Source organism: Pseudomonas sp. ZY71 (assembly GCF_036542145.1).
Lineage (GTDB): Bacteria > Pseudomonadota > Gammaproteobacteria > Pseudomonadales > Pseudomonadaceae > Aquipseudomonas > Aquipseudomonas koreensis_A.
The window spans coordinates 5,503,880-5,617,878 of record NZ_CP144274.1 but is presented as its reverse complement, the minus strand read 5'-3'; the positions used below and the strand labels follow the sequence as shown (position 1 = coordinate 5,617,878).

Sequence of the window (113,999 nt, the reverse complement as noted above, 5' to 3'; positions counted from 1 at the left end):
TGGCATCACCACGCCAGACGGCGACCAGGCTGTTGGTGGTTCCCAGGTCAATCCCTACGATCATTGCAACGAACTCCCTTTGCGCTTGGTAAAAAATGGAAACATTTATCGGCGCGCAGAATATTACCGAGGGTGCGATGCGGTAAAGCAGGATGATGGCTCTGAGCCATTATTTGCGACAGGCAGCCCGATACAGGGCTGTTTCACGAGAAAAGTGCGGGGCGCGGCCAGCATGACTACGCCCCGCTTGGGATCACGGCATGACGGGCGGTGTATACGCCAAAGTCGTCCCCAGCGCCCAGAGCAAAACCAAGACCAGCGGCGTGTGCACCAGCAACTGCACGAAGGAGAAACCAATCAGATCCCGCGCCTTCAACCCAAGCACGCCGAGCAGCGGCAGCATGTAGAACGGGTTGATCAGGTTCGGCAACGCTTCGGCAGCGTTATAAATCTGCACCGCCCAGCCGAGGTGGTACTGCAGATCGTTGGCGACCTGCATCACGTACGGCGCTTCGATAATCCACTTGCCGCCGCCCGACGGAATGAAGAAACCGAGAATCGCCGAATACACGCCCATCAACAACGCATAGGTGTCGTGGGAGGCGATGCTGACGAAGAACGTCGAGATGTGGTGCGCCAGGGTCTGCGCATCCGCGCCTTTGACTGTGGTCATCAGTGCGGCAATCGAGCCGTACAGCGGAAATTGGATCAACACGCCGGTGGTGGTCGGCACCGCACGCGCGACGGCATCGAGGAAACTGCGCGGCCGCCAGTGCAGCAAGGCGCCGAGCATGATGAACAGGAAGTTGTAGGTATTGAGGCCGGAAATCGCGGTGATCGCCGGTTTGCTCGAAAACTCGTGAAACAGCCATCCCGCCGCCAACAGCACTAGCACAATGATCAGCAGTGGACTGTGTTCCAGCCATTCACCCGGACGGGTGCGCGGTTGCAGTGGTGGCAGGTTGAATGCCGGGTCGATGCCGCAGGCCTTGGCATCGCGCGCCGAGTTCGGCCCGGGAGCGGTGGCGTAGGCGATGATGATCGAGATCACGATCAGCGCCAGCAGCATCACGCCGGACTGCCAGAGGAAAATCGTTTCGGTGAACGGAATCACCCCGGTAATCGACAGGATCGACGGCGGCAGGCTGGCGGGGTTGGCTTGCAACTGCGCGGCCGACGACGACAAACCCAGCGCCCACACCGCGCCAAGGCCCAGATAGGCAGCGGCGCCGGCGGCGCGGTAATCCATTTTCAGATCGGTGCGGCGGGCCAGGGCGCGGACCAGCAAACCGCCGAACACCAGCGACAGGCCCCAGTTCAGCAACGAGGCAACCATCGAGATCAACGCGACCCACGCCACGGCGGAACGGCCGTTTTTCGGGATGCGCGCCAATCGGTCAATCAGTTTTACCGCGGGTGGCGAACTGGCGACCACGTAGCCGCCGATCACCACGAAGGCCATCTGCATGGTGAATGGGATCAGGCTCCAGAAGCCGTCACCGAAGGCCATCGCCGCATCGGTGGGCTTGGCGCCCATCGCCAGCGTGGCCAGGGCGACGATGATCACGGCCAGCGCAGCGAACACCCAGGAATCGGGGAACCAGCGTTCGGCAAAGCTTGAACAGCGCAGGGCAAAGCGTGCGGAGCGGCTATCTTCGATATCAACGGCCACAGGGAGTACCTCGGATTTTTATGGTTATTGTGGTCTTGCGGACGAAACACATATCCCCTGTAGGAGTGAGCCTGCTCGCGATGGCGTCGAGTCAGTCGATACACCTGTTGAATGTAAAAACGCTATCGCGAGCAGGCTCACTCCTACAGGGTTTTGACTGTGGGATTCGCCAAGTCTCAACATTAATTCAACTGCCGATGCTTTGTGAGCAGGTTTTGCAAAACCGGGACTATGGTCTAACGGGTTGTCCATCCGCGCATTTGCGTAGACCATGGGCGCCTTGGTTTTTTGCCTGTTTCCGAGTTCTTTGCCATGACTGCCCAATCCCCGGCCAAACCTGCGCCGTTCAGCCGTTCCGACTACAAGACCCTCGGCCTTGCGGCCCTTGGCGGGGCGCTGGAAATCTACGATTTCATCATTTTCGTATTCTTCGCCCTGACCCTCAGCCAGTTGTTCTTCCCACCGGAAATGCCCGAATGGCTGCGCCTGCTGCAAAGTTTCGGGATTTTTGTCACCGGTTATCTGGCGCGGCCGCTGGGTGGGATTCTGATGGCGCATTTCGCCGACAAACTCGGGCGCAAGAAAGTCTTCAGCCTGAGCATCCTGATGATGGCGCTGCCGTGCCTGCTGATCGGGATCATGCCGACTTATGCACAGATCGGTTATTTCGCACCGCTGTTGCTGCTGGCGTTGCGCATCCTCCAAGGTGCGGCGGTAGGCGGTGAAGTGCCGAGTGCCTGGGTGTTTGTCGCGGAGCACGCGCCGGCCGGCCATCGCGGGTATGCCTTGGGCTTTTTGCAGGCCGGGCTGACCTTCGGTTACCTGATCGGCGCGCTGACCGCGACGTTTCTGGCACAAGTCTTCACTCCGGCGGAAATCCTTGATTACGCCTGGCGCTATCCATTCCTGCTCGGTGGCGTCTTCGGTGTGATCGGCGTTTACTTACGGCGCTGGCTGAGCGAAACCCCGGTGTTCATGGCCATGGAAGCGCAGCGCGAGGCGCGGGTCGAACTGCCGCTGCGCACGGTACTGCGTGAGCATCGGCTGGCAATGCTGCCGGCGATGCTGCTGACCTGCGTGCTGACCTCGGCCGTGGTGGTGTTCGTCGTCATTACGCCGACCATGATGCAGAAAACCTTCGGCATGACCGCCAGCCACACCTTCGCCCTCAGTGCCTTGGGCATCGTGTTTCTCAATATCGGCTGCGTGATCGCCGGGTTGCTGGTCGATCGCATTGGCGCGTGGCGCACGGTCATGCTCTATAGCTTGCTGCTGCCCTTGGGCATCGGCTTGCTATATGGCTGCCTGATCACGGGCGGTAACTGGGTAGGCCTGGCTTACGCGGTGGCCGGTCTCGCGTGCGGTGTTGTCGGCGCAGTGCCATCGGTGATGGTCGGGTTGTTCCCAGCGCGTATTCGCGTGTCAGGCATTTCCTTTACCTACAACATCGCCTACGCCGCATGGGCGAGCATCACACCGCTGCTGCTGATCGGTCTGATGCCGTGGAGCCCATGGATCTGCGTGATGTTCTGCGCGGTGATGGGCGTGGTGGGTCTCCTGACGGCGGCGTATTTTGGTGCGCGGATGCCGCGTTCGGGACAGTGTCAGGTGGCCGGAGCTGCGTGACTTTACCGTTCAGAACTATTTTTGACTGACGAGTCGCAAACGCTCTTCAGAAAAGATTTTCAGGGCCGATGGTTAGGCTGTATCCCGCTTTCCAACCTGCCCATCGGTACTTTCCCATGTTCAACAAACGCCTGAAGCAAGAGCTGGCCGCTCTTCGTGAAGAACTCTCCAGCCTCGTGCAGGTGAAGGAAAGCCTGGAAAGCGAGATGCTGGTGCTGAACCTTGAGCCCGACGGGCGCATTCAGTCGGTCAACCAGAACTTCCTCACCGAGATGCTCTACAAGAGTCAGGACCTGATCGGTCGTGCCATTGAAGACATCGTCCCGGCGCACGTGAAGTCCGACGAATTCCACCACCGCTTCAAAAATGCCATGACCCGCGGCGAGCATTTCGCCGGTGCCGTGCGCCTGCTGCGTGGCAATGGTGAAGAAGCGTGGCTGCGCTCGATCGTGCAACCGGTGCGTTCTTCGGATGGGCGGATCAAGCACATTTCGCTGTTCGCCAGCGACCTGACCCGCACCATCGAAGCCTCTCGTGAACACGAAAACCTGATCGGTGCGCTGGTGCGTTCGACCGCGGTGATCGAGTTCGACCTCAACGGCAATGTGCTCAACGCCAACGATCGCTTCCTCAGCGGCATGGGTTACAGCCTGGCGCAGATCAAGGGCAAACATCACCGCCTGTTCTGCACCCCGGAGGAATACAACAGCGCCGAGTACCAGAACTTCTGGCGCCGTTTGAACAACGGCGAATTCGTCGCTGATCGCTTCAAGCGTGTCGACAGCCACGGTCGTACGGTGTGGCTGGAGGCGTCCTACAACCCGGTGGTCGATGCCAACAACAAACTGTACAAAGTGGTGAAGTTCGCCACCGTGATCACTGATCAGGTCAACCGCGAACAAGCCGTCGCCGACGCGGCGAGCATTGCCTACAGCACCTCGCAGCAAACCGACAGCACCGCCCAGCGCGGTACCACGGTGGTGACTGAAGCGGTCAACGTAATGCGTGATCTGTCGCGGCACATGCAGGCTGCCGGTGAGGGCATCGAGGCACTGAACGAGCAGTCGCAGGTGATCGGCACCATCGTCAAAACCATCAGCGGCATTGCCGAACAGACCAACCTGCTGGCGCTCAACGCTGCCATTGAGGCGGCGCGCGCCGGTGAGCAGGGCCGTGGTTTTGCCGTGGTGGCTGACGAAGTACGGCAACTGGCCTCGCGCACCAGCCAGGCGACCGAAGAGATTGTCACTGTGGTGCGGCAGAACCAGGAAATGGCGCGCAACGCCGTGGCGCTGATGACCGACGGCAAGCTTCAGGCTGAACAAGGGCTGGCGCTGGCGGCAGAGGCGGGCACGGTGATTGTCGAGATTCAGGACGGTGCGCAGAAAGTCGTCAATGCTGTCGGCCAGTTCGCCAACCAACTCTCCCACTGACCTGCACTAAACCCTGTAGGAGTGAGCCTGCTCGCGATCACGGTCTGACATTCAACATTTGTGCTGACTGATACACCGCTATCGCGAGCAGGCTCACTCCTACAAATTTGCGTTGGCGCTACAATCGGCTCCTTTTCCCCCGGAGCAGACTCCATGAGCGATTCCCACCGCCGCCCGGTGCCCCTGAACAAAGCCTACCGTTTGCTCAACCACGGGCCGACCGTGCTGGTCAGCGCCGCCCACGACGGCCAGCGCAACATCATGGCTGCCGCCTGGGCCATGCCATTGGACTTCGAACCGCCGAAAGTCGCCGTCGTCCTCGATAAATCCACCTGGACCCGCCAACTTCTCGAAGCCTCGGGCACCTTCGTGCTCAACGTCCCTTGTGTCGATCAAGCCGACATCGTGCAAACCGTCGGCAATACGTCGGGTCTGGAAATCAGCCAAACCCAAGGGCAAGACAAGTTTCAGGCGTACGGCTTGCAGACGTTTGCCGGCGAACAAGTCGAAGCGCCGCTGCTTGACGGCTGCGTCGCCTGGCTCGAATGCCGTTTGCTCCCGGAGCCGCGCAATCACGAGCAATACGACCTGTTCCTCGCCGAAGTCATCGCCGCCCACGCCGATGAACGCGTGTTCAGCGACGGGCGCTGGCATTTCGAAGGGCATGACGGATTGCGCACCTTGCATCACGTGGCGGGCGGGCATTTTCTGAAGATTGGTGATGCGGTGGATGGCAAGACGCTAGCGGTGTGAATAGCGGCTGATGGCAAAACATTGCGGGATGTTGCAAGGTAGAGGGCATCGTCGAACCCAATCAGGCGCATACCCCCCATGGATTTTTCCCTTTCGAGTTATCTGGCGCCGCTGCTGTCGCTGGCGCTGTTGTGGACAGTCGCGGTGGTCACCCCCGGCCCGAACTTCTTCAACATCGCGCAACTGGCGGTTAGCCGTTCCCGCCGCCACGGTGTCGTCGCGGCGCTCGGCGTCGCCAGCGGAACCGTGTTGTGGGGGCTGGCGGGTGGCCTGGGCATTCAGTCGCTGTTCAGTGCCGCACCGACGCTGTACCTGAGCTTCAAGATCGCCGGTGGCTGCTACCTGATCTATCTCGGGCTCAAGCAGTTCAAGCGCAAGGCGCCGATCGTCGCGGGCACGTTCGATGACTCGCAGCAAACGTTGCTCGGCGCTTACGGGCGGGGCTTTCTGGGCAACATGACCAACCCCAAATCCGCACTGTTTGTCGCGACCATCTTCGCCACCGCCATGCCGGCTCACATCCCGCCGCTGTTGCTGGCGCTGGCGGTGCTGACCATGGCGACGCTGTCGTTCAGCTGGTATTGCTGCGTGGCGCTGTTCTTCGCCAGTCGGCGGATTGCCGGTGTGTATGAGCGTTCGCGGCAATGGCTGGATCGCTTGGCCGGTGGTTGTTATTTGCTGTTTGGGGCGCATCTGGTGGCTAATCGCTGAGCCATAGATCTTGGATGTGAAAGCTGTTTGGCCTCGTAGGCTTCGAAGGGAAACCAAGTCTATTCCGGGCAACGCCAGGAAGTAAGAATCCGATGCCTTCACGGCATCGGATTTTTTATGCATTGCGAAAACTACGTAACCGGCTGAGCGTTATCCAGCGCCTGATTCACCGCCAGTTCACTCAGCATGACGATTTGCGCGATACCTAGCGCGGTCTTGCGGTGCGCGGTATCCAGCACAGCGGCGAAATTGTTGAGCATCTCGGTGACCGAGCTCAGGGTTTCGCTGGCATTGGCCAGCAGCGATTCGGTGTCGTAAACAGGGTTGGCGAGGTACATGGGTTCAACTACGCGGGTGGACGCCATGATGTGAATGGTCGGTCTGAGGTAGTGATCGAGGGCGCGGTCGGCCGATTCGGTTTCCGAACGAATAGGTGGCAGCTGTACGCAGGTTGGAAACCCGGGGAACGGAGAACCCGGTTGACCCGAAGGTCTCCCGCGCACAGCCGCCATAACGGAGTGCACACCATGAAGGTGCGCAAGGATACGTTATGAAAGGCGCTTGTGCGCTCGGTTCTACTCGGGGTTTCCAATCCCGGTCACTGAATTGGCAGCGACGAGTACAGGCTAGAGAGCTGACGTCCGACGGACAACCTGAAAACCTTGTGGGACGGTTCTCTGTTTACCTCGCAGCTTTTAAACATCCCGATGTGAAATACGCTGTGTGCTAAGCAAAAGGCCTACCTCGCGGTAAGCCTTTTTTGTTTGCGTACTACCCTCAATCCCCCAACGCTTCCCCTTCACGCCGTGGATCCGCGCCACCCTCCAACGACGCTTTCCCCTGCGCATCCTTGACCCGCACGATGGCCTGGGTGCCGCTGGTCATGTCGATTTCATTGACCGCATGCCCTTTGTCTTTCAGTGCCTGAATCAGCGCCGGGCTGAACTGGCCTTGTTCCAGTTCGGTCGGGCCGTTGCGGCTGCCGAAGTTGGGCAGGCTGATGGCGCTTTGCGGGTCGAGGTGCCAGTCGAGCAGGCCGACGGTGGTTTTTGCCACGTATTCGATGATTTGCGAACCGCCCGGTGAGCCGACTGTGGCAACGAATTCGCCGCTGTGGCGATCGAAGATCAGCGTTGGCGCCATCGACGAGCGTGGGCGTTTGCCGGGCTCGACGCGGTTGGCGACTTTCTGGCCGTTCTCTTCAGGGATGAACGAGAAGTCGGTCATCTGGTTGTTGAGCAGGAAGCCCTGAACCATCAGGTGCGAGCCGAACGCGGCTTCGATGGTGGTAGTCATCGACACGGCGCCGCCGAGGTCATCCACCGCGACCACCTGTGAGGTGGAGATGCGCAGCGGTGAGCGGTCCGGCGCGTAGGCCACCTGCACGCCCGGCGGTGTGCCCGGTTTGGCGCTGCCCATGCTGCGCTCGCCGATCAGGCTGGCGCGGCTGGCCAGATAACCCGGATCGACCAGGCCTTTGATCGGCACCGGCACGAAGTCGGTATCGGCGACGTATTGCGCGCGGTCGGCGTAGGCCAGACGTTCGGCTTCGGCGATCAGATGCACGGCTTGCGGATCCGGTTCGATGCCGGCCGGTTTGTCGGTTTTCACTGGTTTGAGCGGCGTTAGGGAAAGGCGTGGATCACGAGTTTCCAGGGCCTGCAACGTGCCGAGAATCTGCGCCACGGCGATCCCGCCCGACGACGGTGGTGGCATGCCGCAGACCTGCCAGCGTTTGTAATCGGTGCACAGCGGCGCGCGTTCCTTGGCCTGATAGCGCTGCAGATCGTTCAGCGACAGGCTCCCGGGGTTGGCGTGGCCCTGCACCTTGGCGACGATTTCTTCGGCGATCGGGCCTTTGTACAACGCATCCGCGCCTTCGTTGGCGATGCGTTTGAGCACTGCGGCCAGCGCCGGGTTCTGCAGGCGCGTGCCGACGGCTTTGACGCTGCCATCGGCATTGAGGAAATACTTGGCCATGTCCGGCGACTGGCGGATGACTGGATCTGATTCCAGCAGCGAGTGCAGACGCGCAGAGATCGCAAAGCCTTGTTCGGACAGTTTGATCGCCGGTTCAAACAGCTTCGCCCATGGCAGACGACCGTGTTGTTTATGCGCCAGCTCAAGCGCACGCAACACGCCCGGTGTACCCACCGAACGACCGCCGATCTGCGCCTGAGGGAACGACATCGGTTGGCCATCGGCACGCAAGAACAGCTTCTCGGTCGCGCCGGCCGGTGCGGTTTCGCGACCGTCGTAGGTGCGCACCTGTTTACCGTCCCACAACACGATCATCGCGCCGCCGCCGATCCCGGAAGACTGCGGCTCAACCAGGGTCAGCACCGCTTGCATCGCAATCGCCGCATCAATCGCCGAACCGCCCTGACGCAGCATCTCGCGCCCGGCTTCAGCCGCCAGTGGATTGGCAGCGGCGGCCATGTGTTGGCTGGCGTGACGGGTTTGCAGATCGGTGCGGAAACCGGACGCGGCTTCCGGTGCCAGCGGCAAGGTCGAAGAGGGCGGGGCGTTGCACGCGGTGAGAGTCAGGGCGCTGATGATCAGCGTCAGGGCAGGCAGGCGAAAGCGGCTCAAGGGCAAGGCTGAAAACACGCGGGCTCTCCGTCCGTGGGATAAAAGTCTTCGGGACTTTATCGACCGCTCGGTCGCGACGCAAACCGGTGGGCATTTTTGTCTTTCTTTTCGGGGCGGATGTTCGCTAGGGTCAAGCTCAAATTTATGGAGCACCAACATCCCCTGTAGGAGTGAGCCTGCTCGCGATAGCGTCATTACGGCCAACATCAGTGTTGACTGAAACACCGCTATCGCGAGCAGGCTCACTCCTACAGGTAAAGGCATAAAAATCACAAGAGGCCAAGAATGCACAGCGAGTTCCCCTCCGAATCCAGCTACCGCGGTCAACGCGAACAGTTCATCGCCGCCGCCAACGCCGCCGGCGCCACGCTCACCTCCTACGCCCATCCGCGTTGCGGGCCATTCGGCGAACCCCTGAACACCGACGTCGCCGTGCTCGGCGATCCACAGGCCAAACGTCGTCTGGTAGCACTCAGCGGTACGCACGGCGTCGAGGGCTATTACGGCTCGGATTGCCAGATCGATTGGCTGAAGGCATTCGTACCGGGCTCGCTGCCCAAGGATGTCGCGGTGGTCATGGTGCACCTGATCAACCCATGGGGCATGGCTTGGTTACGGCGGGTCAACGAAGACAACATCGACCTCAACCGCAATCACCTCGATTTCACCGGGCCGCTACCGGATAACCGCGCTTACGCCGCACTGCATGAAATCTACGCCTGCACCGATTTGCACGGCCCCGAGCGCCAACTCGCCGATGCCCTGCTCGATGCGCAGATCAACCAACACGGCTGGCCGGCAGTGATGTCGATTGTCGAGGGCGGCCAGCACAGCCATCCCGACGGCCTGTTTTACGGTGGCCGCGCGCCGAGCTGGTCGAACCGCACGCTGCATCAAATCATCGAAACGCATCTGGCTGGCGCTGAAACCGTGATGTGTTTTGACCTGCACACTGGCGCCGGCGAATACGGCCATCCGATGTTGCTGACCATCACCCAGGCTCCGTACCCGGCACTCGCGCAAGCCCAGGCGATTTATGGTCCATGGCTTTACACGCTGCACACTGGCGCCGACACCTTGAGCGAAACCGGAGTGGCAGCGACGGCTACCGGGTACACCTCGCAGGCGTTGCTCAATGCTTTACCGGACGTGCAGTTGATGCCGTTCGTGATCGAGTGCGGGACTTATCCGGGGCCGGATGTGCATCGGCATTTGCGTGATGACCATTGGCTGCATTTGCATGGCGATCCGCTGGATGCGATGGGGCGCGAGATCAAACTGAATCTGCTCGAGCAGTTCTATCCAACTGATCCGGACTGGCGCGCAATGGTCGGTTTGCGCACTCGGCAGATCTGGGCGAAGGGGTTGTCGGCGCTGGGTAACTGGTCGCAGTAAATCATCAGTACCTTGGCTGTCGGCACTTTCCTCCAGGCACAAAAAACGGCTCACTTTGCGGTAAGCCGTTTTTTTGTATTTGTGGTGCGCGATCTACTTCATACCTGGATCGAACCCGTTTCCTACAGCGTTTTTTCAACCAGATCGCTCGGTACCGATTCTGTCGAATGAAAAGGCATTTCGCGCCTGTAGTACCTCGCCCCCGATCTAGCGGTTGTTCTGTATTTCTCCTACAGACTTTTCAGGTCGACAACTTACGCACCGCTGACTGAGGATGTTTTCTGTTGTTTTTCCAGGATGGATTTCAGATGAAAAGGATGAGTCCGTTGCCAATCAACTCTATTTTCAGTCGGCCATTGTCATGAGCATTTCCAATGAGGACCGCGATTTTCTGGTGGCGATGGGCAGTCGCATTGCTCACTTACGCACAGTGCACGAGATCACACAGACTCGGTTTGCACGGGCTTTAGGTCTTTCCCGGCAAACCTTTCAGGGCTACGAGGAGGGCACGCGCAGCATGCCGGTCACGACACTGGTGAAGATGGCATTTGCGCTGCGCGTGCCTGTTGAAGACCTGCTCGGGGTTCCCTCGTACACGGAGACGCCCAGACGCAGCTTGACCTCGACGTGGTATCGACGGCTGCAGTCAATCAATGAGCTTTCGAAGGTCCAGCAGAAGGTTATTGCGCAGATGCTCGACGCACTGATCGCACAGGCAGCTACCAAAGCGAGCAACGAAGAGAAGGATATTTTGAAGTAACAGATTACCGAGACTTTTCTCGAGGCATAAAAAAACGGCCTACCTTTCGGTAAGCCGTTTTTAGTACTTGGTGGCTACACAGGGACTTGAACCCCGGACCCCAGCATTATGAATGCTATGCTCTAACCAACTGAGCTATGTAGCCAAGTGGCGCGCATTATTCCCCTGAAATGGAAAAGCGTCAAGCGTAAATTTAAAATATTTCTTCTTATTTTCAACCGCTTATCCTCCAGCCCGGAAAATCCGGGCCGGGCAGGGCTTCAACGCAGCTGAAATCTTGCCGTATTGGCGCTCAAGGCGTGGCTGCCCTGACTCAGGGTATCCGCCGCGAGGTTCACCGCCCGTGCGCCTTCAAGCAAACGCACGGCCGCCTGATCGACCTGCTGGATATTGCCGCTGACTTCGTCGGCGGTACTCGCTTGCTCCTCAACCGCTGTGGCGATCTGCGCCAACGTGTCGGTAACGCTTTGCACGGCGCTGGCGATTTCTCCTAAACGCTCACCGAGACCGGTGACCGACTCGGCATCGGTTTGCGCCTGGCCGCACGCGGCTTCCATCAGGCTCACCGCTTCGTTGACCGTAGCGCGCAGGCTGTCGACCGTGCCGGCGATTTGCGCGGTAGACGACTGCGTGCGTTGCGACAGGCTGCGCACTTCATCGGCGACCACGGCGAAACCGCGTCCTTGTTCACCAGCTCGCGCGGCTTCGATGGCCGCGTTGAGCGCGAGCAAATTGGTCTGTTCGGCGACGCCACGAATGGTGTCGACGACCAATTGAATCTGCTGGCCTTGCTCGTTGACCCGGCCCAGCGCTGCAGCAGTTTCGTTCAAACGCTGATTGAGCTGTTGAATACTCGCGGTGGTGCGCTGGCTGTCGCGGCTGCTGTCGGCGGCGATGCGCCGGGTGTGCTGAGCGCTGCCGGAGGCCTGCTCGCAACTCTGCGCCACACCTTGCGAGGTTGCGGCCAATTGCGTGGCAGCAGCGGCGATCTGGCTGATCTGCAACTGCTGCGCTTCGACTTCGCCGAGGGCGCCGCTGGAATGCTCATTGAGGCTGCGCACGGCGTTGCTCAGTTGCGAGGTTTCGTGATCGACACCGAGCATGCTCGTGCGCAGTTGCACGACGGCAACGTTGAGCGCAGTGCTGATTGCCGCCAGTTCGTCGCGGCCCACCACCGGCACTTGCAGGCTGAGGTTGCCGTCACGCAACGCTTCGGCGAGCAGGGTGATGCCGCTGGCGCTGCGGCGGATCGAGGCTTGCAGGCAGACAAACAGGTACAGCGCCGCGAGCAGCAGGCAGCCGAAGATGGCTGCGACGATGATGAACTGACGGATTGCTGAGCTGTGGTAGGCGTCGAGGCGCTGATCCAGCGACACCAGCGATTGCTGGCGCAGGGCGGCGAGGTCGCTCAGCATGGCGTCGAGGCTGCGTTCGAATTCGTCCGGCTTGAGCGTGATGCTGCCGCCGAACACGCCGTCATCAAGGACCTTCAGGCCGCTGTCGAGGCGTTTCAGGCTGTCGTGGTATTGGCTAGCCCAGCTCTGCTGATCTTTCGGCAGGCGTGCCTCGAGCAGCGTGGCGGTTTTCACCAGTTGCTCGCGGGCATCGCCGATGCGGCTGCGCAGGTCACGCAACTGCAAACGGCTTTGCAGAGTGAATTGGCCGGAGACGACCGAGGCTTGGCCGACTGCTGCGAGACGTCCGACGCGTTCGATCAGGTCCGGCGCGTGCTGCGTGGAAATTTGTGTCAGCAGATAGGTTTCCAGCCACGGCGCGAGGGTCAGGCGATTGTCCATGACGATTTGTTCGCGCAACGCTTGCAGGGCGCTGAGGGCGTTGGTGAAGCGGTCGTAACCGTCCGGCCACCAACCGACGCTGCTGAGGCTTTTCGAGTCCAGGCTGTTGAGCGCGGTTTGCAGTGCTTGATAGCGGGTGAGGGTTTCGCCTTCGGCACCTTCGTTTTTCAGTGCGTTGCCCAAATCGGTGGTGGCTTGCAGAACTGCCGGTTGTACCGCGTCGAATGCACCCATGGCGGCGAGCGTGGCAGGCGTCGGTTGGCGATTGGTTTCGGTGGCGCGCCAACGGGCGGCACGGTCGCGTTGCGCGGCGAGCAGGTTGTCCAACGCATCCAGCGCAAGCAACTGCCGCACGCCAGCGCGTTCGCCGGAAATCAGATTGAGTTTGTCGCGATAGTCCTGGCCGATCATCAACAGGCTGCCGGCCAACGGCAGAATGAACAACAGAAACAACAACTGGAATTTACCTGCGAAGCCAAACCGCCCCAGCAAATTGATCCCCGGTGAAAGGAAAGCCTGCATGCCCCATGACTCCTCTGGACACCACGCACCAATGGCGTGCATCGCGGTCGTGCGACCTGGATGTTGTGCCCTGCTAAAAGGCCTCGAAAGTTCACTCTCGCCCGCTCTGTAGGCCGGCTCTGTAGCGAAACTTCCCATTGTCGGTCGCCTTTGTAAGGCGCCCGCGTTCAAGGGGAGAAGCAAGGCAAGATTCAGACCATGGCGTTGCGCTATCACTTTGCAGTCGACGACCAGTCAGTTAGTTAGCTGGCTAAGGGGATGGCGCTGGCGCACCGAAAAATGGCACATTGACGCACCTGCCTGCGTGCACCCATCTGCTGTCCGGAAACTTTCATGGCTATCAGCAACGTTCAGACCGCCGCTGCCTCGGCGCCCGCTGCTCCGCAAAGCAGCCCATTGGTGATGCGTATCATCGGCGCGGTGGCGTTGGCGCATTTGATCAACGACCTGATCCAGTCGGTGCTGCCGTCGATCTATCCGATGCTCAAGGCCAATTACGGCCTGACGTTCACCCAGGTCGGCCTGATCACTTTGACCTTTCAACTGACTGCGTCGCTGTTGCAGCCGTGGGTCGGTTATCACACCGATCGGCATCCGAAACCCTGGCTGTTGCCGGCGGGGTCGATTTGCACGTTGATTGGCATCGTGATGATGTCGATGGTCGGCAGTTTCCCGTTGATTCTGCTGGCGGCGGCGCTGATCGGTATCGGCTCCTCGACGTTCCACCCTGAGGCTTCGCGGATTGCCCGACTGGCTTCGGGCGGCCGCTTTGGGTTGGCGCAATCGACCTTCCAGGTCGGCGGTAACGCAGGTTCGGCCTTCGGCCCGTTGCTGGCGGCGGCGATCATCATCCCGTTCGGCCAAGGCAATGTGGCGTGGTTCGGCTTGTTCGCGGTGTTTGCGCTGTTCGTGCTGTACCGCATCAGTCGCTGGTATGCCCATCACCTCAATCTGTTCAAGCTCAAGGCCGGTCAGGCAGCGACTCACGGGCTGTCGAAGGGCAGGGTGACCAGTGCGTTGGTGGTGCTGGGGCTGTTGGTGTTCTCCAAGTATTTCTACATGGCCAGCCTCACCAGTTACTTCACCTTTTACCTGATCGAGAAGTTCGACTTGTCGGTGGCCAGTTCGCAGCTGCACCTGTTCCTGTTCTTGGGCGCGGTGGCGGCGGGGACGTTCTTCGGCGGGCCGATCGGCGACAAGATCGGCCGTAAAGCGGTGATCTGGTTTTCGATCCTCGGCGTGGCACCGTTCACGCTGCTCATGCCTCACGTTGACCTGTTCTGGACCACGGTTCTCAGCGTGGTGATCGGCTTCATTCTGGCGTCGGCGTTCTCGGCGATTGTCGTGTACGCGCAGGAACTGGTGCCGGGCAATGTCGGGATGATCGCCGGAATCTTCTTCGGCTTGATGTTTGGTTTTGGCGGGATTGGCGCGGCGCTGCTCGGGCATCTGGCGGATATTCACGGGATTGAGTACGTGTATTATCTGTGCTCGTTCCTGCCGTTGTTTGGCGTACTGGCGATATTCCTGCCGCGCACCAAAAAGCCCTGATTCACACATTTTCCATTGTAGGAGTGAGCCTGCTCGCGATAGCGGTGTGTCAGTCAGCACATCTGTAGCTGATAGAACGCTATCGCGAGCAGGCTCACTCCTACAGGGGATTGGTGGTGTGGCGGACAATGTCTCAGGCACAAAAAAGCCGCGTATCAAACGCGGCTTTTTCTTGGGCATAACGCTTACACGTTGAAGCGGAAGTGCATCACGTCGCCGTCCTTGACGATGTAATCCTTGCCTTCCAGACGCCATTTACCGGCTTCTTTGGTGCCGGCTTCGCCCTTGTACTGGATGAAGTCGTTGTAGGCGATCACTTCGGCGCGGATGAAGCCTTTCTCGAAGTCGGTGTGGATCACGCCGGCAGCCTGAGGTGCGGTGGCACCGACTTTGACGGTCCAGGCGCGGACTTCTTCGACACCGGCGGTGAAGTAGGTCTGCAGGTGCAGCATTTCGTAGCCGGCGCGGATCACGCGGTTCAGGCCAGGCTCTTCCAGGCCCAGGGCCTCGAGGAACATGTCCTTCTCTTCGCCGTCATCCAGTTCGGCGATTTCCGCTTCGATCTTGTTGCAGACCGGAACGACCATCGCGCCTTCTTCTTCGGCAATGGCGCGAACCACGTCCAGGTGCGGGTTGTTCTCGAAACCGTCTTCAGCGACGTTGGCGATGTACATGACCGGTTTGGTGGTCAGCAGGTGGAAGCCCTTGATCACCGCTTTTTCGTCGGTGCTCATGTTCTTCATCAGGCTGCGTGCCGGCTTGGCTTCGGTGAAGTGCGCGATCAGTTGCTCAAGCAGAGCCTTCTGAACCACGGCGTCCTTGTCACCACCCTTGGCGTTACGCGCGACTTTCTGCAGTTGCTTCTCGCAGCTGTCGAGGTCGGCGAAGATCAGTTCCAGGTCGATGATTTCGATGTCGCGCTTCGGGTCGACGCTGTTGGAAACGTGGATCACGTTTTCGTCTTCGAAGCAGCGCACCACGTGAGCGATCGCGTCGGTTTCGCGGATGTTGGCGAGGAACTTGTTGCCCAGGCCTTCACCTTTCGAGGCGCCGGCAACCAGGCCTGCGATGTCGACGAATTCCATGGTGGTCGGCAGGATGCGCTTCGGATTGACGATGGCCGCCAGGGCTTCCAGACGCGGATCCGGCATCGGCACGATGCCGCTGTTCGGCTCGATGGTGCAGAAGGGGAAGTTCTCGGCCGCGATACCGGATTTGGTCAGGGCGTTGAACAGGGTGGACTTGCCGACGTTAGGCAGGCCGACGATGCCGCAATTGAATCCCATGGTGTTTCCCCTCGGAGTAGAGTCAGGCCTTCTGGCTGTGCAGGTTTTTCATCGCGCGGTTCCATTCACCGGCGAGGATATCCGGCAGCACGCCGAGGGCAAAGTCGATGCTGGCATCGAGTTTTTCCTGTTCGGCGCGTGGCGCACGACCCAGGACGAAATTTGAAACCATACTGGCGACGCCCGGGTGGCCAATGCCAAGCCGCAGGCGGTAGAACGTATTCTGATTGCCCAGTTGCGCAATGATGTCGCGCAACCCGTTGTGACCGCCATGGCCGCCGCCCTGCTTGAGCTTGGCAACGCCCGGAGGCAAGTCGAGTTCGTCATGCGCCACCAGAATTTCTTCAGGCTTGATGCGGAAGAAACCGGCGAGTGCCGCCACGGCCTGGCCGCTGCGGTTCATGTAAGTGGTGGGAATCAGCAGACGAACATCCTGACCCTGATGCGAATAGCGCCCGGTCAGGCCAAAATATTTGCGATCGGCCACAAGATTCACATTCTGTGCGTGGGCGATGCGCTCAACAAAAAGGGCCCCTGCGTTATGCCGGGTCTGGTCGTATTCGGCGCCTGGATTTCCCAGGCCAACGATCAGTTTGATGGCAGTCACGATAGGGGCCCTTCCTTTGAGTGGTGAGTAACATCGCCGCGATCAGGCAAAGCGGCGAAAGTGGACGAAAAATGCTCATTTACCATGGATGTAAACTCCGCGTTCTCGCCCGCTTTCTCGCTACGTTCCAGTCCGCGATGTTACTTGCTCACTCAGGCATGACAGAGTGAATTACTCTGCTGCGCCTTCTTCAGCTTCTGGAGCAACGCGTGGAGCGTGTACGTTTGCAACAGCTTTGTCGTCACCGTGAGCCAGTGCAACGAACTCAACGCCTTTAGGAGCTTTGAGGTCGGACAGGTGGACGATTGCGCCGATTTCCAGAGCCGACAGGTCGACTTCGATGAACTCAGGCAGATCTTTCGGCAGGCAAGTTACTTCGATTTCGTTCAGGACGTGCGAGATCTCGCCGCCTTTCTTGATCGGAGCTTCTTCACCAACAAAGTGCACAGGCACGATAGCGGTCAGTTTCTGGCCGGCTACGACGCGTACGAAGTCAGCGTGCATGACGTGACCCTTGGACGGGTGACGTTGCAGAGCTTTGATGATGACGTTCTGCTTTTTGCCGCCAACGTTCAGTTCGATAACGTGGCTGTAGGCAGCTTCGTTTTCGAGCAGTTTGGCAACTTCTTTGGCCAGCATGCTGATGGATTCAGGGGCTTTTTCGCCACCGTAAACTACAGCTGGAACCAGGCTAGCGATACGACGCAGGCGGCGGCTCGCACCTTTCCCCAGGTCGGAACGCACTTCAGCATTCAGAGTAAAATCGTTCATTTTGTATCTCCAAAATAGCCATGACCGGAGTGGCGTTTGCGACCAGCGCCAAACACGGTATGGGCAAAAAAGCCCCGCCCCGGCAGGAATGCCGGGGCGGGGCGCTTTTCGTCAACGAGACATTTCGCGAAGGGCAGGGCCCTTAACGGAACATCGCGCTGATCGATTCTTCATTGCTGATGCGGCGAACCGCTTCGGCAACAACCGGTGCGATATCCAGTTGACGGATACGTGCACAGGCTTGTGCTGCAGCGGACAGCGGGATGGTGTTAGTCACCACCAGCTCGTCCAGCACGGAATTTTCGATATTCTCGATGGCCCGACCCGACAGCACAGGGTGTGTGCAGTAGGCAAAGACCTTGGCTGCGCCATGCTCTTTCAGGGCCTTGGCCGCGTGGCACAGAGTGCCGGCGGTATCGACCATGTCATCGACCAGAATGCAGGTACGCCCTTCGACATCACCGATGATATGCATCACTTCAGAGTGATTGGCTTTCTCACGGCGTTTGTCGATGATCCCGAGATCCACGCCCAGGGATTTGGCAACGGCACGTGCACGCACGACGCCACCAATGTCCGGGGAAACGATCATCAGGTTTTCGAAGCGCTGATCTTCAATGTCATCCACCAGAACCGGGGAGCCGTAGATGTTATCTACCGGAATATCGAAGAAACCCTGAATCTGGTCAGCATGCAGATCAACCGTGAGAACACGGTCGATGCCGACTACGGTAAGCATGTCAGCAACGACTTTCGCGCTGATAGCCACACGTGCGGAACGCGGACGGCGATCCTGACGGGCATAACCAAAATAAGGAATAACAGCAGTGATACGAGTAGCCGAGGAGCGGCGGAAGGCATCAGCCATCACTACCAGTTCCATCAGGTTATCGTTGGTCGGAGCGCAAGTCGGCTGAATAATGAAAACGTCTTTACCGCGAACGTTTTCATTGATCTCGGCAGTAATTTCGCCGTCGGAGAACTTACCGACAGAGATGTCACCGAGAGGGATATGCAGCTGACGTACAACACGCCGAGCCAGATCGGGGTTAGCATTCCCCGTAAAGACCATCATCTTGGACACGCGCAGTACCTAGAGGCTGAGGGTAACCTGGATGAGTATAGAAAATGGCAGGGGCGGCTGGATTCGAACCAACGCATGGCAGGATCAAAACCTGCTGCCTTACCGCTTGGCGACGCCCCTGTATCTGTTGCATCAAGTGCCGAGCACCTGGTTCCTTTAGAGCAGACTTTGCAGCTTGCGGTGCAACATCGAAACGTTGCTGCCTTTGGCTACAAACCCTGTAAGGGTCTCTGTCAGAAGGGCCGAGACTTTATCAGCTTCAGCTTTGCTTGGGAAGCCCCCAAACACACAACTTCCAGTTCCGGTGAGTTTTGCTTCGGTAAATTTACCTAACAAATCCAATGCGTTACGTACTTCTGGATAACGCCTTGCAACCACCGGCAAGCAGTCATTTCGACTGTTTCCCTCGGGAACGGGGCGCACTTTAATGGGCGGCGTGTTACGTGTCAACAAAGGATCGGAAAAAATTTCTGCCGTACTAACAGAGACTTGCGGCACGAGCACCAGATACCACGGTTCTTCGGGATTCACCGGGGTGAGTTTCTCACCCACGCCCTCGGCGAAAGCCGCATGACCACGGACAAAAACCGGCACGTCGGCACCGAGCGTCAGGCCCAGCGTGGCCAGGCGATCTTCATCCCAGCCCAACTGCCACAAATGGTTCAGACCGAGCAAAGTCGTCGCCGCATTCGAACTGCCGCCACCGATACCGCCGCCCATGGGCAGGACTTTATCAATCCAGATATCGATGCCGAGCGAACAGCCGGACTGTTGCTGGAGCATTTTCGCCGCGCGCACGATCAGGTTGCTGTCATGCGGCACGCCAGCGAACTCGGTGTGCAGCTGAATCACGCCGTCATCGCGCACGGCAAAGGTGATTTCATCGCCGTAATCGACAAACTGAAACAGCGTCTGCAGTTCGTGATAGCCGTCTTCACGGCGCCCGAGAATGTGCAGCATCAAATTGAGCTTGGCCGGCGAGGGCAGGGTCAGGCGTGCAGCGGTCATGGGTTATTGCCCCAGCTTGCGCGGCTGCCAGGTCTTGATCACCAGCGTCACATCGAGGTCGGTGCCGTGCAGCTTGATGCGTTCCGGCAACCAGTAACCGTTTTGTTCGGTGTAGGCGGTGTATTCGACTTTCCAGCCATCCTGTTCCAGGCTGGCCAGGCGGCTGTCGGCATCCAGATTCAGGCGACTTTTACTGTCGGGAGCGGGCAGGCCACGCACCCACCAGGCCAGATTCGACACCGGCAGTTTCCAGCCGAGCTGTTCTTCGAGCAGGGCTTCCGGGGACTGAGATTCATAGCGGCCCTGGTTGGCGACTTCCAGCGAGACCTTGCCCGGACGTCCGGTCAAGCGTGCCGCACCACGACCCAGCGGGCCGGACAGACGAATGTCGTAATAGTCCTGACGTTGCAGCCAGAACAGCGTGCCGCTACCGGAATCTTTCGGCGCGCGGATGCCGATCTTGCCGTCGATCTGCCAGCCGTCGAGCCCGGTCAGTTGCTGTTTGTTCGCGGCCCATTGAGCTGGACTGCCGTGGCCCTCGACCGATTCGCGAGTGCCAAAACCCGAGCAACCGGCGAGCAGGGCGATGAAGCTGAAAACAATAACGTGGCGCAAAAACATGAGTTAAAGAGTCTCGGATCCGGTCAGGCGCTTGATGGTGCTGCGCAGAATGGTGCTGTCGGGCTGATCCTTGAGGAATTTGCCCCAGATTTGTTTGGCTTCACGCTGGTTGCCCTTGGTCCACAACACTTCGCCCAGATGTGCGGCGACTTCGTGATCCGGGAAACGCTCCAGCGCCTGACGCAGATATTTCTCGGCGTCATCCAGATTGCCCAAGCGGTAATTCACCCAGCCGAGGCTGTCGAGTACGGCCGGGTCTTCCGGGTTGATCTGGTGTGCCTGCTCGATCAGCGTTTTGGCTTCAGCGTAGCGCGTGGTGCGATCGGACAGAGTGTAGCCCAGAGCGTTGAGCGCCATGGCGTTGTCCGGATCACGCTTGATGATCAGGCGCAGGTCTTTTTCCATTTGCGCCAGGTCATTGCGCTTTTCCGCGAGCATCGCCCGGGTGTAGAGCAGATTCAGATCGTCCGGGTATTGCAGCAAGGCTTGCTGCAAGACTTTCCACGCCTTGTCGTCCTGTTTGTTGGCCGACAGGGTTTCCGATTCGATCAGGTACAGCTGAATCGCGTAGTCCGGTTGCTCGTCGCGCTGGGCGGCGAGTTTGCTTTGCGCTTCAGCGGTTTTGCCGTTGTTCATCAGAATATCGGCCTGACGCAATTGCGCTGGCAGATAGTCATTGCCCGGGCCGACCTGGGCGTACTCGATGAGGGCGCCTTGCGGGTCGTTGCGTTCTTCGGCGATGCGACCGAGGTTCAGGTGCGCCGAATCGACGTGGCTTTCACGGGCGATCAAGTCTTCCAGATAACCCTTGGCTTCATCCCAGGCTTTGGCTTCCAGGCAGACCAATGCCAGCGAGTAGCGCAGTTCGTCGTCTTCCGGGTATTGCTGCACAAGGCTGGAGAACTCGGCTTTGGCGTCGTCCATGCGGTCTTGTTCGACCAGCATGCGTGCGTAAGTCAGGCGCAGGCGTTTGTCGTCCGGATACTTCTTGATGCTTTTCTGCAGCAGTGGCAGCGCTTCGTCGCCTCGGTTGAGAATTTGCAGCAGGCGCGCGCGCAGCAGAATCGGCGCGATCTCGCCGTCATCCGGCGGATTGTCTTCGAGCAATGCCAGCGCGGCTTTGTTGTCGCCGTCCTGTTGCAAGAGCAGGGCTTTGCCGAAAATCAGCTGGCTGTTGTTCGGATGACGCTGCAACAAACGGTCAAAACTCTTCATCAGACCGTTGCGGGTTTCCTGATCGGTATCCGCTGCCGACAGCGCGAGGAAGTCGAAATGGGTGTCGCCCTTGCCCTGCAGGACTTTCTCCATATAGACCATCGAGTCGTCATAACGCCCGGCGCGCGCCAGTTGCACGGCAGCGGCGCGTTGCGCTTCGAGGTCGTCCGGGGCGTTTTTCGCCCAGATCAGCGCGGTATCGAGGGCCGGTTGATCGGCACCCAGATATTCGGCGATACGGAATGCGCGTTCGGAGACGCCCGGATCCTGCGTATTGATGGCCTGGGTCACGTAGTTATCCAGGGCAATGTCGAAACGATTGCGCTGGCCGGCGAGTTCGGCGCTCAACAGGCTGAAAACGGTTTCCTCGCTGAACGAGCTGTAAACCTTGGGCTTTTCAGGCGCAGGCGTGGTGTCTTCAACCGACGGCGTACCGTCCGGCGAAACGGGAGCCAAGGCCTGGCAGCCGCTGAGGAAGACAAAAGCGAGGAGCAACGCGGAAGATCTATTCATATAGGAAGAGGACGACTAACCTGCGGTCGGATCATCATGACACAAGCCTTCGGCCAAACATAACCGAGACTCAATTGTGCCCATTATAGGGGCTGACGATTGGGACAATAGTCAGCGGTAGTTGTTCTGAATCTTTCGAAGGTGGACAATTGCCGGCTTCACGTCACCATCAGCGACCTTGAATGGCCTTCCTTGCACTCGGTATCAACCACAAGACTGCTTCAGTAGACGTCCGCGAGCGCGTGGCTTTTACTCCTGAACAGCTGGTGGAGGCCTTGCAGCAGCTCTGCCGACTGACCGACAGCCGCGAAGCCGCGATCCTCTCCACCTGCAATCGCAGTGAGCTTTATATAGAACAGGATCAGCTTTCTGCCGATATCGTGCTGCGCTGGCTGGCCGACTATCACCATTTAAGCCTCGATGAGCTGCGCGCGAGTGCTTATGTGCATGAAGATGATGCGGCAGTTCGTCACATGATGCGCGTCGCCTCCGGGCTCGACTCGCTGGTGTTGGGCGAACCGCAGATTCTCGGCCAGATGAAATCGGCCTACGCTGTGGCCCGCGAGGCCGGCACCATCGGCCCGCTGCTGGGGCGACTGTTTCAAGCAACGTTCAATGCCGCCAAGCAGGTGCGCACTGACACCGCCATCGGTGAAAACCCGGTATCGGTGGCGTTTGCCGCCGTCAGCTTGGCGAAACAGATTTTCAGTGATTTGCAGCGCAGCCAGGCCTTGCTGATCGGCGCCGGCGAGACCATCACCCTGGTCGCCCGCCATTTGCACGAGCTGGGGGTCAAGCGCATCGTCGTCGCCAACCGCACGCTGGAACGCGCCAGTCTGCTGGCCGAACAGTTCGGCGCTCACGCGGTGTTGCTGTCGGACATCCCGGCGGAACTGGTGCGCAGCGATATCGTCATCAGTTCGACTGCCAGTCAGTTGCCGATTCTCGGCAAGGGCGCGGTTGAAAGCGCTTTGAAGCTGCGCAAGCACAAACCGATCTTTATGGTCGATATCGCCGTTCCCCGCGATATCGAGCCGGAAGTCGGCGAGTTGGACGACGTTTACCTTTATAGCGTCGACGATCTCCACGAAGTGGTCGCCGAGAACCTCAAGAGTCGCCAGGGTGCAGCCCAAGCGGCGGAAGAAATGGTTTCGGTCGGCGCTGACGATTTCATGGTGCGCCTGCGTGAGCTGGCGGCGGTCGATGTGCTCAAGGCCTATCGTCAACAGAGCGAACGCCTGCGCGATGAGGAGCTGCAAAAGGCCCTGCGCCTGCTAGCCAACGGTGGCAACGCTGAAGACGTGCTCGGGCAACTGGCCCGTGGCCTGACCAATAAACTGTTGCACGCGCCTAGCGTGCAACTGAAAAAGCTTTCTGCCGAAGGCCGCCTTGATGCGCTGGCCATGGCCCAGGAACTCTTTGCCCTTGAGGGCTCACCGGATAGCTTTTCGGATAAAAAACCGCAATGAAAGCGTCACTGCTCAATAAGCTGGATGTCCTCCAGGACCGTTTCGAGGAACTGACCGCGCTGCTTGGCGACGGCGAAGTCATTGCCGATCAGGCCAAATTCCGCGCTTATTCCAAGGAATACGCCGAACTCGAGCCGGTGGTACAAGGCTATAAAAAGCTGCTCAGCGTACAAAGCGATCTGGAGGGCGCGCAGGCGTTGCTCAAGGACAGCGACCCGGACATGCGCGAAATGGCCGTGGAAGAAGTCCGCGAAGCCAAGGAATTGCTGATCACCCTGGAAGCCGATCTGCAACGCATGTTGCTGCCCAAGGATCCCAATGACGGCCGCAACGTCTTCCTCGAAATTCGCGCCGGCACCGGTGGCGACGAGGCGGCGATCTTCTCCGGCGATTTGTTCCGCATGTACTCGCGTTACGCCGAGCGCCGTGGCTGGCGGGTCGAGATTCTTTCGGAAAACGAAGGCGAACACGGTGGCTATAAAGAAGTCATCGCGCGCATTGAAGGCGACAACGTTTACGGCAAGCTGAAATTCGAATCCGGCGCGCACCGCGTACAGCGCGTGCCCGCCACCGAATCCCAGGGCCGTATCCACACCTCGGCCTGCACCGTGGCGGTGTTGCCCGAGCCGGACGAGCGCGAAGCCATCGAGATCAATCCGGCGGATTTGCGCGTCGACACGTTCCGTTCCTCCGGGGCTGGTGGTCAGCACGTCAACACCACCGACTCGGCGATCCGCATCACCCATATACCGACCGGCACCGTCGTCGAGTGTCAGGAAGAACGTTCCCAGCACAAAAACCGTGCACGGGCGATGGCGTGGTTGTCGGCCAAGCTCAATGATCAGCAAACCGCAGCGGCGGCCAATGCGATCGCCAGCGAGCGTAAATTGCTGGTGGGCTCGGGCGATCGTTCCGAGCGCATCCGCACCTACAACTTTGCCCAGGGCCGGGTTACAGACCATCGCGTCAACCTGACCCTGTATTCCCTCGATGAAATTCTCGCCGGTGGCGTTGAAGCGGTGATCGAGCCATTGCTGGCCGAATATCAGGCTGACCAACTTGCAGCGATAGGTGAATAAATGACCATCATCGCCAGCCTGTTGCGCGCCGCCGAACTGCCGGACTCGCCCACCGCGCGTCTGGATGCCGAATTGCTTCTCGCCGCTGCACTGGGCAAATCGCGCAGCTTTCTCCACACCTGGCCCGAGCGCATCGTGCCGAGTGAAGCAGCGCTGACCTTTGCCGAATATCTGCAACGTCGTCGTGGCGGCGAGCCGGTGGCCTACATTCTCGGGCAGCAGGGGTTCTGGAAACTCGATCTGGAAGTCGCACCGCACACGCTGATCCCGCGTCCGGACACTGAATTGCTGGTGGAAGCGGCGCTGGAATTGCTGCCCGCGACCCCGGCCAAAGTGCTCGACCTCGGCACTGGCAGCGGCGCGATTGCTTTGGCCTTGGCCAGCGAGCGTCCGGCGTGGAAAGTCACCGCCGTGGATCGCGTACTCGAAGCCGTAGCTTTGGCCGAGCGCAATCGCCAACGTCTGCATCTGAACAACGCCACCGTGCTGAGCAGCCACTGGTTCAGTGCACTGGAAGGTCAGCGTTTCCAGTTGATCATCAGCAACCCGCCGTACATTGCTGCCGCCGATCCGCATCTGGTCGAAGGCGATGTGCGCTTTGAGCCGACCAGCGCGCTGGTTGCTGGTGAGGACGGGCTCGACGATCTGCGCTTGATCGTCGATCAGGCCCCGGATCATCTGGAGGCCGCTGGCTGGCTGATGCTCGAACACGGCTATGATCAAGCCGAAGCCGTACGCGATCTGCTGCTCACGCGTGGCTTTGAAGACGTCCACAGCCGCACCGATCTGGGCGGTCATCAACGCATCAGTCTGGGGCGCCTGCCGTGCTGAATGATCAGGAATTGCTGCGCTACAGCCGGCAGATTCTGCTGCAACACATCGACATCGACGGGCAATTGAAGCTCAAGGACAGTCGCGTGCTGATCGTCGGCCTCGGCGGTCTCGGTGCGCCGGTTGCGCTGTATCTGGCCGCGGCCGGTGTCGGCCAATTGCATCTGGCGGATTTCGATACCGTCGACCTGACCAACCTGCAACGCCAGATCATCCATGACACCGACAGCGTCGGCATGAGCAAGGTCGACTCGGCGCTCAAGCGTCTGGGCGCGATCAATCCCGAGATTGAACTGATCGCCCATCGTCAGGCGCTGGACGAGGATTCCCTTTCGGCTGCCGTGGCGGCGGTGGATCTGGTGCTCGATTGCTCCGATAACTTTTCCACGCGCGAAGCGGTCAACGCTGCGTGCGTGGCGGCGTGTAAACCGTTGGTCAGCGGTGCGGCGATTCGTCTGGAAGGTCAGCTATCGGTGTTCGACCCACGTCGTGCCGAGAGTCCGTGCTACCACTGTTTATATGGGCACGGCAGCGAAGCCGAACTGACTTGCAGCGAGGCCGGTGTAGTCGGGCCGCTGGTCGGCCTGGTCGGCAGTCTTCAGGCGCTGGAAGCGTTGAAAGTACTGGTCGGCTTCGGTGAGCCGCTGGTGGGTCGCTTGCTGTTGATCGATGCCCTCGGTTCGCGTTTCCGTGAGTTGCGCGTCAAGCGTGATCCGGGTTGCAGCGTCTGTGGTTCGCGCCATGCGTGAAGCGCCGATCGGCGTGTTCGACTCCGGTGTCGGCGGCTTGTCGGTACTGGCGGAAATTCAGCGTTTGTTGCCCAATGAATCGCTGCTCTATGTCGCCGATTGCGGGCACATTCCCTACGGAGAGAAAACCCCGGAATTTATCCGTCAGCGTTGCAGCGTGATGGCCGGTTTTTTCCGTGAGCAGGGTGCCAAGGCCTTGGTGCTGGCCTGCAATACGGCCACGGTTGCCGGCGTTGCCGATTTGCGTCGTGATTTTCCCGATTGGCCGATTGTCGGTATGGAGCCTGCGGTCAAGCCCGCCGCCGCCGCGACTCGCAGCGGTGTGGTCGGTGTGCTCGCCACCACCGGCACGTTGCAGAGCGCCAAGTTCGCCGCGTTGCTGGATCGCTTTGCCGCTGATGTACGCGTGATCACCCAGCCATGCCCCGGCCTGGTCGAGTTGATTGAAAGCGGCGATCTGCACAGCGCCGAGTTGCGTCAGTTGCTGCAAAGCTATGTCGACCCGCTGTTGGCCAGCGGTTGCGACACAATCATTCTGGGCTGCACCCACTATCCCTTTCTCAAGCCGATGCTCAAGTCGATGATCCCTGCGGACATCAGCCTGATCGATACCGGCGCGGCTGTAGCACGGCAACTTCAGCGGCTTTTGGCGGAGCGCGATTTGCTCGCTGCCGGCCCGAACCAAGCGGTCAGATTCTGGACCAGCGCTGATCCTGCCTACTTCAGAAACATCCTGCCGCTACTGGGCCAGAGTGCCGGCGAAGTGCAAAACTTCGACTTGTAAAAAAATTGTGAAATAACTAAAAAATCAGCTGAACTTCTAAGCAGGCGCTAGCTTCTATAGCGAAGAGTTATCTAGAAAACCAAACGATCGTTCCGGAAAAGGAAGTTTCAACGTGAAGCGACTATTCTGCTTGGCCGCGATTGCGGCCGCACTGATGGGGCAAAGTTTTACTGCACAAGCGGCAGGTGTTGAGTTCGCAGTGGGGGCCACCAGCGACTCGACCATGACGTACCGCCTGGGCATGAATTTCGACTGGGACAAGAGCTGGCTGCAAAGTGACGTCGGTCGCCTGACCGGTTACTGGAGCGGCGCCTACACCTACTGGGAAGGCGACAAGACCTCGAGCAACAACAGCCTTTCGTTCTCGCCGGTGTTTGTTTACGAGTTTGCCGGCCAGTCGGTCAAACCGTATATCGAAGCGGGGATCGGTGTGGCGGCCTTCTCTAACACCAAGTACGAATCCAACAATCTCGGCGGCTCTTTCCAGTTTGAAGACCGCCTCGGTTTTGGTCTGCGTTTCAATGGCGGGCATGAAGTCGGGATTCGGGCGACGCACTATTCCAACGCTGGTCTTGCCAGTGACAACGACGGTGTAGAAAGTTACTCGCTGCATTACACGATGCCGCTCTAAGCCGAGCGCATAACCCCTGTAGGAGTGAGCCAGCTCGCGATAGCGGTGTGTCAGTCACACATATATTGACTGACACACCGCTATTGCGAGCAGGCTCACTCCTACATTTGTTTTGGGGTGTTCTTGGGATCAGCGGTAGGCAGTCGTGATGCCTTTGCGCTCTTCAATGCACTCCGGTGCGCCCATCTCGAACTCGCGGCAGATCAACGGTCGTTTCTCATAGATCGTGCACATCATGCTGTCGCGATCCAGCGCCGCGCACCAGCCGTCGTCAAGACGCAGCATCACTTCGCCGCCCCATTCATCGGTATCGATAAAGCGATCAGGCACGCCGGTGTCGGTGATCAGCATCACTTCGAGTTGGCAACAGCACGCCGCGCAGGTCGAGCAGGTGACTGCAGGCTCGGTGATTTGCCGGTGGGGAATGGTTTTCATGGCGGCAGTGTAAGGCAGTCGCCGCCGTGCGTGTGAAAGCTCTGACAGACGCTCAGTGCGCCAGCCGCCGCGCCATGGAGTGCAGCAGCGGAAACAGCAGTGCCCAGAGCAGGCCGATGCCAATCAATGTCGGTAACTCGCCATAGGGAAATTGCACCCCGGCCAAGCGTCCGCCGGCGTAATACGACAGCGCACCGCCAACTGCGCCCAGCACGCTGGCCAGCCACCACGGCCGGGCGCTCCATGCCAGGCAATGACGCAACGTGGTCGCCAGCAGTGCCCAGAGCAGCATCAGCCACAGCGGAATCAGCGGCGACTGATCCTCAAACTCGAACACCCCGACACCACGCAACACACTGTCCACCGCCGTGCCGACAATCACCACGCTCAAAATCAAACGGCCTTCAGCCGCCCAACTGCTGATCCAGCGCAGATGAATCACCAGCACCGCCAACGCGACCAGCAACCACAAACTGTTGCCGCCGAGCACGCAGGTCAGCCAGCCGATCTGGAACAACACGGCATTGGCGACACGCTCAAGCATCGAAGCGTCCGAGCAGCGGTGCGGTCATTGCAGCCGGTTTGGCCAGCAACAGTTGTGCGGTGCCGATGGTGCGTTCAAGGAAACCGCCCTCGCAGTAACACAGGTAAAACTCCCACAGCCGCAGGAAGTAATCGTCATAACCCAGCTCGGTCAAACGGCCATGGGCGCGGCGGAAGTTCTCATGCCACAGGCGCAGGGTTTTTGCGTAATGCAGGCCGAAATCTTCCATGTGCAGCAGGTTCATGTCGGTGTCGCGGCTGACCACTTCGAGCATTTTCTGCACGCAGGGCAGGGCGCCGCCGGGGAAGATGTAACGCTGGATAAAGTCGACACCGCGTTTGGCCTGTTCGTAGCGCTGCTCACGGATGGTGATCGCCTGGATCAGCATCAAACCGTTGCTCTTGAGCAGGTGCGCGCATTGTTTGAAGTAGGTCGGCAGGAAGCGGTGACCGACCGCCTCGATCATCTCGATCGACACCAGTTTGTCGTATTCGCCGGTGAGGTCGCGGTAGTCCTTGAGCAGCAGCGTGACCTGATCCTGCAAGCCCAGTTGTTCGATGCGTTGCGCGGTAAACGCGTACTGTTCTTTCGAGAGTGTCGTGGTGGTCACGCGGCAACCGTAGTTCTGCGCCGCGTAGAGCGCCATGCTGCCCCAACCGGTGCCGATTTCCAGCAAATGATCATCGGGTTTGAGCGCGAGCTTCTGGCAGATCCGCTCCAGTTTGTTCAGCTGCGCCTGCTCCAGGCTGTCTTCGGGCGTAAGGAACTGCGCCGCCGAATACATCATGGTCGGGTCGAGAAACTGCTCGAACAGATCGTTGCCGAGGTCGTAGTGCGCAGCGATGTTCTTCTGCGAGCCCTTGCGCGTATTGCGGTTGAGCCAGTGCAGACCTTGCACCAACGGCCGACCGAGGCGTGCCAAGCCACCCTCCATGGCATCGAGCACGTCGAGATTGCTGACGAATACGCGCACCACCGCTGTCAGATCCGGCGAACTCCAATAACCGTGGATAAACGCCTCGCCGGCACCAATCGAACCGTTGCCGGCAACCATGCCCCAGACGGCCGAGTCGAGCACATGGATTTCCCCGAGCAAGGCACTGCCCGGCGTACCGAACATCAGCCGTTCGCCATCCTCGACCACCAGCAGTTGCCCGTTTTTCAGTTGGGCCAATTGGCGCAACACGCCACGGCGCAGCAGCGACCCGGTCAAACCGTTGGTGCTGAGCCGACTGACCGACAGACTAGAGGATTTCATGGCGGTGCTCCTTGGGAGGCACAGTGGCGGTTTGAAAACTGCCGTCGGCAGCCTGATGAGCAAAGAGCGGTGCGCGCTTGAGCAGCAGGCGCAGTGCCTGCCAGTAAATCGCCAAGGCGGTTTTCGCGGTCATCCACGGAAAGCGCCGCAAGTAACGATGCAGGCTGCGACGATCAAGATTTTCGCGTTGCAGATTGAGTGTGGCGTCGAACAGTTTTTGCTCGCCTTGCCAGTCGGCCATGTGCACGCCGAGGGCTTGCGCGGCGGGACTGAAACTCATGCGGTATTCGAGATCGCGCGGCAAAAACGGCGAAACGTGAAAGGCCTTGGCCACGGCGAAGTGCTGATGAAAATCCTGCAGGTTGGCGGGCGTGCGCGCCGGCAGCACATAGTGATAACGCTCGCGCCACGGCGTGTTGGTGACTTCGCAGACAATCGCCGCCAGTTGCCCGTCGGCCTCGTGGCAATAAAAGAAACTCACCGGATTGAACGACAACCCCCAACTGCGCGCCTGGGTCAGCAGGCAAATCGCGCCTTGCGGTTCATGGCCGATGGCGATGCCGACCTGCTGACGCACGGCATCGATCAGGCGTATGCCTCGGCCGGTAAAGGTCTTCAGGTAGTCCGTTTCGCGAAATGAAAAGGGAGCAAAGCGACTGCGCCCGGCCAGCGGCGACAGTGCAAGCACGGCGTCCTGTTCGCTGAGGTCGAGGTAGAGCAGACCGATCCGGTAGCGGAATTCATGGCGGCGCGGCGAGAAACGCCGATGGCCGATCCAGCCGCTGTACAGGGCGCTGTTCATAAGGTTTCCCCGAACGCAGCGGCCACGCGCAAGGCGCTGACCACACCGTCCTCATGAAAACCGTTGGCCCAATAGGCGCCGCAATAATGTGTGTGCTGCGCGCCATCCAGTTCGCCCCAGCGATTCTGTGCCGCCACCGCAGCGAGGCTGAATTGCGGGTGGGCGTAGGTGTAACGGGCAAGCACTTTGTCCGGGCTGATGCCGGCGCTCTGATTGAGGCTGACGCAGAACGTGGTGTCGCTCTGAATACCCTGCAAAATGTTCATGTCGTAGGTGACGGCGGCGTGGGTGTGGCTGGCGCCGCTGAGCCGATAGTTCCAGCTCGCCCAGGCCAGTTTTCGTGTCGGCAGCAAACGCGTGTCGGTGTGCAGCACCACTTCGTTGTCGGCGTAGGGCAGGGCGCCGAGGATCGCGCGTTCGGCATCGCTCGGCACCGCCAGCAGTTTCAACGCTTGATCACTGTGGCAGGCGAACACCACCTGATCGAAGTGTTCGAGGCCTGCCGGGCTGTGGATAACTACGCCATGCACGTCACGATCAACCCGGGTTACCGGGCAATTGAGACGAATCCGCTCCTTGAACGCGGCTGTCAGTGGCGCGATATAGGCGCTCGAGCCGCCTTCGATAACTTGCCATTGCGGCCGCTCACTGACCGACAACAAGCCATGGTTCTTGAAGAACCGCACAAAAAACTGCAGCGGGAAATTGAGCATTTCCGCCATCGGCATCGACCAGATCGCCGAGCCCATCGGCACGATGTAATGCAGGATGAAACGCTCGCCGTAACCGCCAGCCTTGAGGTATTCGTCGAGGGTGGTGTCGGCGGCGATGCGCAGTTCGACGAGGTCGCGCTGGGCTTCTTTGTTGAAGCGCAGAATGTCGCGCAACATGCCCCAGAACCCGGGCGAAAACAGGTTGCTGCGCTGGGCGAACAGGCTGTTGAGGTTGTTGCCGTTGTACTCCAGACCGGTGTCCGGGTCGGTCACCGAGAAACTCATTTCGGTCGGTTTGAACGCTACGCCAAGCTGGCCGAGCAGACGGATGAAATTCGGGTAGGTCCAGTCGTTGAAGACGATGAAACCGGTATCCACGGCGTACTGCCGTCCTGCGACCGTAACGTCGACGGTGTGCGTGTGGCCACCGACCCAGTCGCCCGCCTCGAACACCGTCACTTCATGGCGGCGATTGAGCAGGTAAGCGCAGGTCAGCCCGGCGATCCCGCTGCCGACGATGGCTATTTTCATGTCGGATCCGTCAGCGGTGGGGACTTGCGCACCATGCGCTTGCCGATCGCCAATTGGACGCGTGCCGGCAGTTTCGACAGTGGCCACAACGCGGCCATGAACAGCGCCGGGAAGGCGATCTCCAGCGGCCGGTCCTTGAGCTTGGCGAAGATGTGCCGTGCGGCTTTATCCACAGGCCAGCTCAAGGGCATGGGGAAATCGTTTTTTGCGGTCAGCGGTGTTTCGACAAAACCCGGGCTGACCACGGTGACTTCAATGCCTTCATCGGCCAGATCAATGCGCAGCGATTCGAACAGGTAACGCAGACCTGCCTTCGAGGCGCCGTAGGCTTCGGCCCGTGGCAGCGGCAGGTAGGTGACCGAACTGGCCACGCCGATCAGATGCGGCGCGGTGCCTTTGCGCAGCAGCGGCAGGGCGGCCTCGATGCAATAACTGCTGGCGAGCAGGTTAGTGCGCACCACATGCTCGATGATCGAGGAATCGAACTGCTTGGCGTCGACATATTCGCAGGTGCCGGCGTTGAGAATCACCGAGTCCAGCGAACCCCAGTCTGCGGCGATCTGCTCACCGATTTCGCGCACTGTCTGGCTGTTGGTCAGATCTCCCGGTACCACCAAAACCTGCCCCGGATAGCGTTGCGACAAGACCTTGAGCGGGGCGATCTGACGGGAACTGACCGCCAGGTTCGCACCGGTTTTCAGGATCTCTTCAGCCAGCGCGGCGCCGATGCCACTGCTGGCCCCGGTCAACCAATACCGCCGTGGAGGTGTACGACTCATCCCATTCTCCTTTTCAGCCAGGCAATGACCCGACCCAATACTGGCAAGTGTTCATACAGCAGCGCCCCGGCATCGAAGTAATCCCGGTGGCGATAAACCTTGTCGCGCCAGAGCAGGTGCGAGCAGCCGCTGACGCGAATCAAGCGGCCACCCGCCAGGCGTGGATGGCGATAGCTCATGACCCAGCGCAGGTAACCTTCGCAGTCGCCGATCTGGTCGAAACCATGAAAGTCGAAATGCAGTTCGCTGACGTTGGCGTATAGCTCGCCGAAATAGTCGCGTAGCTGCGCCAGCCCCTGGACCTCGTGCAGCGGGTCGGTGAAATGAATGTCATCGCTGTACAGCTCGCCCAGGCTTTGCAGGTTGTCTTTGTTCAACGCTGAAAATTGCCGGGCGAAGCGGCGCAGGAATTCACTCATCATCGCCTCCTGTAGATGTTCGCGAAGGCAGATTCTTGAAGGCTGCCAAGGCCCGCTGGCGCGAGGCGCTGAGATTGACGATTGGCGACGGATAGTCCGCCGCGCCGAACAATCCACCGACGTCGGCCGGGTTGTGCACTTCTTTCTTGTTGAGGCCGGCCAGTTCCGGCAACCAGTGCTTGATGAACAGACCTTCGCTGTCGAATTTTTCCGACTGGCTCAGCGGGTTGAAGATGCGGAAGTACGGCGCCGAATCGGTGCCCGTCGACGAACTCCATTGCCAGCCACCGTTGTTCGCCGCCAGATCCCCATCGATGAGGTGGCGCATGAAAAAGCGTTCGCCTTCGCGCCAGTCGATCAACAGGTTTTTGGTCAGGAACATCGCTACGACCATGCGCAGGCGATTGTGCATCCAGCCGGTTTCGAGCAATTGGCGCATGGCCGCGTCGATGATCGGCAGACCGGTGCGCGCTTCTTGCCATGCGGCAAGATCCTCCGGCGCATCACGCCAGGCCAGCGCTTCGGTTTCCGGGCGGAAAGCGCGATGGCGGGAAACGCGGGGATAGCCGACCAGAATGTGTTTGTAGAACTCGCGCCACAGCAGCTCGTTGATCCAGGTGACCGCACCGACCTTGCCGCTTTCGAATTCGCCCTGATTGCTTTGCAGGGCGGCGTGCAGGCATTGCCGTGGCGAGATCACGCCGGCAGCCAGATACGCCGAGAGCTGACTGGTGCCGGGCTTGGCCGGGAAGTCGCGTTCGCTCTGGTAGTAGTCGATCTGCGCGTCGGTGAAGGTGTCGAGGCGGCGTCGGGCTTCCTGTTCACCGGCGGGCCACAGCGCTCGCAGCGAGTCGCTCGGGGTCGCTAAGCCTTTGACGGAATCAGGAACCGGGTCGCTGTCGATGTTCAAAGCGCTTTGTTTGCCGGGAGCCTTTATCAGCGCAGGCATCGAGCGATGCAGGCGTTCGTAACAGACTTTGCGGAACTGGCTGAACACCTTGAAGTAACTCTCGGTCTTGGTCAGCACGCTGCCGGGTTTGAACAGCAACTGGTCGAGATAGCTGTGAAAGGTGATGCCCTCGGCCTTCAGTGTTTCGGCCACCGCTGCATCGCGACGGCTTTCATGGACGCCATATTCTTCGTTGACGTGCACTGCCGCTATCTTCAGCTGCCGGCAGAGCTTGAGCAGTTCTGCCGGGGCCTGATCCCAATGGTTTGCAGTGCGAATCAGCAACGGGATGTTGAGTTGGTCAAGGCTTGCACTCAACTCACGCAGGTTGCGCAGCCAAAAGTCGACCTTGCACGCTGCATCGTCATGTTCCAGCCATTGCTGCGGACTCAACAGATACACGGCGACCGTCGGGCCACGTGCTGCGGCGGCCGCGAGAGCGGTGTTGTCATGTTGGCGCAAGTCGCTGCGCAGCCAGATCAATTGCATGTCGGAACTCACTGCGTCCATTAGATCAGCCCACGCTGAACGAGTACCTGGTGCGCCAGCAGCGCGTCTTCAGCCAGGAACACATCAGCCATCTCGGAAGTTCTTACGGACAACTCGGCGTGGTGGATGCATACCGTTGGTCCGACCAGCATTTTCGGGCAACTGACTCCGTTCAATAGTTTCGGCAACTGCGCAAGGTTCATGGCTTTGCTGGAATACAGCAGTACGCCACGGGCTTGCAGATGTTCGACCGCCAACGCCAGTTCGGCGGCCGGCAGCGGCCAGTCAAACACTTGCACCGGACAATCAGCGCTACTGATCAGCCACGCGCACAGCCACAGATGAGGTTCCAGTGGCAGGTCGGAATGATTGATCAATAACAGCGGGGCGCCATGTAACTGACGATTGTTATGGTAGATGCGTGTGCCGAATTTGCTGCGTAACCACGAATAAAAGAACACCCGCTCCATCTGCGCGCCGAACTGGCCTTGCCAGCGCTGCTCCAGTTCCGCCAGCAGCGGCATCAGCAATTGCTCGCACAACGTGCGTGGCGGGTAGAGCGCCATGGCCTGATTGACGCTGTCGTCGAGGCTGCGTTCATTGAGTTGCGTGACGGCGGCAAGCAGGGTTTGGCGCAAGCGTTGCCAGTCGTTTTCCACCGATTCGTTGAACGCCTGTGGCGCGTCGAGCAGCGGTTTGACTTGGCTGACTGCAACGCCACGGTTGAGCCAGGTGAGAATGGCCAGAATTTGCTGCACGTGTTCGGCGGAGTAGAGCCGGTGACCCTTGGGCGTGCGTTGCGGCACGACCAGCCCGTAGCGGCGTTCCCACGCACGCAAAGTGATCGCGTTGACGCCGGTCTGCCGGGCGACTTCGCGAATCGGCAGCCAGCCCTCGTCGAGGGCTTTTTTAAAATCCGCGCCAAGGTCTTCCTGGGCGCTGGTATCCATTTTGTCGTTCATTAGATTGCGTTTCGCAGGCTGAGGTTTTCCGGGTGCGGTTGCAGGTAAACCTGTTGCGCGATGTACGAATCCGGATGGAGGCGAAAGTGGTGTTTGAGCAGCGTCAACGGCACCACCAGCGGCACGATGCCCTGGCGGTACTGGCCGATGACGTGCTGCATTTCCTGTTTGTCTTCGGCGCTGATTACCTGTTTCAGATAACCGCTGATGTGCAGCAGCACGTTGCAGTGGGTGCCGCGCGTGGCGCATTTTTTCAACGCCGCCATCAGTTCGCTGAAGTAGCGCGGGCCGAGTTCGGCGGGATCGGTGTGCGCCATGTTGCCGAGCAGTTTGCCCAGTGTTTTGTATTGCAGCGGGTTGTGCGCCATCAGCAAATATTTGTAGCGCGAATGAAATTCGGTGAGGGCGCGACGGCTCAGGCCATTGGCGAGGACTTGTTGCCATTCGCTATAGGCGAATACGCGGGTGATGAAGTTCTCGCGCAGCACCGGATCGTTGAGGCGCCCGGCTTCTTCCACGGGCAGATCCGGATGACGGGCGCAGAACGCGTGGGCATAGATTCCGCGCCCGCCGCCGTTCACCGGGGCGCCGTTGGCGTGGTAGACCTTGACCCGCTCCAGGCCGCAGGACGGTGATTGCTGCATGAAGATATAGCCGCAGATGTCATTGAGTTCGGCGGCCATTTTCTCGCCGTATTCGGCCAGCGGCTGGGTAACGTTGATCGCCCGGTTCATCGTGCCGACCGCTTGTGGATGCTCGGCATCGCCAACGAGACGGATCGGTTCGCGCGGGATGCCCAGGCCGATCGCGACCTCCGGACACACCGGAACGAAATCGAAATGCTCGGTGAGGGTGCGGCTGCACAGGCGCGATTCCTTGTGCCCACCGTTGTAGCGCACCTCGGCACCCAGCAGGCAGGCGCTGATGGCGATTTTTGGCTTGGCTAGGCAAGGATCTGACATGGGCACCTCGAATCTATACCTGTACAGAGGTTGATCTCTGTACAACTTTGCTCAGCATAGATTCATGGGTGTACAAGTCAAATTATTTGTATAACTTTTTCGGTTGATGCGATTTCTTGTAGGAGTGAGCCTGCTCGCGATGGCGCCGTCTCAGGCAACATCGATGTTACTGACAAACCGCTATCGCGAGCAGGCTCACTCCTACAGGGATTTTTATTGCCAACCCAATAACCAGTGATCGGTGTTCTTGAGGGTTTGCCAATCGAGGCGCTCAGCACGCTTGGTCAACACCGCCTGCAACTCGACTTCCAGCACCGTGCCTTCCTCATCACGGAACAACTCGGTCACCAGAAAATGTTTTTCACGGTTTTGCGGGTGAGCTGCTGTCCATTTCGACAGCAGCAATTTACCCGGATTGATGCGGTTCATTGCAGGTGTTCGTGTAAGCGCTTTGCAGCTTCCTGGCCACTGAGCCAAGCGCCTTCGACACGCCCGGACAGGCACCAGTCACCGCAGGCGTACAAGCCCAGATCGGCATCGGCCAGCGTGCCCCATTCGTGGCCCGTCGCGGGTCGCGCATAGAGCCAGCGGTGGGCGAGGCTGAAGCTCGGCGCCGGCATCGCGCTGTGCAACAGTTCAGCGAACGCACCGTGCAGTTGCTCGATCACTGCTTCCTTGGGCAGGTCTATGTGTTGCCGACTCCACGCACTGGTGGCATGCAGTACCCAGGTGTCGAGGGTGTTGTCGCGCCCCGGTTTGCTGCGGTTGCGCGCCAGCCAGTCGAGCGGGCTGTCCTGCACAAAGCAACCTTCGATGGGCGTGTCCAGCGGCGTGTCGAAGGCGAGGGCGACGGCCCAGGTCGGGTCCATTTTCACCCCGGCGGCGGCCCCGGCAAGTTTCGGTGCGGCGGCCAGCAAGGCCGTCGCTTGCGGGGCTGGCGTGGCAATCACCACGTGGCTGAACGGCCCGTGGGTGAAGCCTTCGGCGTCTTGCAAATGCCAGTGTTCTTCACCGCGAAAAACTTCGGTAATCCGGCAGGCGAAATGCACTTCCAGACCGTTGAGCAAACCACGGGTGATGGCGCTCATGCGCGGCGTGCCGACCCAACGGGTCTGCTCGTCCGGCGACAGGTTCAGTTGCCCGCCCTGGTAGGTGTAGAGCTGCGGCGCCCACTCGGCGACCCAACCCTGGCTTTGCCAGCGTTGCACTTCGGTGACGAAGCGCCGGTCGCGCGCGGTGAAATATTGCGCGCCCATGTCCAGCGAGCCAGCGTCGCTGCGCTTGCTCGACATGCGCCCGCCGCTGCCGCGACTCTTGTCGAATAACTGGACGGTGTGCCCGCTCTCTGTCAGAGCCTGGGCGGCGGAGAGTCCGGCGATGCCGGTGCCGATGATTGCGATAGGTACAGTCATAGGGGCCTCGTTTACCTTTCTGTACAGACTACGCCGTGGATGAAACCTGTACAATTTTGTTTTTTGGTATAACTTCTAGCATTCTCGTTCTGACAGCTTGGCCTATGGTTAAACAATAGAGCCTGCCCGATAGAAAAGATCCCTGCTTATAAAAATAGACTAGTGATCCGGGTTAAACGCCACGCGAGGAAGATGTCATGCACATATTGCTGACCGGCGGTACTGGTTTGATAGGACGTCAGCTCTGCCGACACTGGTCGGGGCAGGGGCATCGCCTGACGGTGTGGAGTCGCAAGCCGGAAAAAGTCGCGAAAGTCTGTGGCGCGCAGGTGCGTGGCATCGCGCGTCTGGAAGACCTCGGCGAGGAGCCTGTCGACGCGATCATCAATCTGGCCGGCGCGCCAATTGCCGATCGGCCGTGGACCCATCGCCGCAAGGCGTTGTTGTGGAGCAGCCGTATCAAGCTCACCGAAACGCTGTTGGCGTGGCTCGAAATCCGCGCGCAGAAACCGGCATTGTTGATTTCCGGTTCGGCGATCGGCTGGTACGGCGATGGTGGGGAACGCGAGCTAACGGAAGATTCGCCGCCGGTGATCGACGATTTCGCCAGTCAGTTGTGCATCGCCTGGGAAGAGACCGCACTGCGCGCCGAAGCGCAGGGCATTCGTGTAGTGCTGGTGCGCACCGGGCTGGTGCTGTCTGCCGAGGGCGGCTTTTTGTCGCGCTTGCTGTTGCCGTTCAAACTCGGGCTGGGCGGGCCTTTGGGCAATGGTCGGCAGTGGATGCCGTGGATTCATATCAAAGATCAAATCGCCCTGATTGATTTTCTTCTACACCGGGATCAGGCCAGTGGTCCTTATAATGCCTGCGCGCCGCAACCGGTGCGCAATCGCGACTTTGCCAAGACGCTGGGCAGCGTGTTGCACCGCCCGGCGTTCATGCCGATGCCGACCCTGGCGCTGAAGGTCGGCCTCGGCGAGATGTCTTTGTTGTTGCTCGGCGGCCAGAAGGCTATGCCGGCACGCTTGCTGGAAGCGGGTTTCACTTTCCAGTTCACGGATTTACGCGCGGCCCTGGACGATCTCTCCAGCCGCCTCTGAAATAGGACGTTGCATGACCGATCACGCCTTGCTTCTGGTCAACCTGGGTTCCCCGGCCTCAACCTCAGTGGCCGATGTGCGCAGCTACCTCAATCAATTCCTGATGGACCCGTACGTGATCGACCTGCCATGGCCGGTGCGGCGTCTGTTGGTGTCGCTGATCCTGATCAAACGCCCGGAGCAATCGGCCCACGCCTATGCGTCGATCTGGTGGGACGAGGGTTCGCCGCTGGTGGTGCTCAGCCGTCGCCTGCAACAGCAGATGACTACGCAATGGACCCACGGCCCGGTAGAACTGGCCATGCGTTACGGCGAGCCGTCGATTGAAACCTGTTTGCTCAAGCTGGTCGCGGCGGGGCACAAGCGCATCACGCTGGCGCCGCTCTATCCACAGTTCGCCGACAGCACCACGACCACGGTGATCGAAGAAGCGAAACGGGTGATCCGCCAGAACAAGCTCGACGTGCAATTGTCGGTGCTGCAGCCGTTCTATGATCAGCCGGAATACCTCGATGCGCTGGTGGAAAGCGCCAGACCGCACCTGCAGCAGGATTACGATCACTTGCTGCTGAGCTTCCACGGTTTGCCTGAGCGGCATCTGACCAAACTCGATCCGACCGGCAATCATTGCTTCAAGAATGACGACTGCTGCAAGAACGCCTCGCCTGCGGTATTGGCGACCTGTTATCGCGCGCAATGCCTGCGGACAGCGGCGTTGTTCGCCGAGCGCATGGGCCTGCCGGATGGCAAATGGTCGGTGTCGTTTCAGTCGCGTCTGGGCCGGGCCAAGTGGATCGAGCCGTACACCGAAGCGCGGCTGGATGAACTGGCGAAAAGCGGCGTGAAGAAGATTCTGGTGATGTGCCCGGCGTTTGTCGCCGATTGCATCGAGACGCTGGAGGAGATTGGTGATCGCGGCAAGGAACAGTTCCGCGAAGCGGGGGGCGAGGAGTTGGTGCTGGTGCCATGCCTGAACGACGACCGGCAATGGGCTAAGGCCTTGGCGACGCTCTGCGAAAGAGCACCGCTGGCGCTCTAAAAGCAAATCGCGAGCAGGCTCACTCCTACAGGTATTGCGTTGACCTTGTAGGAGTGAGCCTGCTCGCGATAGCTATCTGTCAGGCAATAAAAATCTTCAGGCCTTAAATCAGCGGCTCATCCGCCTTCTTGTTCTTCCAGCCATCATTGCCCGGCAGAATCAGGTTCAGCGCAATCGCCACCACCGCGCACAGCGCGATGCCTTTGAGGCCGAAGTCGTCCGGACCGGTACCGGTGCCGACCAGCACACCGCCAATCCCGAACACCAACGTCACCGACACGATCACCAGATTGCGCGCTTCGCCCAGATCGATCTTGTGACGGATCAGGGTGTTCATGCCCACCGCCGCGATCGAACCGAACAGCAGGCACAGAATCCCGCCCATCACCGGTACCGGAATGCTCTGCAGCAGCGCGCCGAACTTGCCGATGAACGCCAGGCTGATGGCAAAGATCGCCGCCCAGGTCATGATTTTCGGGTTGTAGTTCTTGGTCAGCATCACTGCGCCAGTCACTTCGGCGTAGGTGGTGTTTGGCGGACCGCCGAACAGGCCGGCTGCGGTGGTGGCAATGCCGTCACCGAGCAGGGTGCGATGCAGGCCCGGCTTCTTCAGATAGTCGCGACCGGTCACGCTACCGACGGCAATCACGCCACCGATGTGCTCAATCGCCGGGGCCAATGCCACCGGCACGATGAACAGAATCGCCTGCCAGTTGAACTCCGGCGCGGTGAAATGCGGGATCGCGAACCATGGCGCAGCGGCAATCTTCGCCGTGTCGACCACGCCGAAATAGAACGCCATAGCAAAACCGACCAGCACACCGGAAATGATCGGCACCAGACGGAAGATGCCTTTACCGAACACCGCCACGATCAACGTGGTCAGCAATGCCGGCATCGAGATCAGCATTGCGGTCTGGTAATGGATCAGTTCAGAACCGTCGCCAGCCTTGCCCATCGCCATGTTCGCGGCAATCGGCGCCATGGCCAGGCCGATGGAAATGATCACCGGACCAATCACCACCGGCGGCAGCAAACGGTCGATGAAGCCAGTGCCTTTGATCTTCACGGCAAGACCGAGGAAGGTGTAGACGAAACCGGCCGCCATCACACCGCCCATGGTCGCGGCGAGGCCGAACTGGCCCTTGGCGAGAATGATCGGGGTGATGAAAGCGAAGCTCGACGCCAGAAACACCGGCACCTGACGCCCGGTGACGATCTGGAACAGAATCGTTCCCAGACCTGCGGTAAACAGTGCCACATTCGGGTCCAGGCCCGTGATCAGCGGCATCAGCACCAAAGCGCCGAAAGCCACGAACAGCATCTGGGCGCCGGACAGCACCGTGCGCCAGAGCGGATCGTTGAACTCTTGCTGCATGGTTACGCGTCCTTCTGCTTGGTGCCGAAGATCTTGTCACCGGCGTCGCCAAGTCCAGGGATGATGTAACCGTGCTCGTTCAAGCGCTCATCGATGGACGCGGTGTAGATGGTCACGTCCGGGTGAGCTTTTTCTACTGCAGCAATGCCTTCCGGCGCGGCAACCAGCACCATGGCGCGGATGTCTTTGCAGCCGGCTTTCTTCAACAGATCAATGGTCGCAACCATCGAACTGCCAGTGGCGAGCATCGGGTCGATGATCATCGCCAACCGTTCGTCGATTTCCGGAACCAGTTTTTCCAGATAGGTGTGCGCTTGCAGGGTTTCTTCGTTACGGGCGACGCCCACAGCGGAGACCTTGGCGCCCGGGATCAGGCTCAGCACGCCTTCAAGCATGCCGATGCCGGCGCGCAGGATCGGCACGACGGTAATCTTCTTGCCAGCGATCTTCTCGACCGACACGGTGCCGCACCAGCCTGCAATATCGTAGGACTCCAGCGGCAAATCTTTTGTAGCTTCATAGGTCAACAGGGCGCCGACTTCCTGAGCGAGCTCACGGAAGTTCTTGGTGCTGATATCGGCGCGGCGCATCAGGCCGAGTTTATGACGGATCAGCGGATGGCGGATCTCGAGGATGGGCATGGAAAAACTCCGGCGGCGGGCAAAAAAACCGGCCTAGATTAATCTATCCGAGGGTGATGTCCTATAGGACATTCTGTACGTTAGTCCATAAAGGCTTGATTCGGCCCCGCGAGATGCGTACCTTTGCCCGCTTTTCGCAGCCATACCCCCCCACATTCCCCCCTGGAGAGCGCCATGTCCGCTGATCTCGAGCATATCCGTCAAATCATGCGAGAGGCTGACTGCCTGTACACCGAAGCTGAAGTCGAGGCGGCCATCGCCCGTGTCGGTGCACAAATCAACGAACAACTGGCTGACAGCAACCCGGTGGTGTTCTGCGTGATGAACGGCGGCCTGATTTTCTCCGGCAAGCTGCTGACCCATCTGCACTTCCCGCTGGAAGCGTCCTACCTGCACGCGACCCGTTATCGCAACGAAACCAGCGGCGGCGACCTGTTCTGGAAAGCCAAGCCGGAAGTTTCGTTCATCGATCGCGACGTGCTGATCATCGACGACATCCTCGACGAAGGTCACACCCTCGGCGCGATCATCGACTTCTGCAAACACGCCGGCGCGCGCAAAGTGCACACCGCTGTGCTGATCGACAAGGATCACGACCGCAAGGCGCGTCCTGACCTGAAAGCCGATTTCGTCGGCCTGCCGTGCATCGACCGTTACATCTTCGGTTACGGCATGGACTACAAAGGCTACTGGCGCAACGCCAACGGGATCTTTGCCGTTAAAGGCATGTAAGACCCCCGCGCTATCCCCTGTGGGAGCGAGCCTGCTCGCGAAAGCGATCTTTCATTCAGCATAAGTGTTGAATGTGAAATTGCCTTCGCGAGCAGGCTCGCTCCCACAGTTGTTTTGTGTGTGCTGATCCATCCGCGATACCCATGCTAGAGTGCTCGGCCCCGCCCCCCGGAGCCTGTCATGCGCCTCTTGATCCGCAGCTTTGCCGCCTTGTTGCTGGCCCTCAGCCTGCCGCTGTCCGCCGCGCCGATGCACAGCCAGTTCCTGCCGCCGGATGATCTGACCGTACGCGATGCCGAGCCCGAGCAGCAGCAACTCATGCAGGTCACCGACTATTCCGTAGTGATCGGCGCGCAACGCCAGTCCAATCAGCAGCCGATTCCGGTTACGTCGCCATTGATGATCCGCCTCAAAGGCAAATCCCTGAACAAGGGCGCGACGATCACCCAGGTGCTGGTCAATTTCGACGGCGAAAGCAAAAGCCTGAAAAAGCCGATCTACGACGACAAGAGCAAAACCCTGACACTGTTTTATCCACAGGCTCAATACCGCGTGATCATCGATCTGCTGCGCAATGACACCGTGTATGTGCAATTCCTCAGTTACGCCAACGGCCATATCTGGGCCGATTTGCACACCGGCGCTGTGCGATCGCGTTGAGCCGGGCGGCCGGGCAGGGGTAAACTGCCCGCCCCGTGTAATGTCTGCGAGCTGGAGTCGGCAATGCGTAAAGATAAGAAACAAGTGATTGGTGACGAGATCGGCGATGAGCAGATCAAGCTGTTCCTCGATTTTGAGCCGGTCGACGCCACTTCGCCGTCGCTGCACAAACTGATCAAGGCTTACCGTGGCCTGCGTATCGATGACTTCGAGCGCTTTCTGGGCTTCTTCGTCGCTGCCGGTTATGACGTTGATGGCAAAGACGAGCAGGGCAAGACCTTCGTTGAGCTGATCGCCGATCAGCGCAACGCCCCGGAATACATCGAGCTGATCGAAAAGTCCCGCGGTTAAGGGTAAAAGACAAGATCAAAAGATCGCAGCCTTCGGCAGCTCCTACATGGGATTTATGTTGGCCCTGTAGGAACTGCCGAAGGCTGCGATCTTTTGATTCTGGCGTCCATAAAAAACGCCCCGATCGGGGCGTTTTTTATGCGGCAAGATCAAGCGTAGCTTGGGGTCTCGCTGCTTTCTTCAACCAGCTCCAGCGCGATGTTGTTCTGCGTGTTGATCTTGCGATACAGCGCAGCATCGGTTTCCAGGACCTTTTCACGGGCCGGGAAGATCTCGGCCAGTTTGCCAGCCCACTCACCCTTGGCCTTGGCCGGGAAGCACTTCTCGATCAGTTCCAGCATGATCGAAACGGTCACCGACGCACCCGGCGAAGCACCGAGCAGGGCGGCGAGCGAGCCGTCCTTGGCCGCAACCAGCTCGGTACCGAACTGCAGAATGCCGCCCTTTTTCGGGTCTTTTTTTATGATCTGCACCCGTTGGCCAGCCACCTCCAGGCGCCAGTCTTCGGCTTTCGCCTCCGGGTAGAAACGGCGCAGGGAATCCAGACGCTGCTCCATCGATTGCATCACTTCGCTGACCAGGTACTTGGTCAGGTCCATGTTGTTTTTCGCCACAGCCAGCATCGGCCCGATGTTGCCGGCGCGAACCGACAGCGGCAGGTCCATGAAGGAACCGTGCTTGAGGAACTTGGTGGTGAAACCAGCGTATGGCCCGAACAGCAGGGATTTCTTGCCATCGACCACGCGGGTGTCGAGGTGCGGCACCGACATCGGTGGCGAACCCACCGCAGCCTGGCTGTACACCTTGGCCTGGTGGTGCTTGACCACCTCCGGGTTGTCGCAACGCAGCCACTGGCCGCTGATCGGGAAGCCGCCGAAGCCTTTGCTTTCTTCGATGCCCGAGGCTTGCAGCAACGGCAGCGCCGCGCCGCCAGCACCGAGAAAAACGAACTTGGCATCGACTTCACGGGTGTTGCCGTTGTTGACGTCCTTGATGCTGACGGTCCAGCCGGCGCCGTTACGCTTGAGGCCGGTGACGCGCTTGCAGTATTTGACTTGCGTGTCGGGAGCGCTGGTCAGGTGCTTGAGCAACTGATTGGTCAGGGCGCCGAAGTTGACGTCGGTGCCGTTCATCACGCGAGTGGCAGCGAGGACTTCGTCCGGCGAGCGGCCCGGCATCATCAGCGGCATCCACTCGGCCATCTTGGCCTTGTCTTCGGTGTACTCCATGTCGGAGAACGCGTGATGCTTGTGCAGCACATCGAACCGGGACTTGAGGAAGGACACACCATTGTCGCCCTGGACGAAACTCAGGTGCGGCACCGGGCTGATGAAGGATTTGCACGAGCCGAAGGTGCCTTTTTTGGTCAGGTACGACCAGAACTGCTTCGACACCTCGAACTGGGTGTTGATGTGCACGGCTTTCTTGATGTCGACGGTGCCATCGGCGGCTTGCGGCGTGTAGTTCAGCTCGCACAGGCCGGCGTGGCCGGTACCGGCGTTGTTCCAAGGGTTGGAACTCTCGGCAGCACCGGAATCCATCAGCTCGACGACTTCCAGCTTGATCGCGGGGTCGAGCTCTTTGAGCAGCACGGCCAGGGTGGCACTCATGATGCCCGCCCCAACCAGAACTACGTCGACTGCTTCGTTATGCGCCATTTAACGCGTCTCCAAAATCTGCAGCACCAAATTGTCGGCATGGCTGCCAGGCGTTCCGGGACAGATCAGTTATGCCCCAGCTATCCGTGGTCAGGTCGCCATGTCCGAATCTTCGCAATTTTTCGCAACTTCGACGGATGTATGCGGCTTGGCTTTCAAGAGCTCCATGAACTCATTTCAGCGCGTAGCTGGCAATTCGACTTATGGTCGAGACATCCGTTTTTGTGCAACCAAATCCGTAGCGGACAGGCTTCAGGCTCCGATGTTCGAGGTATACCCGGTCCTGTGTCGTTGGGCTGTTTCAGACGCTAATGGTGCATGTTCAGACGCAAAACTTTTCATTTGCTCGCCACACTCTTGTGAAGTTGTGAAAACCCGTTTTTTTCACGCTCTTTTGAAGACGTGAACCTCAAAAAAGGGCTGTCCAGGCCTGGCACCTTGCCCGAGGGCAAAAACAACGCGGTGGCCGAGCGTCATGACAGCTCTGCAGATTCGCGAAAAGCGGGGTTTTTGCCGGAAGAACAGGCAAGCGCGCCAACTTCACTCGATCTGTGTGGGCGGCTCTCTGTGGGCGATTTTGATGTCAAATGCATGCGCATTGACGCTGTTGCGGGGCCCGATCAGGAGACGTCCTTATAATCGGGGGGAGATTGTATCGAAGAAATGCGGGCAGTTGCTCGTGTTTAATGACTTTTATTAGGCATCCGGTCAGATGCTCAACATCGCTTGCACCCGTGCACGGGGCTGCGACGCTATGACGCGGGCGCTGGCGGGCAGTGGCTGGTGCAACCAGTTGAGGCGGATTTCTTCGATTTCCACCCAACCGTCGCCCATTGGTTGCAGGCTGCACTGCTTGAATGCCTGACAATGGCCATTGCGATCGAGCAGGGCGAAGCTGCGGTGCAGCGGGCGCGGTGCGAACAACGAGATCAGATAACGCATGGTTGAGTACCTTGTGGGGGACTGATTGCAAGGTTGCCAAGGCGCCGTGACGTGAACGTGTATGCCGGGTGAATAATCTGTGACAGGAACCGCTTTCCCAAGGGTTTGTCAGACATTTCAGTATTCACTGTCGGGCGCTGGTTACCCGCAGTGGCCGACCGCTATACTGCCGGCCTGTTTGTGCCTGATTCTGGAGAGAAGAGCATGTTGCAACGCCTGTTGTTCGGTTTGATCACTGTGGCCGGTTTGACCCTGGCCGGCTGCGCCCACAGCCCGCAACAACTGAACCCGGAGCCGAAGCTGACCACCCAGCTGCCAGCGGTCGGCCGTGGCCAGCCCGTTGTCGTGCGTGTGGTTGACGGTCGTCCGTCGCCAACCCTCGGTACCCGTGGCGGTCTGTACCCGGAAACCAGCGCCATCACCGTGCAGCGCGAGCAGATCCTGCCCAAGCTGCAGGCTCAGGCTGAAGCCGCCGTGCGTCTGCTCGGGTTCACCCCGACCAATAACGCACCGAATGCTCCGCAGTTGACCGTGACCCTGGCCGAGCTGAAGTATCAGTCGCCGAAAGAAGGCATGTACGTGACCGAAGCGACCATCGGCGCAACCTTCCGCTCCGACGTGCAGAACGCCAACCGCCGTTACAGTGGCCGTTACGGTGCGTCGCTGGACCAGCGTTTCGGCATGGCGCCGAATCAGGAAACCAACACCAAACTGGTCAGCGATGTGTTGAGCGATGCGTTGACGCGTCTGTTCAAGGACCCGACTGTGGGTCAGGTTTTGGCTGAGTAAGTTTTCGGCTGATGTGAAAAAGCCCGGGGCCAGTGATGGTTTCGGGCTTTTTTGTGGGTGTCAGGGTTGGAATTTGTGTCGTATGGGAGATCGATCCCCCTCACCCCAGCCCTCTCCCCCAAAGGGGGGCGAGGGGGAAAGGGAGCCGACCTGTGTTGCTCTTGAGACCTCATTCACCTCGAAGTTTCAGGTCGATTTGCGTTGTTCTTGAGATCTACATTCACCTCGGACTTTCAGGTCGATGTACCTCGAATAAACACCTCGGTCAGTCCCCTCTCCCTCTGGGAGAGGGCTAGGGTGAGGGTGCTTTTGCTTTCAGGCAGCCTGAGAATAAAAGTCGAGCACGCTCACGCCCGTCAACAAATCCGTCTCAGGCAAATCCGCATGCTGATGCCCACCTAGCGCGCAATACACCAGCCAATGGCGGTCCTGCACATTGAAAGCGAGACTACCGACGAGGCTCTGTTGTTCGTCGTAAGGCGTGATGAGGTACAGACGATCCTGGTTTTCAGCGTGAAGCATTTCGCGTTCCATGTGTGTTTCGAGGCGCGCAGGGTGGCCTATCCACATGACGAAGCCGTGACACAGGACAGCCATCGGTCGATTGTCAGGTTATTTGTCGTAAAGACTGGGGTTGAACCGGCAGGTTTGGTTAGAATCCGCGCCGCGGTCGTCGATCTGGCGTCTGCCATACCGGTTCAGATAGAGGTCTGTGATGTCGCTGCACTTGATGACGCTGTTTACCGCCCATCCCGCCAAGTTGATCAACTTGCTGGCGCTGCTGTTGGCGTTTCCGGGCAGTTGGCTGCTGCACGCCACTCGCCGCCGTGAACAGCGCGCGATGGCCAGCATTGCCGCCCAGCGTCAGGCGCAGCCGAATGCCGAGCCGATCCTGGACTGGGCGACCTTGCGCATGAACCGGTTTTTCTATCGCTTCGGTTTTGCTTGCCTCGCTCTGGCCCTGGTCGTTTCCTGGATCAGCACGCGCTTCTAAAAGCTTCAGGCATAAAAAACGGCGCCCGAAGGCGCCGTTTTTGCGTCAGGTGGAAACCGCTTACAGCGGCAACCCAGCCTTGACCCGGTACTGATTGCGCACCGGCGTCGCGTATTGCAGCACCAGATACGGACGGTGCTCTGCAGGGCAAGCATCCAGCCGGCTCTGCCATTCTTCCTGCGCCTTGGCCAGTTCATCCGCCGGGAATACCTCGGCAGCTTTCGGCACATTCAACTGCGGATCAGCATCGGCCCACTGCGCATACGCCAGGTAATGCACCGGGAATAACCGGTAGCCGCCGAGAATCTGCTTGTCCATTTCGACCGCCAATTGCTTGGTGTCTTCGAACAGCTCGGTGATTGGCGCGGCAAAGTTCACATGCACGCGGCCCTTGTAGCCGGTGATGCCCTTGGCGATGCTCACGTCATCCTCACCCGGCGCTTTCGCGTAGGTGCCGGTGGTGGCGCGGATGAACAGCTCGCGGGCCTTGGCCTGGTCGCACGGGTCGTATTCGTAGCTGATCGACACGGGGGTGACGTTCAACGAGCGAATGACTTCGCCGAACGGCTCATCCTTGCGGCTCATGTGGAACATCTTGAGGATCGCCGACTCGGTGCGATCATCGCCGTCCTTCGCCCGACCTTCGGCCTGAGCGATCCAGATCGAGGCGCAATCGTTGCGGATCGAGTGGTTGATGTACGCCGACAGCAGCTGATACGCGGCCATTTTCTCGCGACGGCCGGTGATCGAACGGTGGACGATGAAGCTCTTGTTCAGGCGCATCAGATCGCTGACAAACGGCTTTTGCAGCAGGTTGTCGCCAATTGCGATGCGCGGCGTCGGCAGGCCGGCGTGGTACACGGCATAGTTGACGAAGGCCGGGTCCATCACGATGTCGCGGTGGTTGGCGATGAACAGATAGGCGCTGCCGGACTTGAATTGCTCGACACCGGTGTAGGTCACGCCGTCGGTGGCGCGCTCGATGGTGTGGTCGACGTAGGACTCGACCTTGTCCTGTAAAGTCGCCACCGAGGTCACGTCGGCGAACTCACGACGCAGCCGATGGGCTATAAGTGGTTTGAGCATCCAGCCGAAAGCACCGGCAAAACGCGGGAAGCGGAAGTGGGTGAGGATATCTAGAAACGCCTTGTCGCCGAGCAGTCTTGCCAGTACCACAGGTACTTCGCTGTCGTCGTAAGGTCGGATGGCATCGAATTCGCCCATCATGCTCTCTTGTTGGAAACGGCTAGGGTAAGTAAAGGTTTTGATCGAAAACCCGCGGGGCACGGTCTGAAAAAGTAGCCAGACAAAAATAGCCCTGCAAATAGACCGGCGATTATACGCACAAGTCACTTGGGAGACCGCGATGCTGGAACCTGCTGAATACGAATGTCCCTATTGTGGGGAGCCTGTCGAGACGACGGTGGACTTGTCCGGCGGCGATCAGACCTATATCGAAGACTGTCAGGTGTGTTGCCGGCCCATAACGTTCGTCTTGCAGGTCCATGAAGAGCACTGGTTTCTGGAAGTCTTCAGCGAAAACGAGTGAGGCGCGCCCATGCAGCGAATCTATGAGCCGGAAAACCTGATGGAAGGTGAAATGCTCAAGGGCATGCTCGCCAGCGAAGGCATAGAGGCGCACTTGATTGGCCGTGATTTGCTCGGTGGAACGGGCGAGCTGCCGATCTTCGGTCTGTTGGGCTTGTCTGTGGATAACGATCAGGCCGAATACGCCCGCGAGCTGATCACCGCGTACAATGCCGCGCTGCCGCTGCCCGGCGATGAACCGGAGAGCTTTCCCGGGACGCTGGTCTGTTAGGCTGAGCTTCGTTTTACTTCAGAGTCGTGTTGCCCCATGTGTGGACGTTATGCCCTGTTTCGCTGGAACCGCGATTTCGCGGCCCTGCCAGGTTTTCCCGCCGATCAGCAGGCGCAGTGGAACATTTCCCCCAATGATTCGGTGTTGATGCTGCGTGCCGGTGAAGATGGCCAGCGCGCTCTGGCCCGCGCCCGTTGGGGATTGACGCCGCCGTGGCTGACCGATTTGTCGAAAACACCGGCGCATGCCCGTGCTGAAACCGTAGCCGAGCAGCCGATGTTTCGTGAGGCACTGCGTCAGCGTCGCTGCCTGCTGCCGGCGAATGGTTTTTACGAGTGGCGTGGAACGCAGCGCAAGCGGCCGTTCTGGCTGACGCCGGGGGAAGGCTCGTCACTGTTTTTTGCGGCGATCTGGGAGGCGTATCCGGTACAGGAACAGGTGTGGTTGAGTACGGCGGTGATTACTCAACCGGCGTCGAGTCAGCGGCGGCCGTTGATTCTCGATGAGGCGGGGCAGGCGGCGTGGCTGGATCCTGAGACGCCGTTGCATGTGTTGCAGGGGCTGTTGGCCAGTGAACCGGCGGCGTTGCGTGAGCGGGTGTTGGCGAATCTGATCAATGATCCGAAGCTCAATGGGCCGGAGTGTTTGACTCCGGGCTAAAGCCTGCAGATCAAAAGCCCCTCACCCTAGCCCTCTCCCGGAGGGAGAGGGGACTGAATGGGGGATATTGAAGTAATACACCGACTTGAACGCTCTACTTTGAATCCATAATCGACTGGTTATTTCAGGTCGATGTATGACGGGAGACAACTCGGTCAGTCCCCTCTCCCTCTGGGAGAGGGTTAGGGTGAGGGGGCTCTTGGCTTTTCAGACCTTGAACTGATTGATCAACCGCCGCTGCTGCTCCGCCAGTTTGGTCAAATCGGCACTCGCCGAACTCGACTCATCCGCACCCCCCGCCACTTCATTCGCCACTTGCCCGATGTTGATCACATTGCGATTGATGTCATCGGCCACCGCGCTCTGTTCTTCCGCTGCGCTGGCAATCTGCGTGTTCATGTCGTTGATCACCGACACCGCCTGCGTAATCGTCTCCAGCGCCTCAGCCGCTTTCGCCGCGTGTTGCACGCTTTCATCAGTGCGGTTCTGACTGTCTTCCATGACCCGCACCACATCGCGAGTGCCCTGCTGCAGTTGCTGGATCATGGACTGGATCTCTTCGGTGGCTTTCTGGGTTTTCTGCGCCAGATTGCGCACCTCGTCGGCGACCACGGCAAAACCACGACCCTGCTCGCCGGCACGCGCCGCTTCAATCGCCGCGTTCAGCGCCAGCAGATTGGTCTGCTCGGCAATCCCGCGAATCGCCGTGAGGATCGCGTTGATGTTCTCGCTGTCCTTGGCCAGCGTCTGCACCACATCTACAGCCTTGCCGATTTCCAGCGCCAGCACGCCGATCGAGTTCGACGTGTCACGAACGATCTGCATGCCCTGACTCGCCGCCTGATCGGCATGGCTGGCCGCTTGTGCAGCCTGCGTCGCGTTACGCGCGACGTCCTGCGCGGTGGCGGTCATTTCCTGTACCGCCGTGGCCACCTGATCGATCTCGGCCATTTGTTTCTGGATGCCGATGTTGGTGCGAATGGCGATGTCGGCCGTGTGTTCCGAGGAATCGCTGACGCTCTGCACCGACGTGACCACCTGAGTGATCATCGCCTGCAACTTGGCGAGGAAGGTGTTGAAACCCTTGGCGATCGAGCCCAGTTCATCGCTGCGATCGCTGCTCAAGCGGCGGGTCAGATCACCTTCGCCCTGAGCGATGTCATTGAGCATCGCGACCATCTGCTTCAGCGGCCGGGCGATGCCGTGACCGACCAGCCAGATCACTAGCAGGCCGAGGCCGGCGATGAGCAGACCGACCATGGCCATACCGAAGGTGTCGGATTTACGCTGCGCATCCAGATCACCCTGCAGCTTCTGCAGATCAGCCATCACTGCATCGAGAGGCAATTGCAGCATCAATGTCCAGCGCGCGTCGGTCTGGCCGATGCCGAACGGCAGGTACAACTCGATGCGGCCCTTGTCCTTGTTGACCGAGTAAGTCACTTCGCCGCGCTTGAGATTGGCCATGTTGGCGGTCTGCTCGGCGTCGAGGATGTCGCTGACTTTTTCACCGAATTTGCTCGGGTCTTTGGTGTAGGCAACGATCCGGCCATTGCCGCCGATCAGCGCCATTTGCCCGGCGCCGCTGTAGAGCTTCTGGTTAGCAGCGAGGAGCATTTCCTGGATGAAGTTCACCGACAGGTCTGCACCGACGATGCCGTGGAAGGCACCATTGAGCATGATCGGTTCAATGAAGGAGGCGAGCATGACGATCTTGTCGCCGACCTTGTACGGCGCCGGATCGATCACGCAGGCTTTTTTGCTCTCTTTCGAGCACAGGTAGTACTCGCTGGCGCGCACGCCGGTGGACAGGGTTTTCTGGTCGTCGACGTCGACCAGTTTGTCCAGGCCGAGGGTGCCGTCGTCGTTGCGGAACCACCACGGCAGGAAGCGCCCGTTGGCCGCGTCGATGCCGATCACGCTGGTGCCGACGTAGGCCGCGTCATTGTGGTCGAGGGCGTTTTTTTCCCAGCCGATATACGTACCGAGAATTTTCGGGTTCTTTTCGACGTTTTCTTTGATCAGACTGATCAACTGCTCGCGACTGACGGTCAGGCGCGGCTGGCCATCGACGCCCGGTGTGCCGAGCAGGGCGTTGACCCGCACCAGTCCGCCGGCAATCAGCAGCGGCGCTTCGAGTTCGCGCTGGATCTGGCTGACCTGGGTTTGTGCCAGCGAAGTCAGGCGCTGTTCGATGACTTGCTCGAACTGCGCCTGGGTGCGCTGTTGCACCATCTCTTGCGTACGGGCGCCGGAAAACAGCGCGTACAGCACCAGCGCGGCCACCACGCTAAGGACGATGGCGCCGGCCAGGGCAGCGACGGAAAACTGGATCGACTTGAACTTCATGGGAGCTCCGCACGCAAGAGGACGTCTGCGCTGATGTATCGGCAGGCGGCATTGGGCCATGAGTGCGAGCAGGTGCAATTGCAAGCCGATGTCGTAAATGGATCAGTGCACGACGCAGTTGCTGCGGGCCTGGCGATCGCTGTGAATTTTTTACGACAGCTCAAGTGGGAAACGTCTGAAAGTCGCTGCAACACGTCTGTTGTATCTGGCGTCGATACAATTACCCGCCTAGGATACGCGCAGGTTTTCAGGGAGCTTTTGAATGAACAAGACATTGGTTGTAAGTGCACTGAGCGCAGCGCTGTTGCTGGCCGGTTGTCAGTCGGTCAACACCACCAGCGGCGGCGCCGTGGGTGTGGAACGCAAGCAGTACATGTTCAGCATGCTGTCCTCGCAAGAGGTCGACCAGATGTATGCCCAGTCGTATCAGAAGACTGTCGGTGAAGCCTCCAGCAAGGGTGTGCTGGACAAGACCAGTCCTGAGGCCAAGCGGGTTCAGGCGATTGCCAACCGCCTGATCGCCCAGGCGCCGAACTTCCGTCCGGATGCGGCGCAGTGGCAGTGGGAGGTCAATCTGATCAAGAGTGATGAACTCAATGCCAACTGCGGGCCTGGCGGCAAGATCATTTTCTACACCGGGCTGATCGATAGCCTGAAGCTGACCGACGATGAAATCGCCGCGGTCATGGGCCATGAAATCGCCCACGCTCTGCGCGAGCACGGTCGTGAAGCGATGTCCAAGGCCTACGGGATTGAAATGGCCAAGCAGGGCGCGGGTGCCTTGCTCGGTCTGGGTCAGGACAGTCTGGCGCTGGCCGATACTGTGGCCAACTACGGCATGACCCTGCCGAACAGCCGTGCCAACGAAAACGAAGCTGATCTGATCGGCCTGGAACTGGCTGCGCGCGCCGGGTACAACCCGAACGCCGCGATCACCTTGTGGAACAAGATGAGCAAGGCGTCGGAAGGTTCGCCGCCGGAGTTCATGAGCACTCACCCGGCTTCGACCAGCCGGATTGCCTCGTTGCAGGCGGCGATTCCGAAGGTTATGCCGCTGTACGAACAGGCGCCTAAATCCTGATGGATTTACAGGTCGGCTGACGGCCACTTCGCGAGCAGGCTCGCTCCCACATTTGGAATGCATTCCAAAGTGGGAGCGAGCCTGTCTCCGGGGGGCGTTCCGATGAAGAACGCTGACGCGGTCTATCGACTTACGCCGTCAAACCCAGCCACTGCTCTGCATCGCCTTGTACACCGCAACGATCGCCAGAATCATGAACGCCGACGCCGCGAGGCGACGGATCAAGGTCAGCGGCAATTTGTCCGCGGCAAAGTTACCCGCCAATACCACCGGCACGTTGGCAATCAACATGCCCGCCGTGGTACCGATAATCACCAGCCACAGTTCCGGATATTGCGCGGCGAGCATCACCGTCGCGACCTGGGTCTTGTCGCCCATTTCGGCGAGGAAAAACGCAATCAGCGTGGTCAGGAACGGCCCGAACTTGCGTGCGGTGCTGGTTTCATCGTCGTCCATTTTGTCCGGAACCAGCGTCCACAAAGCGGTGGCCGTAAAACTGGCGGCGAGAATCCAGTGCAGCGTCGCATTCGAGAAGAAACTGCCGAACCAGGCGCCTACCGCACCGGCTGCTGCGTGGTTGGCCAGGGTCGCAGCGACGATGCCGGCAATGATCGGCCAGGGTTTGCGAAAGCGAGCGGCGAGAATCAGCGCGAGCAGTTGCGTCTTGTCGCCGATTTCGGCCAAGGCAACGATTGCGGTGGGAACGAGTAACGAGTCCAGCATCAGGATTTCCTAAGGGGCGGGTCGACACGGCTATGACACGTACAGCCTTCCCGCCCCGGGTAAGGTGTGCGTGTCATAGGTCTTGTCAAACCCTGCGATCCGTCTGCTGCGGACGCTTGGGTCGCATACGCCATGATCTGAGGATCAAGTATGTTGACGTATGCCGGACGAGCTTGGCGCTCGTGGGAGACTACTCCCCTAGGACGGAGCGGATTCTGCCTAGGCAAATCCGATTGAGCAAGCCTCTTTTTTAAAAGAAGTTTCAGCCGCGCTTGGCCCGGTAAATCCGGAAACCATTGCCTTCAGCCTTGATCGCACACACGCCAAGATGCTCTTCGATCAGCGGTTGATACTTGAGGAAGCTGTTCGCCACCAAGCGTAGTTCGCCGCCATTTTTCAGATGTTTTGCCGCTTTTCGCAGCAAGTTCTCCGTGGCGAAATAATCGGTGTGCACGCCGACGTGAAACGGTGGATTGCTCAGAATTGCATTCAAACCCATCGGCGCAGCATCGATACCGTCACCAGTCAGCACTTCAGCTTCCAGACCGTTGGCCGCCAGCGTCAGACGGCTGCTGGCAGCAGCGAAAGCATCCACGTCCAGCAACGTCACTTGATTGTGCGGATAGCGACGTTTGACCGCAGCCCCCAACACGCCAGCGCCGCAACCGAAGTCGAGCAAATGGCCGCTCGGCAGCTTGTCCAGATGCTCCAGCAGCAGGGCGCTGCCGCGATCCAGTCGACCGTGGCTGAACACGCCCGGCAGGCTGATGACTTTCAACGGGCCTTCGGCCAGTGGCAATTCATAGGTCTGCGCCAGGCTTTCCAGGGATTTCGCTTCCGGGGCATTGGCCACGGTGACTTGCCAGAGCTGACAATGACGCGCGCTGTCGAGTTTGCGCGGCTTGCCGAACGGGTTGAGCTGCTTGGACGCGCCTTCGATGCCGCTGCGTTTTTCCCCGACCAGAAACACTTCGCGCCCGGCCAGACGTGAGGCCACAGCGTTGAGGATGTAATCGGTCAGGTCCTTGGACTTGGGCAGGAACACCACGGCGCTGTCGAATTCCCGCTCCGGGACATTCACGCCGAAATGGCTGCGGCCCTCGAAACGGGCGTCCAGCGCGGCTTGATCGCCGGCATGCCAGCACCAGCCGAATGCGTTGGGCAAGCGCCCAAGCAAATCGTCGGCGGGCAACCCGGCCAACAACAACGAACCCTGGAACAACTCGGGCTGACGAAGCAGTACTTCACTGCGCGGATCCATAACTGCTCCTCAAAAAAAGTGCCGCAGTTTATCAACTGACGACCCGCAGCGCCTTACCGCTGAAGAACGCTTGAGCGTTTTCGGTCAATTGGCCGACGATGCGTTGCCGTGCTTCGCGACTACCCCAGGCGTTGTGTGGCGTAACGATCAGGCGTGGGATGTCCGCCGCGAGCAACGGATTGCCTTGGGTCGGCGGCTCGACGCTCAACACATCAGTGGCCGCGCCGCCCAGATGCCCGGCGCGCAGAGCGTCGGCCAGTGCCTGTTCGTCGATCAGGCCGCCGCGTGCGGTGTTGACCACGAAGGAGCCGGGTTTCATCGAGGCCAGTTCGCGGGCGCCGATGAAGTGGCGAGTGTGTTCGTTGAGCGGGCAGTGCAGGGTGAGGGCGTCGATTTGTGGCAGCAGTTCATCCAGCGGCAGGCGATCCGGGCGAGCAGGGCGCCCGGGAATCTGCCCGAGCAACACGCGCATGCCAAACGCTTCGGCCAATCGCGCCACGGCGCCACCGAGTTCGCCATGACCGAGCAAACCGAGGGTTTTGCCTTCCAGCTCAACGATCGGATAGTCGAGCAGGCAGAATTGTTTCGCCTGCTGCCAGCGACCTTCGCCGACGGCTTTCTGATAATCGGCCAGACGCGTGGCGAGGTTGAGCAGCAACATGATCGTGTGCTGCGCCACCGACGGCGTGCCATAACCCTGGCAGTTGCACACGGTGATGCCCTGCGCGCGGGCGGCGGCGAGGTCAACGTTGTTGGTGCCGGTGGCAGTGATCAGAATCAGTTTCAGATCGGGGTTGGCGGCCATCGCGGCGGCGTCGATCAGGATCTTGTTGCTGATCGCCACTGTGGCACCTTGCAGGCGTTCGGCGACTTGTCCGGGCAACGTTTGGGCGAACAGCTGCAGATCGCTGAAACACTCGCGCAACGGACTGAGGTCGAGGTCGCCGAGATCCAGCGAAGGGTGATCAAGGAATACCGCGCGGCGCGTGTTCGTCATCAACTGTACCTTTTGTGCTGTGAGCGTTGGGCGTAATCTGCCGAGCCTACCAGATGAAACAAATTGATACGCTTGGCCGAAAGGAGCCCCCATGTACTGGACCGAGTTCTTGACCGTTGCACTGATCCACTTGTTGGCCGTCGCCAGCCCCGGCCCGGACTTTGCCGTTGTGGTGCGCGAGAGCGTGACCCACGGTCGCCGCGCCGGCACCTGGACCGCGCTGGGCGTGGGCACGGCGATTTTCCTCCACGTTGGTTATTCGTTGCTGGGGATCGGCCTGATCGTGTCGCAGTCGATCGTGCTGTTCAACGCCTTGAAATGGGCCGCAGCCGCTTACTTGCTGTACATCGGCTTCAAGGCGCTGCGCGCGCAACCGGCGAAAGTCGTGGCCGATGATCTGCACAAAGAGGCGGGCGTTCGCACCGCTCGCGGCGCGTTCACCTCAGGCTTCGTGACCAATGGTCTGAATCCGAAAGCCACGCTGTTCTTCCTGTCACTGTTCACCGTGGTGATCAATCCGCACACGCCACTGGCGGTGCAGGCCGGTTACGGGGTTTATCTGGCGGTCGCGACTGCGTTTTGGTTCTGTCTGGTGGCAATGCTGTTCAGTCAGCAACGTGTACGTGCCGGTTTCGCCCGCATGGGTCACTGGTTCGACCGCACCATGGGTGCGGTGCTGATCGCTCTCGGCGTGAAAATCGCGTTTACCGAGATGCATTGATCTCAGAACCGCGACTTGAACCTGTGGGAGCGAGCCTGCTCGCGAAGGCGTTGGGTCAGTCGACATTATTGGTGGCTGAAAGACCGCTTTCGCGAGCAGGCTCGCTCCCACAGGGTCTTACACAAGCTCGCTGAGCTTGCTCAGGGTATTCAGATATTCGCGGGGATTTTCCCCAAGCAAACGACGAAACATCGCGCTGAACGCCCGCGCGCTGCCGTAACCCAAATCCTGCGCCACACGCTGCACGCTGTCCCCGGCGAGCAGGCGCGGCAGGGCTTCCATCAGGCGCAGTTGCTGGCGCCAGGCGTTGAAACTCATCTGCACTTGTTGCTGAAACAGCCGTGCCAACGTGCGTGAGCTGGCGCCGACCTGCTGCGCCCAGTCTTCCAGCGTATTGGCATGATCGGGGGTGTGCAGCATTGCCAGACAGATGTTTTGCAGGCGCCGGTCAGTGGGCATCGGAATGTGCAGTGGCAGGTTTTCCAGGCTGGCAAGTTCCTCCAGCATCAGTTGCTGAATCAGCGGATTGTCGGCATGCGGCGCCCCTTGCACGGCTCGCAGGATCAGCTCGCGCAGCAGCGGCGTCACGGCCAATACGCAGCACTGATGCAGGCTGGCGGGTGACAATTCTGGCGCGATGAACAGCGAGCGCATCTGCACATCGCCGCTCATGAAAATCTCGTGCGCCACCTCGGGTGGAATCCATACCGCGCGACTCGGCGGAATCACCCACGCACCCGATTGCGTGACCACACGCATGATCCCGCTGACGGCATACAGCAGTTGCGCCTCGCGATGCAGGTGCAGCGGCTGGTGCGCGCCATCCAGATAATCCCGGGGGTAGGCGCTCACCGGGCCGTGTTCGAAGTGGCTGATTAACATGTCTGATTTGATGAGTTGCTTGGCAGGAATGCGCTTTACGGCCAACTTAGCATAAGCGCCACACAACAACGTAAAGCGTGCCGCCATGAATCAATCCCGTAATGTCATCCGCTACATCAACGCCGCCCATGTGATCGATCACATGTTCATGCTTATTTTTCCCGCCGCCGTGCTCGGCATGACTCAAGCGTTCGGTCTCGATTACGCCGCGCTGATCGGCCTGTCGCTGGGCGGCTTCATTGCCTTCGGCGCCTGTTCGCTGCCCGCTGGTTGGCTCGGCGATCACTGGAGTCGGCGGCAGATGATGCTGGTGTTTTTCTTCGGCATCGGCGTCTCGGCGATCTTTACCGGCCTGAGTAACAGTCCGACGATGCTGGTGATCGGCCTGACCCTGATCGGTATTTTCGCTGCGATCTATCACCCGGTGGGCACGGCGATGCTGGTGGCCTACGCGCAAAACCGTGGCCGTGAAATCGGCATCAACGGCATGTGGGGCAATCTTGGCGTGGCGTTTTCGGCGCTGATCACCGGTTTGCTGGTGGCGCAGTTCGGCTGGCGCTCAGCGTTCCTGTTACCGGGGGCGGTGGCGATTGTGCTGGGTTTTGGCTTCGCCTTGCAGGTGCGTGAGGAACCGATTCCGAAGCGTGCGCACACACCACTCAAAGGCGCCGCCGGCCAGCGTATCTCGATGATGATGGTGTTCGGCGTGCTGGCGTTGGCCACGGCCACCGGCGGCGTGGTGTTCAACGCCACCACCATGACCTATCCGAAGTTGTTTCAGGAACGTTTGCATGAACTGTTCGCCTCGCCGCAAACCCTCGGCGTGGTGGTCAGTCTGGCCTATGCCTTTGGTGCGGTTGCGCAGTTGAGCATCGGTCGAGTGCTGCATCGGCTCAGCCTGAAATGGCCGTTCATTGTCCTGACGCTGTGCCAGGCACCGCTGCTGTTTGCGCTGGCCTATGCCGACGGCTGGGCGGTGATCGCCCTCGGTGCGGCGTTCATGTTCGTGGTGTTCGGGCAGGTAACAGTGAACGATGCGATGGTTGCCAACTTCGTCGCCCCACAGTGGCAATCACGGGTGTTCGCCCTGCGTTACTGTTTATCGTTCGGTGCCAGTGCGACGGCGATTCCGCTGATTTCCTATGTCGAACCGCGCCATGGTTTTGTAGGCCTGTACTTGATTCTTGCGGGTTTCGGCGCGTTGACCTTCCTCGCTGCGGTGGTTTTCCCACGCACGCCTTCCGAGGAGGCAGTAGGACAAACCGCCTGATCGATGACGAAAACCGGCAAATGCTGGCGCAAAGCTAGCATTTGTACGGCTTTGCAAATCATTCCTTTGGCTGATTTGGCTGGCGTATAAGGGTTCTAGAGTACCAATCTCTACGCCAACACCGTGCAGTCAGAAAAGGGATTCTTATGTTGCAGACTCGCGTCATTCCCCCGGCCGATGGGGCCTACCAGTATCCATTGCTGATCAAGCGGCTGCTGATGTCCGGCGCCCGCTACGAGAAAACCCGCGAGATCATTTACCGCGACCAGATTCGCTACAGCTACCCGACCCTGATCGAGCGCGTGGCGCGGTTGGCCAACGTGCTGACGGCGGCCGGTGTGAAGGCCGGTGACACCGTGGCGGTGATGGACTGGGACAGCCACCGTTACCTGGAATGCATGTTTGCGATTCCGATGATTGGCGCGGTGATCCACACGATCAACGTGCGCCTGTCGCCGGAGCAGATCCTCTACACCATGAACCACGCCGAGGACCGCTTTGTGCTGGTCAACAGCGAGTTCGTCGGGTTGTATCAAGCGATCGCGCCACACCTGACCACGGTCGAGAAAACCCTGCTGCTGACCGATCTGCCGGAAAAGACCGCCGATCTGCCGAATCTGGTCGGCGAGTATGAGCAACTGCTGGCCGCCGCCAGTGTGCAGTACGACTTCCAGGACTTCGACGAAAATTCGGTCGCCACCACGTTCTACACCACTGGCACTACCGGTAACCCTAAGGGTGTGTACTTCACCCATCGGCAACTGGTGCTGCACACCATGGGCGTGTCGACGATCATGGGTTCGATCGACAGCGTGCGCCTGCTCGGCACCAACGACGTGTACATGCCGATCACCCCGATGTTCCACGTTCACGCCTGGGGTTTGCCGTACGTGGCAACCATGCTTGGCCTTAAGCAGGTTTATCCGGGGCGCTACGATCCTGAGTTTCTCGTGGAGTTGTGGCGCAAAGAGAAGGTCACCTTCTCCCACTGCGTGCCAACCATTCTGCAAATGCTGCTTAACGCCAAGGGCGCACAAGGCACCGATTTCGGCGGCTGGAAAATCGTCATTGGCGGCAGTGCGCTCAATCGCACGCTTTACGAAACCGCCAAGGCGCGGGGCATTCAGCTGACTGCCGCGTATGGCATGTCGGAAACGGGTCCGCTGGTGTCCTGTGCGCACCTCAATGACGAGTTGATGGCCGGCACCGAAGACGAACGCACCACTTACCGGATCAAGGCCGGTGTACCGGGGCCGCTGGTGGAAGCGGCGATTGTCGACGGCGAGGGTAACTTTCTCCCGGCCGATGGCGAGACCCAAGGCGAATTGGTGCTGCGTGCGCCATGGCTCACCGAGGGCTATTTCAACGAGCCGCAGAAGGGCGCCGAGCTCTGGGCCGGTGGCTGGTTGCATACCGGCGATGTCGCCACGCTCGACAGCATGGGCGTGATCGACATCCGCGACCGCATCAAGGATGTGATCAAGACCGGCGGCGAGTGGATCTCCTCGCTGGACCTCGAAGACCTGATCAGCCGTCACGTCGCGGTACGCGAAGTAGCAGTGGTGGGCATCGCCGATCCGCAGTGGGGCGAGCGTCCGTTTGCCTTGCTGGTGATCCGCGAAGGGCACGTGATCGGGGCGCGCGAGCTCAAGGAACACCTCAAGCCGTTCGTGGAATTGGGCCACCTGAGCAAGTGGGCGATTCCGAGTCAGATCGCCCTTGTTACCGAAATTCCCAAGACCAGTGTCGGCAAGCTCGACAAGAAGCGCATCCGCCTCGACATCACCGAATGGCAGGCCAACAACAGCACCTTCCTCTCGACACTTTGAGTGTCTGCTGGCGCGCCGAAAACGGCGCGCCAGACCCACCAAGCAAGCGCTTGGCTTGTGAAATCGAAAAATTAGGCCATCCTTGCCGTGCCGACATGCGTCGGACTGGCGAAAGGACTGTTCCAGAGTGGCCGGCAGCTGCAAATCACACTTTAGAGGGATCAAGCAGTACCACCTGCTGGCTATAGTCCGCTCAAGGATTTTTAAGAACGGGGCACACGCACAAATCGGGGCGATGCATCTTTGGAGTGACGTCGGGCTGTCTCTGGCACCCGGTCCTTCGGACGTTTTTAAAAGTACTCACTGCCATAACAATAATGCACATGGAGTAGCGTCGATGACCTCAGTAAACCAGTTCTGGCGCCGGGCGAAACTGCCTCTGGCAGTCAGTCTTGCCTCTTCGCTCGCCGGGCCCGCATTCGGCGTCAGTTTCAACGTCGGTGAAATCGAAGGCCAGTTCGATTCGTCCCTGTCGATCGGTGCCAGTTGGTCTACTCAGAGCCCGAACAAGAACCTCATTGGCGTCAACAACGGCGGCCACGGCCTGTCGCAGACGTCCGATGACGGTCACGCCAACTTCAAGAGCGGTGAAACCTTTTCGAAGATCTTCAAGGGCATCCATGACCTTGAACTGAAATACGGCGACACCGGTGTGTTCGTCCGTGGCAAATACTGGTACGACTTCGAACTCAAGGATGAAAGCCGCGAGTTCAAGGACATCAGCGACTCGGGTCGCAAAGAGGGCGCCAAGTCGTCCGGCGGGCAGATCCTCGACGCCTTCGTCTACCACAACTACGCGATCGCCGATCAGCCGGGTTCCGTGCGCCTGGGCAAGCAGGTGGTGAGCTGGGGTGAAAGTACCTTCATCGGCGGCGGCATCAACTCGATCAACCCGATCGACGTTTCCGCGTTCCGTCGTCCGGGCGCCGAGATCAAGGAAGGCCTGATCCCGGTCAACATGTTCTACGTGTCCCAGAGCTTGACCGAAAACCTCTCGGCCGAAGCGTTCTATCAGCTGGAATGGGACCAGACCGTCGTCGACAACTGCGGCACGTTCTTCTCGCAGCCGGACATCGTGGCCGACGGTTGCAACGACAACCTGCGCGTGCTGAACAAGCGTTCGCAAATCCCGGCCATCGCTTTGGGGCCATTGGCGGCCAACGGTGTCAACGTCAACGAAGAAGGCGTTCTGGTGCGCCGTGGTCCTGACCGCGATGCCCGCGACAGCGGTCAGTGGGGCGCGTCCTTCAAGTACATGTACGAGCCGCTCGACACCGAGTTCGGCGCCTACTTCATGAACTACCACAGCCGTGCGCCGATCTTCAGCGCCACCGGTGCTCCGCAATCGGTCTACAACACCGCGCGCGCTCTGCCGGGGCCGTTTGCGGCACTTGCACCACTGCTGGTCGCGGGCAACTCGAACTACTTCATCGAATATCCAGAAGACATTCGCCTCTACGGTCTGAGCTTCTCCACCACTCTGCCTACCGGTACGGCGTGGAGCGGTGAGATCAGCTACCGTCCAAACGCGCCGGTACAACTGAACTCCACCGACATTCTGTTCGCCGGTGTGCGTCCGATCGGCGGTGCACTGACCAACGCATCGATACTCAATGGTGTGCCGGGTCAGGACCTGCATGGCTACGAGCGCAAGGAAATCACCCAGATCCAGACGACGTTCACGCACTTCTTCGATCAGGTCATGGGCGCCAGCCGTCTGACCCTCGTCGGTGAAGTCGGCGCGACCTACGTCGGCGGGCTGGAAAGCCGTTCCGACAAGCGTTATGGCCGCGATCCGGTGTATGGCCCGGGTGAATTGCCAGCCACTGGCACAACCGACACCTGCGCCAACATTCTCAACGCCAGCACCATCAACGGGGCCGGTCCGGGTTCGCCGCAGAACAACCGCAGCCGCAATTGCGATAACGACGGCTTCACCACCTCGATGTCGTGGGGCTACCGTGGTCGCGCCATCTGGGAATACAACGACGTCTTTGCCGGTGTGAACCTCAAGCCGAACGTGGCCTGGTCGCACGACGTCAGCGGTTACTCGCCAGGCCCTGGCGGCAACTTCGAGGAAGGTCGCAAAGCGGTCAGCCTGGGTGTTGATGCCGAATACCAGAACACCTACACCGCGAGCCTGGCTTACACCAACTTCTTTGACGGCAAGTACACCACTGTGGATGACCGCGACTTCGTTGCGCTCAGCTTCGGCGTGAACTTCTAAGCACTGCATTCAGGACGAACGAATTTATGAAAATAACAAAGAGTCTGTTCCACGCCGGTGTTCTGGGTCTGTCGCTGCTGGCGACCGGCGTCATGGCCGCGGTGCCTGCTGCCGAAGCCGATAAACTGGGCAAGAGCCTGACGCCGATGGGCGCGGAAATGGCCGGCAATGCCGACAATTCGATCCCGGCGTGGAAGCCGCTGGCGAAAAACGCCGGCACGGTCGATGCGCGTGGTTTCCTGTCCAACCCTTACGCCAGTGAACAACCGCTGTTCACCATCACTGCCAAGGATGTCGACAAGTACAAGGACAAGCTGGCGCCGGGTCAATACGCGATGTTCAAGCGTTACCCGGAGACCTTCAAGATGCCGGTGTACCCGTCACACCGCGGCGCGACCGTGCCGGATGACGTATTCGCCGCCATCAAGAAAAACGCCACCACCACCAACCTGGTGTCCGGCGGCAACGGTCTGGAGAACTTCGATACCGCCGTACCGTTCCCGATTCCGAAAAGCGGTGTGGAAGTCATCTGGAACCACATCACCCGCTATCGCGGCGGCAGCGTGACTCGTCTGGTAACTCAGGCCACGCCGCAACCGAACGGCTCGTACAGCCTGGTGTACTTCCAGGATCAGTTCGTGTTCCGCGACAAGATGAAGGACTACGACCCGAAAAACCCGGGCAACATCCTGTTCTACTTCAAGCAGAAAGTGACCGCGCCGGCGCGTCTGGCCGGTGGTGTGCTGCTGGTGCACGAAACCCTCGATCAGGTGAAGGAGCCACGTTCGGCGTGGGTCTACAACGCCGGTCAGCGCCGTGTGCGCCGTGCACCACAAGTGTCCTATGACGGTCCGGGTACTGCCGCCGACGGTCTGCGTACCTCCGACAACCTCGACATGTTCAACGGTGCGCCGGATCGCTACGACTGGAAGCTCGAAGGCAAGAAAGAGATGTACATCGCCTCCGACAGCTACAAGCTCGACGATCCGAAACTGAAGTACGCCGACATCATCAAGGCCGGTCACATCAACCAGGACCTGGCGCGTTACGAGCTGCGCCGCGTCTGGCATGTGGTAGCAACCCTGAAGGAAGGTCAGCGTCACATCTACGCCAAGCGTGACTTCTACATCGACGAAGACACCTGGCAGGCAGCAGTGATCGACCACTATGACGGTCGTGGTCAACTGTGGCGCGTTGCTGAAGCACACGCCGAGAACTACTACGACAAGCAAGTGCCGTGGTATGCCCTGGAAACCCTTTACGACCTGCAGTCCGGCCGCTATCTGGCACTGGGCATGAAGAACGAAGAGAAGAGTGCGTATGACTTCGGCTTCACTGCCACCACCAGCGACTTCACCCCGGCCGCATTGCGTCAGGATGGTGTTCGCTAAACCGCTGTAAAACCGAGGCCGCATCCTCGTGAAAACGCCCCGACTGGTTCGGGGCGTTTTTTTTGCGCGGCCTCCGCGCCTTCGAACCGCTTTTGTAGGAGCTGCCGAAGGCTGCGATCTTTTGATCTTTTGTTTGGACCGTGGGTTTTGGGGGCATATCCGTTGCTGTGGCTGGGGCCTCTGGCGGTTTCGCTCTTACAGCGAGTCCCTTTTTCAAACGCCGGAGTGCCGGCCCAGCAAAAAGGAACCAAAAGGCTTGTCCCCCGGCGTACGGCACTTCGCTTAGGCTCAGTGTTCCCTCGCTACGGTGTTCATCCGGGGGCATCGCCTACGGTTTGCTTCGCTGCACCTCCTCTCGATGTATGCGGCTACGCCGCACGGCGCTGCGCGCCTGCCCCGGATGAACACCTTCGCTCGGCCTGCCGATGGGGGCGAAAATCAAAAGCCAGATCAAAAGCAGGAGCCAAAGCAGATCAAAAGATCGCAGCCTTCGGCAACTCCTACAGGTCGAAATGGGGGGGGATGGCGCATTCTGGAAAGACTTTTGTAGCCATTTGTAGCAGCAACCTTCATTCCCGGTACGTTTAAGGCTAGTCTGCGGACATCTGCAACGCCGCCAACAGCAATTCGAACAAGAGCCGGCCATGACTGATCTGTCCCCACTTCCGGGTCCCGCAAGCGTTGCCGTCGCGGCACTGGACGGGCGTTTTTTTCGCCCTCCGTTGCCCGACGGTTACGTCTTGCGACCACGCCTTTGCGAGCGCCTGCAGGCCGGGCTCGGTGGCCGACTGTTGCTGGTCAGCGCCCCCGCCGGGTTCGGCAAGAGCTCGCTGGCGGTGGAGTTCTGTCAGAGTCTGCCGACGCACTGGCAAAGCCTCTGGCTGGGCCTGAGCCCGCGCGACAGCGACCCCGGACGCTTTCTTGAACGTTTGCTTGAAGGCTTGCAGGACTACTTTCCGCAACTGGGCAGTCGCGCACTCGGCCTGCTGAAAATGCGCCAACGCCATCAGCCATTTGCCTTCGAAGAATGGCTCGACGGCTTGCTCGATGAACTGACCCTGCACCTCGATTCCGCTGCACCATTGCTGCTGGTGCTCGACGATTATCATCTCGCCCAAGGCCCGGTGCTCGATCGCTGCCTGCAATTTTTCCTCAACCATCTGCCTGATGGCTTGCTGGTGATGGTCACCAGCCGCCAGCGTCCGGACTGGCATCTGGCACGCTTGCGTCTGTCCCGGCAGTTGCTGGAACTGCATGAGGCGGATCTGCGCCTGACCCACGACGAAGCCCTGACCTTGCTCGATCGCCACAGCAGCTCACTGCGCGGAGAAGCCCTCGAGAGTCTTATCCAGCGCAGTGAAGGCTGGGTCGCCGGTTTGCGTTTCTGGTTGCTGGCGGTCTCCGAAGCGGGCAGTGATGCGGCGCTGCCACAAGCGCTGAACGGCGGGGAAGGGCTGATCCGCGATTATCTGCTGGAAGAAGTCATCGACTGTCTGCCAGCCGAAGTGCAAGCCTTTCTCTACGACACGGCGCCACAGGAGCGCTTCTGCAGTGAGCTGTGCGATGCCGTGCGCGAAGCTCATGACAGCGCCGAGATCCTGCGTTTTCTACTGGCGCATCAGGTCTTTCTGGTGCCGCTGGACGAGCACGGGCACTGGTATCGCTATCACCATTTGTTCTCGGATCTGCTGCGCAACCGACCGATTGCTCAAGCCATGGTGCCGACCGCGACGCTGCACCTTCGCGCCTGTCGCTGGTTCAACGCCCAAGGCTTGCTCGACGAGGCGGTAGAACAGGCGTTACGCGCAGGCCACCTCGATGTGGCGGCAAATCTGGTGCAAAACCTTTCCGAAGAACAACTGCTGGCCGAGCAGAACGTCGGCATGCTGCTGCGCTGGAAAATGGATTTGCCCGACAGCCTGCTGATCAGCACGCCGCGGCTGATCGTTCTATACAGTTGGGCACTGGGGCTGGCCTGTCAGCTCGATGCCGCCGAAGAGTTGTCCAGTCACCTGAGCCGGTTCCTGCCGGCACCTTCTGCCACGGCGCAAAAGTCGATGCTGGCGCAATGGCTGGCATTGAGCGGGATCATTGCCCGTGGTCGCGGCCATCGTGAGCTGACGATCAGATATTGCAGCGAAGCTCTGGAAAGCCTGCCGGCCAAACGCTATGGCCAACGGCTGATGTGTTTATCGACCCTGTCCAATCTGGCCATCGCCGACGGCGATCTGTGGCGTGCACGCGGTCTTAACCGTGAATCCCTTGAACTGGCGCAACGGGTCGGCAATCCGCTGTTCGAAGCTTTGGCCCATTACGACCGTGCACGGGTCTTGCAATCGCGTGGTGAAATTCTGCGCGCACTCGATGAAGTGCATCAGGGCCTGGAGCGCTTGCGCGGCTTGTCGCCGCAACGTCTGTACGCGGTGCGCGCACGGCTGACGTTGTATGAGGGTTTTCTGTTGGCGATGCGCTTGCAGCCTCAGGTGGCACGCGTGCGGTTGTTGGCCGGAATCGGCGAGGCACGCGCCTGTCGCGATATCAGCGTGTTGATCGGCCACTGCGTGATCGCTCGACTGGATGGCAGCAGTGGCGAGTTCGCCAAGGCCTTTGCCGAGCTCGCCGAAGCCGAACGCCTGATGCACATCTGGGATGTGCCGCCGATCTATTATCTGGCGATGATCACGCTGGTCAAATGCGAGCTGTGGCTGGCCCAGGGCCGTACTGATCTGGCAGAAGCGTGGCTCGCGCGGTTGGGACAGACGTACACGGGAGAACGCGCCGCCGCACCACCGGAATTTCATCCACAACTGCCGCTGCATGTGGAGCTGCAACAGGCGTTGCTGGACATGATTCAGGGGCAACCGATGCTCGCCGAAGGGCGGTTGAATGTGTTGCATGAAAACGGCCAGCAAACCGGCCGGCAGTTGCTCAGTGTCATGGCACTGACGCAGAAAGTGGCGTTGCTGCTGGTGGGGGGGCGTGAGCCGGAGGCCAGAAAAGCACTGAGTCAGGCGCTGGAGGCGGCAACCGGCGGCGTGGCGCAGCCATTCGATCTGCTGGTGAAGGAGCATGGCGACTGGTTGCGCGGGCAATTGGTCGCGATCGCTTCGACAGCCGTCAGTCAGCAATTGCTGGAACACCTGCCTCTTCCCGCTGCGCGTCCCGTCGCTGAGGGTTCGGTGGCCGAACAACTCAGCAGTCGAGAACTGGCCGTCCTGCGCCTGATTGCTCAAGGCTGTTCGAATCAGCAGATCAGCGAGCAATTGTTCATTTCCCTGCACACCGTGAAAACCCACGCCAGCCATATCAACAGCAAGCTGGGGGTTGAGCGGCGCACACAGGCAGTGGCGCGGGCCAAAGAGCTGGGGTTAATGATCTAGCGACGGTAAAATTGCGGTTTTTCCGGTTCCGGCCGTTGTTGACTATTTTTCCAGGATTACCTCCTATGACCGTTCCAGGCTCAGCGCTGATCCGCGAAACCTTCCCCGTCGGCCCGCTCCAGTGCAATTGCACGATCATCGGCGATCCGGTCACCAAGAAAGCCATCGTCGTCGATCCCGGCGGCAACCCCGATCTGATCATGGCGCGCCTCGATGCGCATGGCCTGAAAGTCGTCAGCATCATCCACACCCACGCGCATCTCGATCACTTCCTCGCTTCCGGGCAGATGAAAGAGAAGACCGGCGCGACCCTGCATTTGCACAAGGAAGACCAGTTCCTCTGGGATAACCTCGAAATGCAATGCCAGATGTTCGGCGTGCCCTATACCCCGGTGCCATCACCGGATCGCTGGTTGAGCGACGATGAAGAACTGGCCTGCGGTTGCGGCGTGGCCCTGCATACGCCGGGACATACACCCGGTTCCATGAGCTTTTGGTTTTCCGAGGCTAAGCTGTTGATAGCCGGCGATACGTTGTTTCGTCGCGGCGTAGGGCGCACGGATTTGTGGGGCGGCGATCAGGCGACCATTGTGCGCTCGATCAAGCAGCGGCTGTACACGCTGGACGAGGATGCGACAGTGGTGACCGGACATGGGCCGGACACGCGTCTGGGTGACGAAATGCGCGAAAACCCGTTTGTGCGCGCCTGAATATTTTGTCACGAGTGCCCGGCGGAATTTTTGTGCATTGTCATGATCCAACGCCCGCGCAGGTCCATTTTACCCAGTGGCCGCTGCACCACAGAATGCGAAAAACCAGGAGCTCTCCATGTTCACCAAGCGTCGTTTGATTATTGTCGCTACTGCCGTGGCCTTGCTGTCCGGCTGCGCCTCGCCTAACCCGTATGACAATCAGGGCCAGGCTGATAGCGGCTCTCAAGGCATGAGCAAAACCGCCAAATACGGCGGCCTCGGTGCACTTGCCGGCGCACTGGCCGGTGCCGCCATCGGTCACGACAACCGCGGCAAAGGCGCATTGATCGGCGCCGCTGTGGTCGGTGCTTCCGCTGCCGGTTACGGTTACTACGCCGACCAGCAAGAAAAGAAACTGCGCGCGAGCATGGCCAACACTGGCGTTGAAGTGCAGCGCCAGGGCGATCAGATCAAGCTGATCATGCCGGGCAACATCACATTCGCTACCGATTCGGCGAACATCGCCTCCAGCTTCTACCAGCCACTGAACAATCTCGCGGGTTCGTTGAAAGAGTTCAGCCAGAACCAGATCGAGATCGTTGGCTATACCGACAGCACGGGCAGCCGCCAGCACAACATGGACCTGTCCCAGCGTCGTGCGCAGAGCGTGGCGACTTACCTGACCTCGCAAGGTGTCAGCGGTGCCAATCTGTCGGCCCGTGGCGCCGGCCCGGATAACCCGATTGCCAGCAACGGTGACGTGAATGGCCGGGCGCAGAACCGTCGCGTTGAAGTCAACCTGAAGGCGATTCCGGGTCAGCAGTATGGTGGTCAGCAGCAACAGCAGCCGGGTACGGTTCAGCAGTATCCGTAAGCGCTTGCCCGAATGAAGAAATGCCCGGTCCGGTGATCGGGCATTTTTTTGTCTGGCCTGTGCCGGCCCCTTCGCGAGCAGGCTCACTCCTACAGGGGAATGCATTTCAAAATGTAGGAGTGAGCCTGCTCGCGATGGCGATCAAATAGGCCCCACAAAACTATCAGACACAAAAAAGCCCCCGGGACACATCACTGTCCGGGGGCTTTTTGTTTGTCAGCGAAGGCTGATTACTTCTTCAGACCATAGTGCTCATCGAGCATGCCCGGCGAGTTCGGGGTCTTCGGTGCGTAGTCGCGCGGTGGCTCCTGATCGCGCGGTGGCGTCAGGCGTTCACGTGGCGCGACTGCCGCGTCAGCGTGCAGGGCAGCGATCAGGCGCTGGCGGGTCTGCTCGTCCAGGGCCAGACGATTGGCGCCCTCGGCGAGATGATCCTGCACTTCCTGATAGCTCTGGGTCAGCTTCTTGACCAGCATCGCGGTGCTGTTGAAGTGGGTGACCACCTCGTTTTGATAACTGTCGAAACGCTCCTGGATATCATCCAGTTGACGCTGCGTACGGCTCGGCGCGGCGTTCGGCGCAACGCGCGCGATCAGGAATCCAATGGCGACACCCACAACCAGGGCAAGAGTCGGTAACAACCAAACTAAGAGCGAGTGTTCCACGAGTCCTTCCTCTATAAACGGCTTTGCTTTACGTTAACGGCTCGAACCTGCGCTGTATACCGCGATTCACTCGCAATAGATTGGCACAGACAATTTGCTAGACGAGTCGACCCGATTCGAGGTCACGGAGTTCCTTCCTTGCTGATGCGTGAAACCCCTGTAGTGATTGACGGCCCGGTGGGTCAACTTGAGTCTCTGTACCTGGATAACGAGCAGCCAATCGGCATTGCGCTGATCTGTCATCCGAACCCGGTGCAGGGCGGCACCATGCTCAACAAGGTCGTCTCGACCCTGCAGCGCACCGCGCGCGATGCGGGCCTGATCACCTTGCGCTTCAACTATCGCGGCGTCGGTGCCAGCGACGGTTCGCACGACATGGGCACCGGTGAAGTCGACGATGCTCAGGCTGCCGCTGCATGGCTGCGTGAAAAACACCCGGATCTGCCGCTGACCCTGTTCGGTTTCTCCTTCGGCGGATTTGTTGCAGCAAGTCTCGGCGGTCGTCTCGAAGCGCAGGGCGTACAGCTCAAGCACCTGTTCATGGTCGCCCCGGCGGTAATGCGTCTGGGCGAGCAGGATCAACTGCCGCAGCGCGGCGAACTCACCGTGATCCAGCCGGAAACCGACGAAGTCATCGATCCACAGCTGGTTTACGACTGGTCGGAAAAACTCCAGCGCCCCCATGAGCTGCTGAAAGTGGCAGAATGCGGACACTTTTTTCATGGCAAGCTGACCGATCTCAAGGATCTGATCCTGCCGCGTCTCTCGAATTGATTGCAGTCTGACAAGCGATTACCCATGACGAACCGTACCCGTATCCTCACCGGCATCACCACCACCGGCACGCCGCACCTGGGCAACTACGCTGGCGCTATCCGCCCGGCGATCCTCGCCAGCCGCGACAGCAATGCCGATTCGTTCTACTTTCTGGCCGACTACCACGCCCTGATCAAATGCGATGACCCGCTGCGCATCCAGCGCTCGCGTCTGGAAATCGCCGCGACCTGGCTGGCCGGTGGCCTCGATGTCGACCGTGTGACCTTCTACCGCCAGTCCGACATCCCGGAAATCCCTGAGCTGACCTGGCTGCTGACCTGCGTCGCGGCCAAGGGCCTGCTCAACCGTGCGCACGCTTACAAGGCCTCGGTGGACAAGAACGTCGAAACCGGTGAAGACCCGGATGCCGGCATCACCATGGGCCTCTACAGCTACCCGGTGCTGATGGCCGCGGACATCCTGATGTTCAACGCGCACAAGGTGCCGGTCGGTCGCGACCAGATCCAGCACGTGGAAATGGCCCGCGACATCGGCCAGCGCTTCAACCACCTGTTCGGTCAGGGCAAAGAATTCTTCACCATGCCCGAAGCGCTGATCGAAGAGAGCGTGGCGACGTTGCCGGGCCTCGACGGTCGCAAGATGTCGAAGAGCTACGACAACACCATCCCGTTGTTCTCCAGCGCCAAAGAAATGAAGGATGCGATCTCGCGGATCGTCACCGACTCCAAAGCGCCAGGCGAAGCCAAGGATCCGGACAACTCGCACCTGTTCACGCTGTTCCAGGCCTTCGCCACGCCAGCGCAGTCTGACGAATTCCGCAGCGAACTGTTGGGCGGTCTGGGTTGGGGCGAGGCGAAGAGCCGTCTGTTCCAGCTGCTCGACAACGATCTCGGCGAAGCGCGCGACAAGTATCACCAGTTGATCGAGCGTCCGGCGGATCTGGAAGACATCCTGCAGATCGGTGCGAAAAAGGCCCGTGCCGTGGCAACGCCGTTCCTCAACGAATTGCGCGAAGCCGTTGGTCTGCGCTCTTTCGTCAATCAGGTTCAGGTTGCCGCGACCACCAAGAAGAAAGCCGCGAAAGCCGCGCGTTTCGTCAGTTTCCGCGAAGACGACGGCAGCTTCCGTTTCCGTCTGCTGGCGGCCGATGGCGAGCAACTGCTGTTGTCGCGCAACTTCGCCGACGGCAAAACCGCCGGGCAGGTGACCAAGCAACTGCAATCCGGCCATCCGCTGGACGTACGCAGCGAAGACCTGAGCTTCAGCGTGTGGCTGGAAGGCGAGTGCGTCGGTGACAGCCCGGCATTCGCCGACGCTGCTGCGCGGGACGCGGCCATTGAGGCGCTGCGCGTTGCGCTGACCCCGGTTCAGGACTAATCGGCGGCACGGTCCGACCAAGGGCCGATTGCCATTCCCACGGGCCGTCGCTACAGTGACGGCCCGTTTTTGTTGCCTTGCTAACGAATTATGACGCCCCTAGAACGATACCAAGCTGATCTGAAACGCCCGGACTTCTTCCATGACGCCGCGCAGGAAACTGCTGTGCGTCACTTGCAGCGTCTGTACGAGGATCTGATCGCCGCCGATCAGAACAAGCCGGGTCTGCTGAGCAAACTGTTCGGCAAAAAAGATCAGACGCCGGTCAAGGGCCTGTATTTCTGGGGCGGCGTAGGTCGCGGCAAGACTTACCTGGTCGACACCTTCTTCGAAGCGCTGCCGTTCAAGGAAAAGACCCGCACCCACTTCCACCGCTTCATGAAGCGCGTGCACGAAGAAATGAAAACCCTCGGCGGCGAAAAAAACCCGCTGACCATCATCGCCAAGCGCTTCGCGACCGAGTCGCGGGTGATCTGCTTCGATGAATTCTTCGTCTCCGACATCACCGACGCGATGATCCTCGGCACGCTGATGGAAGAGCTGTTCAAAAATGGCGTGACCCTGGTCGCGACCTCTAACATCGTTCCGGATGGCTTGTACAAGGACGGTCTGCAACGCGCGCGTTTCTTGCCGGCGATTGCGCTGATCAAGCAGAACACCGAGATCGTCAACGTCGACAGCGGCGTCGACTACCGTCTGCGTCACCTCGAACAAGCCGAGCTGTTCCACTATCCGCTCGACGAAGCCGCTCACGAAAGCCTGCGCAAGAGCTTCAAGGCGCTGACGCCGGAATGCACTGCCACGGTCGAAAACGATGTGCTGATGATCGAGAACCGCGAAATCCGTGCCCTGCGTACTTGCGATGACGTGGCCTGGTTCGACTTCCGCGAACTGTGCGACGGCCCGCGTAGCCAGAACGACTACATCGAGCTGGGCAAGATCTTCCACGCCGTGCTGCTCAGCGGTGTCGAGCAGATGAGCGTCACCACCGACGACATCGCCCGCCGCTTCATCAACATGGTCGACGAGTTCTACGACCGTAACGTGAAGTTGATCATTTCGGCTGAAGTCGAGCTGAAGGACCTGTACACCGGCGGCCGCTTGAATTTCGAATTCCAGCGCACGCTGAGCCGTTTGCTGGAGATGCAATCGCACGAATTCCTGTCGCGGGCGCACAAGCCTTAAGCTGATTTTCGGCAAAGAAAAAGGGCCTGCAATTGCAGGCCTTTTTTTATGTCCAGAATTCACCGCAATACCCTGTAGCAGTGAGCCTGCTCGCGATAGCGGTGTATCAGTCACATAAATGCTGCATGGACGGACGCAATCGCGAGCAGGCTCACTCCTACATGGGTTTGTGTGTGGGCAGAGGGTTATGCAGCCTGCTGAAACTGCTGCCGATACTGGTTGGGCGACAGCTCGGTGTGCTGGCGGAACAGCCGCGCAAAGAAGCTCGCATCGTCGTAACCGACCTCATAACTGATGGTCTTGATGCTCTTGCGGCTGCCGGACAGCAAGCCTTTCGCCGTCTCGATGCGCAGCCGTTGCAAGTAATGCAGCGGTTTGTCACCGGTGGCTGTCTGGAAGCGCCGCATGAAATTGCGGATGCTCATGCCATGCTCGCGGGCCACGTCTTCGAAGCGGAACTTGTCGGCGAAGTGTTCTTCGAGCCAGTGCTGGATCTGCAGGATGATTACGTCCTGATGCAGTTTCTGCCCACCGAAACCGATACGTCCCGGCGCATAGCTGCGCTGCACTTCGTAGAGAATGTCGCGGGCTACGGCTTGCGCGACGTTGGCTCCACAGAAACGCTCGATCAAGTAGATGTAAAGGTCGCAGGCTGAGGTGGTGCCGCCAGCGCAATACAAATTGTCGGCGTCGGTCAGGTGTTTGTCCTGATTGAGATAGACCTTGGGAAAACGCTCGGCGAAGGCATTGAAGAATCGCCAGTAGGTGGTCGCTTCCTTGCCGTTGAGCAGGCCGGCCTCAGCCAGCCAGAACACCCCGGTGGCTTCGCCGCACAACACCGCGCCACGGGAGTGCTGTTCGCGCAGCCACGGCAGGACTTGTGGATAACGGCTGCACAGCGTATCGAAATCGTCCCAGAACGCCGGGAGGATAATGACATCGGCGTTTTCCAGACCGCCGTCGACCGGCATCACGACGTCACTGAAACTGTTCACTGGTTTGCCGTCGGGGCTGACCAGGCGCGTTTCGAACGCCGGTGTCAGGCCGTGGCCCAGTTGTTTGCCATAACGCAGGCTGGCCAGATGGAAGAAATCCTTGGCTTGCATGAGAGTGGAGGCGAAAACCCGGTCGATTGCCAGGATGCTGACGCGCCGCAAGGGCGTGGAGACTTGCTTGGACATAATTCAACTTTTGTTTTGTTTTTATAAGGGAAAGTGGTCACCAGACGGCTGGATCGTCTTATTTTTTGTCGGATGTGTCCAGTGTCCCGTGTCAGAAGGGAGGCTTAGTCTCTGAAGGTCATCTCCCTCCAACAACAAAGAAAGGTGCCGCATGATCCCCAGAACCTTGTTCAGCTCCGAGCACGAATTGTTTCGCGACAGCGTACGAACCTTCCTCGAAAAAGAGGCGGTGCCGTTCCATGCGCAATGGGAGAAACAAGGTTATATCGACCGCAAACTGTGGAACAAGGCAGGGGAGGCGGGGATGCTCTGCTCGCACCTGCCGGAAGAGTACGGCGGGTTGGGGGCGGACTTTCTTTACAGTGCGGTGGTGATCGAGGAGGTCGGGCGACTGGGCCTGACCGGCATCGGTTTCTCGCTGCATTCGGACATTGTTGCGCCGTACATCCTGCATTACGGCAGCGAAGCGCTGAAGCACAAATACCTGCCGAAACTGGTTTCGGGCGAGATGGTCACGGCCATCGCCATGACCGAGCCGGGTGCCGGTTCCGACCTGCAAGGCGTGAAGACCACCGCCGTGCTGGACGGTGACGAATATGTGATCAACGGCTCGAAAACCTTTATCACCAACGGCTTTCTCGCGGACCTGGTGATCGTCGTCGCCAAGACCGACCCGAAGGCCGGCGCCAAGGGCACCAGCCTGTTTCTGGTGGAAGCGAATACGCCGGGCTTCGACAAGGGCAAGCGCCTGGAGAAGGTCGGCATGAAGGCGCAGGACACCTCTGAATTGTTCTTCCAGGATGTGCGCGTACCGAAGGAAAACCTGTTGGGGCAGGCTGGGGCAGGGTTTGCTTACCTGATGCAGGAATTGCCGCAGGAGCGTTTGACTGTAGCAATCGGTGGTCTGGCCTCGGCCGAAGCGGCGTTGCAGTGGACGCTGGATTACACCCGCGATCGCAAGGCCTTCGGCAAAGCCATTGCCGACTTCCAGAACACCCGCTTCAAGTTGGCGGAGATGGCGACTGAAATCCAGATCGGCCGGGTGTTCGTCGATAAGTGTCTGGAGCTGCACCTGCAAGGCAAGCTGGACGTGCCGACGGCAGCGATGGCGAAATACTGGGGCACCGATCTGCAATGCAAGGTGCTCGACGAGTGCGTGCAGTTGCATGGTGGCTACGGCTTCATGTGGGAATACCCGGTGGCCCGGGCGTGGGCGGATGCGCGGGTGCAACGGATCTATGCCGGCACCAATGAAATCATGAAGGAGATCATTGCGCGGTCGCTCTGAAATTCTCGTGACTGTCAGACCGCTATCGCGAGCAGGCTCACTCCTACAGGGAAATGCATTCCATAATGTAGGAGTGAGCCTGCTCGCGATTGGCTCTATGAATCAATCAAGGCGCTGGGTTCGGATGATCCTTGTGAATCGCCTCAATCCCTTCCAGCACTTCCAGCACTTCATCCGACAGCTTCAGATCGAAGCTGGCAATGTTGCTGTCCAGTTGCTCCAGCGTCGTCGCACCAATGATGTTGCTGGTGACGAACGGTTGCTGAGTCACAAAAGCCAAGGCCATCTGCGCCGGATCCAGACCGTGTTCACGGGCCAGGGCCACATAGCGGCTGCACGCTGCTTCCGACTGCGCATTGAAATAGCGGCTGAAGCGGCTGTAGAGGCTCAGACGGCCTTTCGGCGGACGAGCGCCACCTTCGTATTTACCCGACAGGAAACCAAACGCCAGCGGCGAATAGGCCAGCAGGCCGCATTGTTCGCGGATGGCGATTTCTGCCAGGCCCACTTCAAAACTGCGGTTGAGCAGGTTGTACGGGTTCTGGATCGATACCGCGCGCGGCCAGCCACGGGCTTCGGCCATTGCGAGAAAACGCATGGTGCCCCACGGGGTTTCGTTGGACAGGCCGATGTGGCGGATCTTGCCGGCCTTCACCTGTTCGTCGAGCGCTTCGAGGGTATCTTCGAGTGGCGTCAGGTTCGCTTCGATCTTGTGCTTGTAGCCCAGTTGTCCGAAAAAGTTGGTGCTGCGCTCCGGCCAGTGCAATTGATACAGGTCGATGTAATCGGTCTGCAGGCGCTCGAGGCTGGCGTCCACCGCTGCGGTGATGTGCTGGCGGTTATGGCGCAGGTTTTTGTCGCGGATGTAGTCGATGGTATTGCCCGGGCCGGCGATCTTGCTGGCGAGGATCCAGTCGGCCCGGTCGCCGCGACTTTTGAAATAATTGCCGATGTAGCGCTCGGTGGTGGCGTAAGTTTCGGCTTTCGGCGGCACCGGGTACATCTCGGCGGTGTCGATGAAATTGATCCCGGCTTCCTTGGCCCTTTCTATCTGCGCGAAGGCTTCAGCTTCAGTGTTTTGCTCGCCCCAGGTCATGGTGCCGAGGCAGATTGCACTCACGTTCAGGTCGGTACGGCCTAGCTGGCGATAGTCCATCAGGTGCTCCTTGGGCAAAACAATCATAAAAGCAGGTTGAAATATTTTTCGCAATCTGCATAATTGCCGACCTCTTTCTGCAGTGGAAGTGATGCGCCGCCGCCGAAGAATCTTGCCGTTGAACGGACGCGCCGACCCGAGCCCCCGAAAGCGTCTGTATCCGGCTGCCTTTGACTTGTCAAAGTACGCACTATTCAGTAAGATCCGCCGTCTAATTTACAGGGCGGCCCCTGAGGCTATAAAGAATGAAAACTTTTACTGCTAAACCGGAAACAGTAAAGCGCGACTGGTTTGTCGTCGACGCTGCTGGTCAGACCCTGGGTCGTCTGGCCACCGAAATCGCGAGCCGTCTGCGTGGCAAGCACAAGCCTGAGTACACTCCTCACGTTGACACCGGCGACTACATCGTCGTAATCAATGCTGAGCAGATTCGTGTTACCGGTGCTAAAACCACTGACAAAATGTACTACTCCCACTCCGGTTTCCCGGGCGGCATCAAGTCGATCAACTTTGAAAAGCTGATCGCTAAAGCCCCTGAGCGCGTGATCGAGACCGCGGTTAAAGGCATGCTGCCTAAAAACCCACTGGGTCGCGACATGTACCGTAAGCTGAAAGTCTATGCGGGCGCTGCACACCCACATACTGCTCAGCAGCCCCAAGAACTGAAGTTTTAACGGAATAGTACATTATGTCGGCGACTCAAAATTACGGCACTGGCCGTCGCAAGACCGCAACCGCACGCGTTTTCCTGCGTCCGGGTACTGGTAACATCTCCATCAACAACCGTTCGCTGGAAAACTTCTTCGGCCGTGAAACTGCCCGCATGGTAGTTCGCCAGCCGCTGGAGCTGACTGAGACTGTCGAGAAGTTCGACATCTACGTCACCGTGATCGGTGGTGGTGTAAGTGGTCAAGCTGGCGCAATCCGCCACGGCATCACTCGCGCTCTGATGGACTACGACGAAACCCTGCGTGGCGCTCTGCGCAAAGCTGGCTTCGTTACTCGCGACGCCCGTGAAGTTGAACGTAAGAAAGTTGGTCTGCGTAAAGCGCGTAAGCGTCCGCAGTACTCGAAGCGTTAATTCCGCTTCCGCGTTCAAAAAGAACGCCCGCCTCCTCACGGAAGCGGGCGTTTTTTTATGCCTGTGATTTATTAAAGAATTGCGCTGCGACAACTTGCCACTTCCGTAGACCCCCTATACTGCAAGGCTTGAGGGTATGAGCTCCGGGTAATTCCCTTGTCAGAATGGGGGCTTTTCATTACCATCTCGGCAAAATTTTTATAAGTAACATTGATTTATTTAGTAGATGCCTGATTTAACAGGCCACAAAAGCTGATGGGAGAGGACTGAATGAGCAATGACGGCGTGAATGCAGGCCGGCGTCGCTTCTTGGTAGCAGCCACATCCGTGGTGGGTGCTGCAGGAGCGGTGGGGGCTGCGGTCCCGTTCGTGGGGTCATGGTTTCCCAGTGCCAAGGCGAAAGCCGCCGGTGCACCGGTGAAAGTGAATGTCAGCAAAATCGAGCCAGGACAGCAGATGATTGCTGAGTGGCGCGGCCAGCCGGTGTTCATTGTCCGCCGTACTACGGAAATCCTGGGGAATCTCAAGAAGATCGAGGGCCAGCTCTCCGATCCGAACTCCAAAAACTCCACGCAACCCACCTATGTCGACCCTGAAACGCGTTCGATCAAGCCGGAAATTCTGCTGCTGATCGGGATCTGCACGCACCTGGGTTGCTCGCCAACCTTCCGTCCCGAAGTGGCACCTGCGGATCTCGGTAAAGACTGGGTCGGTGGCTATTTCTGCCCTTGCCACGGTTCCCACTACGATCTGGCTGGTCGCGTCTACAAGTCGCAACCTGCGCCTTTGAACCTGCCAGTCCCGCCGCATTCCTATGAGACCGATGATCTGATCATCATTGGTACTGATCCGGAGAAAGCGTGATGAGCAAGTTCATGGATTGGGTTGATGCGCGCTTTCCTGCGACCAAGATGTGGGAAGACCATCTCAGCAAGTATTACGCTCCAAAAAACTTCAACTTCTTCTATTTCTTCGGCTCCCTGGCGCTGCTGGTTCTGGTCAATCAGATCGTTACCGGTGTCTGGTTGACGATGAGCTACACCCCGTCAGCGGAAGAAGCCTTCGCTTCCGTTGAATACATCATGCGTGACGTCGAGTACGGCTCGATTCTGCGTCTGCTGCACTCGACCGGCGCTTCGGCGTTTTTCATCGTGGTTTATCTGCACATGTTCCGTGGCTTGCTCTACGGTTCTTACCAGAAGCCGCGCGAGCTGGTCTGGGTCTTCGGCATGCTGATTTACCTGGCGCTGATGGCCGAAGCCTTCATGGGTTATCTGCTGCCGTGGGGCCAGATGTCCTACTGGGGTGCCCAGGTGATCATCTCGCTGTTCGGTGCGATTCCGGTCATCGGCAACGACCTGACGCAGTGGATTCGTGGTGACTACCTGATCTCCGGAATCACCCTGAACCGCTTCTTCGCCTTGCACGTTGTCGCGCTGCCGATCGTGATTCTCGGTCTGGTGGTGCTGCACATTCTGGCGTTGCACGAAGTCGGTTCGAACAACCCTGACGGCGTCGACATCAAGAAGCATAAGGACGAAAACGGCATCCCGCTGGACGGCATTGCCTTCCACCCTTACTACACCGTGAAGGACATTGTCGGTGTTGTAGTGTTCCTGTTTATCTTCTGCTTCATTGTGTTCTTCTTCCCGGAAATGGGTGGTTACTTCCTCGAAAAACCAAACTTCGAGCAAGCTAACCCGTTCAAGACACCAGAGCACATTGCGCCGGTTTGGTACTTCACACCGTTCTACGCAATCTTGCGTGCGATCCCGGACAAGCTCATGGGCGTGATCGCCATGGGGGCGGCGATTGCGGTGCTGTTTGTGCTGCCATGGCTCGATCGCAGCCCGGTCAAGTCGATGCGCTATAAAGGCTGGCTGAGCAAAATCTGGCTGCTGGTGTTCTGCATTTCGTTCGTGATTCTCGGCATTCTCGGTGTACTTGCGCCGACGCCGGAGCGAACCTTGCTCTCGCAGGTCTGCACCTTCCTGTACTTCGCCTACTTCATTCTGATGCCGTTCTACACCCGGCTCGAGAAGACCAAACCGGTTCCGGAAAGGGTGACTGGCTGATGAAAAAGTTATTTTTTGCTCTGATTTTTGCTGCGTTGCCTGTCCTGTCTTTCGCCGCTGAACACGGTGGTCCGGAGCTGGAAAAAGTCGACATCGATGTCTCCGATAAAGCTGCTCTGCAGGATGGTGCGCGCACCTTCGCCAACTATTGTATGGGTTGCCACAGTGCCAAGTTCCAGCGTTACGAGCGGGTTGCCGATGACCTCGGTGTGCCGCACGAACTGATGCTGGAGAAACTGGTGTTCACCGGCGCCAAGATTGGCGATCACATGAACATCGGCATGCAGCCGGCGGACGCCAAGACCTGGTTCGGCGCGGCACCACCGGATCTGACCCTGGTCGCTCGCGTACGCGGCACCGACTGGCTCTACGGTTACCTGAAGTCGTTCTACGAAGATCCGGCACGCCCATGGGGTGTGAACAACAAGGTCTTCCCGAACGTCGGCATGCCTAACGTACTGGTCGGCCTGCAAGGTCGTCAGGTCGTGGGTTGCAAGCAGGTGCAGATCGTCGAAGACGGCAAGAAGCAATATGATCCGCTGACCGGTACGCCTCTGACCCATGAAGCGTGCGATCAACTGACCATCGTGCCGAAATCCGGTGCTCTGAACGAAGAGCAGTTCGATGAGAAGGTCAAGAATCTGGTAACCTTCCTGGCTTACTCGGCTAACCCGGTTAAGCTGCAACATCAGCGCATCGGTACTTATGTCTTGCTGTACCTGGCGTTCTTCTTTGTGTTCGCCTACCTGCTCAAGCGTGAATACTGGAAAGACGTGCACTGATACGCTTCAAGCATTGCTGTTAATCGCGCGCGCCCAAGGGCGCCTCCGATAGCGCAACGTCTGGTCAGCCAGAGGTTGCGGGAGGCGCCCTCTGGGCGCGCGCGTTTTTCCGGTTCCGATAATTTCAACAAGCGAGGAGGATCGCCATGGGCGTGACCAATCGGTTGGCCTGTTACTCCGACCCCGCCGACCACTATTCCCACCGAGTGCGCATTGTGCTTGCAGAGAAGGGTGTCAGCGCCGAGATCATTTATGTGGAAGCTGGTCGTCAGCCGCCTAAACTGATTGAGGTAAACCCTTACGGCAGTCTGCCGACGCTGGTCGATCGTGACCTGGCGTTGTGGGAGTCGACCGTGGTGATGGAATATCTGGATGAGCGTTACCCGCACCCGCCGTTGATGCCGGTTTATCCGGTGGCGCGTGCCAACAGTCGGCTGCTGATTCATCGCATTCAGCGCGACTGGTGTGGTCTGGTGGATCTGATTCTGGATCCCAAGTCCAAGGAGGCTGCGCGTGTCGTGGCGCGCAAGGAATTGCGCGAAAGCCTGACGGGTGTGTCGCCGCTGTTTGCCGACAAGCCGTTTTTCCTCAGTGAGGAACAAAGTCTGGTGGATTGCTGCCTATTGCCAATACTCTGGCGTTTGCCGATTCTGGGTATTGAACTGCCGCGGCCAGCCAAGCCGCTGCTTGATTATATGGAGCGCTCGTTTGCGCGTGAGGCTTTCCAGGCGAGTCTGTCTGGTGTCGAACGCGATATGCGCTAAGGCTTAAGGAGCCGCTATGAACTCCAGTCGACCTTATCTGGTCCGCGCGCTCTATGAGTGGATTGTTGATAACGATTGCACCCCGCACATGCTGGTCAATTCCGAATACCCGGCGGTGCAGGTGCCGCAGGGTTTCGCCAGTGACGGGCAGATTGTCCTGAACATCTCGCCAAGCGCGGTGCGTCATCTGCACATGGACAACGACGTGGTGACCTTCGAGGGTCGCTTCGGTGGTGTCCCGCACAGCTTGTACGTGCCGATCAGCGCGATCCTGGGTATTTACGCCCGGGAGAACGGTCAGGGCATGGTGTTTGATCTCGAGTCGCCGATGGATGACGAAGAAGAGATCGAGTCGGATGACGACTTGCCGCCACCGGACAGCGAGCCACCGCGCCCTAGCGGCCGGCCTAGTTTGAAAGTGGTGAAGTAATAAAAAAGGCGATCCGGATGGATCGCCTTTTTTGTGTGCGCGTTTCGGCTGTCAGTCGATGTATTCGAACAGCTTGACGATTTTCTGCACGCCGGAAACACCCTGCACCAGATTGGTCGCCTGAGTGGCTTCCTGTTTGGTTAGCAGGCCCAGCAGGTAGACGATGCCGTTCTCGGTAACGACCTTGATGCGCGAGCCAGGAATGCTGGCGTCGGTGAGCATTTGGGTCTTGATCTTGGAGGTCAGCCAGGTGTCATTCTGGCGAGCCAGAAAGCCGGACGGTGGTATGACCTGCAGTTCGTTGTGAACGGTTTTTACCCGTTGCACGGCGGCTGCTGCCTGCTCAGCCTTGGCTTTCAAGTCTGCGCGAGGGGTTTGGCCGGCCAGCAGTACGACGCCGTTGAAGCTGGTGACGACGATGTGCGAATCGTTATCCAGGGCCGGGTCGGCTTTGGCCACGTTCACGCCCACTTTGGTTTCAATCAACGAGTCGTCGATCTTGCTGCCGAAGGTGCGGGTGCCACGATCGTCGTCGATCGGCGCTTCACGGCTGGCGTTTACCACCGAGGTGCAGCCGCTGATGCCGAGGCACAGGGTCAAGGCCAGAAGGCCAAGGCGATTAGGGGTCATTCTTCACTCCCGAACAGTTGGCTGTCGATCAGATCGCAAAGGCAATGGATCGCCAGCAAGTGGACTTCTTGAATACGTGCAGTGACATTGGCCGGTACGCGAATCTCGACGTCCTCGGGCAACAGCAGCGACGCCATGCCGCCGCCATCGCGTCCGGTCATAGCTACGACAATCATTTCGCGATCATGTGCGGCCTGGATCGCTTGAATAATGTTCGCCGAGTTGCCGCTGGTCGAAATCGCCAGCAAGACATCGCCTGGCTGACCGAGCGCACGGATCTGTTTGGAGAACACTTCGTTGTAGCTGTAGTCGTTGGCGATCGAGGTGATCGTCGAGGTGTCGGTGGTCAGGGCGATCGCCGGCAGGCTCGGGCGCTCGCGCTCGAAGCGGTTGAGCAACTCGGAGGAGAAGTGCTGGGCATCGCCGGCCGAGCCGCCATTGCCGCACGAAAGCATTTTGCCTTCGTTGAGCAGGGCGTTGACCATGATCTGGCTGGCTTGCTCGATGTGCGGTGCAAGTACGTCCATCGCCTGTTGCTTGGTGTCGATACTGGCCTGGAAAAGCTGGCGAATTCGGGATTGCATGTCCATCTGTGTGACCTTAAGTAGCGCGGCTGTCCGGCACATGAATGTGCAGCCCGCAAAGCAAAGAGCAAAATTTGTCGGTGGGATTGTCCGGGTCGCAACGCCTGCGATCAACTGTCGAAAGCATTCTGCAACCAGTTCAGCTGATCCGGATGGCTGTCGATGGCCACCACGTCGAAGCGGCAAGGGGAATTGGCCCAACGCGACTCGCGCTGAAGAAAATACTGCGCAGCGAAAATCAGTTTCTGCTGCTTGCGCCCATCGATGCTAGCGAGCGCGCCACCCCATTGAGTGTTTTTTCTGTAACGAACTTCAACGAATACTACTGTATCGCCATCAAGCATGACCAGATCAAGCTCGCCGCGTTTACAAAACCAGTTCTGCGCCAGCAGGCGCAGACCTTGTTGTTGCAGATGCTCGAGCGCCTGGCGCTCGGCATCCTTGCCGCTTTGCGAGCGTGACCTGTCGGGCATCAGCGCGGGGTGTCCGGCAGGCGCTGTACCTGGCCGCTGACGAACTGCGCCCAAGGCAACTGACGTACAACGCGTTGGGTCTGGGTCATGCCGAGGCTGCCCGACTCACCATCGATGCGGCTGTCCGGCAGGGCTTTGAGTTGACCCAGACGTGGTGCCAGACGATAGGCATCCACGCCCATCGCGTACAGGCGGCCGAGGCTGCCGGCGGCTTGCGGCCATTGCGCAACCACTTGCTGACGCAGTGGATCGCTGTTGTCCAGCAGCCATGGGGTTTCGCAGAAGCGAATGCCGTTCATGTCGTTGTACTGGTTGACGTCGCCGCTGGCGCTGTAAACGTGCGAGGTCGCGTAAACCGGAACGTCACCAGCGTATTGGAAGTTCAGGGTTGGCTTGATCTGCTGCGCCTGTTGCGGCGTGGCGGCAAGGAAGATGAACTCGATGTCCTGACGACGCGACGGCTGCGCGGCGACGTTAGTGCCAGCGGCATTTTGCAGGCTCTTGGCGCGGGCCTCGCTCTGACGCAGCTGGAACATGTCAGCGATCTGCTGGGCCAGTTGCACCGGCTGATCAACACGCTCGGTTGCGACGATGCTGCCACCGTTGGCCTGCCAGTCCTGGCTGAAAGCGCGCAGTACACGGTCGCCCCATTCGCCTTTCGGCACCATGATCGCGGCGCGATGCAGGCCGTCGGCACGGGCGCGACGCGAGACTTCGCGGGCTTCGTCTTCAGCGGCCAGACCGAACTGGAACAATTGCGCCGGGCCTTGATCACCTTCGCTGTAGTTCAGCGCGAGGGTGGTGATCGGCAGTTGCGGGCGGGTGCTCAGTTGTTTGACCAAGGGTTTTTCCAACGGGCCAACGACCAGTTGCACGCCATCAGCCTGAGCCTTGCGGTAGAACTCGTCCATCGAGGTCAGCTTGGAGCTGTCATAGAACTCGATGGCTGGCGGCTTCTGCCCGGCTTGTTGGGCCTGGTAGTGCGCAGCCATGAAGCCTTCGCGCAGTGCTTTACCGACCGCTGCCAGTTGGCCATCTTGCGGCAGCAGCAGGGCGATTTTGCTCAGCGGCTGGCTGGCCAGTTCCTTGAGTTTGGTCAGCGGCAGCGGCAGGTTGATTGCGGCCGGGTGCTTTGGATTCTGTGCGCGCCATGTGTCGATCGCGGCTTGCTGCTGTTCCAGGGTGCCGGCGGATTTCACTGCCAGTGCCAGACCCATCCAGCCGCCGAGGTCGTCGGTGGTGTTGGGCTGCAGTTGATCAGTTGGCAGCGAGCCGATCAGGGTCCAGATCGCTTCGTGGTTCTTGCTCGCGGCTTCGCCTTGCAGCATCGGTGCGATGAACACGCGCTCGCGAGCGGCTGCGAGTGTCTGACCGTCGGCCTCAAGGGCGCGGGCGTGAACGGTGCCGGTGCGCACTTGTTGCTCTTCAGGCATCTCGCCCAAATGTTGCAGGCTTGGATGGCTCAGGGCAGTCAACGCAGCTTTCGGCTGATTGCGGGTCATCGCCAGTTCAGCATTCAGCGTGCTGGCAAAAATCTGCTGGCCGGGCTTCAGTTGCTCCATCGGCACTTGTTGCAGGATCTGCGCAGACTGACCGGCATTGCCTTGGCGATAAGCCAGATCTGCAGCGCTGAGGCGCAACAGGGCGGCTTTTTCCGGGGTTTTCGCCTGGGTAGCCTGTTCGAGCAGTTGCTCGATGCTGGCATCCGGAGTCCGTGGAAGTTCGCCAAGGCTGGAGGAAGGGGAGCTGGCGCAAGCCGCCAACAGGGCAGCGAGGCAGAGGGCAGTGAACAGCCGCAGGCAAGCGATCATGTAAGTGTTCCTGATACTCGATCAAATTAGCGTCGAATTGTACCCAAGCACTGGCCGGGGCGCGATGTTACTGGTGTGAATCGGACGATTTAGCTGGAGTAAATGTTGCGGCGGCGCACAACGGCGTGCAAAACCGGGCTCGGCTTGAACGCATCGCAAGCCTCGTGACGCGCTACAATGGCCGCTTTTACCGATCACGAGGTGTGCGCTTTGACTGCTCCAGGTTCCCTGAATTCCGCTGCTGGCTCGCTTTATGTGGTGGCGACGCCCATCGGCAACCTGGACGACATCAGCGCCCGGGCCCTGAAGATCCTCCGCGAAGTCGCCTTGATCGCTGCCGAAGACACCCGTCACTCGGCGCGCCTGATGCAGCACTTCGGGATCGGCACGCCGTTGGCTGCGTGTCACGAACACAATGAACGAGATGAAGGTAGCCGCTTTATTACCCGTCTGCTGGCGGGCGATAACGTCGCGCTGATTTCCGATGCGGGGACACCGCTGATTTCCGATCCGGGTTATCACCTGGTGCGCCAGGCTCGCGCGGCTGGGATCAATGTGGTGCCGGTGCCGGGAGCTTGTGCCCTTATCGCCGCGCTGTCGGCGGCCGGTCTGCCATCCGATCGCTTTATCTTTGAAGGTTTTCTGCCGGCCAAATCGGTCGGGCGCAAGGCGCGACTGGAAGCCGTCAAGGAAGAGCCGCGCACATTGATCTTCTATGAAGCACCACACCGCATTCTTGAATGCCTGCAGGATATGGAGGCAGTGTTCGGCGGTGAGCGTCAGGCATTGCTTGCCCGTGAAATCACCAAGACTTTCGAGACGCTTAAGGGTTTGCCGCTGTCCGAACTACGCGCGTTCGTCGAGTCGGACAGCAATCAGCAGCGCGGTGAATGTGTCGTGTTGGTGGCCGGATGGACGGCGCCAGAGTCTGAAGACGCCGTCAGCAGCGAGGCGATGCGCATTCTCGATCTGTTGCTTGAAGAGATGCCGCTCAAGCGTGCCGCCGCGTTGGCCGCGCAGATCACCGGTGAGCGCAAAAACGTTCTGTATCAGGTTGCGCTGGAGAAACAGAAAGGCGTGTAAGCCGTCGCCCATAGCGGTCTTGAGGCTTTTAGCGCTTGTTCTTCGGGCGCTCTGCCGTTAACCTTCGCGGCGGAGAGTCGATCGGACAGTCGCTGCCCTCTATGAAAATTAGGGGGGGGAGGAAAGTCCGGGCTCCATAGGGCGAAGTGCCAGGTAATGCCTGGGAGGCGTGAGCCTACGGAAAGTGCCACAGAAAATAACCGCCTAAGCGCTTCGGCGCCGGTAAGGGTGAAAAGGTGCGGTAAGAGCGCACCGCACGTCTGGCAACAGTTCGTGGCTAGGTAAACCCCACTTGGAGCAAGACCAAATAGGGTCCCAAGGCGTGGCCCGCGCTGGGACCGGGTAGGTTGCTAAAGATGTCCAGTGATGGCCATCGTAGACGAATGACTGTTCAAGACAGAACCCGGCTTACAGATCGACTCTCCACCTTTTTCTTTCCCTGCTTGAATCATTGGCAACAGGGCTGTGTAATATCAGCAGGCCTGTTCTGAAAGTTCGGCAGCGGCACACGCAGTAATAGCCATTTCCCACCTTGCTTCAATCAACAGCAGAAGCGCTTTCGTAATACCGAAAAAATCTTACTCTTAACAAATCACTTTAACTTTCGAGCGCAGCTATCAGTGCTGCATCAAGTTATGGGTCGAAACTCTCCGCCAGATTGTCGTTACTCCTCCTTTTATGCTCCTAAATCTCCGTTCTGTAAGGGTTTTCCTTTAATCCGCGCCTTGACGGTGTGGTGGGCGCATTCCTATAGTGTGCGCAAGTGGCGGAAAGTGGCATGAAGTGGGTTTTTTGAGCTCAAAACGATAAAAATTGGAGAAACGCAGACGTGTTTCGCGGAGCTAACGCTATCAGTCTCGACGCAAAGGGCCGTCTCGCTATGCCGAGCCGGTACCGTGACGAGCTCGATTCGCGCAGTTCCGGCCAATTGATCGTGACCATTGATGCCGTTGATCCGTGTCTGTGTGTCTATCCGCTCGACGAGTGGGAAATTATTGAAACCAAGTTGCGCGCACTCCCTTCGCTTCGCGAAGAGAACCGCCGCTTGCAGCGTTTATTGATCGGCAACGCCGTCGACCTCGAGCTCGATGGCAGTGGCCGTTTTCTGGTTCCACCGCGTTTGCGCGAATACGCCAAGCTCGATAAGCGCGCGATGCTGGTGGGCCAACTGAACAAGTTCCAATTGTGGGACGAGGATGCATGGAACGCGGTATCTGCCGCTGACCTTGCTGCCATTCAACAACCGGGCGCGATGCCTGATGAACTGCGTGATTTGATCCTGTGACTATTGATAGCGGCTTTAACCACATCACCGTACTGCTTGACGAAGCCGTCGAGGCTCTCGCCGTACGTCCTGATGGCTGCTATCTGGACGGAACGTTCGGGCGCGGCGGACACAGCCGGTTGATCCTCAGCCAGCTCGGCACGGACGGTCGGCTCATCGGATTCGACAAAGATCCACAAGCGATTGCCACCGGGCAAACGCTAGCGGCCGAAGACGGCCGCTTTGTCGTTGTGCAGCGCAGCTTTGCCGAGCTCGGTTCCGTCGTCGCTGAACAAGGTCTGAGCGGCAAGGTCAGCGGTATTCTGCTCGATCTGGGCGTGTCTTCGCCGCAGCTCGACGACGCTGAGCGCGGCTTCAGTTTCCTCAACGATGGCCCGCTGGACATGCGCATGGATCCGTCCCGCGGCATCAGCGCTGCCGAATTCGTCAACACCGCGCCGGCTGAGGAAATCGCCCGGGTGTTCAAGGAATACGGCGAAGAACGTTTCTCCGGGCGTATGGCTCGCGCCGTCGCCGAGCGTCGTGATATCAAGCCGTTCGAGCGCACTGCCGATCTGGCCGAAGTATTGAAAGTCGCCAACCCGGCATGGGAAAAGGGCAAGAACCCGGCCACCCGTGCATTCCAGGGTTTGCGCATTCACGTCAACAACGAATTGGGTGATCTGGAAGCCGGCCTCGAAGCCGCGCTGGACGCTCTGGAAATCGGCGGTCGTCTGGTGGTGATCAGCTTCCACTCGCTGGAAGACCGCATTGTCAAACTGTTCATGCGCAAGCTGGTGAAAGGCGAAGCCGACAACCTGCCGCGCAACCTGCCGGTTCGCCACGTCGCGTTCGAACCGAAAATCAAAGTCCATGGCAAAGCGCAGACGGCCTCCGACGCCGAACTCAAAGCCAACCCACGTTCCCGTAGCGCCGTCATGCGCGTCGCGGAGAAGCTGCGGTGAGCAAGCTTTTCGCCAAGCCACTGCCCGGCGGCAGCTTTCTGATGCTGCTGCTGTTCATCGGCGTGCTCGTCTCGGCCATCGCCGTGTCGTACAGCGCGCACTGGAACCGGCAGTTGCTCAACACCCTTTATAACGAACTCAGCGTGCGCGACAAGGCGCAGGCCGAGTGGGGCCGCCTGATTCTTGAGCAAAGCACCTGGACCGCGCACAGCCGCATCGAAGTGCTGGCCACCGAACAACTGAAAATGCACATCCCTGGCGCGGCTGACGTGAAGATGGTGGCGCCATGATGAAACTCGAAGGCGCACTGTTCCCATGGCGTTTCCGCCTGATGGTGGCGCTACTCGGCGTGATGGTCGCGGCGATCTGCTGGCGCATCATCGACCTGCAAGTGGTTGACCGTGACTTCCTCAAAGGTCAGGGCGATGCGCGCAGCCTGCGTCACATTCCGATTCCGGCTCACCGTGGTCTGATCACCGACCGTAACGGCGAGCCTTTGGCCGTGAGTACCCCGGTGACCACGCTGTGGGCCAACGCCAAGGAAATGCAAACGGCGAAAGAGAAGTGGCCGGCACTCGCCGCCGCGCTGGGTCAGGATCCGAAAGCCCTGACCGAACGCCTCGAAGCTCAGGCCAACAAAGAATTCATTTATCTGGTGCGCGGGTTGACCCCCGAGCAGGGCCAGTCTGTGCTCGATCTGAAAGTGCCGGGCGTTTATGGCATCGAAGAATTCCGCCGGTTTTATCCGGCCGGTGAAGTCACCGCACACATGGTCGGGTTTACCGACATCGACGACCACGGTCGCGAAGGTGTCGAGCTGGCTTATGACGAATGGCTCGCCGGGGTGCCGGGCAAACGACAGGTCATCAAGGATCGGCGCGGACGGCTGATCAAGGATGTCCAGGTCACCAAAAACGCCAAGGCCGGCAAGCCCTTGGCGTTGTCCATTGACCTGCGTCTGCAATATCTGGCCAACCGCGAGCTGCGCAACGCGATCATCGAGAACGGCGCCAAGGCCGGCAGTCTGGTGATCATGGACGTCAAGACCGGCGAGATTCTGGCCATGGTCAACCAGCCGACCTACAACCCGAACAACCGTCGCAACCTGCAACCGGCGATGATGCGTAACCGCGCGATGATCGACGTGTTCGAACCGGGTTCGACCATGAAAGCCATCTCGATGGCCGCTGCCATCGAAACCGGCCGCTGGAAACCGAGTGACACCGTCGAGGTGTATCCGGGCTCCCTGCAGATCGGCAAGTACACGATCAAGGACGTCTCCAAGAGCGAAGGTCCGGTGCTCGACCTGACCGGTATCCTGATCAATTCCAGTAACGTCGGCATGAGTAAGGTCGCGTTCGATATCGGCGGCGAAACGATTTTCCGCCTCGCACAGAAAGTCGGCCTCGGCCAAGACACCGGCCTTGGCTTCCCGGGCGAACGTGTCGGCAACCTGCCGAACTACCGCGATTGGCGCAAGGCTGAAACCGCAACGCTTTCTTACGGCTACGGTATTTCCGTGACTGCGATTCAACTCGTCCACGCGTTCTCGGCGCTGGCCAACAACGGTCGTCTCGCACCGCTGACCCTGATCAAAACCGACAAGCCGCCGCAGACCACGCAAGTGCTGCCGGAAGCCGTGGCGAAAACCCTGCAAGGCATGCTCACTCAGGTGATCGAAGCGCCGCGCGGCGTGTTCCGTGCGCAGGTGCCGGCGTATCACGTGGCGGGCAAGTCGGGTACCGCGCGTAAGACTTCGGTGGGCACCAAGGGCTACGCGGAAAACTCTTATCGCTCGCTGTTCGCCGGTTTCGGCCCGATGAGCGATCCGCGTTACGCGATTGTTGTGGTGATCGATGAACCGTCCAAGGCCGGTTACTTCGGTGGTCTGGTTTCCGCGCCGGTGTTCAGCCGCGTGATGTCCGGCACCCTGCGTCTGATGAACGTTACGCCGGACAACCTGCCGACGACGCAACAAGCCAACGCCACCCCGGTCATACCGCTGAAAGCCAATGGAGGGCGCGGCTGATGTCATTAAGTCTGAACAAGATATTCCCCCACGCCGGCCACGATCTGTTGATCCGTGAATTGGCGCTGGACAGCCGTAACGTACGCGCGGGCGATCTGTTCCTCGCCGTGCCTGGCGGCAAATTCGATGGCCGTGCGCACATTGCCGATGCACTGCAGCGCGGTGCTGCGGCGGTAGCTTATGAAGTGGAAGGCGCCACCGTGCTGCCGATCACCGACGTGCCGCTGATTCCGGTCAAAGGCCTGGCGGCACAGCTTTCGGACATCGCCGGGCGTTTCTACGGTGAGCCAAGTCATCACCTGAATCTGATTGGCGTGACCGGCACCAACGGCAAGACCAGCGTGACCCAATTGGTTGCGCAGGCGCTGGATCTGCTCGGCCAGCATTGCGGCATCGTCGGCACCCTCGGTTCCGGCTTCTATGGCGCCCTGCAAAGCGGTCTGCACACCACGCCGAACCCGATCGCCGTGCAAGCGACTCTGGGCGACCTGAAAAAGGCCGGCGCCAAAGCCGTGGCCATGGAAGTCTCGTCCCACGGTCTGGATCAGGGCCGCGTCACGGCGCTGGCGTTCGACGTGGCGGTGATGACCAACCTGTCCCGCGATCACCTGGATTATCACGGCACCATGCAGGCGTACGCCGAGGCCAAGGCCAAGCTGTTCGCCTGGAATGATCTGAAGTGCCGCGTGGTCAACCTCGACGACGATTTCGGCCGGCAACTGGCCGCTGAAAAACGTGAATCGCGCTTGATTACCTACAGCCTGCTCGACAGCAGCGCCTACCTGTTCTGCCGTGAAGCGCAGTTCGACGACCATGGCGTGCGCGCCACGCTGGTCACGCCGCAGGGCGAACATCATCTGCGCAGCACCTTGCTCGGTCGTTTCAACCTGAGCAACGTACTGGCAGCCGTCGGTGCCTTGCTTGGTCTGGATTACGCGCTCGACGAAATTCTCAAAGTACTGCCGAAACTCGAAGGCCCGGCCGGGCGCATGCAGCGTCTCGGTGGTGGCACACAGCCGTTGGTGGTGGTCGATTACGCCCACACCCCGGACGCTCTGGAAAAAGTCCTGACCGCGCTGCGCCCGCACGTCAAAGGTCAGCTGCTGTGCCTGTTCGGCTGCGGCGGTGACCGTGATCGCGGCAAACGTCCGTTGATGGCCGAAGTGGTCGAGCGTCTGGCCGACCAAGTGCTGGTCACCGACGACAACCCGCGCACCGAAGATCCTGCAGTGATTTTCGATGACATCCGCGCCGGTTTCACGGCTGTGGATAAAGTCACCTTCGTCGCCGGCCGTGGTCAGGCGATCGCGCAACTGATTGCCGGCGCGTCCGCCGATGACGTGATTGTTCTGGCCGGTAAAGGTCACGAGGACTATCAGGAAATCAACGGCGAGCGCCACGCTTTCTCCGATCTGGTCGAGGCCGATCACGCCCTGACCGCTTGGGAGGTGGCCCATGCTTAAGGCCCTGAAGCTCAGCGAACTGACCAACGCCCTCGACGCACGTTTGATCGCGGGTGATGCCAGTTTCGACGGCGTCAGTATCGACAGCCGCGCGATCCAGCCCGGCCAACTGTTTATTGCGTTGACCGGCCCGCGTTTCGATGGTCATGACTATCTGAATGATGTCGCTGGCAAAGGCGCCGTTGCCGCGCTGGTCGAGCGTGAAGTCGCCGACAGCACGCTGCCGCAACTGCTGGTCAAAGACACCCGTCAGGCCCTCGGCCAATTGGGCGCGCTGAACCGTGCCGCGTTCACTCAGCCAGTCGCCGCGATCACCGGTTCCAGCGGCAAGACCACAGTCAAGGAAATGCTCGCGAGCATCCTGCGCACGCGCGGTCCGGTACTGGCGACCCGTGGCAACCTGAACAACGACCTCGGCGCACCGCTGACCCTGCTCGAACTGGCTCCGGAGCACACTTCGGCGGTGATCGAACTGGGCGCCTCGCGCCTGGGTGAAATCGCCTACACAGTCGGGTTGACCAAACCGCACGTAGCGATCCTGAACAATGCCGGCACCGCGCACGTTGGTGAGTTCGGCGGCCCGGAAAAAATCGTCGAAGCCAAAGGCGAAATCATCGACGGGCTGGCGGCCGATGGCATCGCCGTGCTTAACCTCGATGACAAAGCCTTCGGTATCTGGAAGACCCGTGCGGGCGCTCGCAAAGTGCTGACCTTCGCCCTGAGCAACACTCAGGCGGACTTCTACGCCAGCGACCTGAGCACCGATGCCCGTGGTTGCCCGGCCTTCAATCTGCACACACCTGAAGGTGTCGAGCGCGTTCAACTGAACCTGCTCGGCACCCATAATGTCGCCAATTCCATGGCCGCCGCCGCTGCCGCACACGCCTTGGGGGTGTCGCTGTTCGGCATCGCCACCGGGCTTGGCGCCGTGCAACCGGTCAAGGGGCGCACCGTCGCGCAACTGGCGAAAAACGGTATGCGCGTGATTGATGACACTTACAACGCAAACCCCACCTCGATGTGTGCGGCCGTTGATATACTCGCCGGCTTTTCCGGCCGCACCGTCCTGGTGCTCGGAGATATCGGCGAGTTGGGCGATTGGGCGGAGCAGGGGCACCGCGACGTGGGCGAGTACGCCCGGGGCAAGGTTTCCGCGCTTTATGCCGTTGGGCCAAACATGGTTCACGCCGTAAACGCTTTCGGTGAACAGGCGCATCACTTCGGCACGCAAGCCGAACTGATTCAGGCCCTCGACGCCGAGCAGGACACAAACACCACCATTTTGATCAAGGGTTCGCGCAGTGCAGCGATGGAAAACATCGTTGCGGCTCTGTGCGGGTCCAGTCTGGAGAAACATTAATGCTGCTGCTGCTAGCGGAGTATCTGCAACAGTTCTACAAAGGCTTCGCGGTCTTTCAGTACCTGACCCTGCGCGGGATTCTCGGTGTGCTGACCGCGCTGGTTTTGTCGCTGTGCTATGGCCCGTGGATGATCCGTACCCTGCAGAACCGTCAGATCGGTCAATCCGTGCGTAACGACGGCCCGCAATCGCACCTGTCCAAGTCGGGCACCCCGACCATGGGCGGCGCACTGATTCTGTCTTCGATCGGCGTCAGCACTCTGCTGTGGGCTGACCTGAGCAACCGCTACGTCTGGACTGTTCTGTTGGTGACCCTGCTGTTCGGCGCCATCGGTTGGGTCGACGATTACCGCAAAGTCATCGAGAAGAACTCCCGTGGTCTGCCGAGCCGCTGGAAGTATTTCTGGCAGTCGGTGTTCGGCCTCGGCGCGGCGATCTTCCTTTATATGACCGCTTCCACGCCGGTGGAAACCACGCTGATCCTGCCTATGCTCAAGGACTACAGCATTCCGCTGGGCCTCGGTTTCATCGTGCTGACTTACTTTGTGATCGTCGGTTCGAGCAACGCGGTCAACCTGACTGATGGCCTTGATGGCCTGGCGATCATGCCGACCGTGATGGTCGGCGGTGGCCTCGGCATCTTCTGCTACCTGTCGGGTAACGTGAAATTCGCTGAATACCTGTTGATTCCTTATGTGCCGGGCGCGGGCGAACTGATCGTGTTCTGCGGCGCGCTGATCGGTGCCGGCCTCGGCTTCCTCTGGTTCAACACCTATCCGGCGCAAGTGTTCATGGGCGACGTCGGTGCACTGGCACTCGGCGCGGCTCTGGGCACCATCGCGGTGATCGTCCGTCAGGAAATCGTCCTGTTCATCATGGGCGGCGTGTTCGTGATGGAAACCCTGTCAGTCGTCATTCAGGTTGCGTCCTTTAAGCTGACCGGTCGCCGTGTGTTCCGCATGGCACCTATACACCACCATTTTGAACTCAAGGGCTGGCCCGAGCCGCGCGTGATCGTCCGTTTCTGGATCATCACCGTGATTCTCGTGTTGATCGGCCTTGCCACCCTGAAGCTGAGGTAGAACGAGTGTCTCTGATCGCTTCTGACCACTTCCGCATCGTTGTCGGCCTCGGCAAGAGCGGCATGTCCCTGGTTCGCTTCCTGGCGAACCGGGGCACGTCGTTTGCCGTCGCCGATACGCGGGAAAATCCACCGGAACTGGCCACGCTCAAGCGTGACTATCCGCACGTGGAAGTGCGTTGTGGCGAGCTGGACGTCGAATTCCTCTGCCGTGCCGACGAGCTCTACGTGAGCCCCGGCCTGGCGCTGGCGACTCCGGCCCTGCAAGCCGCTGCGGCCCGTGGCGTGAAACTGTCCGGCGACATCGAACTGTTCGCGCGTAACGCGCGGGCGCCGATCGTGGCCATCAGCGGTTCCAACGCGAAGAGCACCGTCACCACCCTGGTTGGCGAAATGGCGGCTGCGGCCGGCAAACGCGTAGCCGTCGGCGGCAACCTCGGCACGCCGGCGCTGGACCTGCTCAGCGACGATGTCGAGCTGTACGTGATGGAGTTGTCGAGCTTTCAGCTGGAAACCACCGACCAGCTCAACGCTGAAGTGGCCACCGTGCTGAACATCAGCGAAGACCACATGGATCGCTACAGCGGTCTGCCGGCGTACCACCTGGCCAAGCATCGGATTTTCCGTGGCGCGAAGCAGTTCGTGGTCAACCGTCAGGATGCGCTGACCCGTCCGTTGATGGGCGAGGGCCAGCCGTGCTGGACCTTCGGTCTGACCAAACCGGATTTCAAAGCCTTCGGTATCCGCGAAGAAGACGGCGAGAAATACCTGGCCTTCGAATTCCAGAACCTGATGCCGGTGCGTGAGCTGAAGATTCGCGGCGCCCATAACCAGTCCAACGCCCTCGCGGCATTGGCGCTGGGGCATGCCGTGGGTCTGCCGTTCGACGCCATGCTCTCGGCCCTGCGCACTTTCGCCGGTCTCGAACATCGCTGCCAGTGGGTACGTGATCTCGACGGCGTGGCGTACTACAACGATTCCAAAGCCACCAACGTCGGCGCCGCCCTGGCCGCCATCGAAGGCTTGGGCGCGGATATCGACGGCAAGGTCATCCTGATCGCCGGTGGCGATGGCAAGGGCGCCGAATTCAACGATCTGCGTGATCCGGTGGCGGCCAACTGCCGCGCCGTGATCCTGATGGGCCGCGACTCCGACAAGATCGGCGCGGCCATCGGTGATGCCGTGCCACTGATTCGCGCAACCTCGCTGGTTGACGCCGTCGCACAATGCCGCGCCGCCGCCCAGCCGGGTGATGTGGTGCTGCTGTCGCCGGCCTGCGCCAGTTTCGACATGTTCAAGAATTACGAAGACCGTGGTCACCAGTTCGTCCGCGCTGTGGAGGACCTGGCATGAGCCTGTTCAATATCATCAAGCCGTATCCGTCGCCGATCATCACCGGGCGCGGCATCGACCTCGATTTCCCGATGCTCGCCGGTTGCCTGGCGCTGCTCGGTCTCGGTTTGATCATGATCGCCTCGGCTTCCACCGAAGTCGCGGCGGCGCAGTCGGGCAGTCCGCTGTATTACATGATTCGCCACCTTATTTATGTGGTGCTCGGTTTGGGCGCGTGCATCGTCACCATGATGATTCCGATCGCCACCTGGCAACGTCTCGGCTGGCTGATGCTGATCGGTGCGTTCGGCTTGCTGGTGATGGTGATCATCCCCGGCATCGGTCGCGAAGTGAACGGTTCGATGCGCTGGATCGGTTTCAGCTTCTTCAACGTGCAGCCGTCGGAAATCGCCAAAGTGTTCGTGGTGATCTACCTCGCCGGTTATCTGGTGCGCCGTCAGAAAGAAGTGCGCGAGAGCTGGATGGGCTTCTTCAAGCCATTCATCGTGCTGCTGCCAATGGCCGGTCTGTTGCTGATGGAGCCGGACTTCGGTGCCACCGTGGTGATGATGGGCGCTGCGGCGGCGATGCTATTCCTTGGCGGGGTCGGGCTGTTCCGCTTCTCGCTGATGGTGGTGTTGGCGGTCGGGGCCGTGGTCTTGCTGATTCAAATGCAGCCGTATCGTATGGCGCGTCTGACCAACTTCGCCGACCCGTGGGCCGACCAGTTCGGCGCCGGTTATCAGTTATCGCAAGCATTGATCGCTTTCGGTCGCGGCGAATGGCTGGGCGTCGGTCTGGGCAACAGCGTGCAGAAGCAGTTCTACCTGCCGGAAGCTCACACCGACTTCGTGTTCTCGGTATTGGCTGAAGAACTCGGCGCGGTCGGTTCGCTGTGCACCGTCGCACTGTTCGTGTTCGTGTGTATTCGCGGCATGTACATCGGCCTGTGGGCGGAGAAAGCCAAACAGTTCTTCGCCGCTTATGTTGCGTACGGTTTATCGTTCCTGTGGATTGGTCAGTTCCTGATCAACATCGGTGTGAACGTCGGCCTGCTGCCAACCAAAGGTCTGACCTTGCCGTTCCTCAGTTACGGCGGCAGTTCGTTGGTGATCTGCTGTGCCTGTCTCGGCTTATTGCTGAGGATCGAGTGGGAGAGTCGAACTCACCTGGGCAGTGAAGAAATGGAATTCCATGAGAGCGACTTCGCCGAGGAGCCGAATCATGGGCGCTAACGTATTGATCATGGCCGGCGGTACCGGCGGCCACGTGTTCCCGGCGCTGGCTTGTGCCCGCGAGTTTCAGGCGCGCGGTTACACCGTGCACTGGCTCGGCACGCCACGCGGGATCGAGAACGAACTGGTGCCGGCCGCAGGGCTGGAACTGCACCGCATTAACGCCACCGGCCTGCGCGGCAAGGGCAAGCTGTCGCTGCTCAAGGCGCCGTTCATGCTGCTGAAATCGGTGTGGCAGGCGCGGGCGATCATTCGTCGCTTGAAGCCAGTGTGTGTGGTCGGCTTCGGTGGTTATGTGACTGGCCCCGGTGGTCTTGCCGCGAAACTGGCTGGTGTGCCGGTGATCGTTCACGAGCAGAACGCTGTGGCCGGCACCGCCAATCGGTTGCTGGTGCCGTTCGCCGCCCGAGTGTGTGAAGCGTTCCCCGACACCTTTACTCTGTCGGACACCCGCCGTACCACCGGAAATCCGGTGCGCAGCGAGCTGTTCCTCGACACATCGCGACCAGCCCTGACCGGTCGCAAAGCGCGTTTGCTGATCCTCGGCGGAAGCCTTGGCGCAGAACCGTTGAACAAGTTGCTGCCTGAAGCTCTGGCCCAAGTCGCTGCCGATTTGCGCCCGGAAGTGTTTCATCAGGCCGGCAAAAACCACGATGAAGTGACTGCAGAGCGCTACCGCGCCGCCGGCGTCGATGCGCAGGTGCAGCCGTTCATCAAAGACATGGCCCAGGCCTATGGCTGGGCTGACCTGGTGGTGTGCCGCGCAGGCGCGTTGACCATCAGTGAGCTGGCTGCCGCCGGTCTGCCCTCGATGCTGGTGCCTTTGCCCCACGCGATCGACGATCACCAGACCCGCAACGCCGATTATTTGGCCCGCGAAGGCGCTGCCTTCCTGATGCCGCAAAGAACGACTGGTGCCGCGGACCTTGCCGCGCGCCTGACAGAGGTCTTGATGCAACCGCAACGACTCGAAGATATGGCCCAAGCGGCCCGCCGTCTGGCGAAACCCGATGCCACCCGTAGTGTGGTCGATACCTGTCTGGAGGTGGCCCATGGTTGAGAATCAGAAAGCCATGCCGCAACCGGAAATGCGCCGCATCCGTCGCATCCACTTCGTCGGCATCGGCGGCGTGGGCATGTGCGGCATTGCCGAAGTGTTGTTGAACCTGGGCTATGAAGTGTCCGGTTCCGACCTGAAAGCCTCGCCGGTGACCGAGCGCCTGGAATCGTTCGGCGCGCACATCTTCATCGGCCACCGTGCCGAGAACGCCGCGACCGCCGATGTGCTGGTGGTGTCGAGCGCTGTGAACACCTCCAACCCGGAAGTCGCGACTGCGCTTGAGCGTCGTATCCCGGTGGTGCCACGCGCAGAAATGCTTGCCGAACTGATGCGCTATCGCCACGGCATCGCCGTCGCCGGTACCCACGGCAAAACCACCACCACCAGCCTGATCGCTTCGGTGTTCGCCGCCGGTGGTCTGGACCCGACGTTCGTGATTGGTGGTCGTCTGAATGCCGCGGGCACCAATGCCCAGCTCGGCACCAGCCGTTACCTGATCGCCGAAGCCGATGAAAGCGATGCGAGCTTCCTGCACCTGCAACCGCTGGTGGCCGTGGTCACCAACATCGACGCCGACCACATGGCGACCTACGACGGTGACTTCAACAAACTGAAGAAAACCTTCGTCGAGTTCCTGCACAACCTGCCGTTCTACGGTTTGGCGGTGATGTGCCTGGACGATCCGGTGGTGCGTGAAATCCTCCCACTGGTGAAACGTCCGACCGTGACCTACGGCTTCAGCGAAGACGCTGACGTGCGCGCGATCAATATTCGCCAGCAAGGCATGCAAACGTTCTTCACCGTGCTGCGCCCGGATCGTGAGCCGCTGGACGTGTCGGTGAACATGCCCGGCAACCACAACGTCCTCAACTCGCTGGCGACCATTTGCATCGCCACCGACGAAGGCGTCAGCGATGAAGCCATCGTCCAGGGCCTGTCGGGTTTCCAGGGCGTTGGTCGACGCTTCCAGGTCTACGGCGAACTGCCGGTGGACGGCGGCAACGTGATGCTGGTCGATGACTACGGTCACCACCCGACCGAAGTCGCCGCGGTTATCAAAGCCGTGCGCGGTGGCTGGCCGGAACGCCGTCTGGTGATGGTGTACCAGCCGCACCGTTACAGCCGCACCCGCGACCTGTACGACGATTTCGTCAATGTCCTGGCTGACGCCAACGTGTTGCTGTTGATGGAAGTCTATCCAGCCGGCGAAGAGCCGATCCCCGGTGCCGACAGCCGCAAGCTGTGCAACAGCATCCGCCAGCGCGGTCAGCTCGACCCGATCTACATCGAGCGTGGCGTCGATCTGGCGCCGCTGGTCAAGCCGCTGTTGCGTGCCGGCGACATCCTGTTGTGCCAGGGCGCCGGTGATATCGGCGGTCTCGCGCCGAAGCTGTTGAAAAGTGAATTGTTCGCTGGCGCCGTGGCGGCGTCGGTCGAGGGGAAGTTGAAATGACTGCTGCCTACGCCAACCTGTTCTCCACCATCGCGCCGAAAGACTTCGGCCGCGTCGCCGTGCTCTTTGGCGGTTTGAGTGCCGAGCGTGAGGTGTCGCTGAAATCCGGTAACGCCGTGCTCGACGCGCTGCAAAGTGCTGGCGTGGACGCGTTCGGCATCGACGTTGGCGACGACATTCTGCAACGTCTGCTCAGCGAAAAGATCGACCGCGCCTTCATCATTCTTCACGGCCGTGGCGGTGAAGACGGCTCCATGCAGGGCCTGCTCGAAGTGGCGGGCATTCCCTACACCGGCAGTGGCATTCTGGCCTCGGCATTGGCGATGGACAAACTGCGTACCAAGCAGGTCTGGCACAGCCTCGGGATTCCGACGCCGCGTCACGCCGTGCTGTGCAGCGAAGCCGATTGTATTTCCGCGGCGACGGAACTGGGCTTCCCTTTGATCGTCAAACCGGCGCATGAAGGTTCAAGTATCGGGATGGCCAAAGTGAGTTCTGCGTCCGAGTTGATCGACGCATGGAAAGCGGCCAGTACCTACGATTCGCAAGTCTTGGTTGAGCAATGGATTCAAGGTCCGGAGTTCACCATCGCCACCCTGCGTGACCAGGTGTTGCCTCCTATCGCCCTGGGTACACCGCACACGTTCTACGACTACGACGCCAAGTACATCGCCAACGATACCCAGTACCGCATTCCGTGCGGGCTGGATGCCGCCAAGGAAAAGGAACTCATGGATCTCACGGCCAAGGCCTGTGAGGCGCTGGGTATTGCCGGTTGGGGCAGGGCGGACGTGATGCAGGACGCCGACGGGCAGTTCTGGTTTCTGGAAGTGAACACCGCTCCGGGCATGACCGATCACAGTCTGGTGCCGATGGCCGCGCGTGCGGCCGGCCTGGATTTCCAGCAACTGGTTCTGGCCATTCTGGCCGCCAGTGTTGAAGACGCTCGAGGTTAAGACGATGCAAGGCGCTCAGCTCCGACATCAGCCTCCCGCACCCGGCCGCAAGCCGGTGCCACGGGGTGCCAGCCGAATGGTGGCGAAAGAGCCGATGTCCGCGCGCCTGCCGAAAGCCAATTTCAGCTTTCTGAAAAGTCTGTTCTGGCCGGTGCTGTTGGTGGTGCTGGGCTTCGGTACTTACGAAGGCGCAACGCGTCTGCTGCCGTACGCCGACCGGCCGATCACCAAGATCGCCGTGCAGGGCGACCTGAGCTACATCAGCCAGCAAGCGGTGCAGCAGCGGATCGCCCCGTACGTGGCGTCGAGCTTCTTCACCATCGACCTGGCCGGCATGCGCACCGAGCTTGAGCAGATGCCGTGGATCGCCCACGCCGAAGTCCGTCGCGTGTGGCCGGACCAGGTGGTGATCCGCCTCGAAGAGCAACTCCCGGTGGCGCGTTGGGGCGACGAGTCATTGCTGAACAACCAGGGCCAGGCGTTTACGCCCAAGGAACTGGCGAACTACGAACACCTGCCACAGCTGTTCGGCCCACAACGGGCCCAGCAGCAAGTGATGCAGCAGTATCAGGTGCTGAGCCAGATGCTGCGGCCGTTGGGCTTCTCGATTGCGCGCCTGGAATTGCGTGAACGCGGGAGTTGGTTCCTGACCACCGGTGCCGGCAGTTCCGGCCCCGGCATCGAGTTGCTGCTGGGACGCGGCAACCTGGTGGAAAAGATGCGCCGCTTTATCGCCATCTATGACAAGACACTTAAAGACCAGATTACGAACATTGCGCGCATCGATCTGCGCTACGCCAACGGCCTTGCTGTTGGCTGGCGGGAACCAGTAGCGCCGACGACAGCCCAACCCGCTGTCGCAAAGAATTAAGAAGAGGCAGGACCCATGGCAAACGTGCAAAGCGGCAAAATGATCGTCGGTCTCGATATCGGCACCTCCAAAGTGGTGGCGCTGGTCGGCGAGGTTTCCGACGACGGCTCGCTGGAAATCGTCGGGATCGGTACCCATCCGTCCCGTGGCCTGAAGAAGGGCGTGGTGGTCAACATCGAGTCCACCGTGCAATCGATCCAGCGCGCGATCGAAGAAGCCCAACTGATGGCGGGCTGCCGCATTCACTCGGCGTTCGTCGGCGTTGCAGGCAATCACATCCGCAGCCTGAACTCCCACGGCATCGTCGCGATCCGTGATCGCGAAGTCAGCTCGGCTGACCTTGAGCGCGTGCTCGACGCCGCTCAGGCTGTGGCGATCCCGGCTGACCAGCGCGTGCTGCACACCCTGCCGCAGGATTACGTGATCGATAACCAGGAAGGCGTGCGCGAGCCACTGGGCATGTCCGGCGTGCGTCTGGAAGCCAAGGTTCACGTGGTCACCTGCGCCGTCAACGCCGCTCAGAACATTGAAAAATGCGTGCGTCGCTGCGGTCTGGAAATCGACGACATCATTCTCGAGCAACTGGCCTCGGCCTACTCGGTGCTGACCGACGACGAGAAAGAACTGGGCGTGTGCCTGGTCGACATCGGCGGCGGCACCACCGACATCGCGATCTTCACTGAAGGCGCGATCCGTCACACCGCAGTGATCCCGATTGCCGGTGATCAGGTGACCAACGACATCGCCATGGCGTTGCGCACCCCGACCCAGTACGCCGAAGAGATCAAGATTCGCTACGCCTGCGCCCTGGCCAAGCTGGCCGGTGCCGGTGAAACCATCAAGGTGCCAAGCGTTGGCGACCGTCCACCGCGCGAACTGTCGCGTCAGGCCCTGGCCGAAGTGGTCGAGCCGCGTTACGACGAACTGTTCACGCTGATCCAGGCCGAGCTGCGTCGCAGCGGCTACGAAGACCTGATCCCGGCCGGCATCGTCCTCACCGGCGGTACTTCGAAGATGGAAGGCGCCACTGAACTGGCCGAAGAAATCTTCCATATGCCGGTCCGTCTGGGCGTGCCGCATGGCGTCAAGGGCCTGGATGACGTGGTGCGCAACCCGATTTATTCCACTGGCGTTGGCTTGTTGATGTACGGCCTGCAAAAGCAGTCCGACGGAGTTTCGTTCTCCGGCATCGGCAGCCGCGACAGCTACAGCAACGAAGAGCCGCAGGCGCCGTTGCTGGACCGATTGAAGAAGTGGGTTCAAGGCAACTTCTAAAGCTTTACCGCAACACCGCAACAAAAAAGCAGTAGGCGAAAAAACTAGAGAATGTAAGGAGAGGGAAAATGTTCGAACTCGTAGACAACATCCCCGCAAGCCCGGTAATCAAAGTTATCGGTGTTGGCGGTGGCGGCGGCAACGCTGTCAATCACATGGTCAAGAGCAACATCGAAGGCGTTGAGTTCATCTGCGCCAACACTGATGCTCAAGCGCTGAAAAACATCGGCGCGCGTACCATTCTGCAACTGGGCACCGGCGTGACCAAAGGTCTCGGCGCCGGCGCCAACCCTGAAGTAGGTCGTCAGGCCGCTCTCGAAGACCGTGAGCGCATTGCCGAAGTCCTGCAGGGCACCAACATGGTGTTCATCACCACTGGCATGGGCGGCGGCACCGGTACCGGTGCTGCGCCGATCATCGCCGAAGTGGCCAAGGAAATGGGCATTCTGACCGTTGCGGTCGTAACGCGTCCGTTCCCGTTCGAAGGCCGCAAGCGTATGCAGATCGCCGATGAAGGCATCCGCATGCTCTCGGAAAGCGTCGACTCGTTGATCACCATTCCTAACGAGAAGCTGCTGACCATCCTCGGTAAAGACGCAAGCCTGCTGTCGGCTTTCGCCAAGGCAGACGATGTACTGGCCGGTGCCGTTCGCGGTATCTCCGACATCATCAAGCGTCCGGGCATGATCAACGTCGACTTCGCCGACGTACGTACCGTGATGAGCGAAATGGGCATGGCGATGATGGGCACTGGCTGCGCCAGCGGTCCGAACCGTGCACGTGAAGCCACCGAAGCGGCGATCCGTAACCCGCTGCTGGAAGACGTGAACCTGCAAGGCGCACGCGGCATCCTGGTGAACATCACCGCCGGTCCTGACCTGTCCCTGGGTGAGTACTCCGACGTGGGTTCGATCATCGAAGCCTTCGCTTCCGAGCACGCGATGGTCAAGGTCGGTACCGTTATCGATCCGGACATGCGCGACGAGCTGCACGTAACCGTGGTTGCCACTGGTCTGGGCGCAAAAATCGAGAAGCCTGTAAAGGTCATCGACAACACCGTTCACACCTCCATGGCTTCCGCCCAGGTGCAACAACCGGCTGCGGCCCGTCAGGAAGCACCAGCGGTGAACTACCGTGATCTGGACCGTCCGACCGTCATGCGCAACCAGGCTCAGGCCGGTGCTGCGGCTGCCGCGAAGATGAATCCGCAAGATGATCTGGACTACCTGGACATCCCGGCTTTCCTGCGTCGTCAGGCCGATTGATGGAATGTATCAGGGCTATGAAGGTGATTGGTGTTCAGCAAAGGCATGGTCTGCTATCATCGCCAGCCTTTGTTGATACCAGTTCGCAATTTGCGCTGAAGCGGCCCAAGCCATGATTAAACAACGCACACTGAAAAATATTATCCGTGCCACAGGTGTAGGCCTGCACTCCGGTGAGAAGGTCTATCTGACCCTCAAGCCTGCGCCTGTCGACACTGGCATTGTGTTTTGTCGCGCTGACCTCGACCCTGTGGTGCAGATTCCTGCCCGCGCGGAAAACGTCGGTGAAACCACTATGTCGACGACGCTGATCAACGGCGACGTCAAAGTGGACACGGTAGAGCACTTGCTCTCGGCCATGGCTGGCCTGGGCATCGATAACGCCTACGTCGAGCTCTCCGCGTCCGAAGTCCCGATCATGGATGGCAGCGCTGGACCCTTCGTATTCCTGATTCAATCGGCAGGCCTGGAAGAACAGGACGCCGCCAAGAAATTCATCCGCATCCTGCGTGAAGTGACAGTGGAAGACGGCGACAAGCGCGCCACTTTCGTCCCTTTCGAAGGGTTCAAGGTGAGCTTCGAGATCGATTTCGATCACCCGGTATTCCGGGACCGCACCCAAAGTGCAAGCGTGGATTTTTCCAGCACTTCGTTCGTAAAAGAAGTCAGCCGCGCCCGTACCTTTGGTTTCATGAGTGATATCGAGTACCTGCGCAAGCACAACCTCGCACTCGGCGGCAGCGTTGAAAACGCAATCGTGGTCGATGCCGATGGCGTGTTGAACGAAGACGGCCTTCGCTATGAAGACGAATTCGTGAAGCACAAGATCCTCGATGCCATTGGCGATCTGTATCTGCTGGGTAACAGCCTGATTGGTGAGTTCAAGGGCTTCAAGTCCGGCCACGCACTGAACAACCAGCTGCTGCGCAAGTTGATTGAGCAGACAGATGCTTGGGAAGTGGTGACGTTCGAAGACGCCAGCACCGCACCAATCTCTTACATGCGCCCGGTTGCGGCGGTGTAAGTAAAAAACCTCTCTAGTTTTTTGAAGGCCATCCTCGGATGGCCTTTTTTTATGCCTGCAGTTTTTGTGTTGCCTGGGCCGGCCCCATCGCGAGCAGGCTCACTCCTACATTTGAAATGCATTCCCCTGTAGGAGTGAGCCTGCTCGCGATAGGGCCGGTGAAGCCACTACATTTATCAGGAAGCCACCACCACCCGGTTACGCCCACCTTCCTTGGCCTGATACAACGCCTTGTCCGCCGCAAACAGCAACTGCTCCAGCGTCATCTCACTCGCCGCCGTCCACGTCGCGATGCCAATGCTCACCGTCATCGGCCGCTCGGCCCCGTCGACCAATGGCAACTGCTCCACCGCCTGACGAATATGCTCGGCAATCTGCTGCGCGCCATGACCGTCGGTCTCGGCGAGAATCACCGAAAACTCCTCGCCACCATAACGCGCGACCAGATCCGCCGGTCGCCGCACACTTTCAGTAATGACCCTGGCCAGCGTCTTCAGCGCCTGATCCCCGCCCTGATGCCCATGCCGATCATTGAACGCCTTGAAGTGGTCGGCATCGATCATCATCACCGACATCGGCTTGCCCGAGCGTTGGGCGCGGAACCACTCATGACGCAACGCCTGATCGAGCATCCGCCGATTGGCCACACCGGTCAGCGCGTCGGTGGCGGCCAGTTGCGCCAGCTCGCGCTCGGCCCGCTGGCGCAAGCGCAACTCGCGGGCCAGCAGCCAGGTCAGCCACAGCAAACCCACGCACAACACCCCCGTGGCGCCGCTGATCAACAGGGCGGTCCGACGCCACGTGCCGAACACCTCGTCGCTGGACAGCGCGACCATCACGATCAACGGCAGATTGCCGACCCGCGAATAGGTGTAGAGACGTTGCTGATGGTCGATGCTGGAAACGCTGTTGAAACTGCCATTGCCACTCTTGTCGCGCAGAATCCGTATGACGTTGGGCCGGTTGCCGAAGCTCTTGCCGATCGAATCGCTTTGCAGATAAGGCTTCTGCGCCAGCAGCACGCCGTCGTTGTCGATGATGTTCAACGTGCTGTCTTTACCGATGTCGAGGCTGTTGAACAACTGGTCGAAGTAGTCGAGCTTCATCGACGCCACGGCCACACCGGCGAACTCACCGGTGTCCGAGGAAATCCGTCGGCTGAAGCTGATGCGCCACTGGTTGGCTTCGTCGCAGTCGCAACGGGTCTTGAACGGGCGGCTGATATACATGCCGACATCGCGGTTGAACGCGTGGGCGAGGAAGTAATCGCGGTCGGCAAAATTGCCCGGTTTCGGCTCGATTCGCGAAGAATCGGCGATCACATCGCCGTGTTTATCGAGGAGCAGAATGTCGCCCTTGAAGCGCGCCGTGGTGGAGCGGTCGAACAGCGCCAGATGGCGGATCTGCGGCGAGACATCCTGCAGGTCGTCGCGTTGCGCGGCGGCGATCAGGCCTTGCAGGGTCAAGTCGTACAACTCGACGGTGCGCAGCACATCGGCGTCGATCAGTTGCGCGATGGTGGTGGCGCTGCGGGTCGCCGATTCCTGAGCGTTGGCGTGCTCGCGGATCAGCAGGAACGTGACGATGCACAGAATCGCGATCACGGTCAGCGAACTGCCGCAGATCAGCAGCAGCTCGGGGCGTCCGGTCTTGCCCGCAACGGGTGGGGTACGGCTCGCGATCATGATTGGGCTGTCGGTTGGGGAAAGTCTTATAAGCGTAGTTGCACAACACCACCGAAGCGCTTGACGCAAAATACCTGTGGGAGCGAGCTTGCTCGCGAATGCGTTGTGTCAGCCAACATCAATGTTGCTGAAAGATCGCCTTCGCGAGCAAGCTCGCTCCCACAGGTTTGGTCATTGCTTGAGCTATCGGAGTCAGTCTGCAGTCAGCTTAGCGCCGATCTTAGAAGACGTTGATCGGGTAGTCGATGATTACGCGGTATTCATCCGTGTCCGAATCAATCACGCCGTAACCGTTGCCGCCACGGTTGGTCGCCCATTGCAGGTGCACCGCCAGATCCTTGGCCTGACCGCTCTGCACGACGTATTTCAGATCGAGATCGCGTTCCCAATGCTTGGCGTTGCGGCCATCGGCGCTGTACCAGTTGGAATAGCCTTTGCTGTCAGGGTCGACCTTGGTCAGATCCACAGTGCCGCGCGAGTAGGACACAGACGAGGTCAGCCCCGGTACGCCGACACCGGCGAAGTCGTAGGCGTATTTAAGCTTCCACGAGCGTTCGTTCGGGCCGTTGAAGTCGGAATACTGCTGTGAGTTATCCAGATAAACGCTGTCGCCCTGACTGATGTAGTCGAACGGCGTGTTGCCGTTGACCCGCTGATACGCGGCAGTAACGCTGTGATTACCGACGCCAACGGTGAAATGCAGGCTGTAGGTGTTGTTGTCGATGTTGCCCAGCAGCGCATCACCGGTGTCTTGCGTGTGATAGAAGTGCAGGCCCGGGTTGAGGCTGACCAGATCGTTCAACTGCCACGTGTAGTCGAGGTCGTAGTAGTACTGGTTCCAGATGTTCTTCAGCTCGGAGGCGTAAAGACTGCTGGTCAGGCCTTCGACACCGCTCCAGGCCACGCCGGCCCAGTTCAGGTGCTGACTCTCGTCGCCCTCGGCCAATGTCCCGTAGGAAGTGCCGATGCGTGTGTGGCCACTCTGGTTGTAAGGCTTGGTGAAACTGGCCTGGCCGCCTTCGATCAACCAGCCGTCGAAGCTGTGGTTGGTCAGGCTCACACCACGGAAGGTCTGCGGCAGCATGCGCGTGTCACCGCCGGCAATCACCGGGTTGGTGAGGAACAGATCACCGGCCTTCAACTCGGTATCGAACGCGCGCATTTTCAGCGTGCCACCTGCGGTGGAAAACGCCCCCGGCGCTTTGCCGCCGTTCTCTCTGACCGGCAGGATGCTCGAACCGTCGGTGCCGCCACCGCCATCCAGTTTCAGCCCGAGCATGGCGTGGGCATCAATGCCGAAACCGACCGTACCTTCGGTGTAGCCCGACTTGAAGATGCCAAGAAAGCCCTGGCCCCACTCGATGTTGTCGTCCGCTTTCTGCAAGCGGTTGCGATTCATGTAGTAGTTGCGGGCGTTGAGGTTGAGGCTCGAACCTTCGACAAAGCCTTGTTTGGCAGGCTCGTCGGCGTGAGCGGCAGGGGCAATCGTTGCGGCAATTGCAATGAACAGCGGGGTGAAACGGACTGGGTAACGCACGTGCAATGGAGCTCCTTGGGTCAACTGGCGCTTCTATATTTTGAGGCGCTCGATGTTTCTTGTTGTTACAGACGAACCAAACGGCTTTCAGACCACAACGAAAAAAGGCCGCTAAAAGGCAGCGGCCTGGAATGACGACGATTGAACGGGAAGAGCCAAACAACCGCGTCGAGGGAAACGTTGGCGCGGTGCGCGACTCAGCTGTCTTTCTCGGATGCTTGAGTCTGGGAAGTGGCAGCCTGAGGGGCTTGCGAGGCGTCCTGAGCCTTGGCCATCACTTCGGCCTGATGCTGGTCGAAGGCCTGAGCGCGAGCGACATTTTGCGCCACGAACGACTGCGATTCTTCAGCCATCGCCATCGGCGACAGGATCAATGAGGACAAAACGAACGCGCTGGCAATACCCATACTGTTGGACATCTTGAAAACCTTCTCGCTTGGCGAGTGCTGTTTGGTGCGGGCAAAGATAAGGTCGCCGGGCGTTGGGAAACAGCGTGATTTTCATAAATGACTGTTACAGCACAAGCAAAGATCACCCCCTCACCCCAGCCCTCTCCCCCAATGGGGCAAGGGGGAAAGGGAGCAGATTGTGGGCTTTTCAAAGCCTGAGTTCGACTCGATATTTCAATGTCAGTCAAAAGCCCCTCACCCCAACCCTCCCGAAACGTCGGACCGCCCGTAGGGAGAGGGAGCTGACCGAGGTGTCTGGCGTTGTACATCGACCTGAAAGATCGAGTCGATTATGGATTCGGTGAATCAAGATCAGGTCGGTGCACATCTGCAGCATCCCCCAATCAGTCCCCTCTCCCGGAGGGAGAGGGAGCTGACCGAGGTGTCTGGCGTTGTACATCGACCTGAAAGATCGAGTCGATTATGGATTCGGTAAATCAAGATCAGGTCGGTGCACATTTGCAGCATCCCCCAATCAGTCCCCTCTCCCCCCGGGAGAGGGTTAGGGTGAGGGGCTTTTCAGACCGGCAAATAAATCCCGAATGTATTCATCCCCCGATCACTGCGCACAAACACATCTCCACCATGCATCAACGCAATCGCCTTGACGATCGCCAGTCCCAACCCATGGTTATTGCCACTGTTGCTACGCGACGCATCGACCCGATAAAAGCGCTCGAACAAGCGTGGCAAATGCTCGCTGGCAATCGGCGAACCGGGGTTGGCGACACCAATACTCACCTGATGCGCTTCAACCTCAATCCGCACCTCGATCACCTGACCCGCCCCGGTGTGCTGCACCGCATTGCTCAACAAATTGATCAGCGCCCGGCGCAGATGCGCGACCTCGATCTGCACCAGCGCATCACCGCTGACCTGCACTTCAACCTGTGCGTCTTCAAGAATGAAATCCAGATATTCCAGCGTCGTTGCCACCTCATCGGCCAGGGAAGTCGAGGTCAATTTGGTCGCCTTGTTGCCCTGATCGGCACTGGCCAGAAACAACATGTCGTTGATGATCGAACGCAGCCGTTCCAACTCTTCCAGATTGGATTGCAGCACTTCGAAATAATGTTCTGCAGAGCGTCCACGGGTCAGCGCCACTTGCGTCTGGCCAATCAGATTGGTCAGCGGCGAACGCAGCTCATGAGCGACGTCGGCGTTGAACGATTCCAACCGCGAATAGGCGACTTCAACCCTTTCCAGCGTCGAGTTGAACGAGTCGACAAACTGCTCCAGCTCCGGCGGGAGCGGCGACAAACGCAAGCGGCCGGCCCGCAGCGGCGGCGCCAGACGTTGGGCTTCATGGGACAGTTTGATCAACGGTTTGAGACCAATCCGCGCCACCCAATAACCCAGCGCCGAAGCCATCAGCACACCGACAATCGCCAGCCCGATCAGCGCGATCAACAGGTTGTGCTGAGTCTCATGAAACGTCTCGGTATCAATGCCTATCATGAAGCGCAGCGGCGGGCGCTGATCCTTGGCCGGCAACTCGGTCAGCAGTACTTTCAGCGGATAAGGATGGTCGGCCAACTGCAGATCATGCATGCCCAACGGGCCTTGGGCGAACGCGCGAATCACCGCATCTGGCTGACCGTATTCGTAACCCGGATCGCCGCTCACCACCCAGAAACGAATGCGTTTGTCCTCCTCACCGAGCAGCTTCAACTTGGCGTTGATCTTGACCCAATGCTCTGGCGTGCCGAAGCGATTGAGCGCCGATTCGAGCACGCTGTAGCGCGCATCCAGCTCGGCTTCCGGGAGCAATCCCAGGCCTTTGTCGACCTGTTGATACAACGCGCCACCGATCAACAGAAACACCACCAGCGCCACCAGCGTGAACATTCCACTGAGGCGCAGGGCAATCGAGTTACTGGACACCACGGCTCTCCAGCACATAACCCATGCCACGAATGGTGTGTAGCAGTTTCTCGTCGAACGGTCCGTCGAGTTTGGCGCGCAGGCGTTTGATCGCCACCTCGACGACGTTGGCATCGCTGTCGAAATTGATGTCCCAGACCATCTCGGCAATTGCGGTTTTCGAGAGGATTTCACCCTGGCGGCGGGCCAACACGCTCAACAGCGAGAACTCTTTGGCGGTCAGATCCAGACGAGTGCCGGCGCGAGTGGCCTTGCGGCTGATCAGATCTATCCACAGGTCGGCGATGCTCACCTGCACCGGTTCATGCCCGCCGCTGCGCCGGGTCAGCGCTTGCAAACGTGCGACCAGTTCAAGGAAGGAAAACGGTTTGCCGAGGTAATCGTCGGCACCGTCGCGCAGGCCTTTGATGCGGTCTTCGACGCGCTCGCGGGCGGTGAGCATGATCACCGGGGTCTGCTTGCGTGCACGCAATGCGCGCAGCACGCCGAAGCCGTCGAGGCCCGGCAACATGACGTCGAGGACGATCACCGCGTAGTCGCTTTCCAGCGCCAGATGCAGACCCTCGACGCCGTCGCGAGCCAGATCCACGGTGTAACCCTGTTCCGTCAGACCGCGGTGCAGATAGTCCGCGGTTTTTTCCTCGTCTTCGATAATCAGAACGCGCATGACCCTGCCTCAGTCTGTGGTCGCCAACGCCGGTGAGGGCATCGGTTTGGGCCGGTGGAACAGCCGCTCGAGCCACAAGTATATGACTGGAGTGGTAAACAACGTCAGCATCTGGCTGACCAGCAAACCGCCGACCACCGCGATCCCCAACGGCTGGCGCAGTTCGGCGCCAGTGCCGTAACCGAGCATCAGCGGTAGCGCGCCAAGCAGGGCGGCGAGGGTGGTCATGATGATCGGCCGGAACCGCGTGATGCATGCTTCGAAAATCGCATCCTGTGGCGACAGGCCTCGGTGGCGCTGCGCCTCCAGGGCGAAGTCGATCATCAGGATGCCGTTCTTCTTGACGATACCGATCAGCAACACCAGCCCGATCAAGGCCATGATCGAAAAATCCTGACCGCAGATCCACAGCATGATCACTGCGCCCAAACCTGCCGCCGGCAGCGTCGAAATGATCGTCAGCGGGTGTACGAAGCTTTCATAAAGCACGCCGAGAATGATGTACACCGCCACCAGTGCCGCCAGAATCAGCCACGGCTGACTGGCCAGCGAACTCTGGAAGGCCTGCGCAGCACCTTGGAAATTGCCGCTGATGGCGGTGGGCATGCCGATCTCGGCCTTGGCCTGATTGAGCAGAATCACTGCGTCACCCAACGCCACACCGGGCGCCAGATTGAACGACAGGTTGGCGGCGGGGAACATGCCGTCATGCGCGATCGACAGTGGGCCAATGGTTGGCGCATCGAACTTGGCCAGCGCCGACAGCGGCACCATCTCGCCACTTAGCGGCGAGCGCAGGTAGAAGTAGTTAAGGCTTTCGGCCTTGCCGCGTTGCTTGGTGTCCAGTTCCAGAATCACGTTGTACTGGTTGACCTGGGTCTGGAATTCATTGATCTGGCGCTGGCCGAACGCATCGTACAGCGCCTCGTCGACATCGCTGGCGGTCAGGCCGAAACGTGCGGCGGCGCTGCGATCGATGCTGATGTGGGTAATGCTGCCGCCCAATTGCAGGTCGTTGGAAATGTCGCGGAACGCCGGGTTGCTACGCAGTTTTTCCGTTAGGCGTTGCGTCCATGTGGCGAGGGTCGCGCCGTCGTTACTCTTGAGCACGTATTGGTACTGCGCGCGGCTCGGGCCGGAGCTGAGGTTGATATCCTGACCAGCGCGCAGATAGAGAACGATGCCGGGGACTTTCATCAGTTGCGGACGGATGCGGTCGATGAACTGGCTGGCGCTGACGTCACGGTCGCCGCGTTTTTTCAGGGCAATCCAGAAGCGGCCGTTGGCGATGGTTTGGTTGCTGCCGGAGACGCCGACCGAGTGGGAGAACGCCTGCACGGCCGGATCAGCGGCGACGATTTCGGCCATCGCCAGGTGTTTTTTCACCATGTCGCCGTAGGAAATATCCGCCGCAGCTTCGGTGGTGCCGAGGACGAAACCGGTGTCCTGAATCGGGAAGAAACCTTTCGGGATAAAGATGTAACCGCCGATGGCCAGCGCCAGCGACAGACCGAACACGCCGATCATCAATTTCTGATGGGCGAGGGCGCGGCGCAGGCCTCGTTCGTACCAGCCGAGCAGGCGTTCGCTGAAACCCGGTTTGGCGTGGGCGTGGTGCACCGGTTTACGCATGAACAGCGCCGCCAGC

Annotated in this window: 108 protein-coding genes, 2 tRNA genes, 1 other RNA gene, 1 pseudogene and 1 riboswitch (2 of these 113 running past the window's edge); of the genes and pseudogenes, 62 read left to right on the top strand and 50 right to left on the bottom strand. The window is 59.6% G+C overall.

Going from position 1 to position 113,999, the window contains the following annotated elements:
- Both VY732_RS24890 and VY732_RS24885 read right to left on the bottom strand, forming a co-directional pair.
- Positions 1-64, bottom strand: the start of a protein-coding gene (locus VY732_RS24890; protein WP_137219408.1) for a molecular chaperone HscC. It extends 1,634 nt beyond the left edge of the window; the window shows 64 of its 1,698 coding nt (coding positions 1-64); its start codon is at positions 62-64; the stop codon falls past the left edge of the window.
- Between the two features lie 189 nt (positions 65-253).
- Entirely contained in the window at positions 254-1,672 is a 1,419-nt protein-coding gene (locus VY732_RS24885) for a short-chain fatty acid transporter (protein WP_331692160.1), read from the bottom strand.
- A gap of 312 nt (positions 1,673-1,984) precedes the next feature.
- On the opposite strand from VY732_RS24885, the gene VY732_RS24880 reads away from it, so the two are divergent.
- The 5 genes and pseudogenes from VY732_RS24880 (at position 1,985) to VY732_RS24865 (ending at position 6,195) form a co-directional block, all read left to right on the top strand.
- Entirely contained in the window at positions 1,985-3,298 is a 1,314-nt protein-coding gene (locus tag VY732_RS24880; protein ID WP_116031450.1) for an MFS transporter, read from the top strand.
- Between the two features lie 68 nt (positions 3,299-3,366).
- Positions 3,367-4,143 (top strand): annotated as a pseudogene (locus tag VY732_RS30090) (PAS domain-containing protein); the annotation flags it as partial.
- On the top strand, positions 4,123-4,731 hold the full coding sequence (locus tag VY732_RS30085; protein ID WP_404943024.1) for a methyl-accepting chemotaxis protein: 609 nt from the start codon (positions 4,123-4,125) through the stop codon (positions 4,729-4,731). The pseudogene VY732_RS30090 and the gene VY732_RS30085, both read left to right, overlap by 21 nt.
- 153 nt (positions 4,732-4,884) lie before the next feature.
- Complete coding sequence (locus VY732_RS24870; RefSeq protein WP_134177934.1) at positions 4,885-5,484, top strand: flavin reductase family protein; 600 nt, start codon at positions 4,885-4,887, stop codon at positions 5,482-5,484.
- Between the two features lie 78 nt (positions 5,485-5,562).
- Complete coding sequence (locus VY732_RS24865; RefSeq protein ID WP_331692157.1) at positions 5,563-6,195, top strand: LysE family translocator; 633 nt, start codon at positions 5,563-5,565, stop codon at positions 6,193-6,195.
- A gap of 131 nt (positions 6,196-6,326) precedes the next feature.
- Here VY732_RS24865 and VY732_RS24860 read toward each other — a convergent pair whose 3' ends face one another.
- Both VY732_RS24860 and ggt read right to left on the bottom strand, forming a co-directional pair.
- Positions 6,327-6,707, bottom strand: coding sequence for a DUF6124 family protein (locus VY732_RS24860; protein ID WP_442968551.1), 381 nt, complete (start codon positions 6,705-6,707; stop codon positions 6,327-6,329).
- A gap of 265 nt (positions 6,708-6,972) precedes the next feature.
- Positions 6,973-8,805 (bottom strand): gamma-glutamyltransferase, encoded by a 1,833-nt coding sequence (gene ggt, locus VY732_RS24855; protein WP_331692155.1) that lies wholly within the window; start codon positions 8,803-8,805, stop codon positions 6,973-6,975.
- A 267-nt stretch (positions 8,806-9,072) separates the two neighbouring features.
- Here ggt and VY732_RS24850 point away from each other — a divergent pair, with 267 nt between their 5' ends.
- Both VY732_RS24850 and VY732_RS24845 read left to right on the top strand, forming a co-directional pair.
- On the top strand, positions 9,073-10,182 hold the full coding sequence (locus VY732_RS24850) for a DUF2817 domain-containing protein (protein ID WP_331692153.1): 1,110 nt from the start codon (positions 9,073-9,075) through the stop codon (positions 10,180-10,182).
- A gap of 274 nt (positions 10,183-10,456) precedes the next feature.
- On the top strand, positions 10,457-10,942 hold the full coding sequence (locus tag VY732_RS24845) for a helix-turn-helix domain-containing protein (RefSeq protein ID WP_108226008.1): 486 nt from the start codon (positions 10,457-10,459) through the stop codon (positions 10,940-10,942).
- A 68-nt stretch (positions 10,943-11,010) separates the two neighbouring features.
- Here VY732_RS24845 and VY732_RS24840 read toward each other — a convergent pair.
- A tRNA-Met gene (locus VY732_RS24840) sits at positions 11,011-11,087 on the bottom strand.
- 115 nt (positions 11,088-11,202) lie between these two features.
- Positions 11,203-13,260 (bottom strand): methyl-accepting chemotaxis protein, encoded by a 2,058-nt coding sequence (locus VY732_RS24835; RefSeq protein ID WP_331692151.1) that lies wholly within the window; start codon positions 13,258-13,260, stop codon positions 11,203-11,205.
- A gap of 333 nt (positions 13,261-13,593) precedes the next feature.
- On the opposite strand from VY732_RS24835, the gene VY732_RS24830 reads away from it, so the two are divergent.
- On the top strand, positions 13,594-14,811 hold the full coding sequence (locus tag VY732_RS24830; RefSeq protein WP_077574525.1) for an MFS transporter: 1,218 nt from the start codon (positions 13,594-13,596) through the stop codon (positions 14,809-14,811).
- Positions 14,812-14,996: 185 nt separating this feature from the next.
- Here VY732_RS24830 and ychF read toward each other — a convergent pair whose 3' ends face one another.
- From ychF to VY732_RS24790, 8 genes are all read right to left on the bottom strand, one after another.
- Positions 14,997-16,097, bottom strand: coding sequence for a redox-regulated ATPase YchF (ychF, locus tag VY732_RS24825; protein ID WP_034156038.1), 1,101 nt, complete (start codon positions 16,095-16,097; stop codon positions 14,997-14,999).
- Positions 16,098-16,119: 22 nt separating this feature from the next.
- Positions 16,120-16,704 carry an aminoacyl-tRNA hydrolase gene (gene pth, locus VY732_RS24820; RefSeq protein WP_008079560.1) on the bottom strand — a complete coding sequence of 195 codons (585 nt, stop codon included), beginning with the start codon at positions 16,702-16,704 and terminating at the stop codon, positions 16,120-16,122.
- Between the two features lie 171 nt (positions 16,705-16,875).
- Positions 16,876-17,475 (bottom strand): 50S ribosomal protein L25/general stress protein Ctc, encoded by a 600-nt coding sequence (locus tag VY732_RS24815; RefSeq protein ID WP_038360906.1) that lies wholly within the window; start codon positions 17,473-17,475, stop codon positions 16,876-16,878.
- Positions 17,476-17,617: 142 nt separating this feature from the next.
- Complete coding sequence (locus VY732_RS24810) at positions 17,618-18,559, bottom strand: ribose-phosphate pyrophosphokinase (protein ID WP_003171603.1); 942 nt, start codon at positions 18,557-18,559, stop codon at positions 17,618-17,620.
- A 45-nt stretch (positions 18,560-18,604) separates the two neighbouring features.
- Positions 18,605-18,679 (bottom strand) — tRNA-Gln (locus VY732_RS24805).
- A gap of 36 nt (positions 18,680-18,715) precedes the next feature.
- Positions 18,716-19,567, bottom strand: a complete 852-nt coding sequence (gene ispE / locus VY732_RS24800; RefSeq protein ID WP_331692114.1) for a 4-(cytidine 5'-diphospho)-2-C-methyl-D-erythritol kinase — start codon at positions 19,565-19,567, stop codon at positions 18,716-18,718.
- A 3-nt stretch (positions 19,568-19,570) separates the two neighbouring features.
- Complete coding sequence (lolB, locus tag VY732_RS24795) at positions 19,571-20,188, bottom strand: lipoprotein insertase outer membrane protein LolB (RefSeq protein WP_034156035.1); 618 nt, start codon at positions 20,186-20,188, stop codon at positions 19,571-19,573.
- A gap of 3 nt (positions 20,189-20,191) precedes the next feature.
- On the bottom strand, positions 20,192-21,916 hold the full coding sequence (locus VY732_RS24790) for a tetratricopeptide repeat protein (RefSeq protein WP_077574522.1): 1,725 nt from the start codon (positions 21,914-21,916) through the stop codon (positions 20,192-20,194).
- Positions 21,917-22,098: 182 nt separating this feature from the next.
- Here VY732_RS24790 and hemA point away from each other — a divergent pair, with 182 nt between their 5' ends.
- The 6 genes from hemA to VY732_RS24760 all read left to right on the top strand — a co-directional run bounded on the left by hemA (position 22,099) and on the right by VY732_RS24760 (position 27,459).
- A complete protein-coding gene (gene hemA, locus VY732_RS24785; RefSeq protein ID WP_007951716.1) occupies positions 22,099-23,385 on the top strand; it encodes a glutamyl-tRNA reductase in 1,287 nt (428 codons plus the stop codon).
- The gene (prfA, locus tag VY732_RS24780; RefSeq protein ID WP_077574521.1) at positions 23,382-24,464 is read left to right on the top strand and encodes a peptide chain release factor 1; all 1,083 of its coding nucleotides are present in this window, start codon (positions 23,382-23,384) and stop codon (positions 24,462-24,464) included. The genes hemA and prfA overlap by 4 nt, the downstream gene beginning before the upstream one ends.
- Positions 24,465-25,295 carry a peptide chain release factor N(5)-glutamine methyltransferase gene (prmC, locus tag VY732_RS24775; protein ID WP_331692109.1) on the top strand — a complete coding sequence of 277 codons (831 nt, stop codon included), beginning with the start codon at positions 24,465-24,467 and terminating at the stop codon, positions 25,293-25,295.
- On the top strand, positions 25,289-26,044 hold the full coding sequence (locus VY732_RS24770) for a molybdopterin-synthase adenylyltransferase MoeB (RefSeq protein ID WP_077574519.1): 756 nt from the start codon (positions 25,289-25,291) through the stop codon (positions 26,042-26,044). Before prmC ends, VY732_RS24770 begins: the two co-directional genes overlap by 7 nt.
- Positions 26,037-26,828, top strand: coding sequence for a glutamate racemase (gene murI, locus VY732_RS24765; protein ID WP_137219422.1), 792 nt, complete (start codon positions 26,037-26,039; stop codon positions 26,826-26,828). Before VY732_RS24770 ends, murI begins: the two co-directional genes overlap by 8 nt.
- Positions 26,829-26,940: 112 nt before the next feature.
- Positions 26,941-27,459, top strand: coding sequence for an acyloxyacyl hydrolase (locus tag VY732_RS24760; protein WP_016987213.1), 519 nt, complete (start codon positions 26,941-26,943; stop codon positions 27,457-27,459).
- A 129-nt stretch (positions 27,460-27,588) separates the two neighbouring features.
- On the opposite strand, the gene VY732_RS24755 is transcribed toward VY732_RS24760, so the two are convergent.
- From VY732_RS24755 to VY732_RS24700, 12 genes are all read right to left on the bottom strand, one after another.
- On the bottom strand, positions 27,589-27,894 hold the full coding sequence (locus VY732_RS24755) for a YkgJ family cysteine cluster protein (RefSeq protein WP_331692106.1): 306 nt from the start codon (positions 27,892-27,894) through the stop codon (positions 27,589-27,591).
- A 52-nt stretch (positions 27,895-27,946) separates the two neighbouring features.
- The gene (locus VY732_RS24750; protein ID WP_331692104.1) at positions 27,947-28,438 is read right to left on the bottom strand and encodes a DUF2878 domain-containing protein; all 492 of its coding nucleotides are present in this window, start codon (positions 28,436-28,438) and stop codon (positions 27,947-27,949) included.
- Positions 28,431-29,696, bottom strand: coding sequence for an SAM-dependent methyltransferase (locus tag VY732_RS24745; protein WP_137219512.1), 1,266 nt, complete (start codon positions 29,694-29,696; stop codon positions 28,431-28,433). The genes VY732_RS24750 and VY732_RS24745 overlap by 8 nt, the downstream gene beginning before the upstream one ends.
- Positions 29,683-30,498 (bottom strand): DUF1365 domain-containing protein, encoded by an 816-nt coding sequence (locus tag VY732_RS24740; protein ID WP_331692103.1) that lies wholly within the window; start codon positions 30,496-30,498, stop codon positions 29,683-29,685. Before VY732_RS24740 ends, VY732_RS24745 begins: the two co-directional genes overlap by 14 nt.
- Complete coding sequence (locus VY732_RS24735) at positions 30,495-31,742, bottom strand: NAD(P)/FAD-dependent oxidoreductase (protein WP_331692102.1); 1,248 nt, start codon at positions 31,740-31,742, stop codon at positions 30,495-30,497. Before VY732_RS24735 ends, VY732_RS24740 begins: the two co-directional genes overlap by 4 nt.
- Positions 31,739-32,521, bottom strand: coding sequence for an SDR family NAD(P)-dependent oxidoreductase (locus tag VY732_RS24730; protein WP_331692100.1), 783 nt, complete (start codon positions 32,519-32,521; stop codon positions 31,739-31,741). Before VY732_RS24730 ends, VY732_RS24735 begins: the two co-directional genes overlap by 4 nt.
- The gene (locus tag VY732_RS24725) at positions 32,518-32,940 is read right to left on the bottom strand and encodes a nuclear transport factor 2 family protein (RefSeq protein WP_077574511.1); all 423 of its coding nucleotides are present in this window, start codon (positions 32,938-32,940) and stop codon (positions 32,518-32,520) included. Before VY732_RS24725 ends, VY732_RS24730 begins: the two co-directional genes overlap by 4 nt.
- A complete protein-coding gene (gene phrB, locus VY732_RS24720; RefSeq protein ID WP_331692098.1) occupies positions 32,933-34,378 on the bottom strand; it encodes a deoxyribodipyrimidine photo-lyase in 1,446 nt (481 codons plus the stop codon). Before phrB ends, VY732_RS24725 begins: the two co-directional genes overlap by 8 nt.
- A 20-nt stretch (positions 34,379-34,398) precedes the next feature.
- Positions 34,399-35,340, bottom strand: a complete 942-nt coding sequence (locus VY732_RS24715; protein ID WP_331692096.1) for a MerR family transcriptional regulator — start codon at positions 35,338-35,340, stop codon at positions 34,399-34,401.
- Complete coding sequence (locus tag VY732_RS24710) at positions 35,340-36,302, bottom strand: 2-thiouracil desulfurase family protein (RefSeq protein ID WP_331692094.1); 963 nt, start codon at positions 36,300-36,302, stop codon at positions 35,340-35,342. The genes VY732_RS24715 and VY732_RS24710 overlap by 1 nt, the downstream gene beginning before the upstream one ends.
- Before the next feature lie 213 nt (positions 36,303-36,515).
- Positions 36,516-36,731: a TIGR02450 family Trp-rich protein gene (locus VY732_RS24705; RefSeq protein ID WP_077574507.1), complete on the bottom strand. Its 216-nt coding sequence runs from the start codon at positions 36,729-36,731 to the stop codon at positions 36,516-36,518.
- Positions 36,728-37,714 carry an NAD(P)/FAD-dependent oxidoreductase gene (locus VY732_RS24700; RefSeq protein WP_331692093.1) on the bottom strand — a complete coding sequence of 329 codons (987 nt, stop codon included), beginning with the start codon at positions 37,712-37,714 and terminating at the stop codon, positions 36,728-36,730. The genes VY732_RS24705 and VY732_RS24700 overlap by 4 nt, the downstream gene beginning before the upstream one ends.
- 197 nt (positions 37,715-37,911) lie before the next feature.
- Between VY732_RS24700 and VY732_RS24695 the strand changes: the two genes are divergently transcribed.
- Positions 37,912-38,814, top strand: a complete 903-nt coding sequence (locus VY732_RS24695) for a TIGR01777 family oxidoreductase (RefSeq protein ID WP_331692092.1) — start codon at positions 37,912-37,914, stop codon at positions 38,812-38,814.
- Between the two features lie 13 nt (positions 38,815-38,827).
- Positions 38,828-39,853 carry a ferrochelatase gene (gene hemH, locus VY732_RS24690; protein ID WP_331692090.1) on the top strand — a complete coding sequence of 342 codons (1,026 nt, stop codon included), beginning with the start codon at positions 38,828-38,830 and terminating at the stop codon, positions 39,851-39,853.
- A gap of 103 nt (positions 39,854-39,956) precedes the next feature.
- Here the strand turns inward: hemH and VY732_RS24685 are convergent, their stop codons facing one another.
- Both VY732_RS24685 and upp read right to left on the bottom strand, forming a co-directional pair.
- Entirely contained in the window at positions 39,957-41,231 is a 1,275-nt protein-coding gene (locus VY732_RS24685; protein WP_077574503.1) for a uracil-xanthine permease family protein, read from the bottom strand.
- Between the two features lie 2 nt (positions 41,232-41,233).
- Positions 41,234-41,872 carry a uracil phosphoribosyltransferase gene (gene upp, locus VY732_RS24680; RefSeq protein WP_007912842.1) on the bottom strand — a complete coding sequence of 213 codons (639 nt, stop codon included), beginning with the start codon at positions 41,870-41,872 and terminating at the stop codon, positions 41,234-41,236.
- Positions 41,873-42,046: 174 nt separating this feature from the next.
- Here upp and VY732_RS24675 point away from each other — a divergent pair, with 174 nt between their 5' ends.
- The 3 genes from VY732_RS24675 (at position 42,047) to VY732_RS24665 (ending at position 43,615) form a co-directional block, all read left to right on the top strand.
- Positions 42,047-42,604 carry a hypoxanthine-guanine phosphoribosyltransferase gene (locus VY732_RS24675; protein WP_064387625.1) on the top strand — a complete coding sequence of 186 codons (558 nt, stop codon included), beginning with the start codon at positions 42,047-42,049 and terminating at the stop codon, positions 42,602-42,604.
- A gap of 180 nt (positions 42,605-42,784) precedes the next feature.
- Positions 42,785-43,264, top strand: coding sequence for a hypothetical protein (locus VY732_RS24670; protein WP_077574502.1), 480 nt, complete (start codon positions 42,785-42,787; stop codon positions 43,262-43,264).
- A gap of 63 nt (positions 43,265-43,327) precedes the next feature.
- Positions 43,328-43,615 (top strand): PA4642 family protein, encoded by a 288-nt coding sequence (locus VY732_RS24665; RefSeq protein WP_095123008.1) that lies wholly within the window; start codon positions 43,328-43,330, stop codon positions 43,613-43,615.
- A 149-nt stretch (positions 43,616-43,764) separates the two neighbouring features.
- Here the strand turns inward: VY732_RS24665 and mqo are convergent, their stop codons facing one another.
- Both mqo and VY732_RS24655 read right to left on the bottom strand, forming a co-directional pair.
- The gene (mqo, locus tag VY732_RS24660) at positions 43,765-45,273 is read right to left on the bottom strand and encodes a malate dehydrogenase (quinone) (RefSeq protein WP_331692086.1); all 1,509 of its coding nucleotides are present in this window, start codon (positions 45,271-45,273) and stop codon (positions 43,765-43,767) included.
- Between the two features lie 708 nt (positions 45,274-45,981).
- Positions 45,982-46,215, bottom strand: coding sequence for a hypothetical protein (locus VY732_RS24655; protein WP_007912834.1), 234 nt, complete (start codon positions 46,213-46,215; stop codon positions 45,982-45,984).
- Between the two features lie 204 nt (positions 46,216-46,419).
- On the opposite strand from VY732_RS24655, the gene VY732_RS24650 reads away from it, so the two are divergent.
- On the top strand, positions 46,420-47,004 hold the full coding sequence (locus VY732_RS24650; protein ID WP_008086137.1) for a YajG family lipoprotein: 585 nt from the start codon (positions 46,420-46,422) through the stop codon (positions 47,002-47,004).
- Positions 47,005-47,319: 315 nt separating this feature from the next.
- Here VY732_RS24650 and VY732_RS24645 read toward each other — a convergent pair whose 3' ends face one another.
- Positions 47,320-47,526 carry a hypothetical protein gene (locus VY732_RS24645; protein ID WP_008083982.1) on the bottom strand — a complete coding sequence of 69 codons (207 nt, stop codon included), beginning with the start codon at positions 47,524-47,526 and terminating at the stop codon, positions 47,320-47,322.
- A gap of 193 nt (positions 47,527-47,719) precedes the next feature.
- Between VY732_RS24645 and VY732_RS24640 the strand changes: the two genes are divergently transcribed.
- The gene (locus tag VY732_RS24640; protein WP_077574500.1) at positions 47,720-47,998 is read left to right on the top strand and encodes a hypothetical protein; all 279 of its coding nucleotides are present in this window, start codon (positions 47,720-47,722) and stop codon (positions 47,996-47,998) included.
- 60 nt (positions 47,999-48,058) lie between these two features.
- Here the strand turns inward: VY732_RS24640 and VY732_RS24635 are convergent, their stop codons facing one another.
- On the bottom strand, positions 48,059-49,222 hold the full coding sequence (locus VY732_RS24635) for a 1-acyl-sn-glycerol-3-phosphate acyltransferase (RefSeq protein WP_176091772.1): 1,164 nt from the start codon (positions 49,220-49,222) through the stop codon (positions 48,059-48,061).
- Positions 49,223-49,364: 142 nt separating this feature from the next.
- On the opposite strand from VY732_RS24635, the gene VY732_RS24630 reads away from it, so the two are divergent.
- From VY732_RS24630 to VY732_RS24620, 3 genes are read left to right on the top strand one after another with little or no spacing between them, the layout of a single operon-like run.
- Positions 49,365-49,547, top strand: coding sequence for a CPXCG motif-containing cysteine-rich protein (locus tag VY732_RS24630; protein WP_116031510.1), 183 nt, complete (start codon positions 49,365-49,367; stop codon positions 49,545-49,547).
- A gap of 9 nt (positions 49,548-49,556) precedes the next feature.
- A complete protein-coding gene (locus tag VY732_RS24625) occupies positions 49,557-49,817 on the top strand; it encodes a putative signal transducing protein (protein WP_007912819.1) in 261 nt (86 codons plus the stop codon).
- Between the two features lie 36 nt (positions 49,818-49,853).
- On the top strand, positions 49,854-50,477 hold the full coding sequence (locus VY732_RS24620) for an SOS response-associated peptidase (RefSeq protein ID WP_034154341.1): 624 nt from the start codon (positions 49,854-49,856) through the stop codon (positions 50,475-50,477).
- A gap of 207 nt (positions 50,478-50,684) precedes the next feature.
- On the opposite strand, the gene VY732_RS24615 is transcribed toward VY732_RS24620, so the two are convergent.
- Positions 50,685-52,826 carry a methyl-accepting chemotaxis protein gene (locus VY732_RS24615; protein ID WP_331692082.1) on the bottom strand — a complete coding sequence of 714 codons (2,142 nt, stop codon included), beginning with the start codon at positions 52,824-52,826 and terminating at the stop codon, positions 50,685-50,687.
- 262 nt (positions 52,827-53,088) lie between these two features.
- On the opposite strand from VY732_RS24615, the gene VY732_RS24610 reads away from it, so the two are divergent.
- Positions 53,089-53,907 carry a M48 family metallopeptidase gene (locus tag VY732_RS24610; protein WP_007912815.1) on the top strand — a complete coding sequence of 273 codons (819 nt, stop codon included), beginning with the start codon at positions 53,089-53,091 and terminating at the stop codon, positions 53,905-53,907.
- Positions 53,908-54,045: 138 nt separating this feature from the next.
- Here VY732_RS24610 and VY732_RS24605 read toward each other — a convergent pair whose 3' ends face one another.
- The 3 genes from VY732_RS24605 to VY732_RS24595 all read right to left on the bottom strand — a co-directional run bounded on the left by VY732_RS24605 (position 54,046) and on the right by VY732_RS24595 (position 56,888).
- On the bottom strand, positions 54,046-54,630 hold the full coding sequence (locus tag VY732_RS24605) for a TMEM165/GDT1 family protein (RefSeq protein WP_077574495.1): 585 nt from the start codon (positions 54,628-54,630) through the stop codon (positions 54,046-54,048).
- Positions 54,631-54,717: 87 nt separating this feature from the next.
- Positions 54,718-54,842, bottom strand: a riboswitch (yybP-ykoY riboswitch).
- Between the two features lie 50 nt (positions 54,843-54,892).
- The gene (locus VY732_RS24600; protein ID WP_102901153.1) at positions 54,893-55,891 is read right to left on the bottom strand and encodes a class I SAM-dependent methyltransferase; all 999 of its coding nucleotides are present in this window, start codon (positions 55,889-55,891) and stop codon (positions 54,893-54,895) included.
- A 31-nt stretch (positions 55,892-55,922) separates the two neighbouring features.
- Positions 55,923-56,888: a 2-hydroxyacid dehydrogenase gene (locus VY732_RS24595; RefSeq protein WP_331692078.1), complete on the bottom strand. Its 966-nt coding sequence runs from the start codon at positions 56,886-56,888 to the stop codon at positions 55,923-55,925.
- A gap of 91 nt (positions 56,889-56,979) precedes the next feature.
- On the opposite strand from VY732_RS24595, the gene VY732_RS24590 reads away from it, so the two are divergent.
- Entirely contained in the window at positions 56,980-57,609 is a 630-nt protein-coding gene (locus VY732_RS24590; protein ID WP_007967726.1) for a LysE family translocator, read from the top strand.
- 117 nt (positions 57,610-57,726) lie between these two features.
- Here VY732_RS24590 and VY732_RS24585 read toward each other — a convergent pair whose 3' ends face one another.
- A complete protein-coding gene (locus VY732_RS24585) occupies positions 57,727-58,491 on the bottom strand; it encodes an AraC family transcriptional regulator (protein ID WP_331692075.1) in 765 nt (254 codons plus the stop codon).
- 85 nt (positions 58,492-58,576) lie between these two features.
- On the opposite strand from VY732_RS24585, the gene VY732_RS24580 reads away from it, so the two are divergent.
- The 7 genes from VY732_RS24580 to VY732_RS24550 all read left to right on the top strand — a co-directional run bounded on the left by VY732_RS24580 (position 58,577) and on the right by VY732_RS24550 (position 70,154).
- Positions 58,577-59,761 carry an MFS transporter gene (locus tag VY732_RS24580; protein ID WP_137219527.1) on the top strand — a complete coding sequence of 395 codons (1,185 nt, stop codon included), beginning with the start codon at positions 58,577-58,579 and terminating at the stop codon, positions 59,759-59,761.
- A gap of 146 nt (positions 59,762-59,907) precedes the next feature.
- Positions 59,908-61,590 (top strand): fatty acid--CoA ligase, encoded by a 1,683-nt coding sequence (locus VY732_RS24575; RefSeq protein WP_077574491.1) that lies wholly within the window; start codon positions 59,908-59,910, stop codon positions 61,588-61,590.
- 337 nt (positions 61,591-61,927) lie between these two features.
- Entirely contained in the window at positions 61,928-63,817 is a 1,890-nt protein-coding gene (locus VY732_RS24570) for a DUF1302 domain-containing protein (protein ID WP_123595764.1), read from the top strand.
- A 26-nt stretch (positions 63,818-63,843) separates the two neighbouring features.
- On the top strand, positions 63,844-65,208 hold the full coding sequence (locus VY732_RS24565; protein WP_077574489.1) for a DUF1329 domain-containing protein: 1,365 nt from the start codon (positions 63,844-63,846) through the stop codon (positions 65,206-65,208).
- Between the two features lie 644 nt (positions 65,209-65,852).
- The gene (locus tag VY732_RS24560) at positions 65,853-68,588 is read left to right on the top strand and encodes a LuxR C-terminal-related transcriptional regulator (protein WP_331692072.1); all 2,736 of its coding nucleotides are present in this window, start codon (positions 65,853-65,855) and stop codon (positions 68,586-68,588) included.
- A 65-nt stretch (positions 68,589-68,653) separates the two neighbouring features.
- Complete coding sequence (locus tag VY732_RS24555; RefSeq protein WP_123595758.1) at positions 68,654-69,298, top strand: MBL fold metallo-hydrolase; 645 nt, start codon at positions 68,654-68,656, stop codon at positions 69,296-69,298.
- 118 nt (positions 69,299-69,416) lie between these two features.
- The gene (locus VY732_RS24550) at positions 69,417-70,154 is read left to right on the top strand and encodes an OmpA family protein (protein ID WP_077574486.1); all 738 of its coding nucleotides are present in this window, start codon (positions 69,417-69,419) and stop codon (positions 70,152-70,154) included.
- Between the two features lie 230 nt (positions 70,155-70,384).
- On the opposite strand, the gene VY732_RS24545 is transcribed toward VY732_RS24550, so the two are convergent.
- Positions 70,385-70,819 (bottom strand): YhcB family protein, encoded by a 435-nt coding sequence (locus VY732_RS24545; RefSeq protein ID WP_007917055.1) that lies wholly within the window; start codon positions 70,817-70,819, stop codon positions 70,385-70,387.
- Between the two features lie 144 nt (positions 70,820-70,963).
- Between VY732_RS24545 and VY732_RS24540 the strand changes: the two genes are divergently transcribed.
- From VY732_RS24540 to zapE, 3 genes are all read left to right on the top strand, one after another.
- A complete protein-coding gene (locus VY732_RS24540) occupies positions 70,964-71,593 on the top strand; it encodes an alpha/beta hydrolase (protein WP_331695893.1) in 630 nt (209 codons plus the stop codon).
- 24 nt (positions 71,594-71,617) lie between these two features.
- Positions 71,618-72,973 (top strand): tryptophan--tRNA ligase, encoded by a 1,356-nt coding sequence (locus VY732_RS24535; protein WP_331692068.1) that lies wholly within the window; start codon positions 71,618-71,620, stop codon positions 72,971-72,973.
- A gap of 90 nt (positions 72,974-73,063) precedes the next feature.
- On the top strand, positions 73,064-74,158 hold the full coding sequence (gene zapE / locus VY732_RS24530) for a cell division protein ZapE (protein WP_331692066.1): 1,095 nt from the start codon (positions 73,064-73,066) through the stop codon (positions 74,156-74,158).
- 185 nt (positions 74,159-74,343) lie between these two features.
- On the opposite strand, the gene VY732_RS24525 is transcribed toward zapE, so the two are convergent.
- Entirely contained in the window at positions 74,344-75,240 is an 897-nt protein-coding gene (locus VY732_RS24525) for a GlxA family transcriptional regulator (RefSeq protein ID WP_171057287.1), read from the bottom strand.
- Positions 75,241-75,490: 250 nt separating this feature from the next.
- Here VY732_RS24525 and VY732_RS24520 point away from each other — a divergent pair, with 250 nt between their 5' ends.
- Positions 75,491-76,627 (top strand): acyl-CoA dehydrogenase family protein, encoded by a 1,137-nt coding sequence (locus VY732_RS24520; RefSeq protein ID WP_007917034.1) that lies wholly within the window; start codon positions 75,491-75,493, stop codon positions 76,625-76,627.
- 106 nt (positions 76,628-76,733) lie between these two features.
- On the opposite strand, the gene VY732_RS24515 is transcribed toward VY732_RS24520, so the two are convergent.
- On the bottom strand, positions 76,734-77,783 hold the full coding sequence (locus tag VY732_RS24515; RefSeq protein ID WP_331692063.1) for an NADP(H)-dependent aldo-keto reductase: 1,050 nt from the start codon (positions 77,781-77,783) through the stop codon (positions 76,734-76,736).
- Between the two features lie 245 nt (positions 77,784-78,028).
- Between VY732_RS24515 and rplM the strand changes: the two genes are divergently transcribed.
- The 7 genes from rplM (at position 78,029) to VY732_RS24480 (ending at position 82,915) form a co-directional block, all read left to right on the top strand.
- Complete coding sequence (gene rplM, locus VY732_RS24510) at positions 78,029-78,457, top strand: 50S ribosomal protein L13 (RefSeq protein ID WP_007917032.1); 429 nt, start codon at positions 78,029-78,031, stop codon at positions 78,455-78,457.
- A 14-nt stretch (positions 78,458-78,471) separates the two neighbouring features.
- The gene (gene rpsI, locus VY732_RS24505) at positions 78,472-78,864 is read left to right on the top strand and encodes a 30S ribosomal protein S9 (protein WP_008080273.1); all 393 of its coding nucleotides are present in this window, start codon (positions 78,472-78,474) and stop codon (positions 78,862-78,864) included.
- A gap of 270 nt (positions 78,865-79,134) precedes the next feature.
- Positions 79,135-79,728 carry a ubiquinol-cytochrome c reductase iron-sulfur subunit gene (petA, locus tag VY732_RS24500; RefSeq protein WP_242206800.1) on the top strand — a complete coding sequence of 198 codons (594 nt, stop codon included), beginning with the start codon at positions 79,135-79,137 and terminating at the stop codon, positions 79,726-79,728.
- Complete coding sequence (locus VY732_RS24495; RefSeq protein WP_077574482.1) at positions 79,728-80,939, top strand: cytochrome b; 1,212 nt, start codon at positions 79,728-79,730, stop codon at positions 80,937-80,939. Before petA ends, VY732_RS24495 begins: the two co-directional genes overlap by 1 nt.
- Entirely contained in the window at positions 80,939-81,721 is a 783-nt protein-coding gene (locus tag VY732_RS24490) for a cytochrome c1 (protein WP_038361065.1), read from the top strand. Before VY732_RS24495 ends, VY732_RS24490 begins: the two co-directional genes overlap by 1 nt.
- A gap of 146 nt (positions 81,722-81,867) precedes the next feature.
- Positions 81,868-82,485, top strand: a complete 618-nt coding sequence (locus VY732_RS24485) for a glutathione S-transferase N-terminal domain-containing protein (protein WP_007917025.1) — start codon at positions 81,868-81,870, stop codon at positions 82,483-82,485.
- Between the two features lie 16 nt (positions 82,486-82,501).
- The gene (locus VY732_RS24480) at positions 82,502-82,915 is read left to right on the top strand and encodes a ClpXP protease specificity-enhancing factor (protein ID WP_007917024.1); all 414 of its coding nucleotides are present in this window, start codon (positions 82,502-82,504) and stop codon (positions 82,913-82,915) included.
- Between the two features lie 51 nt (positions 82,916-82,966).
- Here VY732_RS24480 and VY732_RS24475 read toward each other — a convergent pair whose 3' ends face one another.
- The 4 genes from VY732_RS24475 to VY732_RS24460 all read right to left on the bottom strand — a co-directional run bounded on the left by VY732_RS24475 (position 82,967) and on the right by VY732_RS24460 (position 86,413).
- Positions 82,967-83,545, bottom strand: coding sequence for a BON domain-containing protein (locus VY732_RS24475; RefSeq protein WP_007917023.1), 579 nt, complete (start codon positions 83,543-83,545; stop codon positions 82,967-82,969).
- The gene (locus VY732_RS24470; protein ID WP_007917022.1) at positions 83,542-84,135 is read right to left on the bottom strand and encodes a phosphoheptose isomerase; all 594 of its coding nucleotides are present in this window, start codon (positions 84,133-84,135) and stop codon (positions 83,542-83,544) included. The genes VY732_RS24475 and VY732_RS24470 overlap by 4 nt, the downstream gene beginning before the upstream one ends.
- A 104-nt stretch (positions 84,136-84,239) precedes the next feature.
- Complete coding sequence (locus tag VY732_RS24465; protein ID WP_034156479.1) at positions 84,240-84,602, bottom strand: YraN family protein; 363 nt, start codon at positions 84,600-84,602, stop codon at positions 84,240-84,242.
- Entirely contained in the window at positions 84,602-86,413 is a 1,812-nt protein-coding gene (locus VY732_RS24460; RefSeq protein WP_016985144.1) for a penicillin-binding protein activator, read from the bottom strand. Before VY732_RS24460 ends, VY732_RS24465 begins: the two co-directional genes overlap by 1 nt.
- Positions 86,414-86,590: 177 nt before the next feature.
- On the opposite strand from VY732_RS24460, the gene rsmI reads away from it, so the two are divergent.
- From rsmI to lpxC, 18 genes are all read left to right on the top strand, one after another.
- Positions 86,591-87,496, top strand: a complete 906-nt coding sequence (gene rsmI, locus VY732_RS24455; protein WP_116031540.1) for a 16S rRNA (cytidine(1402)-2'-O)-methyltransferase — start codon at positions 86,591-86,593, stop codon at positions 87,494-87,496.
- Between the two features lie 73 nt (positions 87,497-87,569).
- An RNA gene (gene rnpB, locus VY732_RS24450) (RNase P RNA component class A) lies at positions 87,570-87,923 on the top strand.
- A 402-nt stretch (positions 87,924-88,325) separates the two neighbouring features.
- Positions 88,326-88,781, top strand: a complete 456-nt coding sequence (mraZ, locus tag VY732_RS24445; RefSeq protein ID WP_007917012.1) for a division/cell wall cluster transcriptional repressor MraZ — start codon at positions 88,326-88,328, stop codon at positions 88,779-88,781.
- Complete coding sequence (rsmH, locus tag VY732_RS24440; RefSeq protein ID WP_008082779.1) at positions 88,778-89,725, top strand: 16S rRNA (cytosine(1402)-N(4))-methyltransferase RsmH; 948 nt, start codon at positions 88,778-88,780, stop codon at positions 89,723-89,725. The genes mraZ and rsmH overlap by 4 nt, the downstream gene beginning before the upstream one ends.
- Complete coding sequence (gene ftsL / locus VY732_RS24435) at positions 89,722-90,015, top strand: cell division protein FtsL (RefSeq protein WP_007917008.1); 294 nt, start codon at positions 89,722-89,724, stop codon at positions 90,013-90,015. Before rsmH ends, ftsL begins: the two co-directional genes overlap by 4 nt.
- Positions 90,015-91,754: a peptidoglycan D,D-transpeptidase FtsI family protein gene (locus tag VY732_RS24430; RefSeq protein ID WP_174244529.1), complete on the top strand. Its 1,740-nt coding sequence runs from the start codon at positions 90,015-90,017 to the stop codon at positions 91,752-91,754. The genes ftsL and VY732_RS24430 overlap by 1 nt, the downstream gene beginning before the upstream one ends.
- Positions 91,754-93,217, top strand: coding sequence for a UDP-N-acetylmuramoyl-L-alanyl-D-glutamate--2,6-diaminopimelate ligase (locus VY732_RS24425; protein WP_077574478.1), 1,464 nt, complete (start codon positions 91,754-91,756; stop codon positions 93,215-93,217). The genes VY732_RS24430 and VY732_RS24425 overlap by 1 nt, the downstream gene beginning before the upstream one ends.
- Entirely contained in the window at positions 93,210-94,577 is a 1,368-nt protein-coding gene (locus VY732_RS24420; RefSeq protein WP_034156474.1) for a UDP-N-acetylmuramoyl-tripeptide--D-alanyl-D-alanine ligase, read from the top strand. Before VY732_RS24425 ends, VY732_RS24420 begins: the two co-directional genes overlap by 8 nt.
- Positions 94,577-95,659, top strand: coding sequence for a phospho-N-acetylmuramoyl-pentapeptide-transferase (gene mraY, locus VY732_RS24415; protein ID WP_007917000.1), 1,083 nt, complete (start codon positions 94,577-94,579; stop codon positions 95,657-95,659). The genes VY732_RS24420 and mraY overlap by 1 nt, the downstream gene beginning before the upstream one ends.
- Before the next feature lie 5 nt (positions 95,660-95,664).
- Positions 95,665-97,011 carry a UDP-N-acetylmuramoyl-L-alanine--D-glutamate ligase gene (gene murD, locus VY732_RS24410; protein ID WP_331692040.1) on the top strand — a complete coding sequence of 449 codons (1,347 nt, stop codon included), beginning with the start codon at positions 95,665-95,667 and terminating at the stop codon, positions 97,009-97,011.
- Positions 97,008-98,225: a putative lipid II flippase FtsW gene (gene ftsW / locus VY732_RS24405; protein ID WP_016987575.1), complete on the top strand. Its 1,218-nt coding sequence runs from the start codon at positions 97,008-97,010 to the stop codon at positions 98,223-98,225. The genes murD and ftsW overlap by 4 nt, the downstream gene beginning before the upstream one ends.
- Complete coding sequence (gene murG / locus VY732_RS24400) at positions 98,215-99,285, top strand: undecaprenyldiphospho-muramoylpentapeptide beta-N-acetylglucosaminyltransferase (protein ID WP_331692039.1); 1,071 nt, start codon at positions 98,215-98,217, stop codon at positions 99,283-99,285. The genes ftsW and murG overlap by 11 nt, the downstream gene beginning before the upstream one ends.
- The gene (murC, locus tag VY732_RS24395) at positions 99,278-100,738 is read left to right on the top strand and encodes a UDP-N-acetylmuramate--L-alanine ligase (RefSeq protein ID WP_077574475.1); all 1,461 of its coding nucleotides are present in this window, start codon (positions 99,278-99,280) and stop codon (positions 100,736-100,738) included. Before murG ends, murC begins: the two co-directional genes overlap by 8 nt.
- Positions 100,735-101,694 (top strand): D-alanine--D-alanine ligase, encoded by a 960-nt coding sequence (locus VY732_RS24390; RefSeq protein ID WP_134177977.1) that lies wholly within the window; start codon positions 100,735-100,737, stop codon positions 101,692-101,694. The genes murC and VY732_RS24390 overlap by 4 nt, the downstream gene beginning before the upstream one ends.
- A 4-nt stretch (positions 101,695-101,698) precedes the next feature.
- Complete coding sequence (locus VY732_RS24385) at positions 101,699-102,565, top strand: cell division protein FtsQ/DivIB (RefSeq protein ID WP_007916989.1); 867 nt, start codon at positions 101,699-101,701, stop codon at positions 102,563-102,565.
- 15 nt (positions 102,566-102,580) lie between these two features.
- Positions 102,581-103,840 (top strand): cell division protein FtsA, encoded by a 1,260-nt coding sequence (gene ftsA / locus VY732_RS24380; RefSeq protein ID WP_007916987.1) that lies wholly within the window; start codon positions 102,581-102,583, stop codon positions 103,838-103,840.
- Positions 103,841-103,908: 68 nt separating this feature from the next.
- A complete protein-coding gene (gene ftsZ, locus VY732_RS24375) occupies positions 103,909-105,105 on the top strand; it encodes a cell division protein FtsZ (protein WP_007916986.1) in 1,197 nt (398 codons plus the stop codon).
- A gap of 112 nt (positions 105,106-105,217) precedes the next feature.
- Complete coding sequence (gene lpxC, locus VY732_RS24370; protein ID WP_007916984.1) at positions 105,218-106,129, top strand: UDP-3-O-acyl-N-acetylglucosamine deacetylase; 912 nt, start codon at positions 105,218-105,220, stop codon at positions 106,127-106,129.
- Between the two features lie 176 nt (positions 106,130-106,305).
- On the opposite strand, the gene VY732_RS24365 is transcribed toward lpxC, so the two are convergent.
- From VY732_RS24365 to VY732_RS24340, 6 genes are all read right to left on the bottom strand, one after another.
- Positions 106,306-107,814 (bottom strand): sensor domain-containing diguanylate cyclase, encoded by a 1,509-nt coding sequence (locus VY732_RS24365; protein WP_331692036.1) that lies wholly within the window; start codon positions 107,812-107,814, stop codon positions 106,306-106,308.
- Between the two features lie 220 nt (positions 107,815-108,034).
- Positions 108,035-109,351 carry an OprD family porin gene (locus tag VY732_RS24360; RefSeq protein ID WP_331692034.1) on the bottom strand — a complete coding sequence of 439 codons (1,317 nt, stop codon included), beginning with the start codon at positions 109,349-109,351 and terminating at the stop codon, positions 108,035-108,037.
- A 197-nt stretch (positions 109,352-109,548) separates the two neighbouring features.
- Complete coding sequence (locus VY732_RS24355) at positions 109,549-109,770, bottom strand: hypothetical protein (protein WP_077574472.1); 222 nt, start codon at positions 109,768-109,770, stop codon at positions 109,549-109,551.
- Positions 109,771-110,319: 549 nt separating this feature from the next.
- Positions 110,320-111,684, bottom strand: a complete 1,365-nt coding sequence (locus VY732_RS24350; RefSeq protein ID WP_331692032.1) for a heavy metal sensor histidine kinase — start codon at positions 111,682-111,684, stop codon at positions 110,320-110,322.
- A complete protein-coding gene (locus VY732_RS24345; RefSeq protein ID WP_007916978.1) occupies positions 111,674-112,351 on the bottom strand; it encodes a heavy metal response regulator transcription factor in 678 nt (225 codons plus the stop codon). The genes VY732_RS24350 and VY732_RS24345 overlap by 11 nt, the downstream gene beginning before the upstream one ends.
- 9 nt (positions 112,352-112,360) lie before the next feature.
- On the bottom strand, positions 112,361-113,999 hold the 3' portion of the coding sequence (locus tag VY732_RS24340) for a multidrug efflux RND transporter permease subunit (protein WP_331692021.1). It continues 1,463 nt past the right edge of the window; 1,639 of the gene's 3,102 nt are visible here — the last part of the coding sequence; the start codon falls outside the window, past its right edge; its stop codon occupies positions 112,361-112,363.

Bases quoted from the DNA above. Each gene is read 5' to 3' on its own strand.
- VY732_RS24615 (WP_331692082.1), bottom strand. From the start codon at position 52,826: ATGAAGTTCAAGTCGATCCAGTTTTCCGTCGCTGCCCTGGCCGGCGCC.
- VY732_RS24475 (WP_007917023.1), bottom strand. From the start codon at position 83,545: ATGACCCCTAATCGCCTTGGCCTTCTGGCCTTGACCCTGTGCCTCGGC.
- VY732_RS24740 (WP_331692103.1), bottom strand. From the start codon at position 30,498: ATGAACAGCGCCCTGTACAGCGGCTGGATCGGCCATCGGCGTTTCTCG.
- phrB (WP_331692098.1), bottom strand. From the start codon at position 34,378: ATGCAATTGATCTGGCTGCGCAGCGACTTGCGCCAACATGACAACACC.
- upp (WP_007912842.1), bottom strand. From the start codon at position 41,872: ATGCCCATCCTCGAGATCCGCCATCCGCTGATCCGTCATAAACTCGGC.
- VY732_RS24710 (WP_331692094.1), bottom strand. From the start codon at position 36,302: ATGTCAGATCCTTGCCTAGCCAAGCCAAAAATCGCCATCAGCGCCTGC.
- murC (WP_077574475.1), top strand. From the start codon at position 99,278: ATGGTTGAGAATCAGAAAGCCATGCCGCAACCGGAAATGCGCCGCATC.
- hemA (WP_007951716.1), top strand. From the start codon at position 22,099: ATGGCCTTCCTTGCACTCGGTATCAACCACAAGACTGCTTCAGTAGAC.
- VY732_RS24485 (WP_007917025.1), top strand. From the start codon at position 81,868: ATGGGCGTGACCAATCGGTTGGCCTGTTACTCCGACCCCGCCGACCAC.
- prmC (WP_331692109.1), top strand. From the start codon at position 24,465: ATGACCATCATCGCCAGCCTGTTGCGCGCCGCCGAACTGCCGGACTCG.
- VY732_RS24430 (WP_174244529.1), top strand. From the start codon at position 90,015: ATGAAACTCGAAGGCGCACTGTTCCCATGGCGTTTCCGCCTGATGGTG.
- VY732_RS24535 (WP_331692068.1), top strand. From the start codon at position 71,618: ATGACGAACCGTACCCGTATCCTCACCGGCATCACCACCACCGGCACG.
- rsmI (WP_116031540.1), top strand. From the start codon at position 86,591: ATGGCCGCTTTTACCGATCACGAGGTGTGCGCTTTGACTGCTCCAGGT.
- VY732_RS24465 (WP_034156479.1), bottom strand. From the start codon at position 84,602: ATGCCCGACAGGTCACGCTCGCAAAGCGGCAAGGATGCCGAGCGCCAG.
- VY732_RS24390 (WP_134177977.1), top strand. From the start codon at position 100,735: ATGACTGCTGCCTACGCCAACCTGTTCTCCACCATCGCGCCGAAAGAC.
- VY732_RS24750 (WP_331692104.1), bottom strand. From the start codon at position 28,438: ATGCTTGAGCGTGTCGCCAATGCCGTGTTGTTCCAGATCGGCTGGCTG.
- petA (WP_242206800.1), top strand. From the start codon at position 79,135: ATGAGCAATGACGGCGTGAATGCAGGCCGGCGTCGCTTCTTGGTAGCA.
- VY732_RS24870 (WP_134177934.1), top strand. From the start codon at position 4,885: ATGAGCGATTCCCACCGCCGCCCGGTGCCCCTGAACAAAGCCTACCGT.
- VY732_RS24645 (WP_008083982.1), bottom strand. From the start codon at position 47,526: ATGCTTCACGCTGAAAACCAGGATCGTCTGTACCTCATCACGCCTTAC.
- VY732_RS24460 (WP_016985144.1), bottom strand. From the start codon at position 86,413: ATGATCGCTTGCCTGCGGCTGTTCACTGCCCTCTGCCTCGCTGCCCTG.
- VY732_RS24705 (WP_077574507.1), bottom strand. From the start codon at position 36,731: ATGAACCGCATCAATCCGGGTAAATTGCTGCTGTCGAAATGGACAGCA.
- VY732_RS24635 (WP_176091772.1), bottom strand. From the start codon at position 49,222: ATGGGCGAATTCGATGCCATCCGACCTTACGACGACAGCGAAGTACCT.
- rplM (WP_007917032.1), top strand. From the start codon at position 78,029: ATGAAAACTTTTACTGCTAAACCGGAAACAGTAAAGCGCGACTGGTTT.
- VY732_RS24725 (WP_077574511.1), bottom strand. From the start codon at position 32,940: ATGAGTGAATTCCTGCGCCGCTTCGCCCGGCAATTTTCAGCGTTGAAC.
- lpxC (WP_007916984.1), top strand. From the start codon at position 105,218: ATGATTAAACAACGCACACTGAAAAATATTATCCGTGCCACAGGTGTA.
- VY732_RS24790 (WP_077574522.1), bottom strand. From the start codon at position 21,916: ATGAATAGATCTTCCGCGTTGCTCCTCGCTTTTGTCTTCCTCAGCGGC.
- VY732_RS24570 (WP_123595764.1), top strand. From the start codon at position 61,928: ATGACCTCAGTAAACCAGTTCTGGCGCCGGGCGAAACTGCCTCTGGCA.
- zapE (WP_331692066.1), top strand. From the start codon at position 73,064: ATGACGCCCCTAGAACGATACCAAGCTGATCTGAAACGCCCGGACTTC.
- VY732_RS24655 (WP_007912834.1), bottom strand. From the start codon at position 46,215: ATGCGTTATCTGATCTCGTTGTTCGCACCGCGCCCGCTGCACCGCAGC.
- VY732_RS24385 (WP_007916989.1), top strand. From the start codon at position 101,699: ATGCAAGGCGCTCAGCTCCGACATCAGCCTCCCGCACCCGGCCGCAAG.
- VY732_RS24585 (WP_331692075.1), bottom strand. From the start codon at position 58,491: ATGTTAATCAGCCACTTCGAACACGGCCCGGTGAGCGCCTACCCCCGG.
- prfA (WP_077574521.1), top strand. From the start codon at position 23,382: ATGAAAGCGTCACTGCTCAATAAGCTGGATGTCCTCCAGGACCGTTTC.
- VY732_RS24830 (WP_077574525.1), top strand. From the start codon at position 13,594: ATGGCTATCAGCAACGTTCAGACCGCCGCTGCCTCGGCGCCCGCTGCT.
- VY732_RS24490 (WP_038361065.1), top strand. From the start codon at position 80,939: ATGAAAAAGTTATTTTTTGCTCTGATTTTTGCTGCGTTGCCTGTCCTG.
- VY732_RS24640 (WP_077574500.1), top strand. From the start codon at position 47,720: ATGTCGCTGCACTTGATGACGCTGTTTACCGCCCATCCCGCCAAGTTG.
- VY732_RS24540 (WP_331695893.1), top strand. From the start codon at position 70,964: ATGCGTGAAACCCCTGTAGTGATTGACGGCCCGGTGGGTCAACTTGAG.
- VY732_RS24880 (WP_116031450.1), top strand. From the start codon at position 1,985: ATGACTGCCCAATCCCCGGCCAAACCTGCGCCGTTCAGCCGTTCCGAC.
- VY732_RS24745 (WP_137219512.1), bottom strand. From the start codon at position 29,696: ATGAAATCCTCTAGTCTGTCGGTCAGTCGGCTCAGCACCAACGGTTTG.
- VY732_RS24600 (WP_102901153.1), bottom strand. From the start codon at position 55,891: ATGGATCCGCGCAGTGAAGTACTGCTTCGTCAGCCCGAGTTGTTCCAG.
- VY732_RS24620 (WP_034154341.1), top strand. From the start codon at position 49,854: ATGTGTGGACGTTATGCCCTGTTTCGCTGGAACCGCGATTTCGCGGCC.
- VY732_RS24695 (WP_331692092.1), top strand. From the start codon at position 37,912: ATGCACATATTGCTGACCGGCGGTACTGGTTTGATAGGACGTCAGCTC.
- VY732_RS24425 (WP_077574478.1), top strand. From the start codon at position 91,754: ATGTCATTAAGTCTGAACAAGATATTCCCCCACGCCGGCCACGATCTG.
- VY732_RS24565 (WP_077574489.1), top strand. From the start codon at position 63,844: ATGAAAATAACAAAGAGTCTGTTCCACGCCGGTGTTCTGGGTCTGTCG.
- VY732_RS24735 (WP_331692102.1), bottom strand. From the start codon at position 31,742: ATGAAAATAGCCATCGTCGGCAGCGGGATCGCCGGGCTGACCTGCGCT.
- VY732_RS24355 (WP_077574472.1), bottom strand. From the start codon at position 109,770: ATGTCCAACAGTATGGGTATTGCCAGCGCGTTCGTTTTGTCCTCATTG.
- ftsW (WP_016987575.1), top strand. From the start codon at position 97,008: ATGAGCCTGTTCAATATCATCAAGCCGTATCCGTCGCCGATCATCACC.
- VY732_RS24755 (WP_331692106.1), bottom strand. From the start codon at position 27,894: ATGAAAACCATTCCCCACCGGCAAATCACCGAGCCTGCAGTCACCTGC.
- VY732_RS24815 (WP_038360906.1), bottom strand. From the start codon at position 17,475: ATGAACGATTTTACTCTGAATGCTGAAGTGCGTTCCGACCTGGGGAAA.
- rpsI (WP_008080273.1), top strand. From the start codon at position 78,472: ATGTCGGCGACTCAAAATTACGGCACTGGCCGTCGCAAGACCGCAACC.
- VY732_RS24865 (WP_331692157.1), top strand. From the start codon at position 5,563: ATGGATTTTTCCCTTTCGAGTTATCTGGCGCCGCTGCTGTCGCTGGCG.
- VY732_RS24560 (WP_331692072.1), top strand. From the start codon at position 65,853: ATGACTGATCTGTCCCCACTTCCGGGTCCCGCAAGCGTTGCCGTCGCG.
- VY732_RS24675 (WP_064387625.1), top strand. From the start codon at position 42,047: ATGTCCGCTGATCTCGAGCATATCCGTCAAATCATGCGAGAGGCTGAC.
- VY732_RS24670 (WP_077574502.1), top strand. From the start codon at position 42,785: ATGCGCCTCTTGATCCGCAGCTTTGCCGCCTTGTTGCTGGCCCTCAGC.
- VY732_RS24700 (WP_331692093.1), bottom strand. From the start codon at position 37,714: ATGACTGTACCTATCGCAATCATCGGCACCGGCATCGCCGGACTCTCC.
- mraY (WP_007917000.1), top strand. From the start codon at position 94,577: ATGCTGCTGCTGCTAGCGGAGTATCTGCAACAGTTCTACAAAGGCTTC.
- VY732_RS24715 (WP_331692096.1), bottom strand. From the start codon at position 35,340: ATGAACGACAAAATGGATACCAGCGCCCAGGAAGACCTTGGCGCGGAT.
- ychF (WP_034156038.1), bottom strand. From the start codon at position 16,097: ATGGGATTCAATTGCGGCATCGTCGGCCTGCCTAACGTCGGCAAGTCC.
- VY732_RS24555 (WP_123595758.1), top strand. From the start codon at position 68,654: ATGACCGTTCCAGGCTCAGCGCTGATCCGCGAAACCTTCCCCGTCGGC.
- murG (WP_331692039.1), top strand. From the start codon at position 98,215: ATGGGCGCTAACGTATTGATCATGGCCGGCGGTACCGGCGGCCACGTG.
- VY732_RS24630 (WP_116031510.1), top strand. From the start codon at position 49,365: ATGCTGGAACCTGCTGAATACGAATGTCCCTATTGTGGGGAGCCTGTC.
- VY732_RS24835 (WP_331692151.1), bottom strand. From the start codon at position 13,260: ATGCAGGCTTTCCTTTCACCGGGGATCAATTTGCTGGGGCGGTTTGGC.
- ftsA (WP_007916987.1), top strand. From the start codon at position 102,581: ATGGCAAACGTGCAAAGCGGCAAAATGATCGTCGGTCTCGATATCGGC.
- VY732_RS24590 (WP_007967726.1), top strand. From the start codon at position 56,980: ATGTACTGGACCGAGTTCTTGACCGTTGCACTGATCCACTTGTTGGCC.
- VY732_RS24650 (WP_008086137.1), top strand. From the start codon at position 46,420: ATGTTGCAACGCCTGTTGTTCGGTTTGATCACTGTGGCCGGTTTGACC.
- VY732_RS24515 (WP_331692063.1), bottom strand. From the start codon at position 77,783: ATGGACTATCGCCAGCTAGGCCGTACCGACCTGAACGTGAGTGCAATC.
- murI (WP_137219422.1), top strand. From the start codon at position 26,037: ATGCGTGAAGCGCCGATCGGCGTGTTCGACTCCGGTGTCGGCGGCTTG.
- VY732_RS24345 (WP_007916978.1), bottom strand. From the start codon at position 112,351: ATGCGCGTTCTGATTATCGAAGACGAGGAAAAAACCGCGGACTATCTG.
- VY732_RS24470 (WP_007917022.1), bottom strand. From the start codon at position 84,135: ATGGACATGCAATCCCGAATTCGCCAGCTTTTCCAGGCCAGTATCGAC.
- VY732_RS24520 (WP_007917034.1), top strand. From the start codon at position 75,491: ATGATCCCCAGAACCTTGTTCAGCTCCGAGCACGAATTGTTTCGCGAC.
- VY732_RS24580 (WP_137219527.1), top strand. From the start codon at position 58,577: ATGAATCAATCCCGTAATGTCATCCGCTACATCAACGCCGCCCATGTG.
- VY732_RS24595 (WP_331692078.1), bottom strand. From the start codon at position 56,888: ATGACGAACACGCGCCGCGCGGTATTCCTTGATCACCCTTCGCTGGAT.
- lolB (WP_034156035.1), bottom strand. From the start codon at position 20,188: ATGTTTTTGCGCCACGTTATTGTTTTCAGCTTCATCGCCCTGCTCGCC.
- VY732_RS24610 (WP_007912815.1), top strand. From the start codon at position 53,089: ATGAACAAGACATTGGTTGTAAGTGCACTGAGCGCAGCGCTGTTGCTG.
- ispE (WP_331692114.1), bottom strand. From the start codon at position 19,567: ATGACCGCTGCACGCCTGACCCTGCCCTCGCCGGCCAAGCTCAATTTG.
- VY732_RS24860 (WP_442968551.1), bottom strand. From the start codon at position 6,707: ATGGCGGCTGTGCGCGGGAGACCTTCGGGTCAACCGGGTTCTCCGTTC.
- VY732_RS24550 (WP_077574486.1), top strand. From the start codon at position 69,417: ATGTTCACCAAGCGTCGTTTGATTATTGTCGCTACTGCCGTGGCCTTG.
- VY732_RS24480 (WP_007917024.1), top strand. From the start codon at position 82,502: ATGAACTCCAGTCGACCTTATCTGGTCCGCGCGCTCTATGAGTGGATT.
- VY732_RS24365 (WP_331692036.1), bottom strand. From the start codon at position 107,814: ATGATCGCGAGCCGTACCCCACCCGTTGCGGGCAAGACCGGACGCCCC.
- VY732_RS24495 (WP_077574482.1), top strand. From the start codon at position 79,728: ATGAGCAAGTTCATGGATTGGGTTGATGCGCGCTTTCCTGCGACCAAG.
- VY732_RS24575 (WP_077574491.1), top strand. From the start codon at position 59,908: ATGTTGCAGACTCGCGTCATTCCCCCGGCCGATGGGGCCTACCAGTAT.
- VY732_RS24665 (WP_095123008.1), top strand. From the start codon at position 43,328: ATGCGTAAAGATAAGAAACAAGTGATTGGTGACGAGATCGGCGATGAG.
- VY732_RS24730 (WP_331692100.1), bottom strand. From the start codon at position 32,521: ATGAGTCGTACACCTCCACGGCGGTATTGGTTGACCGGGGCCAGCAGT.
- ftsZ (WP_007916986.1), top strand. From the start codon at position 103,909: ATGTTCGAACTCGTAGACAACATCCCCGCAAGCCCGGTAATCAAAGTT.
- hemH (WP_331692090.1), top strand. From the start codon at position 38,828: ATGACCGATCACGCCTTGCTTCTGGTCAACCTGGGTTCCCCGGCCTCA.
- VY732_RS24420 (WP_034156474.1), top strand. From the start codon at position 93,210: ATGCTTAAGGCCCTGAAGCTCAGCGAACTGACCAACGCCCTCGACGCA.
- VY732_RS24850 (WP_331692153.1), top strand. From the start codon at position 9,073: ATGCACAGCGAGTTCCCCTCCGAATCCAGCTACCGCGGTCAACGCGAA.
- VY732_RS24625 (WP_007912819.1), top strand. From the start codon at position 49,557: ATGCAGCGAATCTATGAGCCGGAAAACCTGATGGAAGGTGAAATGCTC.
- mqo (WP_331692086.1), bottom strand. From the start codon at position 45,273: ATGGCGCATAACGAAGCAGTCGACGTAGTTCTGGTTGGGGCGGGCATC.
- VY732_RS24845 (WP_108226008.1), top strand. From the start codon at position 10,457: ATGTTTTCTGTTGTTTTTCCAGGATGGATTTCAGATGAAAAGGATGAG.
- VY732_RS24605 (WP_077574495.1), bottom strand. From the start codon at position 54,630: ATGCTGGACTCGTTACTCGTTCCCACCGCAATCGTTGCCTTGGCCGAA.
- VY732_RS24685 (WP_077574503.1), bottom strand. From the start codon at position 41,231: ATGCAGCAAGAGTTCAACGATCCGCTCTGGCGCACGGTGCTGTCCGGC.